General features: G+C 70.3%; 100 protein-coding genes and 5 pseudogenes. 64 read left to right on the forward strand and 41 right to left on the reverse strand.

Translation table 11 applies throughout. The annotated features are described in order from the left end of the window. Positions 1-206: 206 nt before the first annotated feature. The gene (locus tag IG99_RS27915; RefSeq protein ID WP_158973256.1) at positions 207-800 is read right to left on the reverse strand and encodes a DUF4760 domain-containing protein; all 594 of its coding nucleotides are present in this window, start codon (positions 798-800) and stop codon (positions 207-209) included. A 427-nt stretch (positions 801-1,227) separates the two neighbouring features. Next, entirely contained in the window at positions 1,228-1,509 is a 282-nt protein-coding gene (locus tag IG99_RS27920) for a hypothetical protein (protein ID WP_158973257.1), read from the reverse strand. A gap of 774 nt (positions 1,510-2,283) precedes the next feature. On the opposite strand from IG99_RS27920, the gene IG99_RS44315 reads away from it, so the two are divergent. Next, positions 2,284-2,715 (forward strand): hypothetical protein, encoded by a 432-nt coding sequence (locus tag IG99_RS44315; RefSeq protein ID WP_158973258.1) that lies wholly within the window; start codon positions 2,284-2,286, stop codon positions 2,713-2,715. 277 nt (positions 2,716-2,992) lie between these two features. Here IG99_RS44315 and IG99_RS27930 read toward each other — a convergent pair whose 3' ends face one another. The 3 genes from IG99_RS27930 to IG99_RS27940 form a co-directional block, all read right to left on the reverse strand. Beyond that, positions 2,993-3,394, reverse strand: a complete 402-nt coding sequence (locus IG99_RS27930) for a DNA-binding protein (protein WP_037678400.1) — start codon at positions 3,392-3,394, stop codon at positions 2,993-2,995. Beyond that, positions 3,391-3,639, reverse strand: a complete 249-nt coding sequence (locus IG99_RS27935; protein ID WP_037678403.1) for a hypothetical protein — start codon at positions 3,637-3,639, stop codon at positions 3,391-3,393. Before IG99_RS27935 ends, IG99_RS27930 begins: the two co-directional genes overlap by 4 nt. Positions 3,640-3,766: 127 nt before the next feature. After that, complete coding sequence (locus IG99_RS27940) at positions 3,767-4,078, reverse strand: calcium-binding protein (protein ID WP_037678599.1); 312 nt, start codon at positions 4,076-4,078, stop codon at positions 3,767-3,769. Positions 4,079-4,342: 264 nt separating this feature from the next. Here IG99_RS27940 and IG99_RS27945 point away from each other — a divergent pair, with 264 nt between their 5' ends. The 5 genes and pseudogenes from IG99_RS27945 to IG99_RS27960 all read left to right on the forward strand — a co-directional run bounded on the left by IG99_RS27945 (position 4,343) and on the right by IG99_RS27960 (position 11,161). Beyond that, positions 4,343-7,150 (forward strand): DEAD/DEAH box helicase, encoded by a 2,808-nt coding sequence (locus IG99_RS27945; protein ID WP_037678406.1) that lies wholly within the window; start codon positions 4,343-4,345, stop codon positions 7,148-7,150. Further along, the gene (locus IG99_RS27950; RefSeq protein WP_037678409.1) at positions 7,147-8,382 is read left to right on the forward strand and encodes an SWIM zinc finger family protein; all 1,236 of its coding nucleotides are present in this window, start codon (positions 7,147-7,149) and stop codon (positions 8,380-8,382) included. The genes IG99_RS27945 and IG99_RS27950 overlap by 4 nt, the downstream gene beginning before the upstream one ends. A 262-nt stretch (positions 8,383-8,644) precedes the next feature. Further along, positions 8,645-8,980, forward strand: a complete 336-nt coding sequence (locus IG99_RS27955) for a hypothetical protein (protein ID WP_037678411.1) — start codon at positions 8,645-8,647, stop codon at positions 8,978-8,980. Between the two features lie 109 nt (positions 8,981-9,089). After that, positions 9,090-9,714 (forward strand): annotated as a pseudogene (locus IG99_RS47880) (GntR family transcriptional regulator); the annotation flags it as partial. A gap of 472 nt (positions 9,715-10,186) precedes the next feature. Further along, complete coding sequence (locus IG99_RS27960; RefSeq protein WP_051865976.1) at positions 10,187-11,161, forward strand: alpha/beta fold hydrolase; 975 nt, start codon at positions 10,187-10,189, stop codon at positions 11,159-11,161. A 204-nt stretch (positions 11,162-11,365) separates the two neighbouring features. Here IG99_RS27960 and IG99_RS27965 read toward each other — a convergent pair whose 3' ends face one another. The 4 genes from IG99_RS27965 to IG99_RS27980 all read right to left on the reverse strand — a co-directional run bounded on the left by IG99_RS27965 (position 11,366) and on the right by IG99_RS27980 (position 12,816). Beyond that, positions 11,366-11,650, reverse strand: coding sequence for a hypothetical protein (locus IG99_RS27965; protein WP_037678414.1), 285 nt, complete (start codon positions 11,648-11,650; stop codon positions 11,366-11,368). Between the two features lie 143 nt (positions 11,651-11,793). Next, a complete protein-coding gene (locus tag IG99_RS27970; protein WP_037678417.1) occupies positions 11,794-12,063 on the reverse strand; it encodes a hypothetical protein in 270 nt (89 codons plus the stop codon). 156 nt (positions 12,064-12,219) lie between these two features. Beyond that, entirely contained in the window at positions 12,220-12,423 is a 204-nt protein-coding gene (locus tag IG99_RS27975) for a hypothetical protein (protein WP_037678420.1), read from the reverse strand. A 120-nt stretch (positions 12,424-12,543) separates the two neighbouring features. Beyond that, a complete protein-coding gene (locus tag IG99_RS27980) occupies positions 12,544-12,816 on the reverse strand; it encodes a hypothetical protein (protein WP_037678423.1) in 273 nt (90 codons plus the stop codon). Between the two features lie 266 nt (positions 12,817-13,082). On the opposite strand from IG99_RS27980, the gene IG99_RS27985 reads away from it, so the two are divergent. After that, positions 13,083-13,370 carry a chaplin gene (locus IG99_RS27985; RefSeq protein ID WP_037678426.1) on the forward strand — a complete coding sequence of 96 codons (288 nt, stop codon included), beginning with the start codon at positions 13,083-13,085 and terminating at the stop codon, positions 13,368-13,370. A 105-nt stretch (positions 13,371-13,475) separates the two neighbouring features. On the opposite strand, the gene IG99_RS27990 is transcribed toward IG99_RS27985, so the two are convergent. The 4 genes from IG99_RS27990 to IG99_RS49020 form a co-directional block, all read right to left on the reverse strand. Beyond that, positions 13,476-14,342 (reverse strand): tyrosinase family protein, encoded by an 867-nt coding sequence (locus IG99_RS27990; protein ID WP_037678428.1) that lies wholly within the window; start codon positions 14,340-14,342, stop codon positions 13,476-13,478. Next, entirely contained in the window at positions 14,326-14,826 is a 501-nt protein-coding gene (locus IG99_RS27995) for a tyrosinase family oxidase copper chaperone (RefSeq protein ID WP_037678432.1), read from the reverse strand. The genes IG99_RS27990 and IG99_RS27995 overlap by 17 nt, the downstream gene beginning before the upstream one ends. Before the next feature lie 142 nt (positions 14,827-14,968). Continuing rightward, positions 14,969-15,247, reverse strand: coding sequence for a hypothetical protein (locus IG99_RS28000; protein ID WP_037678435.1), 279 nt, complete (start codon positions 15,245-15,247; stop codon positions 14,969-14,971). 208 nt (positions 15,248-15,455) lie between these two features. Next, positions 15,456-16,343, reverse strand: coding sequence for a hypothetical protein (locus IG99_RS49020; protein WP_158973259.1), 888 nt, complete (start codon positions 16,341-16,343; stop codon positions 15,456-15,458). A 380-nt stretch (positions 16,344-16,723) separates the two neighbouring features. On the opposite strand from IG99_RS49020, the gene IG99_RS28010 reads away from it, so the two are divergent. From IG99_RS28010 to IG99_RS28045, 8 genes and pseudogenes are all read left to right on the forward strand, one after another. Beyond that, a complete protein-coding gene (locus IG99_RS28010) occupies positions 16,724-17,812 on the forward strand; it encodes a hypothetical protein (RefSeq protein WP_037678607.1) in 1,089 nt (362 codons plus the stop codon). Between the two features lie 29 nt (positions 17,813-17,841). Further along, positions 17,842-19,041, forward strand: a pseudogene (locus IG99_RS28015) (glycosyltransferase family 4 protein); the annotation flags it as partial. Positions 19,042-19,313: 272 nt separating this feature from the next. Then, positions 19,314-20,741, forward strand: coding sequence for an exopolysaccharide biosynthesis polyprenyl glycosylphosphotransferase (locus tag IG99_RS28020; RefSeq protein ID WP_037678441.1), 1,428 nt, complete (start codon positions 19,314-19,316; stop codon positions 20,739-20,741). 6 nt (positions 20,742-20,747) lie between these two features. Further along, on the forward strand, positions 20,748-22,088 hold the full coding sequence (locus IG99_RS28025) for an O-antigen ligase family protein (RefSeq protein WP_037678444.1): 1,341 nt from the start codon (positions 20,748-20,750) through the stop codon (positions 22,086-22,088). Continuing rightward, positions 22,085-23,776: a murein biosynthesis integral membrane protein MurJ gene (murJ, locus tag IG99_RS28030; protein WP_037678447.1), complete on the forward strand. Its 1,692-nt coding sequence runs from the start codon at positions 22,085-22,087 to the stop codon at positions 23,774-23,776. Before IG99_RS28025 ends, murJ begins: the two co-directional genes overlap by 4 nt. Beyond that, positions 23,760-24,524, forward strand: coding sequence for a polysaccharide deacetylase family protein (locus IG99_RS28035; protein ID WP_037678450.1), 765 nt, complete (start codon positions 23,760-23,762; stop codon positions 24,522-24,524). Before murJ ends, IG99_RS28035 begins: the two co-directional genes overlap by 17 nt. A gap of 1 nt (position 24,525) precedes the next feature. Next, a complete protein-coding gene (locus IG99_RS28040; RefSeq protein WP_037678454.1) occupies positions 24,526-25,680 on the forward strand; it encodes a glycosyltransferase in 1,155 nt (384 codons plus the stop codon). Then, positions 25,677-26,333: a YveK family protein gene (locus IG99_RS28045; protein WP_037678455.1), complete on the forward strand. Its 657-nt coding sequence runs from the start codon at positions 25,677-25,679 to the stop codon at positions 26,331-26,333. Before IG99_RS28040 ends, IG99_RS28045 begins: the two co-directional genes overlap by 4 nt. 62 nt (positions 26,334-26,395) lie before the next feature. Here IG99_RS28045 and IG99_RS28050 read toward each other — a convergent pair whose 3' ends face one another. Next, positions 26,396-27,595 (reverse strand): glycoside hydrolase family 26 protein, encoded by a 1,200-nt coding sequence (locus IG99_RS28050; protein WP_037678459.1) that lies wholly within the window; start codon positions 27,593-27,595, stop codon positions 26,396-26,398. A gap of 163 nt (positions 27,596-27,758) precedes the next feature. On the opposite strand from IG99_RS28050, the gene IG99_RS28055 reads away from it, so the two are divergent. Together IG99_RS28055 and IG99_RS28060 are read left to right on the forward strand one after the other, a co-directional pair. Continuing rightward, positions 27,759-29,009, forward strand: coding sequence for a carboxylate--amine ligase (locus tag IG99_RS28055; RefSeq protein ID WP_037678462.1), 1,251 nt, complete (start codon positions 27,759-27,761; stop codon positions 29,007-29,009). A gap of 2 nt (positions 29,010-29,011) precedes the next feature. After that, positions 29,012-30,277, forward strand: coding sequence for an NAD(P)-binding domain-containing protein (locus IG99_RS28060; protein WP_037678610.1), 1,266 nt, complete (start codon positions 29,012-29,014; stop codon positions 30,275-30,277). A gap of 180 nt (positions 30,278-30,457) precedes the next feature. Here the strand turns inward: IG99_RS28060 and IG99_RS28065 are convergent, their stop codons facing one another. The 8 genes from IG99_RS28065 to iolC all read right to left on the reverse strand — a co-directional run bounded on the left by IG99_RS28065 (position 30,458) and on the right by iolC (position 41,079). Next, positions 30,458-30,997, reverse strand: coding sequence for a chaplin (locus tag IG99_RS28065; protein WP_037678465.1), 540 nt, complete (start codon positions 30,995-30,997; stop codon positions 30,458-30,460). A 376-nt stretch (positions 30,998-31,373) separates the two neighbouring features. Then, on the reverse strand, positions 31,374-32,234 hold the full coding sequence (locus tag IG99_RS28070) for an ABC transporter permease (protein WP_037678468.1): 861 nt from the start codon (positions 32,232-32,234) through the stop codon (positions 31,374-31,376). Continuing rightward, complete coding sequence (locus tag IG99_RS28075; protein WP_037678470.1) at positions 32,231-34,876, reverse strand: alpha/beta fold hydrolase; 2,646 nt, start codon at positions 34,874-34,876, stop codon at positions 32,231-32,233. Before IG99_RS28075 ends, IG99_RS28070 begins: the two co-directional genes overlap by 4 nt. A 151-nt stretch (positions 34,877-35,027) precedes the next feature. Further along, a complete protein-coding gene (gene mmsA, locus IG99_RS28080) occupies positions 35,028-36,530 on the reverse strand; it encodes a CoA-acylating methylmalonate-semialdehyde dehydrogenase (RefSeq protein ID WP_037678472.1) in 1,503 nt (500 codons plus the stop codon). A gap of 14 nt (positions 36,531-36,544) precedes the next feature. Beyond that, on the reverse strand, positions 36,545-38,422 hold the full coding sequence (gene iolD, locus IG99_RS28085; protein WP_037678474.1) for a 3D-(3,5/4)-trihydroxycyclohexane-1,2-dione acylhydrolase (decyclizing): 1,878 nt from the start codon (positions 38,420-38,422) through the stop codon (positions 36,545-36,547). Further along, a complete protein-coding gene (gene iolB / locus IG99_RS28090) occupies positions 38,419-39,243 on the reverse strand; it encodes a 5-deoxy-glucuronate isomerase (RefSeq protein WP_037678476.1) in 825 nt (274 codons plus the stop codon). The genes iolD and iolB overlap by 4 nt, the downstream gene beginning before the upstream one ends. Positions 39,244-39,250: 7 nt before the next feature. Continuing rightward, positions 39,251-40,132, reverse strand: coding sequence for a Cgl0159 family (beta/alpha)8-fold protein (locus IG99_RS28095; protein ID WP_037678478.1), 882 nt, complete (start codon positions 40,130-40,132; stop codon positions 39,251-39,253). Further along, positions 40,129-41,079, reverse strand: a complete 951-nt coding sequence (gene iolC / locus IG99_RS28100; RefSeq protein ID WP_037678480.1) for a 5-dehydro-2-deoxygluconokinase — start codon at positions 41,077-41,079, stop codon at positions 40,129-40,131. The genes IG99_RS28095 and iolC overlap by 4 nt, the downstream gene beginning before the upstream one ends. Positions 41,080-41,216: 137 nt before the next feature. Here iolC and IG99_RS28105 point away from each other — a divergent pair, with 137 nt between their 5' ends. The 3 genes from IG99_RS28105 (at position 41,217) to IG99_RS28115 (ending at position 43,082) form a co-directional block, all read left to right on the forward strand. Continuing rightward, positions 41,217-42,134 carry a sugar phosphate isomerase/epimerase family protein gene (locus tag IG99_RS28105; protein ID WP_037678481.1) on the forward strand — a complete coding sequence of 306 codons (918 nt, stop codon included), beginning with the start codon at positions 41,217-41,219 and terminating at the stop codon, positions 42,132-42,134. A gap of 127 nt (positions 42,135-42,261) precedes the next feature. Continuing rightward, the gene (locus IG99_RS28110) at positions 42,262-42,462 is read left to right on the forward strand and encodes a helix-turn-helix transcriptional regulator (protein WP_037678483.1); all 201 of its coding nucleotides are present in this window, start codon (positions 42,262-42,264) and stop codon (positions 42,460-42,462) included. A gap of 56 nt (positions 42,463-42,518) precedes the next feature. Beyond that, positions 42,519-43,082 (forward strand): GNAT family N-acetyltransferase, encoded by a 564-nt coding sequence (locus IG99_RS28115; RefSeq protein WP_037678613.1) that lies wholly within the window; start codon positions 42,519-42,521, stop codon positions 43,080-43,082. On the opposite strand, the gene IG99_RS28120 is transcribed toward IG99_RS28115, so the two are convergent. Continuing rightward, positions 43,063-44,106, reverse strand: coding sequence for a zinc-dependent alcohol dehydrogenase family protein (locus tag IG99_RS28120; RefSeq protein WP_037678485.1), 1,044 nt, complete (start codon positions 44,104-44,106; stop codon positions 43,063-43,065). The two genes, IG99_RS28115 and IG99_RS28120, sit on opposite strands and share 20 nt — an antisense overlap. Before the next feature lie 87 nt (positions 44,107-44,193). Next, positions 44,194-46,422, reverse strand: a complete 2,229-nt coding sequence (locus tag IG99_RS28125) for an MMPL family transporter (protein WP_037678487.1) — start codon at positions 46,420-46,422, stop codon at positions 44,194-44,196. A 169-nt stretch (positions 46,423-46,591) separates the two neighbouring features. Between IG99_RS28125 and IG99_RS28130 the strand changes: the two genes are divergently transcribed. The 3 genes from IG99_RS28130 (at position 46,592) to IG99_RS28140 (ending at position 49,985) form a co-directional block, all read left to right on the forward strand. Beyond that, positions 46,592-47,272: a TetR family transcriptional regulator gene (locus tag IG99_RS28130; RefSeq protein ID WP_051865979.1), complete on the forward strand. Its 681-nt coding sequence runs from the start codon at positions 46,592-46,594 to the stop codon at positions 47,270-47,272. Between the two features lie 99 nt (positions 47,273-47,371). Then, the gene (locus IG99_RS28135; RefSeq protein ID WP_037678489.1) at positions 47,372-47,611 is read left to right on the forward strand and encodes a heavy-metal-associated domain-containing protein; all 240 of its coding nucleotides are present in this window, start codon (positions 47,372-47,374) and stop codon (positions 47,609-47,611) included. Between the two features lie 121 nt (positions 47,612-47,732). Next, positions 47,733-49,985, forward strand: coding sequence for a heavy metal translocating P-type ATPase (locus IG99_RS28140; protein WP_037678491.1), 2,253 nt, complete (start codon positions 47,733-47,735; stop codon positions 49,983-49,985). A 626-nt stretch (positions 49,986-50,611) separates the two neighbouring features. Here the strand turns inward: IG99_RS28140 and IG99_RS28145 are convergent. Together IG99_RS28145 and recD2 are read right to left on the reverse strand one after the other, a co-directional pair. Further along, entirely contained in the window at positions 50,612-51,901 is a 1,290-nt protein-coding gene (locus IG99_RS28145; protein WP_037678494.1) for a citrate synthase, read from the reverse strand. Positions 51,902-52,167: 266 nt separating this feature from the next. Continuing rightward, positions 52,168-54,420, reverse strand: a complete 2,253-nt coding sequence (gene recD2, locus IG99_RS28150) for an SF1B family DNA helicase RecD2 (RefSeq protein ID WP_037678617.1) — start codon at positions 54,418-54,420, stop codon at positions 52,168-52,170. Between the two features lie 419 nt (positions 54,421-54,839). Here recD2 and IG99_RS28155 point away from each other — a divergent pair, with 419 nt between their 5' ends. The 7 genes from IG99_RS28155 to IG99_RS28190 all read left to right on the forward strand — a co-directional run bounded on the left by IG99_RS28155 (position 54,840) and on the right by IG99_RS28190 (position 62,914). Next, positions 54,840-55,856, forward strand: a complete 1,017-nt coding sequence (locus tag IG99_RS28155) for a LacI family DNA-binding transcriptional regulator (protein WP_037678496.1) — start codon at positions 54,840-54,842, stop codon at positions 55,854-55,856. Beyond that, positions 55,853-57,376 (forward strand): sugar ABC transporter ATP-binding protein, encoded by a 1,524-nt coding sequence (locus IG99_RS28160; protein ID WP_037678498.1) that lies wholly within the window; start codon positions 55,853-55,855, stop codon positions 57,374-57,376. The genes IG99_RS28155 and IG99_RS28160 overlap by 4 nt, the downstream gene beginning before the upstream one ends. Next, a complete protein-coding gene (locus tag IG99_RS28165; RefSeq protein WP_037678501.1) occupies positions 57,366-59,318 on the forward strand; it encodes an ABC transporter permease/substrate-binding protein in 1,953 nt (650 codons plus the stop codon). The genes IG99_RS28160 and IG99_RS28165 overlap by 11 nt, the downstream gene beginning before the upstream one ends. A 106-nt stretch (positions 59,319-59,424) precedes the next feature. Further along, positions 59,425-60,345 (forward strand): ribokinase, encoded by a 921-nt coding sequence (locus IG99_RS28170; protein WP_037678503.1) that lies wholly within the window; start codon positions 59,425-59,427, stop codon positions 60,343-60,345. Then, on the forward strand, positions 60,342-60,731 hold the full coding sequence (rbsD, locus tag IG99_RS28175) for a D-ribose pyranase (RefSeq protein ID WP_037678506.1): 390 nt from the start codon (positions 60,342-60,344) through the stop codon (positions 60,729-60,731). Before IG99_RS28170 ends, rbsD begins: the two co-directional genes overlap by 4 nt. 514 nt (positions 60,732-61,245) lie before the next feature. Then, positions 61,246-61,596: a hypothetical protein gene (locus IG99_RS28185; RefSeq protein ID WP_037678511.1), complete on the forward strand. Its 351-nt coding sequence runs from the start codon at positions 61,246-61,248 to the stop codon at positions 61,594-61,596. A 97-nt stretch (positions 61,597-61,693) separates the two neighbouring features. Then, positions 61,694-62,914 (forward strand): FG-GAP-like repeat-containing protein, encoded by a 1,221-nt coding sequence (locus tag IG99_RS28190; RefSeq protein ID WP_037678514.1) that lies wholly within the window; start codon positions 61,694-61,696, stop codon positions 62,912-62,914. 78 nt (positions 62,915-62,992) lie between these two features. Here the strand turns inward: IG99_RS28190 and IG99_RS28195 are convergent, their stop codons facing one another. Then, entirely contained in the window at positions 62,993-63,433 is a 441-nt protein-coding gene (locus tag IG99_RS28195; RefSeq protein WP_037678516.1) for a nuclear transport factor 2 family protein, read from the reverse strand. Between the two features lie 117 nt (positions 63,434-63,550). Here IG99_RS28195 and IG99_RS28200 point away from each other — a divergent pair, with 117 nt between their 5' ends. Beyond that, a complete protein-coding gene (locus IG99_RS28200) occupies positions 63,551-64,165 on the forward strand; it encodes a TetR/AcrR family transcriptional regulator (protein ID WP_037678519.1) in 615 nt (204 codons plus the stop codon). 77 nt (positions 64,166-64,242) lie between these two features. Beyond that, positions 64,243-64,716, forward strand: coding sequence for a carboxymuconolactone decarboxylase family protein (locus IG99_RS28205; RefSeq protein ID WP_037678520.1), 474 nt, complete (start codon positions 64,243-64,245; stop codon positions 64,714-64,716). A gap of 63 nt (positions 64,717-64,779) precedes the next feature. Here IG99_RS28205 and IG99_RS28210 read toward each other — a convergent pair whose 3' ends face one another. The 3 genes from IG99_RS28210 to IG99_RS28220 are packed head-to-tail and all read right to left on the reverse strand — an operon-like array spanning position 64,780 to position 67,918. Next, positions 64,780-65,580: a sugar phosphate isomerase/epimerase family protein gene (locus tag IG99_RS28210; RefSeq protein WP_051865984.1), complete on the reverse strand. Its 801-nt coding sequence runs from the start codon at positions 65,578-65,580 to the stop codon at positions 64,780-64,782. A 35-nt stretch (positions 65,581-65,615) separates the two neighbouring features. After that, a complete protein-coding gene (locus tag IG99_RS28215; protein ID WP_037678529.1) occupies positions 65,616-66,770 on the reverse strand; it encodes a dihydrodipicolinate synthase family protein in 1,155 nt (384 codons plus the stop codon). Continuing rightward, positions 66,767-67,918, reverse strand: coding sequence for a Gfo/Idh/MocA family protein (locus IG99_RS28220; protein ID WP_037678533.1), 1,152 nt, complete (start codon positions 67,916-67,918; stop codon positions 66,767-66,769). Before IG99_RS28220 ends, IG99_RS28215 begins: the two co-directional genes overlap by 4 nt. A 329-nt stretch (positions 67,919-68,247) precedes the next feature. On the opposite strand from IG99_RS28220, the gene IG99_RS28225 reads away from it, so the two are divergent. The 5 genes from IG99_RS28225 (at position 68,248) to IG99_RS46080 (ending at position 72,140) form a co-directional block, all read left to right on the forward strand. Next, complete coding sequence (locus tag IG99_RS28225) at positions 68,248-69,294, forward strand: LacI family DNA-binding transcriptional regulator (RefSeq protein ID WP_037678536.1); 1,047 nt, start codon at positions 68,248-68,250, stop codon at positions 69,292-69,294. A gap of 222 nt (positions 69,295-69,516) precedes the next feature. Then, positions 69,517-70,317 (forward strand): phosphotransferase, encoded by an 801-nt coding sequence (locus IG99_RS28230; protein ID WP_037678620.1) that lies wholly within the window; start codon positions 69,517-69,519, stop codon positions 70,315-70,317. Positions 70,318-70,405: 88 nt separating this feature from the next. Continuing rightward, a complete protein-coding gene (locus tag IG99_RS28235; RefSeq protein ID WP_037678539.1) occupies positions 70,406-71,518 on the forward strand; it encodes a hypothetical protein in 1,113 nt (370 codons plus the stop codon). Next, complete coding sequence (locus tag IG99_RS28240; RefSeq protein WP_267882568.1) at positions 71,458-71,949, forward strand: Uma2 family endonuclease; 492 nt, start codon at positions 71,458-71,460, stop codon at positions 71,947-71,949. Before IG99_RS28235 ends, IG99_RS28240 begins: the two co-directional genes overlap by 61 nt. Before the next feature lie 38 nt (positions 71,950-71,987). Further along, on the forward strand, positions 71,988-72,140 hold the full coding sequence (locus IG99_RS46080; RefSeq protein WP_234311980.1) for a TetR/AcrR family transcriptional regulator C-terminal domain-containing protein: 153 nt from the start codon (positions 71,988-71,990) through the stop codon (positions 72,138-72,140). 26 nt (positions 72,141-72,166) lie between these two features. Here the strand turns inward: IG99_RS46080 and IG99_RS28245 are convergent, their stop codons facing one another. The 3 genes from IG99_RS28245 to IG99_RS28255 form a co-directional block, all read right to left on the reverse strand. After that, positions 72,167-73,189, reverse strand: a complete 1,023-nt coding sequence (locus tag IG99_RS28245) for an alcohol dehydrogenase catalytic domain-containing protein (RefSeq protein WP_037678541.1) — start codon at positions 73,187-73,189, stop codon at positions 72,167-72,169. 55 nt (positions 73,190-73,244) lie between these two features. Further along, positions 73,245-74,681 (reverse strand): carboxylesterase family protein, encoded by a 1,437-nt coding sequence (locus tag IG99_RS28250; RefSeq protein WP_037678544.1) that lies wholly within the window; start codon positions 74,679-74,681, stop codon positions 73,245-73,247. Between the two features lie 453 nt (positions 74,682-75,134). Continuing rightward, entirely contained in the window at positions 75,135-76,070 is a 936-nt protein-coding gene (locus IG99_RS28255) for a helix-turn-helix domain-containing protein (protein WP_037678547.1), read from the reverse strand. Between the two features lie 129 nt (positions 76,071-76,199). Here IG99_RS28255 and IG99_RS28260 point away from each other — a divergent pair, with 129 nt between their 5' ends. Next, positions 76,200-76,595: an MmcQ/YjbR family DNA-binding protein gene (locus IG99_RS28260; protein ID WP_037678550.1), complete on the forward strand. Its 396-nt coding sequence runs from the start codon at positions 76,200-76,202 to the stop codon at positions 76,593-76,595. Next, positions 76,592-76,777, forward strand: a pseudogene (locus IG99_RS46085) (MmcQ/YjbR family DNA-binding protein); the annotation flags it as partial. The gene IG99_RS28260 and the pseudogene IG99_RS46085, both read left to right, overlap by 4 nt. Before the next feature lie 254 nt (positions 76,778-77,031). On the opposite strand, the gene IG99_RS28265 reads toward IG99_RS46085, so the two are convergent. Beyond that, on the reverse strand, positions 77,032-79,836 hold the full coding sequence (locus tag IG99_RS28265; protein ID WP_037678552.1) for a DNRLRE domain-containing protein: 2,805 nt from the start codon (positions 79,834-79,836) through the stop codon (positions 77,032-77,034). A gap of 460 nt (positions 79,837-80,296) precedes the next feature. Here IG99_RS28265 and IG99_RS28270 point away from each other — a divergent pair, with 460 nt between their 5' ends. The 13 genes and pseudogenes from IG99_RS28270 (at position 80,297) to IG99_RS28320 (ending at position 93,145) form a co-directional block, all read left to right on the forward strand. Then, positions 80,297-81,295, forward strand: a complete 999-nt coding sequence (locus IG99_RS28270) for a LacI family DNA-binding transcriptional regulator (RefSeq protein WP_107056040.1) — start codon at positions 80,297-80,299, stop codon at positions 81,293-81,295. Between the two features lie 108 nt (positions 81,296-81,403). After that, positions 81,404-84,370: a glycoside hydrolase family 2 TIM barrel-domain containing protein gene (locus IG99_RS28275; RefSeq protein WP_037678555.1), complete on the forward strand. Its 2,967-nt coding sequence runs from the start codon at positions 81,404-81,406 to the stop codon at positions 84,368-84,370. 68 nt (positions 84,371-84,438) lie between these two features. Next, on the forward strand, positions 84,439-85,749 hold the full coding sequence (locus IG99_RS28280; protein ID WP_037678556.1) for an ABC transporter substrate-binding protein: 1,311 nt from the start codon (positions 84,439-84,441) through the stop codon (positions 85,747-85,749). Positions 85,750-85,849: 100 nt separating this feature from the next. Further along, on the forward strand, positions 85,850-86,830 hold the full coding sequence (locus tag IG99_RS28285) for a carbohydrate ABC transporter permease (RefSeq protein WP_037678557.1): 981 nt from the start codon (positions 85,850-85,852) through the stop codon (positions 86,828-86,830). Further along, the gene (locus tag IG99_RS28290) at positions 86,827-87,705 is read left to right on the forward strand and encodes a carbohydrate ABC transporter permease (protein WP_037678558.1); all 879 of its coding nucleotides are present in this window, start codon (positions 86,827-86,829) and stop codon (positions 87,703-87,705) included. The genes IG99_RS28285 and IG99_RS28290 overlap by 4 nt, the downstream gene beginning before the upstream one ends. Positions 87,706-87,751: 46 nt before the next feature. Then, positions 87,752-89,251: an arabinosylfuranosidase ArfA gene (gene arfA, locus IG99_RS28295; protein ID WP_051865981.1), complete on the forward strand. Its 1,500-nt coding sequence runs from the start codon at positions 87,752-87,754 to the stop codon at positions 89,249-89,251. Positions 89,252-89,584: 333 nt separating this feature from the next. Further along, positions 89,585-89,947: pseudogene (locus IG99_RS28300) on the forward strand (transposase family protein); the annotation flags it as partial. 620 nt (positions 89,948-90,567) lie between these two features. Next, positions 90,568-90,843 (forward strand): hypothetical protein, encoded by a 276-nt coding sequence (locus IG99_RS28305; RefSeq protein WP_037678561.1) that lies wholly within the window; start codon positions 90,568-90,570, stop codon positions 90,841-90,843. Continuing rightward, positions 90,840-91,247 (forward strand): PIN domain-containing protein, encoded by a 408-nt coding sequence (locus IG99_RS28310; RefSeq protein WP_037678563.1) that lies wholly within the window; start codon positions 90,840-90,842, stop codon positions 91,245-91,247. Before IG99_RS28305 ends, IG99_RS28310 begins: the two co-directional genes overlap by 4 nt. A 114-nt stretch (positions 91,248-91,361) precedes the next feature. Continuing rightward, the gene (locus IG99_RS52050) at positions 91,362-91,688 is read left to right on the forward strand and encodes a MarR family transcriptional regulator (protein WP_078947941.1); all 327 of its coding nucleotides are present in this window, start codon (positions 91,362-91,364) and stop codon (positions 91,686-91,688) included. Positions 91,689-91,867: 179 nt separating this feature from the next. Then, a pseudogene (locus IG99_RS51440) lies at positions 91,868-91,942 on the forward strand (TetR family transcriptional regulator); the annotation flags it as partial. A gap of 18 nt (positions 91,943-91,960) precedes the next feature. After that, positions 91,961-92,362, forward strand: coding sequence for an acyl-CoA-like ligand-binding transcription factor (locus IG99_RS28315; protein WP_234311982.1), 402 nt, complete (start codon positions 91,961-91,963; stop codon positions 92,360-92,362). 381 nt (positions 92,363-92,743) lie between these two features. Next, on the forward strand, positions 92,744-93,145 hold the full coding sequence (locus tag IG99_RS28320; RefSeq protein ID WP_037678564.1) for an SPDY domain-containing protein: 402 nt from the start codon (positions 92,744-92,746) through the stop codon (positions 93,143-93,145). Between the two features lie 320 nt (positions 93,146-93,465). On the opposite strand, the gene ychF is transcribed toward IG99_RS28320, so the two are convergent. Then, positions 93,466-94,554 (reverse strand): redox-regulated ATPase YchF, encoded by a 1,089-nt coding sequence (gene ychF / locus IG99_RS28325; protein WP_037678565.1) that lies wholly within the window; start codon positions 94,552-94,554, stop codon positions 93,466-93,468. Positions 94,555-95,039: 485 nt separating this feature from the next. Between ychF and IG99_RS28330 the strand changes: the two genes are divergently transcribed. Beyond that, complete coding sequence (locus tag IG99_RS28330; RefSeq protein WP_078947943.1) at positions 95,040-95,441, forward strand: DUF6542 domain-containing protein; 402 nt, start codon at positions 95,040-95,042, stop codon at positions 95,439-95,441. Positions 95,442-95,486: 45 nt separating this feature from the next. On the opposite strand, the gene ppgK is transcribed toward IG99_RS28330, so the two are convergent. Continuing rightward, positions 95,487-96,233 (reverse strand): polyphosphate--glucose phosphotransferase, encoded by a 747-nt coding sequence (ppgK, locus tag IG99_RS28335; RefSeq protein WP_037678566.1) that lies wholly within the window; start codon positions 96,231-96,233, stop codon positions 95,487-95,489. A 29-nt stretch (positions 96,234-96,262) separates the two neighbouring features. Next, entirely contained in the window at positions 96,263-97,288 is a 1,026-nt protein-coding gene (locus IG99_RS28340) for a 4-hydroxy-3-methylbut-2-enyl diphosphate reductase (protein ID WP_107056041.1), read from the reverse strand. Between the two features lie 113 nt (positions 97,289-97,401). On the opposite strand from IG99_RS28340, the gene xseA reads away from it, so the two are divergent. The 3 genes from xseA (at position 97,402) to IG99_RS28355 (ending at position 99,610) form a co-directional block, all read left to right on the forward strand. Then, positions 97,402-98,622, forward strand: coding sequence for an exodeoxyribonuclease VII large subunit (gene xseA / locus IG99_RS28345; protein ID WP_037678571.1), 1,221 nt, complete (start codon positions 97,402-97,404; stop codon positions 98,620-98,622). 10 nt (positions 98,623-98,632) lie between these two features. Further along, positions 98,633-98,866 (forward strand): exodeoxyribonuclease VII small subunit, encoded by a 234-nt coding sequence (locus IG99_RS28350; protein ID WP_037678574.1) that lies wholly within the window; start codon positions 98,633-98,635, stop codon positions 98,864-98,866. A 153-nt stretch (positions 98,867-99,019) separates the two neighbouring features. After that, the gene (locus IG99_RS28355; RefSeq protein WP_037678576.1) at positions 99,020-99,610 is read left to right on the forward strand and encodes a malonic semialdehyde reductase; all 591 of its coding nucleotides are present in this window, start codon (positions 99,020-99,022) and stop codon (positions 99,608-99,610) included. A gap of 70 nt (positions 99,611-99,680) precedes the next feature. Here IG99_RS28355 and IG99_RS28360 read toward each other — a convergent pair whose 3' ends face one another. Then, positions 99,681-100,205: a DUF4245 domain-containing protein gene (locus tag IG99_RS28360; RefSeq protein WP_037678578.1), complete on the reverse strand. Its 525-nt coding sequence runs from the start codon at positions 100,203-100,205 to the stop codon at positions 99,681-99,683. Positions 100,206-100,332: 127 nt separating this feature from the next. Here IG99_RS28360 and glpX point away from each other — a divergent pair, with 127 nt between their 5' ends. Continuing rightward, the gene (gene glpX, locus IG99_RS28365) at positions 100,333-101,367 is read left to right on the forward strand and encodes a class II fructose-bisphosphatase (RefSeq protein ID WP_037678580.1); all 1,035 of its coding nucleotides are present in this window, start codon (positions 100,333-100,335) and stop codon (positions 101,365-101,367) included. Between the two features lie 166 nt (positions 101,368-101,533). Here the strand turns inward: glpX and IG99_RS28370 are convergent, their stop codons facing one another. Both IG99_RS28370 and IG99_RS28375 read right to left on the reverse strand, forming a co-directional pair. Further along, positions 101,534-101,911, reverse strand: coding sequence for a WhiB family transcriptional regulator (locus IG99_RS28370; protein WP_078947944.1), 378 nt, complete (start codon positions 101,909-101,911; stop codon positions 101,534-101,536). A 97-nt stretch (positions 101,912-102,008) separates the two neighbouring features. Further along, positions 102,009-102,704 (reverse strand): DUF1707 SHOCT-like domain-containing protein, encoded by a 696-nt coding sequence (locus tag IG99_RS28375; protein WP_037678582.1) that lies wholly within the window; start codon positions 102,702-102,704, stop codon positions 102,009-102,011. 155 nt (positions 102,705-102,859) lie between these two features. Here IG99_RS28375 and IG99_RS28380 point away from each other — a divergent pair, with 155 nt between their 5' ends. From IG99_RS28380 to IG99_RS28395, 4 genes are all read left to right on the forward strand, one after another. Beyond that, complete coding sequence (locus IG99_RS28380; RefSeq protein ID WP_037678583.1) at positions 102,860-104,527, forward strand: fumarate hydratase; 1,668 nt, start codon at positions 102,860-102,862, stop codon at positions 104,525-104,527. 92 nt (positions 104,528-104,619) lie between these two features. After that, complete coding sequence (locus IG99_RS28385) at positions 104,620-106,026, forward strand: class II fumarate hydratase (RefSeq protein ID WP_037678584.1); 1,407 nt, start codon at positions 104,620-104,622, stop codon at positions 106,024-106,026. Between the two features lie 82 nt (positions 106,027-106,108). Further along, the gene (fomD, locus tag IG99_RS28390; RefSeq protein WP_078947945.1) at positions 106,109-106,798 is read left to right on the forward strand and encodes a cytidylyl-2-hydroxypropylphosphonate hydrolase; all 690 of its coding nucleotides are present in this window, start codon (positions 106,109-106,111) and stop codon (positions 106,796-106,798) included. Between the two features lie 280 nt (positions 106,799-107,078). Next, positions 107,079-109,322, forward strand: coding sequence for a SpoIIE family protein phosphatase (locus tag IG99_RS28395; RefSeq protein WP_037678587.1), 2,244 nt, complete (start codon positions 107,079-107,081; stop codon positions 109,320-109,322). Positions 109,323-109,378: 56 nt separating this feature from the next. Here the strand turns inward: IG99_RS28395 and IG99_RS28400 are convergent, their stop codons facing one another. Then, positions 109,379-111,784 (reverse strand): transglycosylase domain-containing protein, encoded by a 2,406-nt coding sequence (locus IG99_RS28400; protein WP_037678632.1) that lies wholly within the window; start codon positions 111,782-111,784, stop codon positions 109,379-109,381. A gap of 243 nt (positions 111,785-112,027) precedes the next feature. Here IG99_RS28400 and IG99_RS28405 point away from each other — a divergent pair, with 243 nt between their 5' ends. The 3 genes from IG99_RS28405 to IG99_RS28415 form a co-directional block, all read left to right on the forward strand. After that, positions 112,028-112,960, forward strand: coding sequence for an SPFH domain-containing protein (locus tag IG99_RS28405; RefSeq protein ID WP_037678589.1), 933 nt, complete (start codon positions 112,028-112,030; stop codon positions 112,958-112,960). Then, the gene (locus IG99_RS28410; protein ID WP_107056042.1) at positions 112,906-113,202 is read left to right on the forward strand and encodes a type II toxin-antitoxin system antitoxin; all 297 of its coding nucleotides are present in this window, start codon (positions 112,906-112,908) and stop codon (positions 113,200-113,202) included. The genes IG99_RS28405 and IG99_RS28410 overlap by 55 nt, the downstream gene beginning before the upstream one ends. A gap of 105 nt (positions 113,203-113,307) precedes the next feature. Next, the coding region (locus tag IG99_RS28415; protein WP_199815612.1) for a PadR family transcriptional regulator at positions 113,308-113,487 on the forward strand (180 nt) is incomplete at its 3' end.

Consider the following 113,487-nt stretch of genomic DNA (forward strand, 5'->3'; position numbering starts at 1 on the left):
AGGCCGAGGCTTCTTCTTCCCCATGCTCTCCATGATGGACATCCTCCCGGGGCAGAACCCCTGATCTCGGATGTCCGCCAAAGCGGATCAAGCCCAGGTCGAGGCCGGCGGGGGTGCAGCGAGGCACACGCGCGCCTGATCGGTCGGCGTGCCCGCCGTCGTGGCTCACTTTCGTCGGCTGAGGCACAGCCCCGGGCCCGCTGGCGCTACTCCGCCGCTGGTGGTGGGACCCGGGGCGCGGTCAGCTGTCGCAGGGCGGCGCGGCGGCGCAGCGCGGCTCTGCGGCGCCGCCATGCGCGCCGCTGGGGCCGGCTGACGTGCATCAGTTGGTTAATGCGGTCCTGCGGCATGTGGCGCGCCTCGTGCGCCATGTCTTCCAGACCGCGGAGCAGATACCGTCCGTCCGTACCCATGACCTCGCGCTCACGAAGCACGAATGGCGCGACCGCCTCCCACACCTTGACCACCCGGATCCGCAGCAGTGCCACCATCTCGTCGTCCACGATGTCAGCCAGCCGCAGCACACTGATGTTCTGGTAGTAGTACACGATGTCGTACACCTGCCGACGTACGTCGTTCGGCAGGCCGGATAGGCCCAGTGTCGGGTCGTACTCGGCGAGCAGCCGCTGCGTCACGAACGAGTAGCGCTCGTGGAACTCCGCCGAGCGGAAGTCCGCGAGCAGGTCGACGTACGCCGGTAACTGGTTGCTCCGGCGCTGCAGACCGGCTTGCGAGACGGCTGAATACAACGTAACGAGCAGCGCCACCGCCGACAGCCCGGTGGCCACGAGATTGAACACCAAGACTCTGTCCCCCTGGTCCGCCTGCCCCAAGCAGCCCGCCTCATTGTGTCCCATAACGGACGGCCGCGCGGGCAGATCCCGCAGACCTGACGTGCTGTACAGCAGCGAAGTACACCAAGCATGTCGGTCGCAGACGAGCATCAAGAACCGCTACCGCCATCCTGACCAGGCCGCGAGACCTCAGCGCCCTCGACGCCCGCAGTTCGCATCGAGGAGCAGCATCCAGGTACGCGTGCCCGATCGGGCGGTGCTGAGCGGGGAACAGAGGGAAACGACGGCGGCCCGCCACGGAAACCCGCACATCGGCGTCGCCACCGGTCAGTACGCATCCAGTTACGCGATCTTCCAAACTAGTGCTCCAAGCCCCAGACAGCGGCGCTTGACTGGGTCATGGAAACTCCAGCCCAAAGCCACCCCGCCGACCTCAGTCGTTCGCGGACAGTTCTCGGCGCATCAAGTCCCGGTAGTCATAGTGGCGCACCTGAAACTCCATGGCCTCGCTCGTGGTCATGCCTTCCTTGGCCACATAGGCCTCAGCGGCGACGGTCTGCGCCTTGTGCGCCTGATCCCTCAGGAAGGTCACCAACTCACTCGCCGTGGCTTCCGGGTGCAACTCGAACCAGGTCGCGGCCAATTGGTAGCAGTACGTATGCATCATTGCTTGGTTGTGCGCCATGAAATCTTGGGTGGCATTACGGCGAGTCATGGGCCAAGCATGTCGGGTTGGAACCAACCGTGCGGCCCTTTTGGCACCATGCGCCCGCCGGGACGTCTCGGGGCCGTCGGAGGGTGGTCAACGACGAGCAACGCTGACAACCACCGACGGCTCACTCGCAGGTCGCAGCGTTGATCGATTACGTGGCCGCAGCCCAGGGCCGCGGCCCACCACTTCTTCGGCTACTGACCGTCTTGCAGTCCCTCAAACACAACCAAAGAGCCATCCCGCTCGAACCTCAGCACGCGGGGCCGGGGAGATTCCTGGGCGGAGTCCGGCTCAGGATGAAGCTCTCCGTAGCGCTGATGGTAAAGATCAACCGCTTCGCGGAGCGGGCATCCCTGTGCCTCACGAATCGCTTGCACTGCGAGAATGGTGCGCCCCTCTCGAATGTCGCGATCCACACTCTCCGACAGTTCTGTCACGCGTCCTCCCCGGTCCGGCATCGCAGTAGAGCAACCGCGGCTCTTCCGGGTCAACCGAGTTGAGCAGCCAAAACAGCGGGCCGGAAACCCCGAAGGCCCTGGGCGGTGCCGTATGAGACCAGCAGGGGGGCACCGCACTGATGCATCGAGGGGCGAGCAGACAAAGGCAGCCGTGTCCCAGTCGGGCAGGGTGTCCTGTCCCAGGGCAAGAAGAAGCCGAGGCCACAACGACAATCGGCTGGCCAGGACGTCCCGCCGCCCCCACGATGGGCCCATGGACCGGTTGCAGTACAGCGCTTGGCAGTACGCAGCGGAGGTACTCCCTCCCGAGGAACTACCGATGCTCGCTGCGCATGCACTTGTCGACGGGCGTGATTCCCCTGCCCTGTGCGAGCTGGCCGCTCTGCCGCGCCGGAGCGACGAGGCCGAGGTTCGCGAGCTGTACGTTCTAGCCCTGCGCGAACTCGGCATTCCCCTCCCCGACGAGGACACGGCCGGCCGATGCCTCCTGGTGAGTCTCGCGTTCGGTCTCGCGAACGGCGAGCTGAGCCCCGAGGAAGTGAGCAATGGACTGTCGATGACGGTCGCAGCCCGTACCCGGGAGGAGACACGGTTCCTGTCCGTCGCAGCGGGCTACAGCGAATGGCTCGGCCCCGACGAGCTTCCGGGATGGGAGACGGAGCTGAGAACCGCGGCCCAGTCGTTGGCCGCCACCACTGACCTCGGCCCCAGCATCGGCGTGCCGGGGGCGCGGTCCGACCGACGCGGGTGAACGCCCTTGTACCGAGCTCAGCACCCCACCAACACAGTTGGAAAGCGTGTTGGGGGCAACCCCTCACGAGTTCGAATCTCGTATCCTCCGCAGCCGCCTGACCAGGCGAAACGAAGAGCCGGACCGCTCATTGTGGTCCGGCTCTTCGGCATGCCCTGGTTGCAGTTTCCGTTGCATTTATAGGCGACATTCGGGACATAATCGCCAAACGGAAAGGGTGCACGCTCGCATCCATGGAGCGACCGACGCAGGCTACGTGACGGAGTCGCTGCAGCGGTCAGAGCCCGATCATCCGGACCTTGCTGCCGCACAGCCGGGTCATGTCATCGACATCTGACGTGAGGATGGCGACCGGGCCAGGCTGACGCAAGGCCGCTTCGGCGACGGTGGCGTCGATCGCGTACTTGTGTCCGTGCAGACCGGCGCCCTTGAGCAGTTGTGCCGCCGCCTTGGCCGCTGCCTCCGTGACCGGCTCCACCTTGACCCGGGAAAGCGCCCATTGCAGTCGGGGCAGATTCACCCTGGCGTGACTCACCTCCACGATGGTGTTGGCGCTGACGACAAGGTCCGCTCCCATGTCGTGGAACACCTGGAACATCGCCAGAACCTTCCGGTCCTGCGCCACCCAGACCGACAGTCCCTCACTGTCCAGGACGACAGTCTCGACGTGCCCGCTCACGCGGCGCTCGCGCCGCCGGCGGCCTGCGTCGTACCGAAGATCCGCGCCCGCGCCTCAGCCAGCTCTTCCTCACTGAAGGCCCCGTGCTCGTCTGTGTGGCTGCGCAGGTCGGCCCCCAGAAGCTGGTGCCGGATCTGTCTGGCGACCGCTTCGGCCACGTAGCCGGAGATGTTGTCCGTGATCTTCTTCAGCTCCGCCACCTGCTCGGTGGGGAGTGTCACCGTGATCCGTGTGGTGTCAGCCATAACGGCAAGCATACTGCGGTATGCGCACCACGTGCTCTTTGTTTCCCGCAGTCGGTCCGGGCAGCGGCAGTCGGGCGAGTGTCCGTTCGAGCAGGGGCTCAGCCGGGCAGTTGTGCGACGCACCAGTTCAGCGGGCCCAGTAGCGGTATGCCTCGATCCATTGCGAGCGCTCGGGGGCGGGTTCCGGCAGCGGCAGATCCAGAATCCCGATGCCCTGTCGGACCGACCCCCGGGCGCAGCGTGCGACCACGCGCCCGTCCTCGGCCAGATCGACACCGACCACGCTCACCTCGACGCCCAGAACAGTCGTGGTGAACGGCACGGCAAGGCTCTCCTCGATCATCGTGAAGAAGCCGGTGAGCTGCTCATCCTCACCGTAGGCGTCGACGGTGGCCTCTTCGATCAACGCCTCCAGCGCGGCTGGTTCCCAGGTGCCCATGGCCTCACCGTAGCGCCGCACCGTACGTTTGAGGACCGGCGTGTTCAGCAGCGGCGTACCCGTCGTGGCGCCGTCGCCGGCAGTCAGACCAAGGCCCGCGGTTGCCAGCGTGTGACGTTGCCTGGTGGGGTTCGGTAGTGAGCGGGCCTGGGGAGGATCCGGCAAGCGACAGGGCGGAAGAGAGTGGCACGAATCGTCATACGAGAGCCGAGGACGGGCGCGAGGAGCACACCCCCGCCGGCCCGGCAGGAAACATCCGCCTTCGTGAGGGAGCTGCTCGGCGCCGGCTGGGCGGCGGTGTTCCTGCCCGGTGAGCCCGCCCGCCTCGGGCGGCTCCTGCTGTGGAAGCCGACCGGGGCAGTAGCCGGAGACACCACGGCGTCCACCGGCCTTGAGACCGAGGCGGTGGAGCTGGTCCTGCCGCACGGCCGCTCGGTCAGGCGGCGCAGGGTCGAGGGTTACGCGCTGCCTGTCGCCGTCGCTGTCTCCGCCCTGGTCGATGCGGAGCCGACGCATCCCTCCGGCGCCGCATGGCAGGCCGCCACTCGCTTCGCGCTGCGGCTGCTCGCCGACGGCCGCCTCCACCCGGCCCTCACCCCCGCCGGTTACGACACATGGCAGGTGGGTCCCTTTACCGCCGCCCAGCGCCAGACGCTGGACGCCCTGGCCGCCGCCTTCCCGCCACACGCCCACTGCCTGCCCGAGCCAGGCCCTGCGCCGGTACGGATCGCCGAACCGGCTGCGCTGCTACGCCAGTTCTGCGACGCGGTCGCCGATGATCTGGTCCGTACGCCGGCCGCGCCGCTCGCCATGGGAGCGCTGCCGTACGCGTGGCGCGAGGCCCGTGCCGTGCCCACCTTGCGTGAATGGGCCGAGGAAACCCAGGCGGCGCTCACCGCCGAGGTCGGTGTCTCGCTGCGCGTCGACGTACCCGAAGGACGCCGTCGTCAGTTCCGGGCCGTCCTGCAACTGCACACCGCGGCGGACCCGGCGCTCGTCATCGAGGCCGCACAGCTCTGGAGCGAGCCGACCGAAGTGGAGCGGCTGCTCGGCCCGCGCGCCGAGACCGAGACCCTGCTCGCCCTGCGTCGCGGCGCCCGTGCCTGGCCCCCGCTGCGGAAGCTGCTCGACGATGCCGCTCCCGATCGGCTCCGGTTGACCGACGACGAAGCTTTCGAGCTCCTTGGGGACGCCACGGACGCGCTACGCGCGGCCGGTGTCTACGTGCATTGGCCGCGCGAACTGGTCAAGGCGCTCACCGCGACCGCGGAGATCGGGCAGCGCACCGCCCCCGGTTCCACCGCGGGCGGCCTGCTGGACACCGAGGCCCTCCTCGACTTCCGCTGGCAGGTCTCCCTCGGCGGCGAGCCGCTCACCGAGGCCGAGATGGATGCCCTCGCGGAGTCACGCCGTCCCCTCGTCCGGCTTCGTGACCAATGGGTGGTCGCCGACCCGAAGCTGGTGGCCCGCGCCAAGCGCCGCCGGATGGAACCTCGCACCCCCATGGAGGCGTTGAGCGCCGCGCTGACCGGCGAGGCCGAGCAGGACGGTGACCGGGTCCCTTGTGCTGCGGTCGGTGCGCTCGGCGACCTGGTCGCTCGTATCCGCGACCCCGAGTCCCGCACCCCCGCGCCCCAGCCCGCCGCCCTCAAGGCCACGTTGCGCGAGTACCAGAAGCGGGGCCTGGCCTGGCTGGCCGAGATGTGCGCACTCGGCCTCGGCGGCTGTCTCGCCGACGACATGGGCCTGGGCAAGACCATCACCTTGCTCGCTCTGCACCTGCACCGCCAGAGCGACCCCACCACCGCAGGCCCCACCCTTGTCGTCTGCCCGGCCTCCCTGCTCGGCAACTGGCAGCGCGAGGCCGCCAGATTCGCACCGTCCACCCCCGTACGCCGGTACCACGGCGGCGACCGCCACCTCAAAGACCTGGCCGGCGACGAGATCGTCCTGGTCACCTACGGGGTGCTGCGCCGCGACCGCGAAGTGCTTGCCGACACAGCCTGGTCGCTGGTGGCCGCCGACGAGGCCCAGCACGTCAAGAACCCCTACGCCGTCACCGCCCGCGAACTGCGCGCCCTGCCCGCCCGCGCCCGCGTCGCTCTCACCGGCACCCCCGTGGAGAACAACCTCTCCGAGCTGTGGGCACTGCTCGACTGGACCACCCCCGGGCTCCTCGGCACACTCACCGCCTTCCGTGACCGGCACGCCCGCGCCATCGAGGCGGGCAAGGATCCCGAGGCAGCCGAGCGCCTGTCCCGTCTCGTACGTCCCTTCCTGTTGCGCCGCAAGAAGTCCGACCCCGGCATCGCGCCCGAACTGCCGCCCAAGACCGAGACCGACCACGTCGTCCCGCTGACGGCCGAGCAGACCAGCCTGTACGAGGCACAGGTCCGCGAGACCATGGCGAAGATCGCGGAGTCGCAGGGCATCGCCCGACGCGGTCTGGTACTCAAGCTGCTCACCGCGCTGAAGCAGATCTGCAACCACCCCGCCCAGTTTTTGAAAGAGCACAGCCTGCGCCAATCCACTCCCCTACGGAGCCGCTCCGGCAAGCTCGACCTGCTCGACGAACTTCTCGACACCATCACCGCCGAAGGCGAATCCGTGCTGGTCTTCACGCAGTACAAACAGATGGCGGCTCTGCTGGAGAAGCATTTCGCCGAACGCGGCGTCCCCAGCCTCTTCCTGCACGGTGCCACCCCCGTCGCGCGGCGCGAGGAGATGGTGGACCGCTTCCAGCGCGGTGAAGTGCCGGTGTTCCTGCTGTCGTTGAAGGCAGCGGGCACCGGACTCAACCTCACCCGCGCCACTCACGTCGTGCACTACGACCGCTGGTGGAACCCGGCCGTCGGGGACCAGGCCACTGACCGCGCCTACCGCATCGGCCAGGACAAACCCGTCCAGGTACACAGGCTCCTCGCGGAGGGGACCGTGGAGGACAAGGTGGCGAAGCTGCTCGAAGCCAAGCGTGCCCTCGCCGACGCCGTCGTCGGCTCCGGCGAGGCAGCCCTCACCGAACTGTCCGACGCCGACCTCGCCGAACTCGTCACCCTGGGAATGCAGTCATGAGCCCCGCCGTCCCCGGCCCGCGCCGTGCGCCCGCCCGCGGCAAACGGGCCTTCGCCGCGACCTGGTGGGGCCAGGCGTGGGTGGCCGCCCTGGAGGACTCCACCCTGGACGCCGGGCGGCTCTCGCGCGGACGCACCTACGCCCGCCAGGGCATGGTCGGCCCGGTCACCGTCGTTCCGGGCCAGGTCAAAGCCGCTGTCCAGGGGAGCCGCCCGCGCCCGTACCGCTCCTCGGTCCACCTGCCTGTCCTCACCGACGCCCAGTGGGACACCCTGCTCGACACGATCGCGGCCCGCGCCGGGCATCTCGCGGCACTTCTCGACGACGAGATGCCCGCCGAGCTCGTGGACGACTCCCGGCACGCAGGCGTCCCGCTGCTCCCACTGCCCACCGAACTCGATCCGGAGTGCTCCTGCCCCGACTGGGGCTACCCCTGCAAGCACGCCGCCGCTCTCTGCTACGCCATCGCCGCCACCATCGACGCCGACCCGTTCGTACTCTTCGCGCTGCGCGGCCGTGGTCGCGAGGAGGTCCTCGCCCAACTGCGCGCACTCCGTACGGCGGCACAGGAGTCCGCCGCCCCACCGGCACCGGTCGGCATCCCGGCCGCCGCCGCGTACGCCCGCTGGGCCGCAGAGCCCCCCGAACTGCCCGAACTCCCGGAACCCGCCGCCCACACCACAGCCCTGCCCGTCCCCCCGCCACCCGGCACCGGCCTGGCCGCCGCGGATCTGGAACGCCTCATGGCCGACGCCACCGCGCGCGCCGCCCGACTCCTCGCGGGCGACACCGCCGACCTGCACCTGACACAGCACCAGGACGCCGTGCGCATCAGCGCGAGCAACCCCGGACCCAAGTGGTTCCACCACCTGATCCAAAACACCGGCACCAACCCCACTGCCTTCGCACGCCTCACCCGCGCCTGGCGCCACGGCGGCCCCACGGGCATCACCGTCGCCGAACAGCCCCACACCCCCGACCCGACGGTGATGAAGGCCACCCGCACCGCCCTGGACGCGGCCCTCGCCGAGATGACCGACTCCCCCACCCACCTCAGAGCCTGGCGCAACCGCCTCACCCTCCCCCACCACGGCATCCAGCTGCGCCTGGGCCCCGACGCCCGCTGGTACCCCTACCTCCAGGATGACGACGGCGAATGGTGGCCCGCGGCACCAGCCGACACTGACCCGGTCACCGCGCTCACCGCGGCCTGGTCTCAGAACGGGGAGTAAGGAGGCGATTCCCCGCTGACCAGGAGCCGCGAGCAGAAGCTGGACACACCCACGCTGCTCCACTTCCGTGGTTGCAGTCCTGGTTGCATTCACCTGCGTACAGCACCGTTCAGAACCCCTGCCCGGACCAGCTGCACCGCAGGTCAGGACGCCCCCGCACACCCCAGAACCCCCAGACGAGCATTTGGAAAGCGTGCACTCTTGGATGGTTCGGCAAGCTCGGCCCGAGGGCGTTGTCAGAGGCTGGTGGGATCGTACGCGCATGAACACGCTCTTTGATCTCCCTGAAGCAGAGGCATTGGAAGAAGCCGTCATCGCCCACTACCGCCTCAGCGGCGACGAGTACGGCTCGCATGCCGAGCGTGAAGCGATCTTCGATGCTGAGCGGGCCATGGCAGCCGCTGTCGAGGACGCGCGAGTCGGCGAGGTCGACGGGAACGAGCTCGGCGGAGGCGAAGCCGTGCTGTACGCCTACGGGGCGGATGCGGAAGCTCTCTTCAAGGTCATGGAGCCGATGCTTCGCGGTCTGCCGTTGAGGCCGGCGCACGTCGTGTTGCGGCAGGGGAGGCAGGAGATGGAGACCCGATTGGATCTGTGACGCGGTGCAACAACCAAATACAGCAACCTCAGCAACCTCAGCAACCTCAGCAACCGGCAGCGCCCAGCACCGGCCCCCATCGTCCTTACGGCAGCCTGCATGCCCCCCACTGACCGATCTCTGTAGAGCCACGGATCCCCGCATCGCCGACGAACTCCGGCGGCGGATCGCGGAGCACTGTGGGAGCCCGGGGACCGCCTGCCGTCCCGCGCCCAGATCGGCCAGGAGTGCGGGGTGGGCGAGAACGTGGTCCGCCGGGCTCAGGAGTTGCTGATCTCCCAGGTGTGCTGAAGGGCCGCGCCGGTTCGGGCACGTACGTCGCCCAGCCCCGGCAGCGGGTGCGGGTGGTCCGGTCGTCTGCGCGCGAGCAGCCCGAGGTGCCCCCCGTTCCGGGCGGACATGAAGGCCCTGGGCAGGTGCGGGAATTGGGAGAGCCGGACCGACGCCAAAGTTACCGGCGCCGGCGGAGATCGCGGCGCGGCTGAGCATCGCCGAGGGCGAGTTGTGCGTATGGACGGCGTACGAGTTCCTGGCCGACGGCAGACCGGTGCAGTTGTCGACGAGTTGGGAGCCGTACGGCCTCACCGCCGGCACGCTCGTCGCCCTCCCCGAGGGAGGGCCGCACCGGGCAGGTGTCGTGAACCGCATGGCCGCGATCGGCGTCACCGTCAGCCACGCCGTGGAGCAGCCGGAGCCGCGGCAGGCGACCGCCGAAGAGGCTTCGCTTCTTACGAGATCCCGATCAACCGTCAGTAGCGACCCCTCTGCGCCGCCCTGGCCCGACGAAGGCAGGACATCAGAACGGCGGCCCGGACCGGCAGCGTCGGCATTCGGGTTAATTCCGTTCGACGGTTGTCGATTCGTCCAGGGGCGCCAGGGCTTAGACCGCCACCGCTGTCTGGCGAATCCGTGCCGAAGGCAGGCCGATGAGACGCCGAGCGGGAGAAGAGCAGCAGGCCAGCGGCGGTGCGACCCTCAACCCGGCAAAGCCTTATTCGCGCTCGGCCGCAGGTTCGAGTCCTGCCGGGGGCGCAGCCCTACCAGCGTCTACGCCGGTGGGGCTACCGCACGGACTTGTCCTGACCCGGTTCGGCCGTTGGGATGTTTCACCAGAATCGCCCACAAAGCAGTGATTACACCCAGATTGCGAGTTTTCTGGTAACTCTGGAACGGTTCAATGCAGTTCCATCCACCTCGGAGCCGCTCATGCTCACCGCCGTCGCCATCGCACAGGACTCCTCCAACGTGAGTCACCGCGAGCCCGTTCCCACTGCATCGGAGCAGACGGAGGAGCGGAGCCTCACTCTCGAGGGCTTCGCGTACGACTGCCGCATCGTCCACCAAAGCGACCCGCAGACGGCGCCGTTGCTGCTGCTCGGAGGGTCGTCCCAGGACAGATACTCATGGCAGCGACACGAGAAGTGGCTGGCCCCACTGTGCACGTTGATCACCGTGGATCTTCCCGGTTACGGCACCTCGGACTTCCTGCCTGCCTCGTACGGCATCGACTTCCTTGCCGCCGCGGTCAAGCACATGCTCGTGGAGGCCGGCATGCCGCGGGTCAATCTCTTCGGCGGCTGCTTCGGTGAAGTCGTCGGTCTCCGCTTCGCGCAGCTCTATCCCGAGTTCGTCAGTCGCATCGTCTTCTGCGGCGCGGCAAAGCGTCTTCCCGAGATCTACACCGACGCCGTTCCGCGCCTGTCGCGCGCGCTCGAGCGTGGCGAGATCGAGGAGGCCGCGGACGGGCTCGTGCGGCTGTTCATGTCGAACCCGGCTGCCGGCCAGGTCCGCAAGCACGCGGCCGTGGCACGGCTCCTCCACCGGCAGTTCATGAACCAGACGCCGGACGAACTCAGGAAAGCGGTCGAGCACAACACGAGGCTCGTGAAGCACGGTTGCTACGAGCCCCTGCCCCTTCCCGATGTGCCGTCCCTGGTGTTCACGGGCGAGTACGACACCTTGTGCACCCCCGAGATGGGCCGCGAGGTCGCCGCGGCGATGCCTGCCGCGCGGTTCACGACGATCAAGGAGGCCGACCACCTGGCCACCGTGGAACGCATGCAGGAGGCGTCGGACCTGATCGGCCGGTTCTGCACCGACCGCCCCATCGACGACCTGCCGTACTGCAATCCCATCGAGTCGCCGTGTGCCGACCCGGTCCGTGCGACAGGGCGCCGATGAGTGACCCGCCCCCTGCTCGACGAGCAGGGGGTCGCGGGCTTTCGACGGCGGGTTGCAACGGCCGGTGACCGCCTCCGACGGCCGGAGACACAGAAGGATGGCCGGGACCCGATACCGGGTCCCGGCCATCCTCTGCTGCAAGACTTGGCTCACACGACGGGTGGTCGGCGTGAACAGGGGTGCCGCGGCTGCCTGGGGCGGGCGTCAGGGCTTCTTGCCGGGGACGACGATGTTGCTGACGCAGGTGACCTGGCTCTGTGAACTCGGGCAGGTCTGCGTCGACTCGTTGACCACGTGGACGTTGCCGCCCTTGTCGGTGGTGACCTTGTACTCGCTCACTCCCACGCAGCGAACGTGGCCTTTGCCGTCGTCGACACACGTGCCGGGGCCGGCATGGCCGAAGGCCTGGACGGCGCCGATACCGATCAAGGCGAAGCCCCCGAGGACTCCGGCTGCCGCTGCCGCTGTGATCTTCTTCGAATTGAGCATCTGTCTTTTCCTTTGCGGTCGACCCCTCGTGACTGACGGCGGGGTCGCTCCGGATGCTTGGACCGGCAAAATGCCAGGTGGTAGGTCCCGGGGCTCGGACATGGTTCGAGCCCCGGGACCTACCTAGATCACCTGAGCAGTGATCACTTGCCGATGGAGAAGTTCTGGGCGCAGGTCAGGGACTCACGCTCGCTGTTGTCCTGCTGAGCCAGGCCCAGGATGGCGAGGTTGACGTTGATGTCGTCGATGTTGATGAGCCCCGTGGTCGAGTCGTTCTGCTCGCACGACTGGTTCTGCTTGTTGTCGAGCTTGACCTTCTCGCCCCCGTCGGAAGCGTGGCCGATGCCGGCGCCGAGGAAGCTGACGCTGCCGAGCATGGCCACGACGACTGCGGCCTTCTGGTACTTGCGCATTACCGCTCCATTTCTCAGACGACACGGTCCGTGATGGACCGGTCACTCTCAGTTGCTAACTGTAGGAGGCGTTTGCGGCTTTTGCCACTCGAAACGCCCAGTCGCGTAAGTTTCTTGAAAAAGCGCACATCTGCTGCGGTGCACACATCGGGTGCGTCAGGACTTCTCGCCGGGGAGGACGGCGTGACCGATGGAGAGCTCGTACGCGCCCTCCTGTACGCAGTGAATGCGGCCCCTGCCGTCGTTGACGCACTCACCAGGGCCACCATCGGTGGGGGTCTGGGCGACCCCCGCAGCGATCAGGACGAAGCCCCCGAGGGCCCCCGCCACCACGGCCGCGGTCTCCTTCGACCTGGACATCTACCTCTTCCTTCACGCCCGGCAAAACGCAAGGTGGCAGGTCCCGGGGCTCGGACATGGTTCGAGCCCCGGGACCTGCCTGAATCACCCGATCAGCGATCAGTGATCAGCAATCAGCGATCACTTACCGAGGGTGAAGCTCTGCGAGCAGGTCAGGGACTCACGCTCGCTGTTGTCCTGCTGGCCCAGGCCGAGCAGGGCGGCGACGTTGACGTTGACGTCGTCGATGTTGACGAGGCCCGTGGTCGTGTCGTTCTGCTCGCACGCCTGGTTCTGCTTGTTGTCCAGCTTGAACTTGCCGTCGCCGTCCGAGGCGTGGCTGATGCCGGCGCCGAGGAAGCCGACGCTGCCGAGCATGGCCGCGACGACAGCAGCCTTCTGGTACTTACGCATTACCTCTCCGTTTCTCGAGTGGACACAAGCCGTAATGGCCTGGTCACCAACAGTCACCAAAGCTAGGTCACGAAGGCAGCTTTTTCCACGCGAAACGCCCACCGTCGTAAGTCTTCTGGAAAATTGCATCCCGGCGCCGCCAAGGGCCCACCGCGAAGGAGTGATTCGGAGAAGACCGTCGTGACCAATCCCAGACCCTCGCGTTGAACGGGCAGTGCGGCCGCGCGTTCTGCTGCCGCACTTACCGAGTCACTAAGGAGAACGTGATGTCTCGCATCGCGAAGGTTGGCGCTGTTGCTCTCGGCACGGGTGCCGTGGTGCTCAGTGGGGCTGGTCTCGCCTCGGCGGACGCCGGCGCCGAGGCCGCTGCGATCGGCTCGCCCGGCGTCGTGTCCGGCAATGTGGTCCAGGTTCCGATCCACGCCCCGATCAACGTGTGCGGCAACACCGTCAACGTGATCGGCGCCCTCAACCCGGCCGTCGGCAACTTCTGCAAGAACGGCGACAAGAAGGACGACAAGAAGGCCCGCTACGGCCACAGCAGCCGTCACTGACATCTGCCGTCACTGACATCTGTCGTCACTGCTGACATCTGTCGTTCGCACCCAAGAGCCCCGGCACCCTCGAGCGCCGGGGCTCTCCCCATGCACCCGCCTCACTCATGCGTACCGGTAGATCCGGCCGACGTCCTCCAGCTCGTCCGGCGTCTCGTCCCACGGCGGCAGCTTCTGGTGCCGTGCCACGATCCGCTCGTGCTGCTCGTCGCCGGGGCCCGGCGGTGTGGCGGGGAGGTAGCGGGCCCCGCGGTGCCGGCGCTGCCAGCGTTCCCACTGCAGGTCGACGAAGGCGTGGTGCAGCCAGAAGACGGGGTCGTTGACGGAAGCACCGCCGAGCATGGCCCCGCCGACCCATCGGTGCACCCGGTTGTGGTTGCGCCAGGAGGCGCTGCCCCGGCCGCTGCCCCAGCCTTCCAGCTTGTTGCGGAAACCTCGCGTGACCGTCGAGTCCCAGGGCGCCACGTCGTACGCCGGGTCCTTCAACGCCTGCTCCAACTCGCCCTTCGTGGGCAGGTCGATCGGGTGGCGGGGGTTACCGAAATCCCGGGTGAGGAACACCTCGTCGGTCACACCCACCTTGATGGTCCAGTTGCCCTCTCGATGGGCGAACGGACCGGTCATCACCTGGTGGTCGGAGCGGCGCCCGTTGCCCCCCAGAAGGTCGGCCGTCCAGGGCACGGAGGTGGTGGTGCGCTCGCGCGTCCAGTCCCAGTACGGCACGGTCACCGTCGAGTCCACCCGGCGTAGCGCGCGCTCCAGATCGAGCAGGAAGCGGCGGTGCCACGGCAGGAAGGAGGGCGCCATGTGCGCGACGCGGAGTCCGTCCTCGCCGTCGGGGGAGAAGAACTCGATGTGCGTCCGCACGAACGCGTCGTACTCTCCCCGCCGTTTGACCTCCAACAACGCATTGACGAACCGGCGCTTCTCGGCCCCGGTGAGCGTGCCGACGTCCCTACGCACGTACGCCATGCCGGCCCCCCTTGTGCGCGTTCTCCGCGTCCGCCGGTCCCGGGGCCAGGTCCCGCAGCCGCCGGCCCGGGCCGAGTTCGTCGACAGCGGCGCGGGCGGCCTCGAGCGGTGTCCGGTACGAGCAGTAGTGGTCGACCATGCTCAACCAGGTGCCGTCGGCACGGCGCATCAGATGCAGCGGGCGGCCGTCGACTGTGACCTGCCACCGGCCTTCCTCGCCTGCACCGTGCGCAGGGGTCCACACACCACGGATGCGGTGACCGCGGTAGGTCTGGGCGAAGACGGCGTCGGCCCTGGCCCGCCCCGGCCCCGATCCGGGGGGCTGCCTCGGGAGGGCTCCGGCCGGCGGGGCCAGGGCGGCGGCCAGCGCGCAGGCGCGCAGACCGCGCGCCAGGTCACGCCGTGTTCTTCCCGCCGGTCCGGGCCGCACCGGGCCCATCGCGACCTCGGCACCCATCGGCACCCCGTCGATGCCCACACCCATGGTTCACCTCTCGTTCGGTCCGGTTGTCGTAGCGATAACCGCCGAACGGCCCTCGCGGTCACCGCCACCTGGACAGACGGGCACACGAAGAGGCGGCCCTCGAACTCATCGAGGGCCGCCTCCGTACGACGTGGTCTCAGCCTTACAGGTACAGGTTGCCGTGCACCGGCTTGGCGTCGTTCACCACGGTCGCGGCCTCCTTCGCCGCGCGGACCACAGAGTCCTTGCTGCCGAGCATGGCCGACTGGCTGAGGGGGAGCCTGGTGTTCACGGCGCCGCTGAGGTCGGTGGCCGCCACGTCGGGGGCGCTGTGGCCGGTGGGCGCCAGGTCGGGGGCGTTGTGGGCGGACGCGGGCGTGGCGGCCCCGGCGGCAGCGATCAAGGACCCGGCAAGGACGGCGGCAGCCTTCAGGGACTTCATCGTGTTCCTTTCCTCGGCGACGCACGTCGCCGGAGACGAGCTTGTGTCGCCGTGCCTAACGAGCTGCGGCCGGGACGGAAACCGGAGGTGCCGAAGATTGCAAGTCCTCATATGAGATCTCTGAAGGCCGAAGAACAGCAGACAGCCGTGGTGCCGACCCCTTGGGGCCGGCACCACGACCGGACGGGCGGGAGCGGCCGCACGACGCTCACGAGGGCGGTAGCAGCACCGAGTTCGACAACGTGATCGCGGGAAGCGTGTCGCCCGACACGGAGGTCACCTGCGTCGAGGAGACCTGCGTCGACGACGCCGGTGTCATGGACGTCGGTGTCATGGACGTCGGTGTCATGGACGTCGGTGTCGTCGAGGTCGGCGTCGTGCCGGACAGCGGCGGCAGCAGGGGCAGGCCGCTGCTGCCGGTCAGCGCGCCGATGAGGTCCGCCAGCTCGGTCAGCAGGTCGTCTGCCGTCGGAAGGACCTCGTCGTCGTCACCGGAGGTGATCGCCTCCAGCAGGCTGTCGACGGCCTCCTCCAAGTCGTCCAGCGCCTCCTCCACGGTGTCCAGCGCTTCGTCCACGGCGTTCAGTTCGGTCTCCGCGGTGTCCAGCTCGTCGCTCGCGGAGTCGGCGGGAGCCGCGACAGCCGGGGGCACTGCGGGAACTACCGGAACCGCAGGAGCCGCAGGAGCCGCAAGAACCGCAGGAACCGCAGGAACCGAAGGAGCCGGTAGCAGCACGCCGATCCCCGGGGCGGACACGGTCGGCGTGACCGAGGCCGGCGGAGCCGCGGCGGCCACCTTGGCGATGGCGGCCTTCGCGGCAGCTCCCAGTTTCCTGGCATCGGCGGTGGGCAGTCGGCCGTGGTCCGCCGTGAGAACGGCCTGCAGCAGGTCGGCGACCGGCGCGAGCTCGCCCCCATTGACTGTCCTGGCCTGCGCGAGAACCGCCTCCGTGCTCGAGAACCACACGTGGGGCGATGCCGCATGGCTGTGCTCATGGGCCGGGTCGGCCGCCATGGCGGCGGGGCCGGTGACCCCGACCAGAAGGGCGGCGCACAGTGCGCTCGACGCACTGCGCCATGCGGGCAGAGCAGGCATGGGGTTCCTTTCGACGGGCGTAGGGTCTTCAGCCCACCGTGAGAGCACCCATGACTTTCTGCAATTGATCATACGCTTTCCGTGATCCCGCGTTCACCCTGCCGCCGCATCCCGGCTGATCAGACGGTACGTCAGAGCCTCTGCGCCTCCAGTCCCCTTTCGGGCGAACGGCTCCGGCCGCTCCTCCGCCGCGCCACTCCCAGGGGAAGAGAACCAACTTTCGCGATTCCGACACACTTGTCGGATATCAGCGAATATCACCGACTTTATCCGGCCGATGACTACAGTTGCGAACCGCGCAGCGCACTCTCCAGCGCGGACACATCGCACTCGTGCCGCTGCTCGCCACCCCCACCGGCTCCGAAAGGGCACCGACGGTCATGCGCCATTCCCTGGGTCCGCGGCTCCGCCGTGCAACCGTTGGCGTCCTCGCCTCCACCGCGATGTGGGCACCCGGCTGTTTCCCGGCTGCCGCGTCGGCCGCACCTCCCTCACCGGAGGCGGGCAGCCTCGCGTTCGCACAGCGGTACCGCGCGCACCAACACGGCGGCATCGTGCGCGCGGCCAACACCTCGATCAGCTGCGTGCGGAGCACGGCGTCTTCGTGCGCTGACGTACAGGGGGGCGGCAACGGGGTGAACGGCGCATTCGACATGTTCTACGTCGACGTCGACACCGACCCCAACACGTACAACTCCTCCTGCGGGGAGGTCCGCCTGCCCGCCGGCTCCCGGGTGACGTACGCCCGCCTGTACTGGGGCGGCAACCTGCGCGTGGGCGAACAGAAGCCGGCGGCGGACAACGGGCGGGTGCTGATCGCCGAACCGGGCGGGGAGTACAAGGAGGTCCTCGCGGACACGGTCGTCGGACACCGCGTGGCGGACGGCGCGGACGCCTTCCAGGCCTCGGCCGATGTGACGGGGCTGGTGCGGGACTCCGGGCCCGGCCTGTACACCGTGGCGCAGGTCAACGTCGCCATGGGCAGGTCGGAGGCCGGGGCGTGGGGCGGCTGGACGCTCGTGGTGGCGTACGAGAACCCGGAGGAGCCGCTGCGGCACCTCGCGCTCTGGGACGGCTTCACCTCGCTGAGGTCGGGCTCGGCACCGGAGGTCCGGCTGCGGGACCTGGACTTCCCCGCCGGTGCGGCGGGCCGCGCGGGTCTGGTGGCGTACAACGGCGACCGCGGTACCACCGGCGACTCGCTCACCTTGACGACCGGGTCCACCTCGATCGCGCTCGGCGACTCCGCCAACCCCCAGAACGACGTCCTGAACTCCACCATCAGTGAGCCCGGAGCGGACGCGGAGCGTGTGCCCGCCTACGCCCACACCCTCGGCTACGACTCCGACGTGTTCGACCTGGGCAAAGGCCTGCAACAGGGCGGCGACCAGGTGACCTTGCGGCTCCAGTCCCAGCAGGACGCGGCATGGGCCGGCGTCCTCTTCGTCGCTGTCGACGCCCAGCGGTGAGCCCGTTGCCTGCCGTCCGGAGCGCCTTCATGAGCGAGGAAACCGCGCCTGTGCATCCGTCACCCACCGCCCCGCGGCCGCGAGTCCTGCACGTCACCCAACCGGTGGACGGCGGGGTCGCGCGCGTCGTGACGGACCTGGTCCGGGCACAGCTGGCGTCCGGCTTCGAGGTCGGCGTGGCCTGTCCCGACGGCGCGCTCGCCGCGGAGCTGCGGGCGCTCGGCGCGGAGGTACGGCACTGGCCTGCGACGCGGTCGCCGGGTCCGTCGCTCATGCGGGAGGTACGGCACCTGGCGCAGGTGCTCGACGAGGTACGCCCCGATCTGGTGCACGCGCACAGCGCGAAGGCCGGGCTCGCCGGCAGGCTCGCGGTGCGCGGCCGGATTCCGACGGTCTTCCAGCCGCACGCCTGGTCGTTCGAGGCGGTCGACGGCGGCACCGCGGCGCTGGCGCTCAGGTGGGAGCGGTGGGGGGCACGTTGGGCCGCGCGGGTGGTGTGTGTGAGCGAGGCGGAGCGTGCGACCGGCGTACGCGCCGGCATCGACGGCCGGTGGACGGTCGTCCCCAACGGCATCGACCCGGAGCGCTACCGCCCCGCCGACGTCGGCGCGGTGCGGGCCGGGCTCGCACCGCTCGCCGGCATCCACCCGGCGGCGCCGCTCGCCGTCTGCGTGGGGCGGCTGTGCCGGCAGAAGGGGCAGGACGTCCTGCTGCGAGCGTGGGAAGCCGTCGTGCGCAGGGTGCCCGAGGCCCGCCTCGTCCTGGTCGGCGACGGGCCGGACCGTGAGCGGCTTCGCGAAGGTGCCCCCGAGTCCGTCCTGTTCGCGGGAGCGGTCACCGACGCCGCCCCCTGGTACCAGGCCGCCGATCTCGTCGTCCTGCCGTCCCGCTGGGAGGGCATGGCCCTGGCCCCGCTGGAGGCGATGGCCTGCGGGCGGCCCGTGGTGGTCACGGACGTCGACGGCGCCCACGAGAGCCTGCCGTCCTCCTTCACCGCCCGGTGCCTGGTCCCGCCGGAGGAACCGGCGGTGCTGGCCGAAGCCGTCACCAGGCTGCTGCTCGACCCGCCGCTGCGCGCATCGCTCGGCGACCGCGGCCGTAGGCACGTGCTGGCCACCCACGACGTGCGGCACACCGCGGATGCGGTCGCGGACCTCTACCGCGAACTGCTCTGCCCGTGGCCCACGAGCGAAAGGGCGCGGCCGTCCCGAGCGGTCGAGCCCGCCGAGGCCCACGACGCGGAGAGCCCGGGCCCGAACCCCGGCCGGGTCAGCGCGCGGCGTCTGACGCGGTCGCTCGCAAGGCGCCGGAAGGTCTTCGCAGCGGAGCCACCCGGGGCTTCCGACAACGCGACGAGCATGCGTGCCGGGTGGCGCGCGCCCGTCCGGAGGTCGAACCCAGGCTCTGACCACGGTCAACCGCTCGACACACGCTGTGGCGCCGAGGCGAACCAGACGACACAGCGCGTCGAGCCCACCCACGACAGGGAGTCGATCCACTCGTGACCGCCGAACATACCGTCCCCTCCCCCGGCGTCCCGCCACGGGACCACGGGTTCTCAGCAGTCTCGGTCATGCCGCCGCGGGACACCGCCACGGGTTCCCGGTTCTCCGCCCCACGGCGCCCGGCCCGGTCGGCCTCACCGGTCCCGTTGCTCCTCGCGGACGGCGTCGCCGCCCTGTCGGGCACGCTGGCGCTCGGCGCGGCAGAGCGTCATCCGCTGCTCGTCGGCCTGCTGATCTGCGCGACGCTGCTGCTGCGCCCACGCGACGGCCGGTCGCCGGTGCCGGGGCTGTTGGAGGAACTGCCCACCGTGTGCGGCCGTATCGCGGTGGTCTGGCTGGCCCTCTCCGTGCTCTCGGCGGCGTACTGGCCGGAGCACGCGCTGTCCGTCCGCACCGTGCTGGCGGGCCTCGCCCTGCAGGCGGCGGCGGGCTGTGTGCTGCGCGCGGTGGTGCACGGGCGCCGACGCGCCGCGTTGCTGCGCCGCCCGCAGACCGCGCTGGTCGTCGGTCCGGTGGCGACCGCGCAGCGCGTGGCCGCCGCCGTGCTGCGTCACCCGCGGTGCGGCGTGCGGCCGGTGGGGATCGTCGCCGAACACCCGGACGGCAACGAGGGCCTGCCGGTGCTGACGACCGGCGAGGAGGTCGAGCGTGCGGTCATCCAGAACGGGGTGCAGACGGTACTGGCCGTCCATCCCTCCGTACGCGCCGAACAGGGGCCGCTGCTGCGGACGTTGGCCGAGTCGGGCTGTGCGGTCTGGGAGGTGGACGCCGTCTCCCCGTCGTACACGGCGAAGGAGCGGCTGGCCGGGTTCACCTGCCGGCGTCTGGACCTGTCCCCGGCGCACCGCGACAGCGTGGGCAAGCGAATGCTCGACATTCTCGTGTCCGGGACGTTGTTGCTGCTGGTCAGTCCTTGGCTGTTGGCCTGCGCAGTGGCGCTCCGGATCAGCGACGGGCCGGGCGTGGTGTTCCGGCAGGAGCGCATCGGCAGGAACGGAAAGCCGTTCACGCTGCTGAAGTTCCGTACGCACCGCCCGGTCGACGAGCGTGAGTCCGCGACCAGGTGGAGCGTGGCGAACGAGAACGAGATGCGCTGGTTCTGCCGTATGTTGCGGCGCACCTCGCTCGACGAGTTGCTCCAGCTGTGGAACGTGCTCCGGGGCGACATGAGCCTGGTCGGGCCGCGGCCCGAACGCCCCTACTTCGTGGCGCAGTTCAGCAAGACCCACCCCGGTTACTCGGCCCGTCACCGCATGCGGACGGGCATCACCGGCCTCGCCCAGGTCCACGGGCTGCGCGGCGACACCTCGATCGAGGACCGCTGCCGCTTCGACAACGCCTACATCGACGACTGGTCGCTGTGGCAGGACATCTGCATCCTGCTGCGCACCGCGGCCACGCTGGTGCGGCCGACGGGGAGCTGAAAATCCGTGAGCCACGCCCTGACACCGCTCGCGCGCCGGACCGCCGCGCTGACGCCGGTCCTGCCCGTGGTGGCCGTGCCCGTCCTGCTGGCCCTGCCGTTGACACGGGACGGCGCCGGGCCCGCCGACGCGGTCTCGGGGCTGGCCGTCGTGTACTGCGTGATCCGTCTGCTGCGCGAACGGCGCAGCCCGCTGTCGCCCACCGCGGCCGTGGTGCTGTGCCTGCCGGTCGTGGGGCTCGCGCTCGCCGCCGTGGGGGCCTCCTCGCCCCAGGCAGGGCTCGCCGGCCTGGGACGCTATCTGCAGATCTTCGTCCTCGTCCCGGTGGCCGTGCTGCTGCTGACCCGCGACCGGGCCGACTTCCGCCTGGTGGCCTGGTCGTTCGTGGGGCTCGCACTGTGCCAGGGCGCTCTCGGCGTCCACCAGTACGTCACCCGGACCGGCGCCTCCTACCAGGGCGCGGACATCCGGGCCGTCGGCACCTTCGGGCCGCATGACGTGATGGGCATGGCGACGGTCGTCTCCCTCGGCCTGGTGTGCGCGGTCGGGATCGCGCTGGGCCGGGCATCGGTACGCCAGCGGGCGATCGCCGCCGGGTGCGCTCTGGCGCTGCTGACGCCGCTCGCTCTCTCCTTCAGCCGGGGCGCCTGGATCGCGACCGTCCTGACGTGCGCCGTGCAGCTGGCCCTGGCCGGGCTGCGGCGCGCGCTGAAGGTGGCCGCGGCCGTGGCCGCCGCGGGTGTGATCCTGGTGGGCGGGCTGGGCGTCGGTTCGGCGCTGCTGCAACAGCGGATCGACAGCATCACGCAGGTCACCGATGCCCCCGACCAGTCGGTCGTCGACCGCTACACGCTGTGGGCCTCCGCCACCGGCATGTGGCGTCAGCACCCCCTGACCGGCGTCGGGTTGAAGGGCTTTCCCGAGTACCGGGACGGGCACGCCACCCTGGCGCTGTCGTCGGCCAGCGACATCGAGGGCGCGGGAGTGACGTACTCGAGGCAGCCGTTGTTGTCGCCGCACAACATGTACCTGCTGGTGCTGAGCGAGCAGGGCCTCATCGGGCTGCTCGGGCTCGCCGGCAGCTGGCTGGCGGTGCTGGTGTGCGGGCTGCGGAGGCTGCGGCGCGTCCGTGCCCAGGGGTCGGGGCTCGACTGCGCGCTCGTCGCCTGCGGGCTTCTGGTCTGGCTGCTGACCGACTTCGTGTACGGAGACATCGGCGGCCCCTCGACCGTGCTGACCGCGGTGGGCATGGGGCTCGCGTCCTGGTGGGCGCTGGCCGGCCACGAGCGGGGCGACGTGCCTCGGGGCGGAGTGCGTGAGTGCGTCGAGGAGGCCCTGGCGCGATGACGGTGGTGCCTTCGCAACCCCCCGGGTCCGAGACCGAGATCGCGGCGACCGTACCTGCGGCCCGTGTCGCAACCAAGGCCGCGCAGGGCGCCGACCCGGGCTCCCCGGCCTCCGGGAGGTTTCTCGCCAGGGCCGCGCTCGTCACGGCGTCGCTGTCCATCGCCGGCTCACTGCTCGGCCTGGTGCGCGATCAGGCGCTGGCACGGCTGTTCGGTGCCGGAAGCGACACGGACGCCTTCCTGGTCGCGTGGACCGTCCCGGAGTTCGCCGCCACGCTGCTCATCGAGGACGGTCTGGCCATCGCGCTGATCCCGGCGTTCAGCATGGCGCTGGCCCGCCGGGCCCGCGGTGCCCCGGGCGACCCGGTCCGCGCCCTGGTCGCCGCCACCCTGCCCCGTCTGTGCCTCGCGCTGGCCGCGGTGGCCGCGCTGGTCGCAGGCGGCGCTCCCTTCTTGGTCCGGGCCCTCGCGCCCGGTCTGCCCGACCCCCGCCTCGCCGCCGACTGCACCCGGCTCACGGCGACCTGTGTGCTGGCCTTCGGGCTCGCCGGGTACTGCAGCGCCGCCCTGCGGGCACACCGCCGCTTCCTCGCGCCCGCGGCGATCTACGTCGCCTACAACACCGGCATCATCGCCGCGATGTTCCTGTTCGGTGACCGCTGGGGCGTGCGTTCCGCCGCGGTCGGGGTCGCGGCGGGCGGCTGTCTGATGGTGCTGGCGCAACTGCCGTCGCTGTGGCGGCAACTGGTGTCGCGCGGGCCGGCCCCGTGCGGGGACGGGAACAGCACCGAAGGGCGGCCGATGCAGGTCGCCCTGGTCGCCGCCGTACTCCTGTTCGCCCTGTGCCGCCAGTCGCAGGTCCTCGTCGAGCGCTTCCTGGCCTCCTCCCTGCCCGCCGGGGCCATCTCGCACCTGAACTACGCGCAGAAGGTCGCCCAGATCCCGATGACGCTGTCGCTGATGGTGTGCACGGTCACCTTCCCGGTGGTGGCGCGGGCGCTCGCGGACGGCGACACCGAACGGGCACGCAGCCGCGTGGAGCGGGATCTGGCGCTGGCCTCCTGTCTGGTGCTGCTGGGCATGTGCGCGGTGATCGCCGGCGCCCCGCAGATGGTCGAACTGCTCTTCCAGCGGGGCGCGTTCACCGCGAGTGACACCGCGGCGACGGCGGACGTCATGCGCGTGTACGCCCTCGGACTGCTGGGTCAGACGCTGGTGGGCGCTCTGGTCCGCTCGTACTTCTCGGCGGGCCGGCCCACCTGGTATCCCGTCGGCGTGATGACCGCGGGCATCGCCGTGACGTCCTTGATCGGTGCCGCGACCGTGCGGGTCTGGGGTGTGGCGGGGATCGCCGCCGCCAACGCCCTCGGCATCACCGTCACGGCCGCCCTGATGCTCGTCGGCCTGCGAACGGCGCGGCAGAACAGCCCCTACGGCGTCTCGGTCCGTGTCCGGCAGGTGCTGGCCGAGCTGAGCAGGTCCGTGTGCGCCGCGGTCGTCGCCACGCTCGCCGGGGCGTTCGTCGCCGGCCGGCCGGAGTCGCCGGTGGCGGGTCTCGCGGCCGGCTGCCTCACCGTGACCGCCGTCTTCGTCCCGCTCACCTGGGCCTTGGGCGCCCAGGGCTTCGCATCCGCACTGCGCTCCGCGAGCGCCGTCACACGAAGGCTCACACATGGTCGCTTCCGTTGATTCCGTCGACACCGGCAGACTCCGCGCCTCGCGCCCGGCCCCGATCCCGTGGGTGGCGATGTACCACTCGGTGGGCGACTGCTCGGACGACCCGTACCGCATCACGGTCACGCCCGAGCGGCTCGACCGGCAGCTCGCGTGGCTGCGCCGCCGCGGGCTGCGGGGCGTGTCCGTGGCCGAACTGCTCGCCGCCCGCGCCCGCGGCGTGGGGCGGGGCCTGGTCGGGCTCACCTTCGACGACGGGTACGCCGACTTCGTCACCGAAGCCCTGCCGGTGCTGCACCGTTGGGACTGCAGCGCCACACTCTTCGTGCTGCCCGGACGGCTCGGCGGTGAGAACGCCTGGGACCCGCTCGGCCCGCGCAAGCCGTTGCTGACCGCGGACGGCATCCGGCAAGCGGCCGCCGAGGGCGTGGAGATCGGATCGCACGGGCTGACGCACGTCGACCTGACCCGGGCGGACAACCTCACTCTCCGGGCCGAGGTCGGCGAGAGCCGCGCGTTGCTCACGCAGCTGACGGGCGCCTGGGTCGACGGCTTCTGCTACCCGTACGGCACGGTCGACGCCCGCGCGGTCGAGGCCGTACGGGAAGCGGGATACACCTACGCCTGTGCCATCGACCCGGGCCCGCTGACCGGTCCGCACGCCCTGCCGCGCGTGCACGTCGGCCAGAACGACAAGGCCTGGCGCCTGCACCTCAAGCACCGTCTGCACCGGCTGCGCCGGCGCCAGGTGGAGGGCCTGTGACATGAGGGCTCTGCACATCATCACCGGCCTCGGCGTCGGCGGGGCCGAGCAGCAGCTGCGCCTGCTGCTGCGTCACCTGCCGGTCGACTGCGACGTCGTGACGCTCACCAACCCCGGTGCGGTCGCCGAGGGCCTCGTCGCGGACGGCGTGCGCGTCGTGCATCTCGGCATGGGCGGCAACCGCGACCTGGCCGCGCTCCCGCGCCTGGTCCGGCTGATCCGCGCCGGGGGCTACGACCTGGTCCACACGCACTTGTACCGGGCCTGCGTCTATGGCCGGCTCGCCGCACGCATCGCAGGGGTCCGCGCGGTCGTCGCCACCGAACACTCCCTGGGCGACTCCCAGATGGAGGGCCGCAGGCTGACGGCGGGGGTGCGCGCGCTGTACCTCGCCAGTGAGCGGCTCGGCTCGGCGACCGTAGCCGTCTCCCCGACAGTGGCCGACCGCCTGAAGCGCTGGGGCGTGCCCGCGCCCCGCATCGAGGTCGTCCCGAACGGCATCGACCTGGACCGCTTCCGCTTCGACCAGGAGCGGCGCGAACGCACCCGCCGGCGGCTCGGCCTGCCGGAGGGCGCGTGGGTCGTCGGGGGCGTCGGACGGCTCACCCCGGGCAAGCGGTTCGACGTCCTCGTCCGCGCGCTCACCCGGCTGCCGGACGATTGCTGGCTGCTGCTGGTGGGCGGCGGCCCCGAGGAGCACGTCCTGCGCCGCACGGCGCACGAGGCCGGTGTGGCCGACCGCGTCCTGTTCACCGGCGAACGTCCCTACGTCCCCGACGGCTCGCACGGCCCCGACCTGCCCTCGCTCACCTCCGCGATGGACCTGCTCGCGTCTCCGTCCACGGACGAGGCCTTCGGTCTGGCCGTCGTGGAGGCACTGGCGTCGGGCCTGCCCGTGCTCTACGCCTCCTGCCCGGCGCTCGAGGACCTGCCGCCGTCGGCCACCGCCGATGCCCGGCGGGTGCGCGGCGGCCCCCAGGCGTACGCCGACGCGATCGCCGAGGTCCGCGCGGCCGGCCCTCGGCCGCGCACGGCGCCGGAGGTCGCGCATCCCTACAGCATCACCCGCAGCGCAGCCCGCCTCATGGACGTGTATGCGGCAGCGGTCTCCAGTTCTTCGTCGTCCCGCTCACCTCTGGGAGCCAGCCCGTCATGACCGACATCCCGACCCGTCAGCGCCGCCTGTCCCTGGCCCGTGTCAGGAGGCTGCCGTCCTGGTCCGTCCTCGCGACCGGCACCCTCGTCGGGGGCCTGCTCGGCGGCGCTTACGGCATGGTCAAACCCCCGACGTACACGGCCACCAGCTACGTCATCGCGGTACCGACCTCGAAGTCCACCCCGGACTCCGCCCTCGGCTTCGCGCAGGCGTACGGCCGGGTCGCCACGCAGCTCGCGGTGCTCGGGGACGCGCAGGTGTGGGCGGGCGTGCCGGTGCGCACGCTGCAGCACAGCGTGCGCACGGCGACCTCGCCGGACGCGCCGATGGTCGCCGTCTCGGCCACCTCCTCGCACTCCGACCTCGCCGTCGACATGGCCAACGCGGTCTCCCGCGCCTTGACCCGGCACGCGGACCACAGCAAGGGCAGCACCCAGGTACGGCTCGTGCAGTTCTCGCGGGCGGTGAAGCCGACCGAGCCGACGTCCGCGTCGCCGGCGGTGACCGCTCTGGTGGGCGCGAGCGCGGGCGGGTTGCTGTGCGGCCTGGCCCTCCTGGCGCGGCCGAGGAGGACCGGCCAGGACGACGACCCCGTGCCCGCCGCCTCGGTGCCCGGACCGGCCGCCGCCGCCGATGCCCGCGGACAGCGGTGACGGCGGTGAACCGGACCGACCCCTCCACCGAACCGCGCGCCGACCGGCGCGTCTTCGGTGCCCTACCACCAGTCGGGGAGGCAGATCTTCCCGCCGATCCAGTACTCCACCCAGTCGCCCAGGTCCAGCTCCGTGCACTCCTCCGGGGACGTCGGCGCGGTGGGCGTGGACGGCTCCGGTGTGGGTGTGGGCGTGGGGGTGGGGGTCGGCGTCGCCTCGTCCGAGCGGCCGAAGAGGGACGACCGGTAGACGTGGGACGACCTCGGGTTGGCCTCGCACTGCCACACGCCGTGCGGGCAGTAGTCGGTGAGCGTGTTGTAGAGCGGCCGGTGCTCGTCCATCCACGCGAGCATGCGCCGCATGTACTCGACATTGTCGCCGTTGCGGAAGAGCCCCCATTCGGGGTACGAGACGGGCTTGCCGTGGGCCTTCGCGAAATCCACGTGATTCTGCAGCCCGTAGGGCTCTCGCACCTGCTCGTCGAACGACATCCCGGTCGGCTGGTCGTAGGAATCCATGCCGACGACGTCGACCGTGTCGTCCCCCGGATAGCACTCCGTCCAGGGAACGGCGTCCAAACCGCGGGCCGGCGTGAAATCGAACTTGAATTTCTGGCCCGGCACCGAGCGCATGGTGGTGACGATCCTGTTCCAGTATGTCTTCCAAGCCTCCGGGTCCGGCCCGCAGCGATGGGTGTACGTGGTGCCGTTCATCTCCCAGCCGAGCACGAGGACCGCGTCCGGCACGTCCAGCCGAACCAGCCGCTCGGCGAGAGCGCGGAAGTGGTGGTCGAACTCCCCGGCCGCGCCTCGCCGCAGCAGCTGCCGGACCTCGTCGTCCGAGACGCCCTCCTCGTTGCGCTCCTGCATGGGGACGTTGAGGACGAGCATCCGGTCGGCCTTCTGGTTGCGCCAGCGCGCCCACGCGTCGAGGAAGCCGAGGTCACCCTCGATGTCACTCCAGCGGATACCGGGCAGGTAGGTGTGGCCGACGCGGAGTTCGGCACCGCCCAGCCAGCGGCTGAACAGTGCCATGCGGTCCACACCACGGGCATCGGACTTGAGGAAGGCACCGAAGGGCGGTGGCTCCCTGCCCGGCACCGGGGTGGTCGTCGGGGTCGGCGCCGGAGGGCGAGGATCGTCGGCGCGCACCACCCGCACCCCTGCCGGGGGGCCGGACGCCAGGGCGGCGACCGACACGGCGACCGCCACCGCGCCCGCGGCCAGCCAGCGGGCCCGGACCCGCTTGTGCTTTGGGGCCATGCCTGCATTCTTCGCTGTCATCGGCCTTCTGCCTCGGTTTCTTTATTGACGAGCAGTCATATGAAGTCAGTCACAGAAAAGGCAATGTCGCCATTGCCGTTGGGGCTTTCGAGTACTGCGCTCACCCGCACGGGTGAGTCGATCCGAAGGAAAGAGAGAATTCGTGTCGCTTCTCGACACCCGTGTCCCCGCCGTGCTGCTGCGGATCGACCGAAATCCCTTTCACCACGGAACACTGGGGGCCGTGCGTTCGCTCGGAAGGGCGGGAGTGGAGGTGCATGTCGTCGCTGATTCGGCGAGAAGTCCCCTCCACGCGTCGCGTTACGTACGGCGAATGCACCCGCCGCCCCTTCCAGGAGCGTCCGCGGACGACATCCTCGTCGCGCTGCGCCGCGTGGCCGACCGGATCGCGCGTCCCGCCGTCCTGATCCCGATGGACGACGCGAGCGCGATCGCCGTGGGACGGATGCGGGACGAACTCGCGCCCTCCTACCTGCTGCCGACGATGCCGGGCACGCTGTCCGAACGCGTCGCCGACAAGGCGGAGCTGGCGGCCGTGTGCGCGGCGGCGGACATCCCGCACCCGGTGACGCTGGTCCCGGACAGTCCGGCACGGGCCGTGGACGATGCGCGGCGGCTCGGGTTCCCCCTGGTGGCCAAGTGGAGCCGTCCTTGGCTGCTGCCTTCCGGCAGCGGGCTGCGCAGCACGGTGCTGGTCCGCTCCGAGCAGGAGGCCCGGGAGCTGTACCTGCGCACCGAGGAGGCGGGCAGTCGGCTGCTGCTGCAGGCGTACCTGCCGCCGGGAGAGGACCTGGACTGGTTCTTTCACGGCTACGCCGACCGCTCGGGTGCCGTGCGCGCGGGCGGGCCGGGGCGCAAGCAGCTGGCCTGGCCGCGTGGAGCGGGGCTCACCGCGGTGGGCTGCTGGACGCCCAACCCGCAGGTACGGGCGCTGGCCGAGCGGCTCACCGGCGAGCTGGGCTACCGCGGCATCTTCGACCTCGACTTCCGCCGCTGCGGCGCGACGGGCCGCTATCACCTGCTCGACTTCAACCCGCGCCCCGGCGCCCAGTTCCGGCTCTTCGCGGACAGCGCGGGGCTGGACGTCGTACGCGCCCTGCACCTGGACCTGACGGGCCGTCCGCTGCCGGACGGGGCGCCGATGGCCGGGCGGAGGTTCGTGGTGGAGAACTACGCGCCGCTCGCCGCACTGCGACCGGCACCCGCCGGACGCGAACTGGCCTGGTACGCCCGGGACGACCGCGCTCCCGGATGGGCGATGTGGGCCCAGTGGTGCCGTCATGTGTCCCGGCGGATGCGTGAACGGCTGGGCTCGACCGCTGTGGCGTCGCAACGGCCGGCCCCCCGGGCGGCCTCGCCCTCATCTGACGACAACGAGAAAGCGAGCAGTTGATGATGTACGACCTTCTGGTGGTGGGCGCAGGCCCGTACGGTCTGTCGATCGCCTCCCACGCGGCGGCCGCCGGGCTGAACCTGCGCGTGTTCGGCCGGCCCATGGCGTGCTGGCGGGACAACATGCCTCGTGGCATGTTCCTGAAGTCGGAGCCGTGGGCGTCCAACCTCTCGGATCCGGCCGGGCGTTTCCACCTGGGCGCCTACTGCGCGGAGCAGGGCCTGACGGCACGTCACGCGAAGCCGATTCCGGTCGAGGCGTTCGCGTCGTACGGCCTGTGGTTCGCGCGCCACGCGGTGCCGGGGGTGGACGAGCGCACCGTGACCCGGGTGGCGTCCGGCCCTGGCGGGTTCTCCGTGGTCACCGAGGACGGGGAGGAGTTGCACACGCGGTCGGTGGCGCTGGCGGTCGGGGTGATGCCGTTCGTGGAGGTACCGTCGGCGCTGCGCGGCCTGCACCCTTCGCTGGTGACGCACAGCAGCCACCACAGCGGTCTCGATCAGTTCCGCGGCAAGGACGTCACGGTCATCGGTGGCGGCCAGGCGGCCCTGGAAACCGCGGCGTTGCTCGCCGAGCAGGGCACCCGCGTACGGGTGATGGCGCGAGCGGACCGGCTGGTGTGGAACGATGTGCCGCCGCCCTGGGAGCGCCCCTTGTGGCAGTCGGTCCGCTCCCCGCACAGCGGCCTCGGACCCGGGTGGAAGAACTGGTTCTACTCCGAGCGTCCCAACCTCTTCCGGCGTCTGCCGGAGCAGACCCGGGCCCGCATCGCGACCACGGCGCTGGGGCCGGCGGGCGCGTGGTGGGTGCGGGACCGGGTGGAAAACGTGGTGGAGGTGCTGCCTGGTCACGAGGTCGCCACGGCCAGTGCGGTGGCGGGCGGCGTACGGCTGGACACGGTGAGCCGTGAGGGCGCCCTGCGCACCCTGGAGACCGAACACGTCATCGCCGCCACGGGGTTCCGGCCGCGCTGCGACCGGATGGGACTGCTCTCCGCCGAGCTGCGCGGGTCGCTGGCGGCCCTGCCCGACGGCTCCCCCGCGGTCGGGCGGGACTTCGAGTCCTCCCAGCCGGGGCTGTTCCTCGCGGGTCTGGTGACCGCCGGCGGCTTCGGCCCGGCCATGCGCTTCGTCCACGGCGCGACCTTCACGGCGGCGACACTCGTCCGAGGCGTACGCCGTCGGCTCAGGACGACCCCGATGGGCACCACGGTCCCCGTACCGGGAGCAGGTCGCCGGAACGAGTCGCCGGCGCCGGTCCGCCCCTGACGGAGAACCGTGAGACCGACCAGGGCCGCTGACGGCGAGGAAGCCGTCAGCGGCCCGCTCGTGTGCGGCCGACCGGTGACGGACGTCGGCGCCGGCCCGGGCGGGCGGTGATCACGACGGGATTCACCGCCTGCCCGGGAGGGCCGGACTGGTTGCGTCCGGCACGGAGGAGCAGGTGACTCAGGAGTTGGCGCGGCCGCGGCGGTACATCATCGCCCCACCCGCGATCAGTGCGGCACTGGCGGCCGAAGCGGCCACCAGGGCCCCGGTGCCGGTCTCGGCCAGTTGGGGCGGCTCGACAGGCTTCTCGACGCTGGTCGTGGGCGGCGTCTCGCTGTGCTGCTTGGGCGGATGCGTGGGACGGTGCGTCTCACTGATGCGAGTGGGAGGCGGGGTGGGCTTGCTGACGGGAGGCGTCTGACTCGGACTGGGCGCCGGGGGCGTGTCCTCCTCGACTCCGTAGTCACCGTAGCCGTACGTGGTGTTCTCGCAGGAGTTGCCGATCGCGGTGTTGAACGCCGCGATCACGGCGACGGAGTTGCCGCACACGTTCACCGGCACCTCGATCGGCACCTGCACGGTGTTCCCGGCCAGCACACCGGGAGAGTCCTTGGCGACTGCCGTCGCGTCCGTGTCGGCGAGGGCGGGGCTGCCGTACAGGGACAGAATGCCCGTGGCTGCGGCCGCCGCGAACACGCCCCTGCTCAGGGTCTGTCGCAATGTGCTTGCCTTCCTGCTTGAAGAACGGGGAAAACCGACCCTGTCGACGGAGATCGACGTCCAGGGTCGGCCATGCCCAGGGCCAGGATGGCGCCCGTGACGAAAGCAAGGCTCTTCTTCACGCGTCACCGCGGACGGCCCGGGCCAGGGAGTTTGGGGTCGGTTGTCGCTAGTCGACAGCAAGCGCCGTGGGAGCGGCCGTCACCGGCCTACGGACGAGATGAGCGGTGGCCGCCGCTGCGGCTATGGCCTTCTTGTCCACGGCACGTTCCTTTCCCATGGCGTCGCTGCCGTCCTGCTTCAGCAACCCGACGCATGGGAATTGGTTTCGCAGCTTCACCCGGTTGGACCGCGCCGCGTCAGCGGGAGAGCCGGGCTACGACACCACGTCCTTGCGGGCGAAACCCCGGAACGCCAGGGCGAACAGCACCAGCGCGTACGTTATGGAGATCGCGGTGCCCTGGATCATGCCCGACCACTCGGGATGCGGCTGGACGGCGTCGGCCCAGGCGAACTGCCAGTGCGCGGGCAGGAAGTCGCGCCAGTGGTCGAGGGCCGTCACGGCGTCCAGGACGTTGCCGACGATGGTGAGGCCCACCGCGCCGCCGACCGCGCCGAGCGGGGCGTCAGTCTTCGTCGACAGCCAGAACGCGAGGCCGGCGGTGACCAGTTGGGAGACGAAGATGTACGCCACGACCACCACCAGGCGCTGGGCGGCCGTCCCGGTGTCCAGCTCGCCGCCGGTGGGGATCTTGAGCGGGCCCCAGCCGTAGGCGGCCGTGCCGACGGCGAGCGCCGTCACGGGCAGCAGGATCATCGCGGCGAGGCTCAGGCCGAGTCCGACGACGAGCTTGGACCACAGCAGGCGGGCGCGCGGCACCGGCGCGGCCAGCAGATAGCGCAGGGAGGACCAGCCGGCCTCCGAGGCGACGGTGTCGCCGCAGAACAGGGCGACGGGGATGACGAGCAGGAAGCCCGCCGACACGAACAGGTTGACCGCGGCGAAGTTGGCGCCGGACGCGGTGGCCGTGTCCATGAGGGTGATCCGGCCGTTGCCCCCACCGGGATCGCCGCCGATGGCGAAGGCGACGACCAGGACGAACGGCAGGGCGGCGAGAATCGCGCCCATGACCAGGGTGCGGCGCCGCTTCAGCTGGCGCAGCAGCTCGACCCGCAGGGGCAGGGTGTGGGCCGCGCGGTAGCCGGAGGCCACGTCGGCGACGGTGGGCGTGCTCATGCGGAACCTCCGATCAGGGTGAGGAAGGCGTCTTCCAGGCGGCGGTGGGGGCCCACCGACTCCACGGGCACCTCGAGCCGGACGAGTTCGGCGACCAGGCGCTGGGCGCTGCCGTCGGCGTCGAGCCGGACCAGGAGTCCGTCGTCGGTGCGGACGGCCGAGGCGACACCGGGCAGCGCGGCGACCTTTTCGGTGAGGGGCTCCTCCACGGGCGTTGCGGTGCCGACGAGCAGGGTGTCGCCGGAGCCGACGATCTCACCGACCGGGCCGGCCTGTACGAGGCGGCCGCGGTCCATCACCACGAGGTGGGTGCAGGACTGCTCGACCTCCGCCAGCAGATGGCTGGAGACGATCACCGTGCGGCCGCCTGCCGCGTACCGGATCATCACCTCGCGCATCTCGCGGATCTGGGGCGGGTCCAGGCCGTTGGTCGGCTCGTCGAGGATGAGCAGATCCGGCAGGCCCAGCATGGCCTGGGCTATGGCCAGCCGCTGGCGCATGCCCTGTGAGTACGTGCGCACCGCGCGGGCGAGCGCGTCGCCGAGGCCGGCGATCTCCAGGGCCTCGTCGAGGTGGGCGTCCCCCGCCGGGCGGCCGGTGGCCTGCCAGTACAGCTCCAGGTTCTCCCGGCCGGACAGGTGCGGCAGGAAGCCCGCCCCCTCGACGAAGGCGCCCACCCTGGACAGCACGGGCGCGCCGGGCCGGATGGCGTGGCCGAAGACGCGGATCTCACCGCCGTCGGGCCCGATCAGGCCCATCAGCATGCGCAGGGTCGTCGTCTTGCCGGCGCCGTTGGGGCCGAGCAGTCCGAGGACCTGGCCCTTCTCCACGCGGAAGGACAGGTCCCGCACCGCGTACCGGTCCGCCGAGCGGGCGTACCGCTTGCTCAGGTCCGTTATCTGCAAGGGGACTTCGGCGAGCGCGGGGTCGGGGGCGGGGGTGGCGGTGCGGCGCCGGCCGGTCAGCAGCAGGGTGAGGGCGGCGACGGCGCCCGCCAGGGGCAGCCACCACACCCACGCCGGGAGCGCGGCGGCCGCGGTGCTCACACCGGGGGCGGTCGGGACGTTCAGGTCGCCCTTGAGGGAGACGGTGTACGTCGCCGGGGCGGCCGGAGAGGCGTAGCCGAGGTCGGTGGAGGCGAGGACCAGGCGGAGGCGGTGGCCCTTGTCGACCTCGCGGTCGATCGCCGGGAGGGTGATCGTCACGTCCTTGCCGGCCTTGGCGCCCTCGACGCGGACGGGTGCGACCAGCTGGGAGGGCAGCACCTGCTGCCTGCCGTCGGGGCCGACGTCGTACACCTTGCCGAAGAGGACGGCGTCGTCGCTCGTCGACTTCACGTGGAGGGTGGCCGTCGGGGAGCCGGTGATGCGGAGGTCGTCGGTGACGGGCGCCGACTGGAACGCCGCGAACTGGCCGGGGAAGTCGAGGGACACGCCGACGCCGAGGGACGACAGCTGGGAGAGGCCGCCGGCGCCGCCCAGGCCGGGCAGGCCGGAGACGGCGGGCGGGCTGGCGCCCGCCGGGTTGTCGAAGCGCTGCTCGCGGCCGGCGAGGGCGATGGACCGCCCGCCGCTCTCCAGGCCGGGGTAGGTGTCGCCGCTCGCGCCCCGCGTCTGGGCCTGGCCGTCGGTGGAGTCGACACCCCCGGTGCGGGTGATCCGGAACGCCGGGCCGGTGTCGGTGCCCTTGTCGCCCTTGAGGTAGCGGTCGAACCACGCCGTCACCCGGGCCTGGACACGGTCGGCTTCCATGTCGCCGCCGTCGTGCCCGCCCGCGATCCAGTCGACGTCCACTGGGGCGCCGTTCGCGCGGATCGCCTTCGCGGCCGCGTCGGCCTGGCCGAGCGGGAAGAGGGAGTCGGTCTGCCCCTGCATCAGCAGGGTGGGCACCTTGATGCGGTCGCCGACGGCGGACGGCGAGCGCTCCTCAAGGAGCTTGCGGGCGGCCGCGTCCGGGGTGCCGGACTCCGCGACCCGGTTGTACATCGCGCACAGGGCGGGCTCGAACTTCTCGCAGCCGCCGCCGTTGTTGAAGAAGATCCCGGCCCACAGCTTCTTGAACACGCCGTTCGGGAACAGGGCGTCGGCGAGGTTCCAGTACGTGATCGACGGGGCGATGGCGTCCACCCGGTCGTCGTACCCGGCACCCAGCAGGGAGATCGCGCCGCCGTAGGAGCCGCCCGCCATGCCCACGCGCGGGTCGCCGGGCTTGTCGAGCCGGACCTGGGGCTGCTTGGCCAGCCAGTCGATGAGCTTGGAGACGTCGGCGACCTCGGCCTTCGGGTCGTTGATCCCGATCTTCCCGATCGACCTGCCGAAGCCGCGCGCCGACCATGTCAGTACCGCGTACCCGTCACGGGCGAGGTCCTGGGCCTGCTGCCGTACGTCGTCCTTGCTGCCGCCGAAGCCGTGCCCCAGCAGGACGGCGGGGCGGCGGCCGGACGGGCCGGAGGTGAAGTACGAGGTGTCGATGCGCACCCCGTTCACCGCCATGACCTGGTCGCTGCGGTGCACCGGAGGCGCCCCGTCGGAGGCGACGGCCGTCCAGGTACCGGCACCGACGAGGACGACGACGGCCGCCGCGGCGGCCAGGAGCCGCCGCGGCGTGCGCGGTCCCCGCAGTGCGGGCAGTCGAAGATCCATGCGTCAACGGTAAGGGGCGCCACCGACAACCGATGCAGACCCCGGGTTGAACACCCGGCCATCCCACAGGGGTACGGGGGCCTGACGGCGTACCGCGGCGGGAGTACGCCGCCCGATCCGGTGCCCTCGTACCTCTCTGCGCGAGAGTGCCTCAGTGGTTGCGCGGGAACCCGAGGTCGACGCCGGCGGGGGCGTCGGCCGGGTCGGGCCAGCGGGTGGTGACGACCTTGCCGCGGGTGTAGAAGTGCGTGCCGTCGTTGCCGTAGATGTGGTGGTCGCCGAAGAGCGAGTCCTTCCAGCCACCGAAGGAGTGGTAGCCGACGGGGACCGGGATCGGCACGTTCACGCCGACCATGCCGGCCTCGACCTCCAGCTGGAAGCGGCGGGCCGCGCCGCCGTCCCGGGTGAAGATCGCGGTGCCGTTGCCGAACGGTGAGGCGTTGATGAGGGAGATGCCCTCCTCGTAGGTGTCGACGCGCAGCACCGTCAGCACCGGGCCGAAGATCTCGTCCTGGTACGCCTTCGCGGTGGTCGGCACCTTGTCGAGCAGCGAGATGCCGATCCAGTGGCCGTCCTCGAAGCCGTCCACCGTGAAGCCCGTGCCGTCGAGCACGACCTCGGAGCCCTCGGCCGCCGCGCCCTCGACGTAGGACGCCACCTTGTCGCGGTGGACCTTGGTGATGAGCGGGCCCATCTCGGAGGTGGGGTCGTTGCCGGGCCCGATCTTGATCTTCTCGGCGCGCTCGCGGATCTTGTCCACCAGCTCGTCGCCGATCGCGCCGACCGCGACGACCGCGGAGATCGCCATGCAGCGCTCGCCCGCCGAGCCGTAGGCAGCCGAGACCGCCGCGTCCGCGGCCGCGTCGAGGTCGGCGTCCGGCAGCACCAGCATGTGGTTCTTGGCGCCGCCCAGGGCCTGGACGCGCTTGCCGTTGGCGGAGGCGGTGGTGTGGATGTAGCGGGCGATCGGGGTCGAGCCGACGAACGACACCGCCTTGACGTCCGGGTGCTCCAGGAGGCGGTCGACGGCCACCTTGTCACCGTGGACCACGTTGAAGACACCGTCCGGCAGACCGGCCTCGGCGAGCAGCTCGGCGATCTTGATCGACGCCGACGGGTCCTTCTCGGACGGCTTCAGCACGAAGGTGTTGCCGGTCGCGATGGCGATCGGGAACATCCACATCGGGACCATCGCCGGGAAGTTGAACGGCGTGATGCCGGCGACGACGCCGAGGGGCTGGCGGATCGAGGAGACGTCCACGCGGCTGGCGACCTGCGTCGACAGCTCGCCCTTCAGCTGCACGTTGATCCCGCACGCCAGCTCGACGATCTCCAGGCCGCGCGCGACCTCGCCCAGGGCGTCCGAGTGCACCTTGCCGTGCTCGGCGGTGATCAGCTCGGCGATCGCGTCGCGGTTGGCGTCAAGGAGCGCGCGGAACTTGAACAGGATGGACGTGCGCTGGGCCAGCGAGGACTGGCCCCAGGTCGCGAAGGCGTCCTTCGCGGCGGCGACGGCGGCGTCGACCTCGTCGACGGTGGCGAACGCGACCTTCGTCGTGACCGCGCCGGTCGCCGGGTCGGTGACCGGCCCGAACGTACCCGACGCGCCTTCGACGGTCTTGCCGCCGATCCAGTGGTTGACGATCTTCGTCATGACCGAGTGCTCCTTCACAGATGGCGGCGTCGGGTAGAGACGTGCCGTTCGTACAGCTCACGGGCCTTCACCGCAGACGCTCGCGTCGCGGTCTCGGCCACGGGTACATCCCACCAGGCCTGCGCCGGAGGCGCGCCCGACACTGTGTCTGCCGTTTGGGTCTCGACGTAGACACAAGTGGGAGTGTCGGCGTCGCGCGCCTCCGCCAGGGCGGCGCGCAGATCGCGGACGGTCTTGGCGCGCAGCACGCGCATGCCGAGGCTCGCCGCGTTGGCGGCGAGGTCGACGGGCAGGGGCGCCCCCGTGTACGTACCGTCCTCGGCGGTGTAGCGGTAGGCGGTGCCGAACCGCTCGCCGCCCACCGTCTCCGACAGGCCGCCGATGGAGGCGTAGCCGTGGTTCTGCACGAGCAGGATCTTGATCGCGATCCCCTCCTGCACGGCCGTGACGATCTCCGTCGGCATCATCAGGTACGTGCCGTCGCCGACCAGCGCCCACACGGGCCGGTCGGGGGCGGCCATCTTCACGCCGATCGCCGCCGGGATCTCGTAGCCCATGCAGGAATAGCCGTACTCCAGGTGGTACTGGTCGCGGGAGCGGGCCCGCCACAGTTTGTGCAGGTCGCCGGGGAGCGAGCCGGCCGCGTTGATGATCACGTCCGTCTCGTCGACGATGGCGTCCAGCGCGCCCAGCACCTGCGGCTGCGAGGGGCGCACGTCGGGCTCGTCGGCCTCGTAGCAGGCGTCGACGCGCTGCTCCCAGCGCTCCTTGTCCTCGACGTACTCCCTGACGTAGGAGTCGGCGACCCGGTGGCCGTGCAGCTGGAGGGCCTCGGTGAGCTCCGTAAGGCCGCTGCGGGCGTCCGCCACCAGGGGCAGGCCACCGAGCTTGTGGCCGTCGTAGGAAGCGATGTTGAGGTTGAGGAAGCGCACGTCGGGCTTCTCGAACAGCGTCCCGGAGGCGGTGGTGAAGTCGGTGTAGCGCGTGCCGACACCGATCACCAGGTCGGCCAGCCGGGCGAGTTCGTCGGCCGTGGCGGTGCCGGTGTGGCCGATGCCGCCGACGTCCTGGGGGTGGTCATGGCGCAGGGAGCCCTTGCCGGCCTGGGTGGAGGCGACCGGTATGCCGGTGGCCTCGGCGAACTCGGCGAGGGCCTCCTCGGCGCGGCTGTGGTGGACACCGCCGCCCGCGATCAGCAGCGGCCGCTTCGCCGCGCGGATCGAGCCGACCGCCTCGGCGAGTTCCGTGGGGTCGGCCCCGGGACGTCGTACGACCCAGGTGCGCTCGGCGAAGAACTCGTCCGGCCAGTCGTACGCCTCCGCCTGGACGTCCTGCGGGAGGGCGAGGGTGACCGCGCCCGTTTCCACCGGGTCGGTGAGCACGCGCATCGCCTGGAGGGCCGCGGCGATGAGGGCCTCGGGGCGGGTGACGCGGTCGAAGTACTTCGACACCGGGCGCAGCGTGTCGTTGACCGACACATCACCGGCGTACGGCACTTCGAGCTGCTGGAGGACCGGGTCGGCGGGGCGGGTGGCGAAGGTGTCGCCAGGGAGGAGCAGGACCGGGAGGTGGTTGATCGTGGCGAGGGCGGCACCCGTGACCAGGTTGGTCGCGCCCGGGCCGATCGACGTCGTCACCGCGTGCGTGGACAGCCGGTTGGACTGGCGGGCGTACCCGACGGCCGCGTGCACCATGGACTGCTCGTTGCGGCCCTGGTGGTAGGGCATGTCGTCGGCGTACTCGACGAGCGCCTGGCCGAGGCCGGCCACGTTGCCGTGGCCGAAGATGCCCCAGGTGGCGCTGATCAGCCGCTGTCGTACGCCGTCGCGCTCCGTGTACTGGGCGGCGAGGAAACGGACCAGCGCTTGCGCGACGGTCAGCCGGGTCGTCATCGGTAACCCCCTGTGCTTTCGACGTGGGCCGGGTGAAAGCAGATCCGCCACTCCCGCGTCGCGCCGGGACCGGCCATGACGTTCAGGTAGTACATGGCGTGCCCGGGCTGGGCGATGGACGGGCCGTGCCATCCGTCGGGGACGAGGACGGCGTCGCCGGAGCGGACCTCCGCGAGGACGTCCGATCCGCCGTCACGCGAAGGGGACACGCGCTGATAGCCGAACCCGTTCGGGCCGTCGATCTCGAAGTAGTAGATCTCCTCGAGCTCCGCCTCCTCGCCCGGCCGGTGCTCGTCGTGCTTGTGCGGCGGGTACGAGGACCAGTTGCCGCCGGGCGTGATGACCTCGACGGCGATGAGCTTGTCGCAGTCGAAGGCCTCGGCGGAGGCGAAGTTGCGCACCAGACGGGCGCAGTTGCCGCTGCCGCGCTCTTCGACGGGGACCTCCGGCGCGGGGCCGTAGCGGGCGGGGAGTCGTCGCTCGCACTTCGCTCCTGCCAGGGCGAAGCGGCCTCCCGCGCCGGAGGCGATCTGGACCCGGGCGTCTCGGGGCACGTACGCGAAGTCGGAGACCGACGCGAACACGCTTTCCCTGCCCAGGAGTTGGAACTCTTCATCGGCTGTTTGCACGGTACATCCGCCCTGCAGCGGAAGCACGATCCACTCACTGTCCCCGGTGGTGAAGGTGTGGGTGTCCCCGGCCTCCAGCTCGACGATCCGCAGGCTGCTGTGGACCCAGCCGGCCCGCTTGGGATCGATGTCGAGGACGTGGTCGGCGTCCGCGGTGGTACCGCGCGCGATGTACAGCTCGTTGTTCGTCATGCGGCCCTCACAGCAGTCCTACGGCGGTGTCCACGGCGGCGGCGACATCCCCGTCCGCCGGATAGAGCAGCGAACGCCCCACCACGAGTCCCTTGACGGTGGGCAGCTGAAGCGCCCCGCGCCACTTCTCGTACGCCCCGTCCTGGTCCTCCCCCACCTCGCCGCCGAGGAGGACGGCGGGCAGTGTGGACGTCTCCATGACCTCGGCCATGTCGTCGGGGTTCTCGGTGACCGGCAGCTTCAGCCAGGTGTAGGCCGAACTGCCGCCCAGGCCCGAGGCGATGGCGATGGACTTGGTGACGGCCTCGGCGGACAGGTCGTTCTTCAGGCGGCCCTCGGGGGTGCGGCGGCTGATGAACGGCTCCACGAACAGGGGCAGCCCGCGCGCGGCCATGTCGTCGATCGCGCGGGCCGTGGTCTCCAGGGTGGTCAGGGAGCCCGGGTCGTCGTAGTCGATGCGCAGCAGCAGCTTGCCCGCGTCGAAGCCGAGCCGCTCGATGTCCGCGGCGCGGTGGCCGGTGAAACGGTCGTCGAGCTCGAAGACGGCGCCCTGGAGGCCGCCGCGGTTCATCGAGCCCATGACGACCTTGCCGTCGAGGGCGCCGAGCAGCAGCAGGTCGTCGAGGATGTCGGCGGTCGCGAGGACACCGTCGACGCCGGGCCGGGACAGCGCCAGGCAGAGACGTTCGAGCAGGTCGGCGCGGTTGGCCATGGCGAGCTTGCGCTCGCCCACGCCGAGGGCGCCGCGCGCCGGATGGTCGGCGGCCACCACCATCAGGCGGCCGGTGTCGCCGAGCAGCGGCCGTCGCTGGCGGCGGGCCGCGGCCTCGGCGATCGCCTCCGGGCGGTGGGCGCGCAGCCGGACGAGTTCGGTGACGTCGACGGTCACAGCACGGCCCCCGCGGTGAGCGCCGCCGCCACCTCGTCAGTGGTCGGCATCGCGGACGAGCACTCCAGGCGGGAGGCGACGATGGCACCGGCCGCGTTGGCGTGCCGCATGATCCGCTCCAGGTCCCAGCCCTCCAGCAGGCCGTGACAGAGGGAGCCGCCGAAGGCGTCCCCGGCGCCGAGTCCGTTGAGGACGTTCACCGGCAGCGGCGGGACCTCCGCGCTCTCGCCCTTGCTGTTGACGGCCAGGACACCCTTGGGGCCCTGCTTGACCACCGCGAGCTCGACACCGGCGTCCAGCAGCGCCTGCGCGGCGGCCCGCGGTTCGCGCACTCCGGTGGCGACCTCCACCTCGTCGAGGTTGCCGACGGCGACGGTGGTGTGCTTGAGGGCCTCGGTGTAGAAGGGGCGGGCCGCGTCCGGGTCTGTCCAGAACATGGGGCGCCAGTCGAGGTCGAAGACCGTCGTGCCGGCCTTGGCGCGGTGGGCGAGGGCCGCCAGGGTCGCCGTACGGCTCGGCTCCTCGCTCAGGCCGGTGCCGGTGACCCAGAAGATCCGGGTCTCACGGATGGCGTCGAGGTCGAGCTCGTGGGCGTCGATCTCCAGGTCGGGCGCCTTGGGGCGGCGGTAGAAGTACAGCGGGAAGTCGTCCGGCGGGAAGACCTCGCAGAAGGTGACCGGGGTGGGCAGTCCGGCGACCGGGGTGACCCAGCGGTCGTCGACGCCGAAGCCGCGCAGGGCCTCGTGCAGGTAGGTGCCGAAGGGGTCGTCGCCGGTCCGGGTGATCACCGCGGTGGACCGGCCGAGCCGGGCCGCGGCGACCGCGACGTTGGAGGCGGAGCCGCCCAGGAACTTCCCGAAGGACGTGACCTGCGGGAGCGGCACACCCGTCTGCAGCGGATAGAGGTCCACTCCGATCCGCCCCATGGTGATCAGGTCGTACGCCATCGAGTTCCCTTCGTGAGCGTCTCCGTGTCGGCTCTCCACCGGCTTTCTAGTCCGGTGCGGCGCGCCCTGTCAATACTTTGTCCAGACATTCGGACCAGGCCTTGACACGTCTCCGGGGAGCCCGCACGCTGGCGCCCATGACGTCGTTGTCACCTCAATCCTCACTTTCCCGCATCCGGATCGGATCGGCCCCCGACAGCTGGGGCGTCTGGTTCCCCGACGACCCCGCCCAGGTGCCGTGGCAGCGCTTCCTCGACGAGGTCGCGCAGTCCGGCTACGAGTGGATCGAGCTGGGCCCCTACGGGTACCTGCCGACCGACCCCGCCGCCCTCACCGAGGAGACGGCGAAGCGTGGCCTGAAAGTGTCGGCCGGCACGGTCTTCACGGGCCTGCACCACGGCGAGGCCGTCTGGGAGAAGACCTGGGCGCACGTCGCGGACAACGCCGTCCTCGCCCAGGCGATGGGCGCGAGGCACCTCGTCGTGATCCCGTCCTTCTGGCGGGACGACAAGACCGGTGAGGTGCTGGAGCCGGACACGCTCACGCCCGAGCAGTGGCGCAACCTGACGTCGCTGACCGAACGCCTCGGCAAGGAGGTGCGCGAGCGGTACGGCCTGCAGATCGTCGTCCACCCGCACGCCGACACCCACATCGACAGCGAGGAGAACGTCGTCCGCTTCCTGGACGGCACCGACTCCGACCTCGTCTCGCTGTGCCTGGACACCGGTCACTACGCCTACTGCGGCGGTGACAGCGTCAAGCTCATCGAGACCTATGGCGAACGCATCGGTTACCTGCACCTCAAGCAGGTCGACCCGGAGATCCTGGCGGACGTGCGGGCCAACCAGGTGCCGTTCGGGCCGGCCGTCGCCCGGGGCGTGATGTGCGAGCCGCCCGCCGGGGTCCCCGCGCTGGGGCCGGTACTGGAGGCGGCGCAGAAGCTGGACGTGGACCTGTTCGCGATCGTCGAGCAGGACATGTACCCGTGCGAGCCGGACAAGCCGCTGCCGATCGCACAGCGGACGCGGGCGTTTCTTCGCTCGTGCGGGGCGTAGCCCCCCGACGCCACGTACGTCACAAAAGTCCGGTTTCTGTCACGCTCCATGCACAACCCCTCCCCTCCCCGCACCCCCTGTCGTTCAACGGTGCACAAGCCCGCTGATCAGCAGGGAGGTGTACCTCATGACCGACCGAAGACTGTGGTCGTACAAGGAGATCGCCGCGCACATCAAGGTGCAGCCGGACACGGTGCGGTCGTACCGCAAGCACGGTCTGCTGCCCCCGCCCGACCATGTGGAAAGCGGTAAGCCCTACTGGTACCCCGACACCGTCCGCGCCTGGGTGGCCTCCCGGCCGGGCAACCGGGGGCGCGGACGGGACTGACGCTCCACGAGAAAATGCCTCGGTGCCCCGCCCCCGGGTGGGGCACAGTGCTGCGCATGGACTTCTCCGTAAAACCTCTGCTCACCGGTGAGAAAACCGTGCTGCGGCCCTTCACCGAGGCCGACGCGGACGCCATGTGGGAGATCATCCATGACCCGGAGGTCGTCCGCTTCACGTTCCCGGCGGACGCCGAATTCACCCCGGAACGGCTGCGGGACTGGTACGGCTCACGGGCCGGCCGGCCCGACCGTCTCGACCTCGCCGTCACCGACCGCGCCACCGGTGAACTCGTCGGCGAGGTCGTCCTGAACGAGTGGGATCCCGACGCCCGCAGCTGCACCTTCCGCACCTTGCTGGGCCCGCGCGGGCGGGGCCGGGGGCTCGGCACCGAGGCGACCCGGCTGATCGTGGGGCACGGTTTCGAGAACGTGGGGCTGCACCGGATCCAGCTGGCACTGTACGGCGACAATTCCCGGGCCCGCCGCGTGTACGAGAAGGTCGGGTTCGTGGTGGAGGGGGTGCGGCGGGAGGCCGCGTACCGGGAGGGGGAGTGGGTGGACGAGGTGCTGATGGCGCTGCTCGACCGTGAGTGGGCCGGGCTCAGCTCCACGGTTCTATGACCGTCACCCCGGCTCCCGGCGCCGTGCCCATCGCCGCCAGTGCGTCGGGGACCGCGGGCAGGGGGATGGAGGACGTGACGAGGAGGTCGGGGCGCAGGACGCCCGAGCGGACCAGTTCCAGCATCGCCGGGTAGGTGTGGGCCGCCATGCCGTGGCTGCCGAGGATCTCCAGCTCCAGGCCGATCACGCGGGCCATGGGGACGGGGGTCAGGCCGTCGGGTGAGGGCAGGAGGCCGACCTGGACATGACGGCCGCGGCGGCGCAGGCCGTTCACCGAGGCGGCGCAGGTGGCGGGGGCACCGAGGGCGTCCAGGGAGAGATGAGCGCCGCCCCCGGTCAGCTCTCGGACCACCTGCGCGGTGTCCGGCGCGGCCGTAGCGTCGACGCACTCCGTCGCCCCGAACGCGCGCGCCAGCTCCAGAGCCCGGGCGGAGACGTCCACCGCGATCACCCGCGCGCCGGACGCCGCCGCGATCATCACCGCCGACAGGCCGACTCCGCCGCAGCCGTGGACGGCGACCCACTCCCCCGCCGCCACCCGGCCCTGCTGCACGACCGCGCGGAACGCCGTGGCGAACCGGCAGCCCAGGGAGGCGGCCGTGGCGAAGGAGAGGTCGTCGGGGATCGCCACCAGGTTCACATCGGCGTGGTCGAGCGCCACGTACTGGGCGAAGGAGCCCCAGGCGGTGAAGCCCGGCTGGGTCTGCCGCTCGCACACCTGCTGGTCGCCCGCCGCGCAGGCGGGGCAGCTCCCGCAGGCGCAGACGAAGGGCACGGTGACCCGGTCACCGGGGCGCCAGCCGGTGACCCGGTCACCGACCTCCGCCACGACACCGGCGAGTTCATGGCCGGGGACGTGCGGGAGGGTGATGTCCGGGTCATGGCCCATCCAGCCGTGCCAGTCGCTGCGGCACAGGCCGCTGGCCTCGACGCGCACCACCACTCCGTGCTCCGGCGGACGGGGGTCCGCCACCTCCCGCACCTCGGCCGGTTCCCCGTACCGCTCGAACACCACAGCCCGCATCCGTCCGTCCTCCGCTTCCCCGGCACTGTCGGCTCCCGGCTCCCGGCTCCTCGGGGTCGCCCGCGGATCACCGCTTCCGGCGGAACGCTAACCGCGCGCCGTGGCCTTGTCCCGTGCCGGGGCGGAGTCCGACGTCGCCGTGGAGTCGCCCTCGCTGACGCCGAAGCGGGTGTGGAAGCGGCGCAGCGGGGCCGGGGCCCACCAGGTGGCGCGGCCGGTGAGCCGCATGATCGCGGGGACCAGGAGACCGCGCACGACCATCGCGTCCATCAGGACCGCCAGCGCGACGCCCAGGCCGAGCATCTTGGTGTTGGTCACCCGTGAGGTGCCGATGGCGACCATCACGACCGCCAGGATGACCGCCGCCGCGGTGATCAGGCCGCCCGTGCGCTGCAGTCCGAGGCGGACCGCCCGCTCGTGGTCGCCGGTGTGGTCGTACTCCTCCTTGATGCGGGAGAGCAGGAACACGCCGTAGTCCATGGAGAGGCCGAAGGCGACGCAGAACATCAGGACCGGCAGGGTCGTCTCTATGGAGCCGGGGCTGGTGAAGCCGAGCAGGCCGGAGAGATGGCCGTCCTGGAAGACCCAGACAACCGCGCCGAACATCGCGGTCAGGCTGAGGGCGTTGAGGATCACCGCCTGGATCGGTATGAGGACACTGCCGGTGAGCAGGAAGACCAGGAGCAGTGTGACGATCGTGATGAAGGCGGCCGCCCAGGGCAGTTGGCCGGCTATGGCGTCCTTGGAGTCGACGAGGACGGCCGCCGCCCCGGTCACCTCGGTGTGGAACGGGGCCTTCGTCTCGCGCAGGTCGCCGACCAGGCGTTGCGCGGCGCCGTCGACGGCCTCGCCCTTGGGCAGCACGGTGAAGTACGCCGAGTCGCCCTTCACCAGCGGGCCGTCGACCCGCACCACCTCCGGCAGGGCGGCGATCCGTTCCTTGTAGGCGGCGTACTGCCCCTTCGTGGCCCTGCCCTGGGCGAGCACTTCCAGTCCGCCGCCGGGGTTGCCCGGGAAGCCGTCCCTGATGTGCTGCTGCACGGTGCGGGACTCGGCGGAGGAGGGCAGCTGGCGGTCGTCGGCGGTGCCGAACTTCACGCCGAGGAACGGGAGTCCGAGGGTGATCAGGACGGTGGTGGTGGCCACCGCGAAGAACGGGGCGCGGCGCATCACCAGGTTCGCCGCGCGTCCCCAGGCGGTGCCCTCCTCGCCCTCGGTCGGCGGCTGCGCGTCCTTCCGTCCCTGCGGCCGGCCGCGGCGGAAGACGCGGCGCAGGTCGAGGGAGTCGACCCGGTCACCGAGAAGCACGAGCACCGCGGGGAGCAGGATCAGGGCGGCTCCGGCGGCCAGCAGGACGACCGCTATGCCGGCGTAGGCGAAGGACCGGAGGAAGTACTGGGGGAAGACCAGCATCGCCGCCAGGGAGACCGCGACCGTGAGCGCGGAGAACAGGACCGTGCGGCCGGCCGTGCGCAGGGTGGTGGCCACGGCGGTCAGTTTCTCGGCTCCGTCGGCGAGTTCCTCGCGGAAGCGGCGGACGATGAACAGCGCGTAGTCGATGGCGAGGCCCAGGCCCAGGGCCGTGGTGAGGTTCATCGCGAAGATCGAGACGTCGGTGAACTCCGCGAGGCCGCTGAGCACCGCGTTCGTCCCGAGGATGGCGACGATGCCGACGGCGAGCGGGAGCAGGGCCGCGATCGCGCTGCCGAAGACCATCACCAGCAGCACCAGCGTGATCGGCAGCGCGATCAGCTCGGCGCGGGTGAGGTCCTCCTGGATGATCGTCTGCATCTCGTGCCGCACGGCGACGACGCCGCCGACCTTGACGTCCACCGGGCCGTGCGTGCCGCGGTAGTGCGGCGCGACACGGTCCAGGGTCTCGCCCATGGTCTTCTCGTCGCCGGTGATGCGGGCGGCGATCAGCGCCTCGTGGCCGTCCTGGGCGCGCAGGGCCGGTGACTTGGTCCGCCAGTAGGAGCCGACGCCCGTGACGCCCTTCTCCCCCGCCAGGCGCGCGGTGAGGCGGTCGGCCTCGGCGGCGACCGCCGGATCGTCCACCGAGGCGTCGCCCGCGTCGAGCAGCAGCAGGAAGTTGGGTTGGGAGGCCGGGAACTCGCGCTCCAGCGCCTTCGTCGCGTACGTGGACTCCGCGTCGGGGTCCTCCCAGCCGCCGCTGCCCAGCCGGTCGGCGACACCGCTGCCGGCCAGCACCGCGAGCGCGGTGAGCACCAGGGCCGCGAGCAGCGACAACCGGGGGCGGGCGGTCACGAGACGGGTCCAGCCGCCGACGCGGGGCGGCCTGTTGACTTCGGTCATTGTGCGGTGTCCCCTTCACCTGATCCGTGCTTCCGTGCGCCCTTGCGGGCACGCGGCATGGACCTGTCGTTGCCATAGACTGGCAAACACGAGAGATCGCTCGCGTTTCTCCAGAATGCGAGCGACCGCTCGTGTTTGTCAATCACGTTCGGAGAGCTTGGGGATACGCGTGCCCGACAACGTGCCCGACGGCCGGGGATCCGGCAGTCAGGAAAAGGACCAGCCGCGCCGCAGACAGGCGCGCGGCGAGCGCCGCATCGCCCAGCTGCTCGAGGCCGCCGCGACCGTCTTCACCACCACCGGGTACACGGCGGCCAGCACCAACGCCATCGCCCGCGAGGCCGGCGTCTCCCCCGGCACGCTCTACCAGTTCTTCCCGAACAAGGAAGCGATCGCGATCGAGCTGGGCGGCCGGCTCATGCACGAGATGCGGGAGACGTACGGCGAGGCGCTCGCCCCGGTCGACCCCGCGACACCGCTGGAGGAGGCGGTCGGGGCGGCCGTCGACCGTTTCTTCGCCTTCAACTGCGAGCACCCCGTGTTCTTCGCGCTGATGCACGGCCCCGACATCCCCGGCCGGATCACCGAGGAACACGACGCCCTGCACGCGTCCCTGCTCAGCCGCATAGAGGGCCTGCTCTCGTCGCTCCTGCCCGACGCCCCCCCGGCCGACCTCACCCGCACGGCGAACATGTGCCTGGGGCTGTACAAGGCGGGCCTGGAGCTTGCCCTGGCCCACGAGGGCGCCGAACGCGACGGATACGTCCAGGAGCTGAAGAACGTACTGGTCCGTTACCTCGAACCGCTGGTCGGCGGCCGCCTGGGCCGCGCCCCGGGGACAGGGCCCTGACCGAGCTTGGATAAATACCCCCTAGGGGTATAACGTGTGGTACTGGGAGCCCTTCGTGGGCACCCGTCGGCCCCACATGCACCGATGAGGAGTAACGACATGACCGCCCAGACCGACACCCCGGGAACCGTCACCACCGTCTACAAGGTGAGCGGAATGAGCTGCGGCCACTGCGAGGGCGCCGTCTCCGGCGAGATCTCCGAGCTCCCCGGCGTCAGCTCGGTCAAGGCCGTCGCGTCCTCCGGCGAGGTCACGGTCGTCTCCGCCGCCCCGCTGGAGGAGGCCGCCGTCCGCGCCGCGATCGACGAGGCGGGCTTCGAGCTCGTCGGACAGGCCTGAACACCCCCGCACCCCGGCAGGACCCCTCGGCCGACCCTCCCCGCACGACCGCTCCAGCGGGCCGTACCGACCGGACGACACCGGCTCCGTGCGGCCCGTGAGCGTTCCCTGGAGTACGCACATGACGACCACCACCGCACAGGTCCCCGCAACCGCCGAGGTCGAGCTGCGCATCGGCGGGATGACCTGCGCGTCCTGCGCGGCCCGCGTCGAGAAGAAGCTCAACCGCATGGAGGGCGTCACCGCCACGGTGAACTACGCGACGGAGCGGGCGAAGGTCAGCTACCCGGGGGGCACCGAGGTCGCCGACCTGATCGCGACCGTGGTGAAGACGGGGTACACGGCCGAGGAACCCGAGCCGCCACGCGAGGAGACCCCCGCCGAGAACACCGGCGAGAACCCGGGCGACGAGGACCCCGAGCTGTCGGCCCTGCGCCAACGCCTCCTCGTCTCCGCCCTGCTCTCCCTGCCCGTCGTCCTGCTGGCCATGGTTCCGGCGCTCCAGTTCGACAACTGGCAGTGGCTCTCCCTCACCCTCGCCTCGCCCGTCGTCGTCTGGGGCGGCCTGCCCTTCCACAGGGCCGCCTGGACGAACGCCCGGCATGCCGCCGCGACCATGGACACCCTGGTGTCCGTCGGCACGCTGGCGGCCTTCCTGTGGTCCCTGTGGGCCCTGTTCCTCGGCGACGCGGGCATGCCCGGCATGCGGCACGGCTTCGACCTCACCGTCTCCCGGACGGACCCCTCCCAGACGCTCTACCTCGAGGTCGCCGCCGGAGTCACCGCCTTCATCCTGCTCGGCCGCTATCTGGAGGCCCGCTCCAAGCGGCGCGCGGGCACGGCACTGCGGGCGCTGATGGAGCTCGGCGCGAAGGACGTGGCCGTCCTGCGGGGCGGGCGCGAGGTGCGGATACCGGTGAGCCGGCTGGCCGTCGGGGACCGCTTCGTCGTCCGGCCCGGTGAGAAGATCGCCACCGACGGCACGGTCACCGAGGGGACCTCCGCGGTCGACGTCTCCATGCTGACCGGCGAGTCGGTGCCGGTGGACGTGACGGCCGGATCCTCGGTCACGGGCGCCACGGTCAACGCCGGCGGGCGCCTGGTCGTCGAGGCCACCCGCGTCGGCGCCGACACCCAGCTGGCGCGGATGGCGAGGCTGGTCGAGGACGCGCAGAACGGCAAGGCCGAGGTGCAGCGGCTCGCCGACCGGATCTCCGCGGTCTTCGTGCCCGTGGTGCTGCTGATCGCCGCGGGCACCTTCGGCGCCTGGCTCGGCGTCACCCACGACACGGTCGCCGCCTTCACCGCGGCCGTCGCCGTCCTGATCATCGCCTGCCCCTGCGCCCTCGGACTGGCCACCCCGACCGCACTGATGGTCGGCACCGGCCGCGGCGCCCAGCTCGGCATCCTCATCAAGGGCCCCGAGGTGCTGGAGTCCACGCGCCGCGTCGACACGGTCGTTCTCGACAAGACCGGCACGGTGACCACCGGCCGCATGACCCTCCAGGAGGTCCACGTCGCCGAGGGCACCGAGGAGAAGCAGGTGCTGCGGTTCGCGGGCGCCCTGGAGCACGCCTCCGAGCACCCCGTGGCCCGTGCGGTGGCCGCGGGTGCCGAGGAACGGGCGGGAGACCTGCCGCGGGCCGAGCACTTCGAGAACGTGCCCGGGCGGGGCGTACGGGGGCGTGTGGAGGGTCACGAGGTGGCCGTGGGCCGGCTCACCGAGTACACCGCCGCGCTGCCCGAGGAACTGGCCCGCGCCAAGGAGGAGGCGGAACGGGGCGGCCGTACCGCCGTCGTGGTCGGCTGGGACGGAGCGGCCCGCGGGGTCCTCGCGGTCGCCGACGCGGTCCGGGAGACCAGCGCCGAGGCCGTCCGCGAGCTGCGTGCGCTCGGGCTCACGCCGGTCCTGCTGACCGGCGACAACCGGACGGTGGCCGAGGCCGTGGCGGACGCCGTCGGCATCGAGCGGGTGGTGGCCGAAGTGCTGCCCGAGGACAAGGTGGACGTCGTACGGCGGTTGCAGGGCGAGGGGCGGACCGTGGCCATGGTCGGCGACGGCGTCAACGACGCGGCCGCGCTCGCCACCGCCGACCTGGGGCTCGCGATGGGCACCGGCACGGACGCCGCGATCGAGGCGAGCGACCTGACCCTGGTGCGCGGGGATCTGCGGGTGGCCGCGGACGCCATCCGGCTGTCGCGGCGGACCCTGTCCACGATCAAGGGCAATCTCGTATGGGCGTTCGGATACAACGTGGCGGCATTGCCGTTGGCCGCGGCGGGACTGCTGAACCCGATGATCGCGGGGGCGGCGATGGCGTTCTCGTCGGTGTTCGTGGTGACGAACAGTCTCAGGTTGCGCACGTTCCGCTGACTCATACCCGGCGTTACCTGGGGTTACCAGTAAGTTTCGGGCAGCTGGAGGCTCAGACCCTCTGGAGTCAGACGCGCACCTCACATAAGCTCTTCACAAGGCTCGCGCATCATCCTTACGCCAGGGTCTCGATTTTCATATCGAGCCTCTTGCGCATCTAACGGGACAAATGCAAGAGACGCAGATCACAGTGATGTGAACGTAACCATCGAAGGGGTTCGAAGGTCTAAGTTGGCGATGTCAGGAAGCGTCTTGGGGGGCGCGGACTGGCATCTGAGGATGTCTTGGGGGACTTCCTCAGAGATGCGTTGCCGGGGCACGTACACCGGGGAGCTTTGAGCGGCCCTCCCAACGTGCGCTGTCCCGGCAGACCGCACCACAGCAGTACGACGAGTTTTGCTCGTTGTACTCAAACAGCGATTCAGGCGCTGGTCTCCACAGACGCCCGGCCGGATCCCGTGGGGGGAATCCGCACCGGGACATGGGAAGGCGCCCTGGTCGTCGGCCCGTGGGGGGACCGGCGCCGGGGCGCCTTCTGTTATCCGTGTGCGCCACGGATGCCCGCACTCGGCGAGTACGACGAGGCCCCGCACCCGGCAACCGGGTACGGGGCCTGAAAAGTGCTGTCAGCGCTGCTCGACGGGCACGAAGTCGCGCTCCACCACGCCGGTGTAGATCTGGCGCGGGCGGCCGATGCGCGAGCCCGGCTCCTTGATCATCTCGTGCCACTGGGCGATCCAGCCCGGAAGGCGGCCGAGGGCGAAGAGGACCGTGAACATCTCGGTCGGGAAGCCCATGGCGCGGTAGATCAGGCCGGTGTAGAAGTCGACGTTCGGGTAGAGGCTGCGCGAGACGAAGTAGTCGTCGGAGAGCGCGTGCTCCTCCAGCTTCAGGGCGATGTCCAGCAGCTCGTCGGACTTGCCGAGGGCCGAGAGAACGTCGTGCGCGGCGGCCTTGATGATCTTGGCGCGCGGGTCGAAGTTCTTGTAGACCCGGTGGCCGAAGCCCATCAGGCGGACGCCGTCCTCCTTGTTCTTCACCTTGCGGATGAAGGTGTCGACGTCGCCGCCGGAGTCGCGGATGCCCTCGAGCATCTCCAGGACGGACTGGTTGGCGCCGCCGTGCAGCGGGCCCCACAGCGCGTTGATGCCGGCCGAGATCGAGGCGAACATGTTCGCCTGCGAGGAGCCGACCAGACGGACCGTGGAGGTCGAGCAGTTCTGCTCGTGGTCCGCGTGCAGGATGAGCAGCTTGTCCAGGGCGGAGACGACGACCGGGTCGAGCTCGTACTCCTGCGCCGGGACCGAGAAGGTCATGCGCAGGAAGTTCTCGACGTAGCCGAGGTCGTTGCGCGGGTAGACGAACGGGTGACCGATCGACTTCTTGTACGCGTACGCGGCGATCGTCGGAAGCTTGGCGAGCAGACGGATCGTCGAGAGGTTGCGCTGCTTCTCGTCGAAGGGATTGTGGCTGTCCTGGTAGAACGTGGACAGCGCGGAGACGACCGAGGACAGCATGGCCATCGGGTGGGCGTCGCGCGGGAAGCCCTTGTAGAAGTTCTTGACGTCCTCGTGCAGCAGGGTGTGCTGCGTGATGTCGTTCTTGAAGGACGAGAGCTCGTCGACCGTCGGCAGCTCGCCGTTGATCAGCAGGTAGGCGACCTCCAGGAAGGTGGAGCGCTCCGCCAGCTGCTCGATCGGGTAGCCGCGGTACCGGAGGATGCCCGCTTCGCCGTCCAGGTACGTGACCGCGGATTTATAGGCGGCGGTGTTGCCGTATCCGCTGTCCAGGGTCACCAGACCGGTCTGGGCGCGGAGCTTGCCGATGTCGAAGCCCTTGTCGCCGACGGTGCTGTCGATCACCGGGTAGGTGTACTCGCCGTCGCCGTACCGCAGTACTACAGAGTTGTCGCTCACGTCTTCCCTCACCGACGTTGTGCCTCATCTTCGAGGTTGCCCTGACTGTCTCTACCATCCCCCATTTGGCGCAGGAGAGTGCACTCGGGGTCGGCCATTGGGCTTATTGGCGGCACTCAGTGCCGCCAACTTGCTCATCCTGCCCCCTTCGTCACGCCACCGGAAGTCCTCTGTGACCTTCGTGACTCATTTGATCGATCATTTTTTACGATCCCTCCGGATGCACGAGGTCAAAGGGCTCCGGCGCCGCGGAGCCCGAGGTGAGTTCAGGCCCCGGAGAGCCTGAAGTCCAGTGCCGTGCAACGCCGTCCGGCGGACACGGTGCGCACCGCCTGTCCGATCGCCTTGCGCGAACCGACCAGCACGACCAGCTTCTTCGCCCGGGTGACCGCCGTGTAGAGCAAGTTCCGCTGGAGCATCATCCAGGCGCCGGTGGTGACGGGGATCACCACGGCGGGATATTCACTTCCCTGCGACCGGTGAATGGTGACCGCGTACGCGTGGGCCAGCTCGTCCAGTTCATCGAATTCGTACACCACCTCCTCGTCCTCGTCCGTCAGCACCGTCAGGCGCTGGTCGACCGGGTCGAGCGAGGTGACCACGCCCACGGTGCCGTTGAAGACACCGTTGGCGCCCTTCTCGTAGTTGTTGCGAACCTGGGTCACCTTGTCGCCGACTCGGAAGACCCGGCCGCCGAACCGCTTCTCCGCCAGGTCTGGCCGGCCGGGGGTGATGGCCTGCTGGAGCAGGCCGTTGAGGGTGCCGGCGCCGGCGGGCCCGCGGTGCATGGGCGCCAGGACCTGGACGTCCCGGCGCGGGTCCAGGCCGAACCTGGCCGGAATACGGCGCGCGGCCACGTCGACGGTGAGCCGGCCGGCCTCCTCGGTGTCGTCCTCGACGAAGAGGAAGAAGTCCTTCATGCCGTCGGTGAGGGGGTGCTGGCCGGAGTTGATCCGGTGGGCGTTGGTCACCACGCCCGACTGCTGGGCCTGGCGGAACACCCGCGTCAAGCGCACCGCGGGGACGGGGCTGTCATCGGCCAGCAGGTCGCGCAGGACCTCGCCCGCACCGACGCTGGGCAGCTGGTCGACGTCCCCGACGAAGAGCAGATGGGCACCCGGCGGCACGGCCTTGACCAGCTTGTTGGCCAGCAGCAGGTCGAGCATGGACGCCTCGTCGACCACCACCAGGTCGGCGTCCAGCGGGCGGTCCTTGTCGTAGGCCGCGTCGCCGCCGGGCTTGAGCTCCAGCAGGCGGTGGACCGTGGACGCCTCGGCGCCGGTGAGCTCGGCCAGGCGCTTGGCGGCACGCCCGGTGGGGGCGGCCAGCACGACCTTGGCTTTCCTGGCGCGGGCCAGCTCCACGATCGAGCGGACCGTGAAGGACTTGCCGCAGCCGGGGCCACCGGTGAGGACGGCGACCTTCTCGGTGAGCGCGAGCCGGACGGCGGCCTCCTGTTCGGGCGCGAGATCGGTCCCGGTACGCCCCTTCAGCCAGGCGAGCGCCTTGTCCCAGGCCACCTGCCGGAAGCCCGGCATCCGGTCCTGCTCGGTGCGCAGGAGGCGCAACAGCTGGGCGGACAGGGAGAGTTCGGCGCGGTGGAAGGGGACGAGCCAGATCGCGGTGACCGGGGTGCCGTCGTCCGGGCCGGGCACCTTCTCCCGTACGACACCGGGGTCTTCCCCGTCCTCCGGCACCTGGGACAGCTCGGCGAGGCACTCGATGACAAGTCCGGTGTCGACCTGGAGCAGCTTGACCGCGTCCGCGATCAGCCGCTCCTCGGGGAGGAAGCAGTGGCCCTGGTCGGTGGACTGCGACAGCGCGTACTGCAGACCGGCCTTGACGCGCTCCGGACTGTCGTGCGGGATGCCGACGGACTGGGCGATCTTGTCGGCGGTGAGGAAGCCGATGCCCCAGACGTCGGCGGCGAGGCGGTAGGGCTGGTTCTTCACGACGGAGATCGAGGCGTCGCCGTACTTCTTGTAGATGCGCACGGCGATCGACGTGGAGACCTCGACGGTCTGGAGGAAGAGCATGACCTCCTTGATCGCCTTCTGTTCCTCCCAGGCGTCCGCGATCTTCTTGGTGCGCTTGGGGCCGAGCCCGGGGACCTCGATGAGGCGCTTCGGCTCCTCCTCGATGATCGTCAGGGTGTCCAGGCCGAAGTGCTGGGTGATGCGGTCGGCGAAGACCGGGCCGATGCCCTTGACCAGACCGGATCCGAGGTAGCGCCGGATGCCCTGGACCGTGGCCGGCAGGACCGTCGTGTAGTTCTCGACGGTGAACTGCTTGCCGTACTGCGGGTGCGAGCCCCAACGGCCCTCCATGCGCAGCGACTCACCGACCTGGGCGCCGAGCAGCGCGCCGACGACCGTCAGCAGATCACCGCCGCCTCTGCCGGTGTCGACGCGGGCGACCGTGTAGCCGTTCTCCTCGTTCGCGTACGTGATGCGCTCCAGGACGCCTTCGAGCACGGCCAGTCGCCGCTCGCCCGTGGAGCCCCCCGCCTGATCGGTCATGATCCGACGGTACCGCCCGGCACCGACAGCCCACCCGGACTGTGCGACCACGTGGTCGCACTCCCGCTGGAAGTCCTCGGTCGGGGAGAACCCCACCAACTCGCAGTCCTGAAGCGCGACGGGGACATGACCCGGTGCCCAGTAGTGCGTGTCCCCCGCCTCGTAGGTCCCCTCGCCCTCGGCCGTGAGCACCACGGGGACGTCGTTCCGGGTCGTCGACGTCACGGCTCCTCGCTTCCGGCCCGCTTCGGGCCTCGTGGGACCACGGCGTGATCAAGCCTGGACCGGCGCCCCCGAGGGCCCGCGACCGCATCACGATCAGGTCTCGGGATGGGAGGGAGGGGTTGATTACCGGCGTGTAATCGATTCCAATCCTCCCTGTCGTCGATGTAAACGATTCCACGAGGAGGTGGACGGCGATGGCGAGCATCAAGGACGTTGCCGCCGCGGCCGGTGTGTCGGTCGCCACGGTGTCGCGCGTCCTGAACGACCACCCGTCCGTCAGCGACGACGCACGCGCACGCGTGCTGGCCGCCGTCGAGACGCTGGGCTACCGCCCGAACGCCGTCGCCCGTTCGCTGCGCACCGACCAGACCCACACCCTCGGCCTGGTCATCAGCGACGTGATGAACCCCTACTTCACCGAACTGGCCCGCTCCGTCGAGGAGGAGGCCCGCGCGCTCGGCTACAGCGTCATCATCGGCAACGCCGACGAGCGGCCCGACCTCCAGGACCACCACGTACGCAACCTGCTGGACCGCCGGATCGACGGCCTCCTCGTCTCCCCCACCGACGGCGGGTCTCCCTTAATGCTGGACGCCGTGCGCGCGGGTACGCCGATGGTCTTCGTGGACCGGTGGATCCCGGGCGTGGACGTGCCGGTCGTCCGGTCGGACGGACAGGCGGCCGTACGGGACCTCGTCGCGCATCTGCACGGCCTGGGGCACCGCAGGCTCGCCATCATCGCGGGCCCCGCGGCGACCACCACCGGACGCGAACGAGTGGAGGCCTTCCGCACGGCACTCGCCGCGTACGGTCTCGGGCTCCCCGAGGCCTACGTCGGCCAGGGCGACTTCCAGGCCGAGAGCGGACGACGGGTCACCGAAGGGTTCCTCGACCTGCCCGAGCCGCCCGAGGTCGTCTTCGCCGCGGACAACCTGATGGCGCTGGGCGCGCTGGACGCCGTACGCGCGCGTGGGCTGCGCGTTCCCGACGACATCGCGCTCGCCGCGTTCGACGACATCCCGTGGTTCGTGCACACCGACCCGCCGATCACCGCGATCGCCCAGCCCACGGGCGAGTTGGGGCGCGCCGCCGTGCGCGCGCTGGTCGACCGCATCGAAGGACGGCCCCCCGAGTCCGTCACCCTCCCCGCCCGTCTCGTCGTACGCCGCTCGTGCGGCGAGTCCCCCGCAAGGAACAGGAGCCAGTCGTGAGCAACCAGGACGAGTTGCTGCGCATCGAGGGCCTACGCAAAACCTTCCCCGGAGTGGTCGCGCTCGACGGCGTCGACTTCGATCTGCGCCGCGGCGAGGTGCACGTGCTGCTCGGCGAGAACGGCGCGGGCAAGAGCACGCTGATCAAGATGCTGTCGGGCGCCTACCACCCCGACGAGGGCCGCGTCCTGGTGGACGGCGAGGAGGTGCACATCCGCGGGGCGCAGGACGCCGAGCGGCTGGGCATCGCGACGATCTACCAGGAGTTCAACCTCGTACCCGACCTCACCGTCGCCGAGAACATCTTCCTGGGACGGCAGCCCCGCCGCCTCGGGATGATCGACCGGAAGAGGATGGAGGCCGACGCCGAAGTCCTCCTCGCGCGCGTGGGCGTGCACGTGTCCCCCCGCGCGCGGGTGCGTGAACTCGGTATCGCGCGCCTGCAGATGGTGGAGATCGCGAAGGCGCTGAGCCTGAACGCGCGCGTGCTCATCATGGACGAGCCGACCGCCGTGCTCACCTCCGAGGAGGTGGAGAAGCTCTTCGCCATCGTGCGCACACTGCGCGAGGACGGCGTGGGCATCGTCTTCATCACCCATCACCTGGAGGAGATCGCCGCCCTCGGCGACCGGGTCACCGTCATCCGCGACGGCCGCAGCGTCGGCCAGGTCCCCGCGACCACGCCCGAGGACGAGCTCGTACGCCTGATGGTGGGGCGCTCGATCGAGCAGCAGTACCCGCGCGAACGGCCCGAGACCGGAACCGCGTTGCTCACCGTCGAGGGGCTCACCCGCGACGGCGTCTTCCACGACGTGAGCTTCGAGGTGCGGGCCGGCGAGGTCGTCGGCATCGCCGGGCTCGTCGGGGCCGGCCGTACCGAGGTCGTCCGGGCCGTGTTCGGCGCCGACCCCTATGACAGGGGCGCCGTGAAGGTCGACGGCGCGCAGGTGCGGGGGCACGACGTGAACGCCGCCATGACGGCCGGGATCGGACTCGTGCCCGAGGACCGCAAGGGCCAGGGGCTCGTCCTGGACGCCTCCGTGGAGGAGAACCTCGGACTCGTCACCCTGCGCTCCGCCACCCGCGGCGGACTCGTCGACCTCAAGGGCCAGCACGACGCGGCCGCCCGGATCGCCGAACAGCTCGGCGTGCGCATGGCCGGTCTCGGCCAGCACGTGCGCACCCTCTCCGGCGGCAACCAGCAGAAGGTCGTCATCGGCAAGTGGCTGCTTGCCGACACCCGCGTCCTCATCCTCGACGAGCCGACGCGCGGCATCGACGTCGGCGCCAAGGTCGAGATCTACCAGCTGATCAACGAGCTGACCGCCCAGGGCGCCGCCGTCCTGATGATCTCCAGCGACCTGCCCGAGGTGCTCGGCATGAGCGACCGGGTGCTGGTGATGGCCCAGGGCCGCATCGCGGGCGAACTCGCCGCCGCCGAGGCCACTCAGGACGCCGTGATGGCGCTCGCCGTAAGCACACCCACCACCATTGAACCGGAGGCCGGCCGTGGCCGCTGACACGCTCAAGAGCACCACGGGCGCCGGTGGCGCCGCGGCGGTGCGCCGCCTGCTCCTCGACAACGGCGCGCTCACCGCGCTGATCGTCCTCGTCATCGCCCTGTCGGCGCTGTCGGGTGACTTCCTGACCACCGACAACCTGCTCAACATCGGCGTCCAGGCGGCCGTGACCGCCATCCTCGCCTTCGGTGTCACCTTCGTGATCGTCTCGGCGGGCATCGACCTGTCGGTCGGCTCGGTGGCGGCCCTGTCCGCCACCGTCCTCGCCTGGAGCGCCACGTCACACGGCGTGCCGGTGTTCGCGGCCGTCCTCCTCGCCGTCGCCACCGGCATCGCGGCCGGCCTCGTCAACGGCTTCCTGATCGCGTACGGCAAGCTGCCGCCGTTCATCGCGACGCTCGCCATGCTGTCGGTGGGCCGCGGTCTGTCGCTGGTCATCTCCGACGGCTCCCCGATCCCGTTCCCGGACTCGGTCTCCCACCTCGGTGACACGCTCGGCGGCTGGCTGCCGGTGCCGGTGCTCGTGATGGTCGTCATGGGGCTGCTCACGGCGTTCGTGCTCGGGCGGACGTACATCGGACGCTCGATGTACGCGATCGGCGGCAACGAGGAGGCAGCCCGCCTCTCTGGTCTGCGGGTGAAGAAGCAGAAGCTCGCCATCTACGCGCTGTCCGGCCTGTTCGCCGCCGCCGCGGGCATCGTGCTCGCCTCCCGGCTGTCCTCCGCGCAGCCGCAGGCCGCGCAGGGCTACGAACTCGACGCGATCGCGGCGGTCGTCATCGGCGGTGCGTCGCTGGCGGGCGGCACGGGCAAGGCGTCCGGCACGCTGATCGGCGCGCTGATCCTGGCGGTGCTGCGCAACGGCCTCAACCTGCTGAACGTCTCCGCGTTCTGGCAGCAGGTCGTCATCGGTGTGGTGATCGCGCTGGCGGTGCTGCTCGACACCCTGCGCCGCAAGGCCGGGGCGACCCCGGTGGCGGCGGGCACCTCCTCGGGCGGCAAGGGGAAGCAGGCGGCGACGTACGCGCTGGCCGCCGTGGTCACCGTGGCCGTCGTGGGCGCGACCTCCTTCCTGCACAGCGGCGGCTCCGCGGCCGCGTCGAACCCGAGGATGGGTCTGTCCCTGTCCACCCTCAACAACCCCTTCTTCGTGCAGATCCGGTCGGGTGCCCAGGCCGAGGCGAAGAGGCTGGGCGTGGACCTGACCGTCACGGACGCCCAGAACGACGCCTCCCAGCAGGCCAACCAGCTGCAGAACTTCACCAGCTCCGGCCTGGACGCGATCGTCGTCAACCCGGTGGACTCGGACGCGGCCGCCCCGTCCGTACGGGCCGCCGACAAGGCGAAGATCCCCGTGATCGCCGTCGACCGTGGCGTCAACAACGCCACCACCGACGCGCTGGTCGCCTCCGACAACATCGCGGGCGGTGAGCTCGCCGCCAAGTCCGTCGCGGAGAAGCTCGGCGGCAAGGGCAAGATCGTCATCCTCCAGGGCCAGGCGGGCACCTCCGCCGCCCGGGAGCGCGCCGAGGGCTTCGCCAAGGGCCTGAAGGCCTACCCGGGCATCCGGGTCCTGGCCCAGCAGCCCGCCGACTTCGACCGCACCAAGGGCCTCGACGTGATGTCGAACCTGCTCCAGGCCCACCCGGACGTCCAGGGCGTCATCGCCGCCAACGACGAGATGGCGCTCGGCGCGGTCAAGGCGCTCGGCTCGAAGGCCGGGAAGTCCGTCCAGGTCGTCGGCTTCGACGGCACGCCGGACGGCCTGAAGGCGGTCGAGGCAGGCACGCTGTACGCGTCGGTGGCGCAGCAGCCGAGCCAGCTGGGGAAGATCGCCGTGGACAACGCGCTGCGCGCGCTCCAGGGCAAGAAGGTCGAGCAGACGGTGAAGGTGCCGGTGAAGGTGGTCACGAAGGAGAACGTGGCCGGCTTCAGCGGCTGACAGCGGTGGAGTGGGCGGGCGGGTCACGACGACCGCCCGCCTTCGGTCACGTAGACAGTCACGTACGAAGGTACGTACACAGGCACGTACACAGGGGAGTCAACTCATGTACGACTACGACCTGTTGGTCGTAGGGTCGGCCAACGCCGACCTGGTGATCGGCGTGGAGCGGCGGCCGGAGGCCGGGGAAACGGTGCTCGGCTCCGACCTGGCCGTCCACCCGGGCGGCAAGGGCGCGAACCAGGCCGTCGCCGCGGCCCGTCTCGGCGCCCGTACGGCCCTGCTGGCCCGCATCGGCGACGACGCGCACGGGCGGCTGCTGCTGGACTCCCAGCGGGAGGCCGGCGTCGACACGGTGGGCGTCCTGGTCGGCGGCGCGCCGACCGGGGTCGCGCTGATCACGGTGGACCCGTCGGGCGACAACAGCATCGTGGTGTCCCCGGGTGCGAACGGCCGGCTGACGCCGGAGGACGTCCGGGCCGCCGGTGGCCTCTTCCACGCGTCGCGCGTGGTCTCGACCCAGCTGGAGATCCCGCTGGAGACGGTGGTGGAGGTCGTACGGAGTCTGCCCGAGGGAAGCCGCTTCGTCCTGAACCCGTCCCCGCCTCGCCCGCTCCCCTCCGAGGTCCTCGCGGCCTGCGACCCGTTGATCGTCAACGAGCACGAGGCGCGGGTGATCCTGGGCGAGTCCTGCGTGAGCGACCGGCCCGAGGACTGGGCCCGGCTGCTGCTGGCCAAGGGGCCGCGGTCGGTGGTCGTGACGCTGGGTGCGGAGGGGGCGCTGGTGGCGTCCTCGGCCGGGGTCGCGCGGGTGGCGTCGGTGCAGGTGGACGCCGTGGACACGACCGGCGCGGGTGACGCGTTCACGGCGGCGCTGGCGTGGCGGCTCGGTGCGGGTTCCGCTCTCGCGGAGGCGGCGGCGTACGCGGCACGGGTGGGCGCGGCGGCGGTGACGCGGCGGGGGGCGCAGGAGTCGTTCCCCACGGCGGCGGAGGTCGAGGGGCCGGCGGGGGTCGAGGGGCTGTGAAGAAGGGCGGAATCCTGAACCGGCATCTCGCGGGCGCCCTGGCCGAGCTGGGCCACGGGGACGGGGTGCTGGTGTGCGACGCGGGCATGCCGATACCGGACGGCCCGCGCGTGGTGGACCTGGCGTTCCGGGCCGGGGTGCCGTCTTTCGCGGAGGTGTTGGAGGGGCTGCTGACCGAGCTGGTGGTGGAGGGCGCGACGGCGGCGGAGGAGGTGCGGGCGGCGAATCCTTCGGCGGCGGCGCTGCTGGACGGTCGCTTTCCCGAGCTGGCGCTGGTGTCCCACGAGCGGCTGAAGGAGCTGTCGGCCGGGGCGCGGCTGGTGGTGCGGACGGGGGAGGCCCGGCCGTACGCGAACGTGCTGCTGAGGTGCGGGGTCTTCTTCTGACCCGGTTGTGGATGATTCGAGGGGGCCCGGTCCGTCGACCGGGCCCCCTCGGCTTTTCCCCTCCACGATCAGAACCCCCGCGATCCCCCCGGATCCCCCTCCAGAAGTCCTGACGCCATGTATGACCCTCTGGATGGGGAAAGGGTTGCATCCCCGTTCCGTTTTCTTTCCGGAGTTTTTTCAGGCTCCACACCCTACGCCGACGGAAAGCCGTACCTCGTCGCCCTCCCGCACCGCCCCACCCGTCACGACCTGCGCGGAGCCCCTCGGGACGTCACGTCACGCCCCACGAGCGCCGAGAGCGTTGTGGACGTCGGCGTCGGAGTCCTGCCAGCTCTGGCCGTCCGGGGCGGAGATACGAGACCTTCCCCGTCTCCCGGTCGACCAACGCGAACCGCCGGTCACCGTCGAGGCCCGGTCGGTCACCTCGACGCCGGCGACTGTGTGGCTGAACACCATGCATCCTCCCCTGGAGCGGGAGGAGTTCGGAGCCGTGTCCACGTAAGTTGGCCGCATGGCTTCCGTACTTGTTGTCGGTTACGACCCGCAGGCGATACCCGGCGTCGACGGGAAGGCCCTTCGTACGGCCCTCGATGCCGAGTTGGAGCGGTTCGGGGAGCACGGCGTCGACGCGGGCATGACGCTGCTCGTGTTCGACGGCTCGGCCGAGACGACCCTCGTCGCGTCGTTGACCGAGCGTCCGTGGGACGTGATCGTCGTCGGGGGCGGGATCCGCAAGACGGAGCAATTGCTTCCGCTCTTCGAGCAGATCGTGAACCTGGTCCGCCGGCACGCGCCGCAGGCCGCCATCGCGTTCAACACCAGCGGTGGCGACAGCGTCGAGGCGGCGCAGCGCTGGCTCTGAGGCCGGGTGACCTGGGGAGATCCTTCTGCTCCTGGCAAGGTATCTTCCTCCCGCGGCGCGTCGAGCGTTTCTCCGCGTCGCGTCAGGGAGGGAAGACATGCGTATATCACCGCTTCGGCGCCTGGCCACGCTGGCCACGACGCTGGGGCTCACCTCGCTCGGGCTGCTCGGTGCGGGCGCGGCGCCCGCGCAGGCCGCGATCAGCGACTGCCCGGCGGGCTATTTCTGTGCCTGGAAGACCATGGACGGCACGGGCACCATGTTCAAGACGAACACGAACAAGGCGACGCTGGGGAGCTGGGACAACACGTTCCAGTCCGTCGTGAACCGCACGTCCGAGTTCGCCTGTCTGCACGACGAGCCGAACTACGAACGGACCGTCGGCGTCTCGGTGTGGGACCCCGACCCCGCGGGTACCGAGTGGGGCCACTCGGATCCCACCGTGAGCTCGGTGAGCCTCGTCCCCACCGCCCGGGAGTGCAACTTCCCGGCCTACCCCGAGTGGTACACGTCGGCCGCGCCCCAGGCGTCCGGCTTCGGTGATCTGAACGCCGACCTCCAGGCCGACGTCCTGGTCCGGGACAAGGCGGGTCGGCTGTGGTTCCTGCGCGGCGACGGCAGCGGGCAACTGGTCGGCAAGAGCGGCTGGAACGCCATGAACGCCCTCGTCCGGCACGGCGACTTCAGCGGTGACGGCCGGGAGGACGTGATCGCCCGCGAGGCGTCCACCGGGAAGCTGTGGCTCTACCCGGGCGCCGGCAACGGCAGCCTCGGTACCCGCAAGCTCATCGGCAACGGCGGCTGGAACGCCATGAGCCGGGTCGTCTCCTACGGTGACCTCTCCGGTGACGGCCGCTCGGACGTGCTGGCCGTCGAGAAGGCCACCGGCAAGCTCTGGCTGTACCCCGGCACCGGTACGGGCACCCTCGCGGCACGCAAGCTCATCGGCAACAGCGGCTGGAACGGCATGAGTGCCCTGGTCGGGGCGGGCGACATGAACGGTGACGGCCGTGCGGACCTGATCGCCCGCCAGGCCTCCACCGGGCAGCTGTGGCTGTACCCGGGCAAGGCCGGGGCCCTCGGGTCCCGTGTGCTGATCGGCAACAGCGGCTGGAACGTCATGGACTCGTTCCTGGGCCTCGGTGATGTCACCGGCGACGGCCGTGCCGACCTCGTCGCCATCACCAAGAGCAGCTACCGCGGCGAAAGCTGCCGCGGTGTCGGTTGCCTGCTCGTGTACCCGGGCCGCGGCAACGGCACGCTGGGCTCCCGCGCGGAGACGGCCGGCGACTGGTTTGCCCTGAACGGCTTCCTCTGAGCGAGTGGCCGACCGGACCGAAGGGCCGCTGCCTCCGGGTGGCGGCCCTTCGCAGGTGCGGATCTCACCGGCGGGCTGCTACGAACGATCCAGGGCCTCGACCAGCGCGTCGAGCCTGCCGCGCACCCGGGCTGCCGTCACGTGATCGAAGTAGTCGCGTGAGCTGACGATCTCACCGTTGCGCACCCGCAGCACGAAAACGCCGGGCAGCGCGAAGGGTTCCCCCGTCTCCACGACGGTTCCCCGGTATTCGAACTCGGCCACGATCACCTCGGGATCGGTCGTCTCGTGAATCGTGATGTTGGTTGCCACCCGGTCCAGTCGAGGGCCCTCGCCGGTCGGCCTGAAGTGCTCGCGCAGTTCGTCCCGGGTACGGAGCGCGGCGGCCCGGAGCGGGTCGAACGGGTGCACGACGTGAGTCTGCTCCGCGTACAGGTCGGGCAGCTCGTGCCAACGGCCCTCCGCGACGCCGTTCACCAGCGCGAGGAAGACCTCGCTGGGGCTGAGGACTTGGGTCATGGCACTCTCCCGTCATCGGCCCCGACACACCATCGGGGCGGCGAACTACCATCCGAAGTCGCGACTCCGACTATACGGAGTCGCGACTTCGGATACTGGCGAACGGGTGAGTGAGCGATGAGCAACAACCGAGAGCCCGACGGCAGACGTCCGCAACGCGCCGACGCGCGAACCAACCGCGAGCGCATCCTGAACGTCGCCGAGGAGGTCTTCGGCAACGGCGGCGAGTCCGCGTCCACCGAGGAGGTGGCCCGCCTGGCGGGCGTCGGCATCGCCACCGTCTTCCGGCACTTCCCCACCAAGGCGGCGTTGCTGGAGGCCGTACTGGTCCAGCGGTTCGACCGCCTGCGCGAGCAGGCCGACGCTCTGCGGGACGCCACGGAACCGGGCCCGGCGTTCTTCGACTTCTTCAGCCGTCTCGTCGCCGACGCGGCCGGCAAGATCGCCATCTCCGAGGCCCTGCTCAAGGCCAGCGGCGACAACGAGGGTGACGCCGCTCGGGCGTCCGAGGGGCTGCGGCGTGCCGTCGGTGCCCTGCTCCAGCATGCCCAGCGCGCCGGCGCGGTCCGAGGCGACGTAGCACTGCCCGAGGTGTACGCCCTGCTGGTCGGCGCCTCCCGAGCGGCCGCCCACGCCCACCTCGACAAGGACGTACGGGACCGGATGCTCGCCGTCGTCTTCGACGGTCTCCAGCCACCGACCGGTCGTGCGCGCGGCGGCGGGAAAATCTGACCCGGCAGACCTGTCACATCCGGGCGAGCCCCGGTGTCTAAGAGGTGTAACCCACCACGACGACACAGGAGTTCACCATGGACGCTCGCTTGGACCTCTTCGGCAACCCGGTCGCGGCCAAGTTCTTCCGGTACATCAACTCGGCGGGCAAGGCGATCGCGGACTCGACCCTGCCGAGCGCCACGCAGGAGCTGGTGAAGATCCGGGCCAGCCAGATCAACGGCTGCGGCTTCTGCACCGACATGCACACCAAGGACGCCACCGCGGCCGGGGAGACCGCACAGCGCCTCCACATGGTCGCGGCCTGGAGAGAGGCGAAGGTGTTCACGGACGCCGAGCGCGCAGCGCTGGAGCTGACGGAGCAGGGCACCCGTATCGCCGACGCGGCCGGTGGGGTCACGGACGCGGCCTGGGAGAACGCGGCCAAGCACTACGACGAGGACCAGCTCGCCGCCCTGGTCTCCCTCATCGCCCTCATCAACGCGTACAACCGCGTGAACGTCATCGTCCAGCAGCCCGCAGGCGACTACCAGCCCGGCATGTTCGGATGACCACATGTCGAGGGGTGGCCGGGGGCCCACAGCGCGTGGGCCCCCGGCCACCCCTCGACAACGTCAGCGGTCCACGTGCTCCACGAACCGCGCCGCCGTCTCCGCCAGCACCTCGCGGCCGTCACGGGCCCACAGGCCGTCGTTGAACAGCTCGACCTCGATGGGGCCGGTGTAGCCGGCGGCCTCGACGTAGCGCTGCCACTCGCGCATGTCGATCGCGCCGTCACCGATCTGACCGCGTCCGGTGAGCACACCCTCCGGCAACGGGGTCGTCCAGTCGGCGAGTTGGAAGGTGTGGATACGACCGCCCGCACCCGCCCGCGCGATCTGCTCCGGCGCCGTGTCGTCCCACCAGATGTGGTACGTGTCCACTGTCACGCCCACCTGGTGCGCGGGGAAGCGTTCCGCGAGGTCCAGGGCCTGGCCGAGAGTGGAGACCACACAGCGGTCGGAGGCGTACATCGGGTGCAGCGGCTCGATGGCCAGCTTCACACCGTGCTGCTCCGCGTACGGGCCCAGCTCGGCCAGCGCGTCGGCGATCCGCTCCCGCGCGCCCCGCAGGTCCTTCGAACCGGCCGGCAGACCGCCGGAGACCAGGACGAGCACGTCCGTGCCCAGGGTCGCCGCCTCGTCGATCGCGCGGCGGTTGTCGGCCAGGGCCCGCGCGCGTTCCTGCGGGTCGATCGCCGTGAAGAAACCGCCACGGCACAGGGTCGTGACCGTCAGGCCCGCGTCCCGGACCAGCTTGGCCGTCGCCTCCAGACCGTACGTCTGGACCGGCTCCCGCCACAGCCCGACGCCCGGCACTCCCAGCTCCAGGCAGGCGTCGACCAGTTCCGGCATCGACAGCTGCTTGACCGTCATCTGGTTGATGCTGAAGCGGGCGAGATCGGCGGCGCTCACTGGGACACTCCGTACAGGGCGAGCAGGTTCTTCATCCGCTCCTCCGCCAGCTTCGGGTCCGGGAACAGGCCCAGTCCGTCGGCGAGTTCGTAGGCACGGCTGAAGTGCGGGAGGGAACGGGCCGACTGGAGGCCGCCCACCATGGTGAAGTGGGACTGGTGGCCGGCCAGCCAGGCCAGGAAGACCACACCCGTCTTGTAGAAGCGGGTGGGGGCCTGGAAGAGGTGCCGGGACAGTTCGACCGTCGGGTCCAGGAGGTTACGGAACCCGGCCACGTTCCCCGTGTCCAGCACCCGTACCGCCTCCGCGGCCAACGGGCCCAGCGGGTCGAAGATGCCGAGCAGTGCGTGGCTGAAGCCCTGCTCGTCACCCGCGATCAGCTCGGGGTAGTTGAAGTCGTCGCCCGTGTAGCAGCGCACACCCTGCGGCAGCCGGCGGCGGATGTCGATCTCGCGCTGGGCCTCCAGGAGTGAGACCTTGATGCCGTCGACCTTGTCCGGGTGGGCTGCGATGACCTCCAGGAAGGTGTCCGTGGCCGCGTCCAGGTCGGACGAGCCCCAGTAGCCCTCGAGCGCCGGGTCGAACATCGGGCCCAGCCAGTGCAGGATCACCGGCTCGGCGGACTGGCGCAGCAGGTGGCCGTAGACCTCCAGGTAGTCCTCGGGGCCCTTGGCGGCGGCCGCCAGGGCGCGGGAGGCCATCAGGATGGCCTGGGCGCCGGAGGCCTCGACGAGGGCGAGCTGCTCCTCGTAGGCCGCGCGGACCTCGTCCAGCGTCGCCGGGCCGGTCAGCTGGTCGGTGCCGACACCGCAGGCGATCAGACCGCCGACCGCCTTGGCCTCGGCGGCGCTGCGGCGGATCAGCTCGGCAGCGCCCGCCCAGTCCAGGCCCATGCCGCGCTGTGCGGTGTCCATGGCCTCGGCGACGCCGAGTCCCTGGGACCACAGGTGGCGGCGGAAGGCGAGGGTCGCGTCCCAGTCGACCGCGGCGGGCGAGTCGGGCGTCACGTCCGCGTACGGGTCGGCGACGACGTGCGCCGCCGAGAACACCGTACGGGAGGTGAAGGGTGAGCCGGTGGAGACGGCGAGGGGTTCCGTGCGGGGCTCGTAGGTCCGCAACCGGCCGTTCGTGTCTGGCAGTTGGATGGTCACAGCGAGATCTCCGGGACGTCGAGACGGCGGCCCTCGACCGACGACTTCAGGCCCAGCTCGGCGAGCTGGACGCCACGGGCGCCGGCGAGCAGGTCCCAGTGGTAGTCGGCGCCGGCGTAGACGTGCCTGAGGAACAGCTCCCACTGGGCCTTGAAGCCGTTGTCGAAGTCCGCGTTGTCGGGCACTTCCTGCCACTGGTCGCGGAAGACCTCGGTGGCCGGGATGTCCGGGTTCCAGACGGGCTTGGGGGTGGCGCTGCGGTGCTGCACGCGGCAGTTACGCAGGCCGGCGACCGCCGAGCCCTCGGTGCCGTCGACCTGGAACTCGACCAGCTCGTCACGGTTGACGCGGACGGCCCAGGAGGAGTTGATCTGGGCGATGGCGCCGCCGTCGAGCTCGAAGATGCCGTAGGCGGCGTCGTCGGCGGTGGCGTCGTAGGGCTTGCCGTTCTCGTCCCAGCGCTGCGGGATGTGGGTGGTGGCGATGGCCTGGACGGACTTCACGCGGCCGAACAGCTCGTGGAGCACGTACTCCCAGTGCGGGAACATGTCGACGACGATGCCGCCGCCGTCCTCGGCGCGGTAGTTCCAGGACGGGCGCTGGGCGGCCTGCCAGTCGCCCTCGAAGACCCAGTAGCCGAACTCGCCGCGCACGGAGAGGATCCGGCCGAAGAAGCCGCCGTCGATGAGGCGCTTCAGCTTGAGCAGGCCGGGGAGGAAGAGCTTGTCCTGGACGACACCGTGCTTGATGCCGGCCTCGTTGGCGATCCGGGCCAGCTCCAGGGCACCTTCGAGGCCGGTCGCCGTCGGCTTCTCCGTGTAGATGTGCTTGCCGGCGGCGATCGCCTTCTTGATCGCCTCCTCGCGGGCGGAGGTGACCTGGGCGTCGAAGTAGATGTCGACGGTCGGGTCGGCGAGGACCGCGTCCACGTCCGTCGAGACGTGCTCCAGGCCGTGCTGCTCGGCCAGCGACTTCAGCACGTGCTCCCGGCGGCCGACCAGGATCGGTTCCGGCCACAGCACGGTGCCGTCGCCGAGGTCGAGGCCGCCCTGCTCGCGAATGGCCAGGATGGAGCGGACCAGGTGCTGGCGGTAGCCCATGCGCCCGGTCACACCGTTCATGGCGATACGCACCGTCTTGCGTGTCACGGCTGTCCCTTCGTAGATGTCGTACGCAGCGTCGTACGCGAATGTGCGCGCCCCGTACGCCCCTACTGATGAGCGTGACAGCAAGCGCTTTCTATCTAGTGAGAAGCTAGCCTCTGACCAGCGGTCCAGACAAGACCGTGTCCACTCCGAGTTGTTCGAGGGGGCGAACAACTGGGGGCCTTGGCCGTAAGGTCTGCTCGACATTGCTTCGGCATTGCTTCGACATTGCTTGACACGCCCGGAACCATGCCCGCGGGGCGGCCTGTCTACGTGGGCGTACGAGGGCGTACGTGGATGTATGACGAGATGCGCGACCGGAGGACGACGAGATGACGGTGACCCTGGCGGACGTGGCGGCCCGCGCCCAGGTCTCCCCCGCGACGGTGTCGCGCGTACTGAACGGCAACTACCCAGTGGCGGCGACGACCCGGGAGCGGGTGCTGCGGGCGGTGGACGAGCTGGACTACGTGCTCAACGGCCCCGCGAGCGCCCTGGCCGCGGCCACCTCCGACCTGGTCGGCATCCTGGTCAACGACATCGCCGACCCCTTCTTCGGGATCATGGCGAGCGCGATCCAGGCGGAGATCGGCGGCCCGGGCGGCCGCGCGGGCGGGGAGAGACTCGCGGTCGTCTGCAACACCGGGGGCTCCCCGGAACGCGAGCTGACCTATCTCACCCTGCTCCAGCGGCAGCGGGCCGCGGCCGTGGTGCTGACCGGCGGCGCGATCGAGGACGAGCCGCACGCGACGGCCATGGCGTCGAAACTGCGCAAGCTCGGGGACGCCGGGACGCGCGTAGTGCTGTGCGGGCGGCCACCGGCGCCGGACACCCGGGCCATCGCCCTCACCTTCGACAACCGCGGCGGCGGCCGTGAACTCACCGAGCACCTCCTCGGCCTCGGCCACCGGCGCCTCGGCTACATCGCCGGCCCCGAGGAGCGTACGACCACCCGGCACCGGCTGGAGGGCCACCGGGCCGCGCTGGAGGCCGCCGGCATCGACGAGGACCCCCGCTGGACCGTCCACGGCCGCTACGACCGGCGGTCCGGTTACGAGGCGACACTGGAACTGCTGCGCCGGGACCCCTCCCTGACGGCCGTGGTCGCGGCCAACGACTCCGTCGCCCTGGGCGCGTGCGCCGCGCTGCGGGACTCCGGGCTGCGGATCCCCGACGACGTCTCGGTGGCCGGCTTCGACGACCTCCCCTTCAGCATCGACGCGGTGCCTTCCCTGACGACCGTGCGGTTGCCACTGGCCGAGGCGGGGGCCCGGGCGGGGCGGATCGCGATGGGGCGCGAGGAGGCGCCGCCCGGGGGGATCGCGATGATCCGGGGGGAGCTGATGGTGCGGGGGTCCACTGGGGGGCCTCGGGGGTGAAGTGGGGCTCGCCGGGGGCTTGGCGGGCTCGGGGGCGTGGCGGGGCTCGGGGTCGAGGAGTCCCGCACTCGGTCCCTGCTGGAGGCCTCGGAAGTCCCCGACGGCGACAACGTCTTCGTCGCCCCACCTGGATCGACCGTACCGACCTGTACCCGGAGAGGTGACCGATGCCGTTTTGGGGGACCGGCCCGCGCGGGTCGATCCGGCGATAGCGTGATCGTCATGACGGCTGAGGACGAGGCGCTGGTCGGCGGGATGGCGAACGCGGGAGCGGTATTCCGCCGGGGGGAGTTGGTGGAGCGCCCGGCACCGCGCAACGCGCGCGCTCTGCATGCCCATCTCCTTGCGCTGCAGGAGCACGGCTTCGATGGGGCGTCGGCCCCTGTCGGTCTCACCGCGGATGGCCGCGAGCAGCTGACCTTCATCCCAGGCGACGTGGCCCTGCCGCCGTTCCCGGACTGGGCGATGACGAAGACTGCCCTCGAATCGGTGGGGAGCCTGCTGCGGCGCCTGCATGAGACCAGCGCGGCTCTCGCGGTCGACACCCACGCCGAGTGGCCCCGGGACCTGGCCGACCCGGAGGGGGGAACGATGCTGTGCCACAACGACGTGTGCCCGGAGAACGTCGTCTTCCGCGACGGTCGTGCAGCTGCCCTGATCGATTTCGACCTGGCGGCCCCGGGTCGCCCCCTCTGGGACATCGCCATGACCGCCCGCTATTGGGTGCCCGCGCTCGATCCCGTGTCCGCGGCTGCCTACTACCCCTCCGGGCTGGACGCGCCCGCACGGCTGCGGATCCTTGCCGACAGCTATGGCCTCTCGGCGGGGGACCGCGCCGAGTTGCCCGGCGTCATCGAGCAGGCCACGGAGGTCTGCCGGGCCTTCGTCGCCGGCCGCGTGGCCGACGGTGACCCCGTCTATCTCCAGGCACTGGCCGAGCGTGGTGGATGGGAACGCTGGGACCGTATGCAGACGTGGCTGGTGGACCGCCGTAAGACGTTCACGGCTGCCCTGCTGAGCTGAGCGGACAGGACGTTCGAGGGCAAGCTCACGGGGCGTGCTCGGTGCCGCGTTGGCCCGAGCCCCCTTCACTCCCGGACGGAGGACATGTTTGTTCGTTTTCGTGTGTGCGGGATGTGGTGCCGAGTTGACCACCCCGCTGTCCCAGGTCTCACTGCCGGTCCACGCTCGTCAGAAGTACGGCAACGGGGCTCAGCTTCCGGTGCTCATGCAATCAGGGACGTTTGCCGTGGACCCGGACCCTTGGGGAGGGCCATGGCGGACGTGGGACGAGATCGATCCGGGCGAGGCGGAGGCACGCGGCATCTACGCGCCGGTGCACGCCCTGTCCGACAGCACACCCGGGGCGAGCGTCATCGCGCCCGGTGACATCCGCGGAACCCGGCTGATTCCTGAGAAGCGCGGCGGTGCCTGCTGTGGCCTCGACGGAGCCGACGGGCCCAACATGGCCTGCGAGGCATGTGACCTCCCCGTGGCAACCAGGGTCGACGACTGCTCGCTCTGGCAGGCTGTGCGACTCAGCCCGGATGTCGTGCACCGCGTCCCGGTCGACGGTACCCACGCGGCGCCCCTCTCCTGGGCGGAGCTGGCAGAGGAAGGGGAGGAAACACCCCCGTTCGAGCCGATTGCCACGTGGGGAGGACGGTCGGGGTCGAACCACTACTGGTCGTGGAGTCCGCGGTGGGAGGCGGCGGCCGGCCATGCGCTCGCCCACCTGCTGGCGGCCTCCGAAGGGCAGCCGGTGAAGGTCCCCGACGGTCTGACCGCGGACATGTTCCAACGCGCGGTCGACGCCCTGTTGCCCGTAGGTACCCCAAAGCGGCGTGCCGTCCTGGCTGGACCGGGACGGCCCTCCCCCGACGCGGGCGTCGACATCCTCCTCGTACCGGTCCATCCCCAGACGGGTCAGACCTGGACCCCCGTCGGCCCGTCCGCGTCGGCATGCCTGGTGCCCCTGCCGATGGGGGTGTGGCTGTGGCTGGTCTCGCCCCATCCGTACGTGCCAGTTCCCGCGTCGGGCCGCATACCCCAGGACGTACTCCGCGACGACCCGCTCCCTCTGCTCCCCCACTACCTGTTCCGGGCCGACCGGGGAACGTTCCAGCACACCTTGGTCCGGCTGCTGCCGGCCGTTCGCAGCCCGTGGCTGCGCACGATCCTCGAGAACGTCACGCACGGCGCCTCGGCCGGCCTCTTCTGGTAGGACGCTCCCGGCCGGCTCAGCCCCGCTGCGGACCCTGCCTCGACGAGCGAAACCGGCCCGAGCCAGATCTGCTCTTGACGACGGCCGCCCACGACGGCGACCGCACCTGGTTCGCGCCCGATGAGGTGCGACTGGTCATCGAGGTCGTCTCACCCGAGTCTGCGCACCGGGACCGCACGGTCAAGCTCCGCAAGTACGCGGAGGCCAGCATCCCGCACTACTGGTACATCGAGGACGAGGACGGCGCCTCCGTGGTCCATGTCTATGAACTCGACGAACCGACTGGCGCCTACGCGCCCGCCGTCATTTTCCGGGGCACCCTGAAGCGGCCAGTGCCTTTCGAGATCAGCCTGGATCTCGACAAGCTCACCCCGCTGAGGAGCAAGCAGGAGAACCGTTTAGCTCACGGTAAGGACCCACTCACACATTGAAGCGGAACTCCCCCACAACGCTACAGCCGGCATCCGCGGTGGCCGAACAGTTCCTCGGCATGATCTGCGGCCAGCTCCTGTGGCCCCAACTCGTACGGACCGACTTCGTCCCACCCGTCGACCCTGTCGACAGCACGGTCGTGGACGAAGCCGTCGCCCTCATGCTCACCCGCTATCGCGCCCGATCCTGAACCTTGTCGCGTCCCGCGATCCGATTTCAGTCGTCGAGGACGACGACGTGCTTGCCCGGCGTGGTGCCGGACTCAAGGTCAGCCTGGGCATCACGGAGCTGTTCCAGGCCGTGGTAGACCTTCGCGACCGGGACCTTGAGGCGTCCTTCGGTGATCGCCTGGAGCTGGTGGGCGAGGACGTCGGCGGGGAGGTCGGCGGCCTCGCCCGCGTAGCTGGTCAGCCGCACCCCGCCCGGGATCATGTACGGGCTGAAGCCGGAGATCGTCCACTGGCCCGCCAGGGCTCCGGTGAAGCAGACCGTGCCGTGGCGGCGGACGGTGCGGAGGGTGTCGGCGAGGACCGAGCAGCCCACCAGCTCCAGTACGGCGTCGACACCATCCGGCATCAGTACGCGCACCTGGTCGGCGAGGGTTCCGTTGTCCACGAGGGGATGGTCGACGCCCGCCGCCCGCAGTTGCCCGGCCCGCTCCGGGCTGCGGGTGGTGGACAGCACGGTGGCTCCGAAATCCTTCGCGATCGTGGCCGCGCTCAGGCCGACCGTTGAGGTGCCGCCGCGGATCAGCAGCGTCTGGCCGGCCTTGAGGTCCAGGCCGGTGGTCAGCGATCCGTAGGCGGTCTGGAACATCTCCGGCAGCGCGCCGACGACCTCCCACGGCAGGCCGGTCTCGAACGGGATGACCTGCGCCGCCGGGACGGTCACGTACTGGGCGTACGAGCCGTCGTACGAGCGGCCCATGCCGCCCATCATCGTGGCCACCTGATGACCTGGCCGCAGCCCGCTGTCCTCGTCGGCCTCATCGACCACGCCGACGCCCTCGATGCCGGGGATGCGCGGGTAGGTGACCTCGGCGTCCGACTCTCCCTTGCGGGTGGTGACTTCGGATTCGTTGACGCCGAACGCCTTGACCCTGATCCGTACCCAGCCGGGCTTGCGTACGGGCACCGGGACGTCCTTGATCTGAAGTGCGTCCAGGCCACCGGGCCGGGTGACGACGACGGCCCTCATCGTCGCCGGTGCGGCGTCGCCGGCTGCTGTCGGTCGGCTCATGTCGAGTACCTCACTCCGTGTGTCTCGCGCGCTCTTCCGTATCGCCCGCCGTCCCTCAGGGGCGGGCGATGCCTTCCCACAGGTCGAGGGCCTGCTGGTAGTGGGCGGTGCCCTCGAAGGGAGAGTTGCCGACGGTTTCCGCGGTGGGCTTGTCGGTGACGGCGGGCCACAGGCGGGAGTGCTCGCCGGTGGCGAAGTCGAGGACGATGTCGCGGATACGGGTGTCACGCTCGGCCTGCTCCGCACTGCGGCCCGGCCGTTCCTGGCCGACCAAGGCGTACATCTCGGTGCCGTGCACGGCGGGCGCGCCCTCGGCGGGGCCGATCAGGAGGAGGTGAGCATTGCCGCCGGCGGCGGCGTGGGCCAGGGCGCCGCGGGCGGCGGGGAGCGCGAAGAGGTAGTCCGCCATGACCGCGGCGCGGACCTCGGCAGGGGTACGGCCGCCCTGGTCGTAGACATCGACGATCTTCTGCGCGCGGGAGCGGGAAATACGCCACCCCGCGACCTCGTCAACGACGCGGTCGACGGTGCCCGGGTCGAAGCGGTCGAGGTCGTTCGCCACCCACCAGCCCATGTCGTCGCTGGCCATGCTCAGCAGCACGTCCACGTCGCGGTGCGCGCCCGAGGCGAGAACGTCCATGGGGTGAGCGTGCACCACCGCGCCGGGCTGCCCGATGTCCAGGACGACGCCGGTGGCCTGGTTGTCCACCCCGCCACGGACTCCGAGATCCGTCGGGAGGACCTTGCGCAGGGCGTCCCGCAGGGAGACCGCGTCGAGGTCGAGCAGCTTCTCCGGGTTGTCCGCGACACCGAGTTCGATGACGAACCGGTGCGCGAGTTCCTCGGCCCACCAGGCCGGGATGCTGCGGGCGGGCCCGCCGGAGAACCCGGCCAGGCGCCGGTACAGGCCGTCGGCGGAGGAGGCCCCGAGCAGTCCGAAGGTGGAGTAGGCGCCGCCGCTGTGGCCGTAGACGGTGACGTTGTCGGGGTCGCCGCCGAAGTGGGCGATGTTCCGCTGGATCCAGGTGAGCGCGGCGACGATGTCCTGGAGGAAGAGGTTGCTGGCCTGGGCGAGCTTCCCGCCGTATTGCGAGAGCGAGAGCGGGCCCAGGGCGCCGAGCCGGTAGTTGATGGACACGCCCACCACGCGCCCCGTCGCGGCGAGACCGGCGGCGTTCGAGGTGATCTGCGTGTTCGCGCCATACTCGAATCCGCCGCCGTGGATGTACACGGTCACCGGGAGCGCAATGTCGGCCGGCTGCTCGGGAGCCCACACGTTCAGGTTCAGGCAGTCCTCACCCATCCCGCTGTCCGCCTCGAGCCAGTCACCGCTGTCGGGCTGGACGGAGACGACACCCTTACGGTCATAGGGGAGGCCCGGATCGAAGCCCGCGACCACGGGACGGCGGTACCGCTCGGCGGTGGCGTACGGGATCCCCCACCAGGACCGCACCCCTGGTGCAGTCGGAGCCTTGGGAGCGGAGGCGGTCATGACATGTCCTTCCGGCGCGGTTCGGATGCTTCGCGCGGTGAGTCGGCGGCTGGTCGCTCGCGGTGACCTCTCCCATCGTTTCCCGGGATACGACATAGCTCCTGGTGTGCAGCGGTCACCTGGTGGTCAGCATGTGACACTTCCTTACTGGCTTTCTCTCGTGGCCCAGGCAGCCGAGGGGAGGTCGAGTGGACTGGGGTCTGCCATCGGCGGGCCCGGAGGAGCTTGGGAAGTCGGCCGAGCAGGCACGGCATGGGGCGGCGGCACTGGTGAGCTGCCGTCGAGGTCGGGGCCGCAGCGATACGGCAAACGGCTGAAGGGCCGGGCTCTGCCAGCCGGGCTGAAAGCCAGAAGGCGGTGCGAGACCCGGTGTTCGCCACCCACCGCGAGCCGGGCCCCGGCAAGGTGGTCGGCCCGCGGGTGGTCAGAGGTGGGCCAGCCGTCGTGCTCCACTCACGGGTGGGTCGGGGCCTCGCTGGCCGCGAAGGCGGCGGGGGTGAGGCCGGTGCGGTCGCGGAAGAAGCGGCCGAAGTTCGCGGGATCGGTGAAGCCAAGGTGGACCGCCACGGTCCGGGCGTCCCACCGGGCGCCGCCCAGCAGGCGCCGGGCTTCCAAGAGACGCCGCTCGTCGATGAGTTCACGCACCCCCTTGCCCGTGGCCTGCCGGGCGGCACGGCTGAGGGTGCGGACCGAGCAGTCGAGCAACTCGGCATAGTCCGCGGCCTGGTGCAGCTCGCGGAAGTTCAGCTCCAGGGCGTCGAGGAAGCGTCCGTACCTGTCGGCTCGCCCCGTGCCGGCCGTGGCCGTGGCGACCGGGACGATGCCCGGGGAGTTGGCCAGGCGCAGCAGCAGCGATTCGAGCAGGCTGCGGCGCAGGGCGTGGTGGACGTCGAGGGGGCGGCGCCCCAGTGCGCGGTGTTCGTCCAGCAGCTGGAGTGCCGTCTGCTGGAGCCAGGCGATGTCGTCGGGGTGTGGGCTGAGCACCGCCGGGGCCTCGTGCGCGGTGACCGGGGCCAGGAGGCGGGCGAGGTCGGGCCGCAACACGTCCGGTTCGAACAGGAGGAAGGTGCCGCGGGCTGCGCCGGGCGGATGCCAGCACTGCGCGTGCCCGGGACGCACCCACAGCCACTGGCCGGGTGCGACGGTCCGCGTGACGTGGTCGACGTCGTGCAGCAGCTCACCTTCGGTGATGGCGATGAGGTAGTGGAAGGTGGCACGGCCCGGACGGGGCGGGTTCCACGGCCAGTCGTCGTGCTGGGCGAAGAAATCCTCGACGGTACTCACTTCCAGGCCGTAGGGAGTACCGACCGGGGGCGCGAAGCCGTACAGCGGAACCGCAGCTGGTCCGGCCTGCCCGCGGGGCCCGGAGTGTCGCTTATCGACCACCATGTGTCCGCAGCCTACCCCCTTCGCAGTCGGCTTCGCCGGAAGGATGGGACCTGCCACCACGCCCGCGCGGCACGCCCTCCGTCTCCTTCAATGCCACAGTCCGTCACCACACGAGAAGGTTCACCACCCATGAACGGACCGACCCTGCACAAGACCGCCGCCGACTGCGCGGAGGAACTCCCCGGAGCCCAGCTGGAGCACCCCTTCGGCCCCGACTGGGAGGTCTACAAGGTGCGCGGCAAGGTGTTCATGCTGATGACCGAGGTCCCCGGGCGTCCCGTCGTGATCCTCAAGGCGGACCCCGGCGAGGCCCACGCCCTCCGGGAGCAGTACAGCCACATCACCCCCGGCTACCACATGAACAAAAAGCACTGGATCACCCTGGAGGGCGGGGAAAGCGTCGACAAGAAGCTGGTCGAGGAACTCGTCACCGACTCCTACCGGCTCGTCGTCGCTCATCTACCCAAGGCCGAGCGACCCGTCGACCCGCACACCTACGGCACCGGAACGCGGCCCGCCCGATGAGCGCGGTCGGCGACCGGCTCCACGGCGCCGCCCGCCAGGCGGCCCTCCCCCTCCCCGACGTCAGCCACGGATACCCCTTCACCCCCGGACTCGACGTGTACAGGGTCGCGGGAAAGGTGTTCCTGATCGTCACCGACGACCCGGACGAGCAGATCGTCACGGTCAAGTGCGAACCCGAACACGCCCGCGCGCAAGAACGCGGCTACGCCACAAGATCTCGCGGCGTCGACGTGCTCCTGGCGGTGGCGGCCGACGTGGCGCGGCGGCCAGCGTGGCATCTCGTGGTTCGTCATGGGCGCGGCGCCGGGGGCCGGGTCTGTGGACAGCGCTCGCGCGGACAAAGCAGTCGACGGCAGAATCGGACGGCTGAGGCCGGCCCGTCCCACGGGGACGGGCCGGCCTCGAGTGCCCACGGTGTCTACGGTGTCTACGGTGTCTACGGGGTAATGGTCACCCCGGGCGCCATCTCGGCGGTCCCGTTGGTGAGCTTCCCGGAGCCGGTGGCGCCTTCGGAGCTGACGAAGCGCAGCTCGTGGTTGGTGCCCCCCGCGTTGCCGACGGCGAGCAGGAGCGTGGACTGACCCGCCGTGTAGGCGTTCTGGACGAAGGAGGTGATGTCGACGGTGATGTCGCGGCCGTCGACGGGGTTGCTTTGGTGGTTCCCGCTGCCCTCGGCGACGACGGTCGAACCGAGGTTGAAGGTGGCCGACTTCGCGACGGAGGAGTTCGTGGCGGTGAAGCTCGGCCGGTTCTGCCAGGTCATCGTGTTGATCGGGCAGGACGTGCCGCCGCCGGTGCAGGTGGTGTCGGTGACGGGTTGCACGAGGAGTTGGTCGGTGTCAGTCGACGGGACCGACGAATAGCGGTGGCCGACGTAGGTGAGATGGAGCGTCGCCTGGCTCGGTGCCCTGGTGAGGCTGCTGAGGGGGAACTGGATGTAGGAGAGCTTTCCGTCCCCGGACCCTGTGGTGTACTGCTCGCCCATCAGGCCGACCCCGGTGTTGCGGGTGATGAGGGTCAGGTCCGAGGAGTTGTTCTTGGTCTGGTCGCCGGTCCACGCACCCACCCAGGTGTCGCCGTTGGTGAGGGCACCGGCCTTGACGTTCTGGGTCTGGCCGTTCGCGCCCGTGTAGGTGGTGGTCAGCGTGCCGATCCCGCTCGTCGTCAGCGGCAATTGGCTGGTGTATTCGACGAGCTGGCCGGCGACGCGGATGTTGTTCAGCGTCACGTTCGTGACGCCGGTGATCGAGCTGCTCGTGTTCTGCTGCGAGAACCACACGTTGTCGAGGTTGAGGGTGCCGATCGGGGCCCTGGTGTACGTGTACGCGGTGCCCGACCCGTCGGGGTTGGGGGCGTACCCGTAGGTCGCCTGCTGGTCGGCGGTGATGGTCTGGGTGGATCCGTTGCCGCCGTTGATCCCGATTGGTCCCTTGGTGAACCGCGAGGTGTCGATCGAGCTGTTCTTCACCACGATGCTCTGGATGCGCGGGTACGGGTTGGGGCTGTTGTGCGTGAAGATGCCGCCGGCCCACGGCGACACGGAGTTGAAGTTGTCGAACGTGTAGTTGGTGAGCCGGTGTCCGTACGACGACCATCCGATGCGGATCGCGTTGCCCGCACCGACGGACCAGTTCAGCGTGTTGCTGACCGAGATGTTCTTCGTGTCCTCGGTGTCCCAGTGGTAGGTGTCGAACCCGAGGTCGTCGGCGACGGTGTCGTGGGCGCCTATCGCGTTGACATAGCCCTGGACGTCGGGGGTGGAGGTGCCGAGCTGGAAGTTGTTCCACACACCGGGGGCCAGCGGGGCGAATCCGTCGCTGGGGTTGTAGTGGCCGGAGGCGAACGCGTCGTCGTTGCCGAGGGTGAAGACGCCGTTGGCGGTGATGTCCTGGCCGCTCGCGAAGTCCGTCCCGTCGATCCACGGCTGGCCGTACGGGGTGAGGGCCTTGATGTTGTTGAACGTCACGCTCTTGGCGGTGTGGGTCTCATAGTTCCACTGCTTCGCGTTGCGCTCGTAGGTGTCGTTGAACGTGATGTTCGACGAGTGCATGACCATGACGCCGCCCTGGTGCTGGCTGCGGTAGGCGTCGTGCGAGTCACCGCCGCTGTTGGCGTTGTAGTTCGCCACGCCGTTGCCGTCGAAGACCCCGCGGCCGTCGACTTCGATGTTGCTCGAGTTGATGATTCCGATCGCCGGCTCGAACGCCTCCATGTACGCCTGGACGCGGTTCTTCAGCAGGGCCCCTTCGTCGGTGTAGATCTTCAGCTTGCCGCCCTTGAGCTTGCTGCCGTCCAGACCGTTGACCAGGAGACCGGACCACACGTACGTGCCGTTCGGGAAGTAGAGCGTGTTGAGCGCCGTGGGGTTGGCCTTGATGGTGTCGATGGCGGCCTTCAGGGCGTACGTGACGTCGTTGGCGGCCATCACCCGCACTTTCGGGTACCGCACGTTGGCGGTGCTCGCGCTCACCAGGCTGCCGGCCGAGGTTTGCTGACCGGCGGGGATGGCGGTGCCGTTGACGGTCTTGCCGGCCATGGAGCTCGTCGTCGCGGCGGGAGCCTTCTGAGCCGTGCTGTTCGGGTGCGCCGCGAGGTACTTCGCGGCGAACTCCTGGAAGTTGAGGACACCGGTTTGCAGGTTGACGCCGGAACCGTCCGGTGCGCTCGTGGTGTTCGGACGCTGCGCCGGGTCTTCCAGAGGGTCGTTGATGACCGCCAGGTAGGGCTGTCCCGTGGCATTGGTCGAGTCGCCGTTGACCATCACGATCGCCTGGTTCAACCCGGCGTCGGCTGACATCTGGAACGTCAGGGTGTGCTTGTCCGTGCTCACCGAGACGCTGCCGGACGGGTAGTAGCGCGCCGGGTAGACGTTCACCGTGTTGATCGTGGTGCTGGGCAGCGTGACCGTGATCGTCGGTGTCCGGGAGTCCGACGCGAAGCGCGCGATGTCGAAGTTGTTGCGGTTCGCGTTGTACTGGACAGCCTGGACGGGCGTGCCGGCGACTTGCACCTGGTACTTGGTGGACGCCACGTCCGGGGACGTCGCCGTACCGCCTCCCACACCCGTCGGCGCGTACGTGTGGACGGTGGTGGCGGCTTGTGCGGGGACGGCGCCGGTGAGCATGAGGCTCGCCACCGCGATGGTGGCGCCGGCAGCGCCCGCGATGATGCGTCTCACGCGCGAGCCGCGTCGCGCCGGGGCGGGGTTCGGGTCGGCGTCGCCGCCGGCCGGTCTGATCATGTCTGTCTCTCCTCAGGACGAGACCTCTCCAGGTCTGTTCAGGCGCTCGCCGCCTGCTGGAGACGGCGCGGAGCATTCGCGATGCTGCGGCCGGGCCGCGGCCGGACCGCAGCCGTTGGGGGCCGTCGCGGCCGAGAGGACCACCCCGACGCACCGAGCGCGGGAGCGCGAGGTGACATCAAGCGTTGTTGCGCGCGGTAGGCCAGGGGTCACACCGCCACGTTGACCGATCCATAAGATCGGCGTGGCGGGGACGTTACTGCCGCATTTCCGGAACCGTCAATGCTCCGCGCACGTCAAGTCGCGGAAACAGTCATGACGTCCTCGTGGGGCCCTCACCGTGCTCCGTAACGGCTGAATCACGGCCACGGGGCGAAGTCTTGCCCTCCTGCGAAAGCCGCCCTACGCTGACGCCACTTTCGTGGATCGATAAAAGTTTTGGGGAGCCTACGTGGTGACAATGGCGGATGTGGCCGCGAGAGCGGGGGTCACCAAGCAGACCGTCTCCAACGTGGTTGCGGGCAAGAAGGTACGGCCGGAGACCCTGGCGAAGGTGAACAAGGCGATCGCCGACCTCGGCTACAAGCCGAACCTGGTGGCGCGCTCGCTGCGCACCGGCAGCACGTCGACGGTGGGGCTGTTCGTGCCGTCGGTGGCCAACCCGTTCTATTCGGAGGTGGTCGAGGAGGTGGAGAACCTCCTGGTCGGCCACGGATACAACCTGCTGCTCGCCACGACGCGCGACGATCCCGACTACACCCGGGCCCATCTGGAGAACCTCGCCGCGCGCTCGGTGGACGCACTGCTGGTCGCCTGCGACAACGGCGTCGCACAGCAGATCCCGATGCTCGTCGAGGCCGCCTTCCCGGTCGCGCTGTTCGCCTGGGAGGGGGACCCGCCGACCATGCTGCCGGTGGTGTCCATCGACTACGAGCACGCCGGGTTCCTGGCCGGGCGCTACCTAAGGGACCTCGGCCACCGGAACGTCGCGGTGATCGCCGATCTCCCCGCGCACGAGCCGCGCGTGGCCGGGTTGCGCCGGGCGTTCGCCGACCACGGGCTGGCCATCGACGACCGCAAGGTGTTCCCCTGCACCAGGGACGACGCCGCCGGCGGCTTCGACGCGGGCTGTGCGGCGCTGGAGGCGGATCCGGAACTGACGGCGATCTTCGCCACCCACGACATCCTGGCCCTCGGTGCCGTCGAGGCGGTGGTCCGGTCCGGGCGGCGGGTCCCCAGCGACGTCAGCGTCGTCGGCTTCGACGACATCGCCCAGGTCGGTCGGGTCCAACCAGCGCTGACCACGGTCACCGTCCCGAAGCGGGAGATGGCCCAGCAGGCCGTCGAGCTGCTGCTGCGCGCCGTCGACTCCGGCCGGCCGCCGACCAACGTTTTAACGCTACTGCGCCCGACCCTGACCATCCGGGACAGCAGCGCCCCGCCCCGGGCGACCGGATAGCACCGGGCACCGCTCGACCTGCACGTCACCCCCATGAGTGGCCGGGACGGTCCTGCCGGAACGGCTTCCCGCCACCGCCACGAGTTGCGACAGAAAGCACCTCCACTGATGAGAGAACTCGACCCCTACGCCTACGTCGAAGACCGGTCGCCGGGCACCGGACGGCTGCGGCCGCGCGCCGCGTTCGCCTCCGACCTGCCCACGATCGCGCTCGACGGCGACTGGCGATTCCGGCTGGCGTCAGGGCTGGACAACCTCACCGGGGACTTCGTCGCGCCGGACTTCGACGACACCGCCTGGGACCTGCTCGCCGTGCCGTCCTGCTGGCAGATGACCGGACTGCCCGGCGAGCCGCGCTACGGTGCCCCGGCCTACACCAACATCCTGTACCCGTTCCCGGTCGACCCGCCGCGGGTGCCCCGGCAGAACCCGACCGGCGAGTACCGCCGCGAGTTCGACGTTCCGGACGGGTTCCCGGCATCGGCCGCGGTGCTCCGGTTCGAGGGCGTCGACTCCGCGTTCGCGGTGTGGCTCAACGGGATCCGGCTCGGCGACGGCAAGGGCAGCCGCCTCACCACAGAGTTCGACGTCTCCGCCGGTCTGCGGCCAGGCCGGAACGTACTCGCGGTCCGCGTGCACCAGTGGTCGTCCGGCAGCTACCTGGAAGACCAGGACATGTGGTGGCTGTCCGGGATCTTCCGGTCGGTGTCCGTGGCCGCCCGCGGCGTCGAGGACTTCTTCGTCCACGCCGCCTACGACCACACGACGGGGCAGGGCACCCTGGCCGTCGACGTCACCGCCCCTACCCGGGTGTCCCTGTCGGTGCCCGAGCTCGGCATATCCGCCGCCGATCCGGCCGGCCCGCACGTGATCGACGGCGTCGAGCCCTGGTCGGACGAGCAGCCGCGCCTGTACACGGGCGAACTGGTCTCCGAAGCCGGGGAGCGGATACCGCTGCGCATCGGCTTCCGCACCGTGGCCGTCGTGGACGGCGTCCTGACCGTGAACGGCAGGCCGATCTCCCTGCGGGGCGTCAACCGCCACGAATGGCATCCGCTGACGGGGCGGACCCTGACCGAGGACACCATGCTGACCGACGTGCTGCTGATGAAGCAGCACAACATCAACGCGGTGCGCACCAGCCACTACCCGCCCGACCACCGTTTCCTGGACCTGTGCGACGAGCACGGCCTGTGGGTGTTCTGCGAGGGGGACCTCGAGACGCACGGCTTCGAACCCGGCGGCTGGCGGCACAACCCCAGCGACGACCCCGCCTGGCGCGAGGCCTACCTGGACCGGGCCGCGCGGCTGGTGGAACGCGACAAGAACCACCCCTCGGTCATCGTCTGGTCGCTGGGCAACGAGTCCGGCACCGGAGCCAACCTGGCCGCCGCGGCCGCATGGATCCGGCAGCGCGACGACAGCCGCCTGATCCACTACGAGGGCGACTGGGCGAGCTGCGCGTACGTCGACCTGTACTCCCGCATGTACATCGGGGTGGACGAGCTGGCCGCCGTGGGACGCGGCCAGGAGGCACCGACGGCCGATCCGGCCGACGACGCACACCGCCGCGCCCTGCCGGCCGTGCTGTGCGAGTACGGACACGCCATGGGCACCGGCCCCGGCGGGTTGTCCGAGTACCAGCAGGTCATCGAGGCACATCCGCGCCTGGCCGGTGGATTCATCTGGGAGTGGATCGACCACGGGATCGCCCGGCTCACCGGGCGGGAGGACCCCCACTCGTTCTACGCCTACGGCGGCGACTTCGGCGAGGAGGTCCACGACGGCAATTTCGTCGCCGACGGGCTGCTCTTCCCCGACCGCACGCCGACGCCGGGCCTGGTCGAGTACAAGAAGGTCGTCGAACCGGTCCGGATCCACATCGACCCGGCGACCCGGCAGATCGGCGTGCACAACCTGCACCACGTCCGCGACAGCGGCTACCTGGACTTCCGGTGGACCGTCGAGGACGGCGGCGAGCCGGTGGGCTCCGGCGGCCTGACCGTGCCCGCGACCGCTCCGGGCGCGACGACAACCGTCGCATGGCCCGCCGACGTCACCGCCGCGCTCGATGCGGCGCGCAAGAACGACTCCGGCCACGAGGTGTGGCTGACCGTGACCGCGGTGCTCGCCGCCGACGAGACCTGGGCCGGGGCCGGCCACGAGATCGCCTGGTCCCAGGGGCTGGTCGTGGCTCCGGCCGCCTCGCCCGTCCCGTTCACGCCGGCGCCGGCGATCGCCCACGACGGGTACATCGCACTGGGTCCCGCGCGGTTCGACGCCGGCAGCGGGGCGCTGATACGGCTCGGCGACCTGGAGCTCGACGGTCCGAGGCTGGACGTCTGGCGGGCCCCGATCGACAACGACCTGCTCAGCGCCTTCGGCGAGCCGCAGGCCGGCGCCTGGTTCGCCGCCGGACTGCACCGGATGCGCCACGACGTCCTGAGTGTCGAGCCCGACGCGTCGGGACTCACGGTCATCGCCCGCCTCGCCGCCGCGGGGTCCTCGTCCGGCCTCGGCGTGGTCTACCGCTGGACGGCCTGCGACACACCGCATGCGGACCAGGCCCGGCTCCGGCTGGAAGCCGTCGTCACCCCCGACGGCCCATGGTCGGTGCCGCTGCCCCGACTGGGGGTCGCGATGTCGCTGCCCGGCACCGACGCCGAAGTCGAGTGGTTCGGTCCCGGTCCCGGTGAGGCGTACCGCGACTCCCGCGCCGCGACTCGCGTCGGCCGCCACCTGTCGACCGTCTCGGCGATGCAGATCCCTCAGGTCCGCCCGCAAGAGAACGGCAACCGCCACCAAGTCCGCCGCGCCAGGATCACAACCCCGGACGGCACCCTGCTCATCACCGGCGACCCGGTCATCGACCTGACCGTTCGCCCCTGGAGCACCGAAGCCCTGGCCGCCGCGGCCCACCAGCACGACCTGGTCCGCGACGGCAGACTCCATCTGCACCTTGACCACGCCCACCACGGCCTCGGCAGCGCGGCCTGCGGCCCGGGCCCGTCGGCACCGGACGTCCTGGCCGCGGTCACCACCGCGTTCGGCGTGGAGTTCGGCACCGGCCGGTAGACGGGCCTTGCCCGCCCGCCCACCGGCCATCCAGCAAAGTCAGCCCCTGTCACAGAAGGTTCCCTCACATGAACAGCACCACCATACGCACCCGCAGACTTTTGACAATCACCACCGCGGCGCTCCTCGTGGCCGGCCTCGGCGCGTGCAGCAGCACCGAGAGCACCTCCGACAACGCGGAGAAGAGCCAGACCGGGCCGGTGAACATGGAGTTCTGGGGCTGGGCCGGCTACGAGAAGATCGTCGACCAGTGGAACGCCTCCCACCCGGACACCAAGGTCACCTTCAAGAAGATCCCGTCGGGCGCCAAGGGCGGCTACACCCAGATCAGCAACGCGATCACCGCGGGCAAGGGCCCGTGCCTGGCGCAGATCGAGTACCAGACCATCCCGTCGATGCTCGTGAAGAACACGGTCATGGACATCACGAAGTACGCGAGCGCCGGCATGGACAAGTACGTCCCGTCGGCCGTCTCCGCCTCCAGCGTCGGCGGCAAGATCTACGGCGTCCCGGTGGACGTCGGCCCGATGGTCCTCTTCTACCGCAAGGACCTGTTCGCCAAGTACGGCATCACCAAGCCGCCGGCCACCTGGGCCGAGTACAAGGCCGACGCCGAGAAGGTCGTCGCCGCCGATCCGAGCGTGAAGTTCGGCACCGTGCTCGGCGACGGCAACGGTATGGCGGCCTTCACCCTGCAGACCGGCCAGTCCTGGTACTCGACCAAGGGAGACAGCTGGACCGTCAGCATCGACAACCCCGGCACCCGGAAGGTCGCCGACTACTGGCAGGGCTTGAAGGACAAGGGTCTGGTGGCGAAGACCGGCAACGCCTGGGACCCGCAGTTCAACAAGGCGTCCGAAGCCGGCAAGGTGCTGACGTTCGTCAACGCGGCCTGGGCCGCCGGCGGTATCAAGTCGGACCTGAAGGGCGAGGCCGGCAAGTGGAGGGTCGCCCCGATGCCGACCTGGGAGGCCGGCGACGGCAAGAGCTCCAGCAGCGGCGGCTCGGCCACCTCGGTGATGACCGGGTGCAAGACGCCCCGCGAAGCCGTGCAGTTCGCCGATTTCCTGTCCAGCGACCCGCAGGCCGTGAAGACGGGCATCGAGGGCGGGCTGTACCCGGCATCGAAGGCCGGACAGGACGACCCGTCGCTCACGGGGGGTGACCCGTTCTTCGGCGGCCAGAAGGTCGGCGACGTGTACAAGGCATCCGCCGCGCAGGTGCCCAGCACCTGGACCAACGGCCCGACCTTCCAGCAGGTCGAGTCGGACTTCACAGGTGCCATCGGTCAGGGCACCCTTCCGGACGCGGTCACCAAGGTCCAGGCCTCGACGGTCGCCGCGATCAAGAAGCTCGGACTGTCGGTGACCAACGGCTGAGGCAGCGGGACTCCAGCCGCCCCGAAGGGTTCCCGCGGCCGCCCGTATCCGGCGCCGCGGGGGCCCGCTCCCTGACGACGAACCGCCCAGCGAGGTTTCCATGAGCAGTTCCAGCAGCACCCGGGCCGCGTCACCGCCGCGGCCGGTGCCCGCGGTCACCCCCCGCGTCTCCCCGTCCGGCCGGCCCCGGCGCACCGGCCGCCGTACCGCGTTGACCGCGTCGGGTTTCCTGGCGCCGTTCGCGGTGCTCTTCCTGACCATGATGGTCGTGCCGATCGGCTACGCGATCTACCAGAGCTTCTTCACCGTCCGCCGCGCCGGGCTGTTCGGTGGTGCGCGGTCCACAGAGTTCGCGGGACTGTCCAACTACGGAGCCGCCTTCAGCGACCACGACTTCACCGCGTCGATCGTCCGGGTCGTGCTGCTGGGCTGCGTCCAGGTCCCGGTCATGCTCGGCCTGGCCCTCCTGCTCGCGCTCCTGCTGGACTCCCGCTCGGCCCGCCTGCGCAAGACCTACCGGCTCACGTTCTTCCTGCCCTACGCGCTGCCGGGTGCGATCGCCGCGGTGATGTGGTCCTTCCTCCTGGCGAAAGACCTCTCGCCGTTCACCGGACCGCTGTCCCACATCGGGATCGACGTCGACTTCCTGTCGCCGTCGTGGGTCCCGTTCTCGATCGGGAACATGATCACGTGGGGCTGGACCGGCTACAACATGCTGATCATCTACTCCGCGCTGCAGACGATCCCCGCCGAGGTGACGGAGGCCGCCGCGCTCGACGGCTGCACCGGATGGCGCCTGGCATGGGCGGTGAAGATCCCGCTGGTGCGTCCCGCGCTGGTGCTGACCACGGTCTTCTCCATCATCGGGACGGCGCAGATGTACACCGAGCCGGCGGTGCTGGTCGGCGCGCGCGTCCCGGGCGTCTCGCCGAAGTTCACCCCGATCATGAACACGACCCTGAGCATGGACCTGGGCGACCAGAACCTGGCCGCCGCCGAGTCCGTCGTGCTCGCGCTGATCACCCTCGTGCTCTCGTTCGGATTCCTCAAGTACAACCAGCGCAAGGGAGCGATGGCATGAGCGTGATTCGGGCCAGCCGGCCGACCCGACCGGCCCTCCGCGGCACCGACATCGCGAGCAAGGTCGCCGTCAACGGGGTGCTGGGCCTGATGGCCCTGTACACGCTGATCCCGCTGTGGTGGCTGTTCGTCTCCGCGACCAAAGCCTCGGGTTACCTCTACACCGGTACGCCGTTGTGGTTCTCCCACTTCGACCTGGTCGCCAACATCAGAAACGCGTTCAGCTTCGAGGGCGGCATATTCGCCACCTGGCTCGCCAACAGCGCGCTGTACAGCCTCGTCGGCGCCACCGTCAGCACCCTGCTGTCCGCGATGGCCGGCTACGCGCTGTCCAAGTTCAGCTTCCGCGGCCGGGAAAGCGTGTTCAACGTCATCCTCGCCTCGGTTCTCATCCCGGCGCCGATGTTCGCCCTGCCGTTGTTCCTGCTCATGGCCAAGCTCGACATCACCAACTCCTACTGGTCGGTGCTGCTGCCCAGCTGTGTCAGCCCGTTCGGCGTCTACCTGTGCCGGATCTTCGCCGCGGCGTCCGTCCCGGACGAACTGCTGGAGGCCGCACGGCTCGACGGAGCAGGCGAACAGCGCACCTTCTTCGGGATCGCCCTGCCGCTGATGGCCCCGGCAATGGTGACCGTCTTCCTGTTCCAGTTCGTCGGCATCTGGAACAACTACCTGCTGCCCTCGCTCATGCTCAACACCCCCTCACTACAGCCCGTCACGGTGGGCCTGGTGCAGTGGCGCTCGGAGTTCGCCAACGGCGTGCCGTTGCTGCTGCCGATCACCGGTGCGTTCCTGTCGCTGATCCCCCTGCTCGTCGCCTTCATCGGCCTCCAGCGGTTCTGGCGCAAGGGCCTGACCGCAGGCGCCGTCAAGTAGCGCGTCCGCTGCCCCACCCCATCCTGAACTGCAAAGGACCACTGCATTGCCCCGCGCCCACATCGAACTCGACAGGCGGGCCGTCATCGCACCCGTCCGGCGCCGCACCTTCGGCTCGTTCGTCGAACACCTCGGCCGCTGCGTGTACACCGGGCTCTACGAGCCGGAACACCCGAGCGCGAACGACGAAGGGTTCCGTATGGACGTCGTCGCGCTCGTCAGGGAGCTCGGAAGCACGACCATCCGCTACCCGGGCGGCAACTTCGTCTCCGGGTTCCGCTGGGAGGACTCGGTCGGCCCGCGTGACAAGCGTCCGGTGCGCCGCGACCTGGCCTGGCACTCGCTGGAGTCGAACCAGGTCGGCCTGGACGAGTTCGCCCGCTGGCTCAAGCTCACCGACTCCGAACTGATGCTCGCGGTGAACCTCGGCACGCGGGGCATCCAGCCCGCCCTGGACCTGCTCGAGTACGCCAACCACCCGTCCGGAACGGCGCTGTCGGATCTGCGTATCGCCAACGGCACGCCGGAGCCGCACGACGTGCGCATGTGGTGCCTCGGCAACGAGATGGACGGACCCTGGCAGACCGGCTTCATGACGGCCGACGACTACGGCAAGCTCGCCGCCCGTACCGCCGGCGCGATGAAGATGGCCGACAAGGACCTGGAACTGGTGGTCTGCGGCTCCTCCAACTCCGGGATGCCGACCTTCGGCGACTGGGAGCGCACGGTGCTCGAGCACGCCTACGACCACGTCGACTACGTCTCCTGCCACGCCTACTACCAGGAGCACGACGGCGACCTCGGCTCCTTCCTCGCCTCGGCGACCGACATGGACTACTTCATCGACACCGTCGTCGCGACCGCCGACCACGTGGGCTACAAGAAACGCTCCAACAAGAAGATCAACATCTCGTTCGACGAGTGGAACGTCTGGTACCAGAAGGAGCACGAGGAGTCCGACGAGGTCAACGACGAGTGGCGGCACGCCCCCCGGCAGCTGGAGGACGTCTACTCGGTGGCGGACGCCGTCGTCGTCGGCAACCTGCTGATGACCCTCCTCAAGCACAGCGACCGCGTCACCTCGGCATCGCTCGCGCAACTGGTCAACGTGATCGCGCCGATCATGACCGAGCCCGGCGGCCCGGCCTGGAGGCAGACGACCTTCTACCCGTTCTCGATCACGAGCCGGCTCGCTTCCGGCGAGGTGATCCGGCCCGTGATCGCGGCGCCGACGTACGAGACGGCGCGCCACGGCGAGGCATCCGTCATCGACGCCGTCGCGACCGTCGACGAGGACCGGGCCGCGGTCTTCCTCGTCAACCGCGACCTGGAGGAGACCGCGCAGGTCACGATCGACGTGCGTGGCCTCGGCTCGTCGCGCGTCGTCGAGGCGGTCACGCTCGCCGACTCCGACGTGTACGCGAAGAACACGCTTGCCGAGCAGCACCGCGTGACCCCGTCCGCGAACATGAGCGCCACACTCGCCGACGGTGTGCTCACCGTCGAACTGCCACCGGTGTCGTGGACCGCCATCGCGCTTGGCTGAGTACCGCCACCGCCTGACGGCGGGCGTGGAAAAGGGCTCTGATCGACACTTCGGGATCGCCGAGTGCGACGGCTCACGGCGTCGAGATCCCTGCGCAGCCTCGGACCTGGTGCCGGACCGTGAGGCGTCCTCGGCCGCCGCTACCGGTTGTCCGCTCTGGTCGCCGCAGCCGCGGCGTGTGTCCTGGCCGGTGCCCGCTCGCTCACCGCGATCACGGAGCGTCTTCCAACCCGGCTGATGGCTGGCTGGGTTGGGGGACGAGGTTCGGGAAGAGATGAAGCTCCTGGTAGACGGGTTGTCGACCAAGATCAACCTGTCCGCCCGGAGCTTCATGTGCTTGTCTACCCATCGGAGATCGATCTGTCCGGCGCAACTCGGCGGTACCTGTCCGGTCTGCCGGCCGCCCAGCGCCGGGAGCGCGGGACGCGGTGGCGGCGGCTTCCGCCTGCGCGGCAGGCCCTGCTGGTCCTGGCCCAAGTGCGGTGCGGTCACACCCATGCCCAGCTCGCGGCCGGGTTCGGCGTCGGGACGGCCACCGTTTACTGGTACATCGGCGAGGCAGTCGAGGTCCTTGTGGCCCTCGCTCCCGACCTCGCGGCCGCCGCCCGCGGCGCGGAGCGAAAGGCGTTCGTCATCCTCGGCGGGACGCTGCGGCCGATCGACCGGATCGCCGACGACCGGCCGTACTACTCGGGCTGTGAGGATGATGGCCGTGTCGTTCCGGCCGTGGCCTGACTCCTGGTCTGGCCGGCTGCTTGTGCCTTGTGTGCGATCTGTCGGCGCGGCCGGAGCAACGTGTACCGGCACCGGGCCGGCGGAGTATGTCCCGACAGGGGCCTTGGCCTACCAGCGTCCGACTACCTCGACCTCGGCCTGGCCGCCCCATGGTCGTCACTGCGGTCTCGGTCAGATCGAAGCCCGTGCGGGCAAGACATACCGAGCCCGAGTGGTCGCCGCGTCCGCGCAGCTCCACGATCTCGACCTTGGAATCCAGCGTTGGGATACCCGCCCGGAAACGAATTCCTGCGGCAGGGAAGGATCGCCGACAGGGCCGGGATGAACCACCCCAGCCCTCCTCGGCCGCTTGTACTTCGGCGCTGAACTCCACCACATCAGCAACGTGATGGAGTTCAGATGTTGAAGCGGAACTCCACCACAAGGCTCTGACCTGCAGGTATGTGGGTGCGTCCCAGCACCATCCCAGCACGGGAGCCGCGACAAGTCACAAGAAGATCCGGAGCGCCAAGACTAAGCGTCAGCGATGCGGGCTGCACAGCACCCGAGCGGTGTAATAGTTCCTGTACTAGACTGACTGCATGAAGTCATCCCGCCCCGGCGGCACGGAGAACATCTCCGTCTCGATGCCATCGGAACTCCTCGGCGCTTTGCGGACGCGCACCGGCAAGCGCGGCGTGTCCGCGTACGTGACGGCGGCGGTCCGGCATCAGCTGGCGATGGACGGCCTCGCCGAGATCGTCGCCGCCTACGAAGCCGAGCACGAACCATTGAGCGAGGCCGAAGTCCAGGCCGCGCAGCACGAGTTGTTCGGTGACGCACCGGCGCCGTACGCATCCGGCGACAGCGCCGCATGAAGGCACCCGCAGCCAGGTCTCTGGTTATGGACTCCCAGGCTCTGTCGCTGCTCCTGCGCAACGACCGCCAGATGGTCACCCGGATCGAGGCCGCTCGACGCGTAGGCGTGCCTGTCCTCGTGTCACCCCTCACCGTGGTGGAGGCCGTCTACGGCAAGACGGACACCGCCCGGCTCCACTGGGTGCTCTCCCGGCTTCAGGTCGAAGGCGTCACACAGGCGGACAGCCTCACCGCGGTGCAGCTGCTGAGCGACGCTGGTGGCCTGCACGGCCACAAGTACGCCATCGACGCTCTCGTCGCCGCGATGGCGCTCCGTTCCCCGACGCCCGTCCTCGTGCTGACCTCGGACCGCGACGACTGGTCGAAACTGTGCGGCGACCGCGTACAAATCAAGGACATCTGAGCTTGGCGCCCATCCCGCACGTGGTGATCACCTGCGGGTCAGTCCCAGCTCCCCCGCCCGCACCCTGACCTGGAGGCGTGAACCCGCGTCGAGGCCAACGCACGACGTCCTCCGATGGACGGCACGGCGGCGCGGGCCGGACAGGTCGGCCCACGCCGCGGGTGGACGGTCAGAAGCCGGAGGTGGACCAGTACACAGCCGAGCTCGCCGGTCAGCGTGACGAGGCCGGGCGCCAGCGAGCGTGGCGGGGTCTCGCCCGCCTCGATGAGCCAGACGGTGAACCGCCTGACCTCGGCCGGTTACGCCGTGCGCTCCCGCGACCCAGACGATCGCCGCAAGGTGCTCTTCAGCGCCACCGAGGAGGGGCGACCGGCTCGGCTACACCACGCAGGCGCAGCGCAGCGCCTGGCTCGACGAGCAATTGGATGCCCTCGACGCTGAAGACCGTGCAGTGATCGCCCGGGCCGCAGCGCTGTTCGCTGCCATCGCCGACTCCTGAGCGCCAGTCCCAGCAGCGCCGATCCACAGGTCTTGACAATTGCTCGCTCAAAAGGAGCTGGCATGAAGGGCGGTGAGCGTACCGGCCTCGGTCGGCAACAGTCCATGCCGGAGATGAGAACACGACCGTCGAGCAGATCGCTGCCGAGGCGGGCCTGTCGCGCACCACGTTCTTCCGGTACTTCGGCACCAAGGAGGAACTCGTCCTGGGCAGGATGGCCGAGTTCGGCCACGAGGTCGCCGCCGCGCTCGCCACCCGGCCCGAGAGCGAGCGGCCCTGGGAAGCGCTGCGCCGCGCCTTCGACGTGGTCACTCAGCCGCAGGCCGACGCGCCCGAGCTGTCCCAGAACCTGATGCAACTGTTCAGCGACGCCTGCGCCCTGATGACCCGTCAGTGGGACAAGGAGCAGGGCTGGCAGAGCACGCTGGTGCCGGAGATCTCCCGCCGGCTCGGCGGTGACACCGACCCCCTCAACGACCTCCGCGCCCGGGTCCTCGTGGCGTCGGCGATCTCCTGCCTGGACGCCTCCTACGACGCCTGGACGGCCGGTGACAGGAAGGCCCCGCTGTCCGTCCTCCTCGACCAGGCAATGGGCACACTGAGCGAAGAGAACTGACGGGACGCTGAAGAGGCGATGGACGTCGGCGCGGGTCGCCGGCGGCAGTCCGGCCGGTGGATCACCCGTCAGGGCCACCGGCCACACCGCCGTACAGCCACAGCCCTTCCTGAGCGGCGTGGGCCCGCTCATGCCCGCCGCCCGCAACTGGCTGTACTCCCTCAACGGCGAAGCGGCCGTGCCCGGGATCTACGCCGGGACCCTGTCCATCACAGCCGTCATCGCCCGGCGAGACAGCCGCCACGATGATGCCAGACACCGTCGGGGCCGCTCCTCGACCCCGACGACCTCGCCGAGCAGTACTGGGACCTGTACACCAACCGCGACCGCGTCGAGCAGATCCATCCCGCGCTCCAGGCCGGCTGACACAGCCCGGAACCCGTGAGGGGCCCTCCCGAGGTACACCCCGGGAGGCCGGCAAGCGGGCTGAGAGCCCCTCAACACGCACGACTTGACAGGGAACGCACCTGGTCCGACGACACCACCCACGCCGTCCACGAATCCCTCGTCCTGCACGTCGAGTTCATCCACGAAGCCGAACCCGACGACACCCAGTGGAAGATCGCCGCGTACGAAAGCCCGGTCGGCGAGCGCCTGTGGCACGCCACCGCGAGCACCACCGTCCGCGTGGAGATCATGCGGGTACTCCTCGACAGCCTCGCCTCCGCGGACTCGGTGGAAATCGCCGCAGGCAGCCAGATCTCGGAAGCAACCATCCGCGAGGCCACCCGCCCGCTGGCCGACGCCGGATGGAACCACACCACCTTCCCCCTCCTCGGCTAGGAGATCGACAACGTCGGGCGGGTGCAGACTTGTTTCCGCAGGGGGCCGCGAAGCCGTGAAGAAAGCGTGCAGACGGAGCCTCTAGGCACCCACCCCGCGCACCTGCCAGATCACTGTCCGAAATCCAGCACGGGCGTTCTCATCCCATCCCAGCACGATCCCAGCACGGTAGGGATGAGCAGGGGTGATGACAGGTGACGAGGGCTCAGCTATCCCAGCACCATCCCAGCACGGGAAAAACTAAGGGCCCGACCCCGAAGAGCCGGACCCTCTCTGACCTGCATGTTTGCCAGATCAGCGAAGTGGTGTTATGTCACCGGCTAGACATTGAAGCGGAACTCCACCACATCGCCGTCCTGCATGACGTAGTCCTTGCCCTCCATGCGGGCCTTGCCCTTGGCGCGGGCCTCGGCCACCGAGCCGGTCTCGACGAGGTCGTCGAAGGAGATGACCTCGGCCTTGATGAAGCCCTTCTGGAAGTCGGTGTGGATGACACCGGCGGCCTCGGGGGCGGTGGCGCCCTTCTTGATGGTCCAGGCGCGGGACTCCTTGGGGCCGGCCGTGAGGTAGGTCTGCAGGCCCAGGGTCCGGAAGCCGACGTGCGCGAGGGTGGCCAGGCCGGGCTCCTCGGCGCCGACGGACTGCAGCAGCTCCAGCGCGTCCTCCTCGTCGAGCTCGGCGAGGTCCGCCTCCAGCTTGGCGTTGAGGAAGATCGCCTCGGCCGGGGCGACCAGGGCACGCTGCTCGTCCTTGAAGGTGTCGTCGGTCAGCTCGTCCTCGTCGACGTTGAAGACGTAGAGGAACGGCTTCGTCGTGAGGAGGTGCAGGTCGTGGAGGAGCTCGGCGCGCTCGCTGCCCTGGACGATGCCGTGCGCGAAGAGCGTGTCACCCTTCTCCAGGATCTCCTTGGCCTCCTCGACGGCCTTGACCTTGGGGGCCACGTCCTTCTTGATCCGCGATTCCTTCTGCAGGCGCGGCAGGACCTTCTCGATCGTCTGGAGGTCGGCGAGGATCAGCTCGGTGTTGATCGTCTCGATGTCGTCCTTCGGCGAGACCTTGCCGTCGACGTGGACGACGTTCTCATCCTTGAAGGCACGGATGACCTGGCAGATCGCGTCCGACTCGCGGATGTTCGCGAGGAACTTGTTGCCCAGACCCTCGCCCTCGCTCGCGCCGCGCACGATGCCCGCGATGTCGACGAAGTCGACGGTCGCCGGGAGGACCCGCTGGGACGCGAAGATCTCGGCCAACTTGTCGAGGCGGGGGTCGGGCACGCCGACCACCCCCACGTTGGGCTCGATCGTGGCGAACGGGTAGTTGGCCGCCAGCACGTCGTTCTTGGTCAGGGCGTTGAACAGGGTCGACTTGCCGACATTCGGCAGACCGACGATTCCGATCGTGAGCGACACGTTGCGACTTCCCGTAGTGAGGGGGCGAGGGGGCCAGGGGATGGCCGATCCCCCAGTTTACGGCGTGCCCGGCACCCTCACGGCGACGCGTCGAACGCTTGGCCAAGGTGCGCCCCTCGGCGTGTCTGATGCCCCATTCGGCACATAAACCGACCTAAGTTGGTCCGATGGAGCACCACAGGACGCGCCCCCCGCAGCCCGGAACGCGACGCGACGCCCGCCCGCCCCTGCCCCCACAGGCGGCCCGGGGCGGGTCGAGAGGCAGCGGGTCCGGCGCGGGGCCCTCGCGGAACGGGGCGGGTTCGGCCCTGGACGGTGCGGCTCCGGCACGGCAGGGTGCCGGCGGTGCCCCGAAGCGGCCCGCCCCTCGGGCCGGCCGGCCCGGCCGGCCTTCGGGCCAGGCCCGGGCGGAGCGGTCTCCTCGTCCCGCGCACCCCGGGCCTCCTCGGCGGCCCGCCGCGGGGCGGCAGGCGGGGTCGCCGCTGGTGCAGTCGGTGCGGCGGCTGCCGAATCCCCGGCTCACCGGGCTGGGGGGTGCGCTGTTCTGCGGGCTGGTCATGGTTCTGCTCGGGTGTCTCGACCAGCTGCTGTTCGGACCGTCGCTCACGGCGTACGGCGTGCTGTTCGTGCCGGTGTGCGTGCTGACCGCCGTCTGGATCCGGCGGGGTGACCTGCTGACCGCGCCGGTCGTCGTGCCGATCGCCTTCGCCCTGGGGCTGCTGCCCGCGGCCGGCGGCGGTGACGGGTTCAGCGGCTGGCTGGTGGGCCTGCTCACGGCGCTCGCCACCCAGGCAGGATGGCTGTACGGCGGCACACTCGTCGCCGGTCTGATCGCGACGGTACGAAGGGTGCGCCTGATGAACCACCGGCCGGCACGACTGCGCTGACCGGCCCATCGCCACCCATCGGCCCAGGCCCAGCGCGCCAGTCCCTCAGCCCCGCTCCGCCGCCCGCATCGCCGCCCCCACGATGCCCGCGTTGTTCTGGAGCTGGGCAGGGACCATCTCCGCCTTGATGCCTTCGATGTGGGGGAGGAACTTGTGGGACTTGCGGCTGGCGCCGCCGCCGATGATGAACAGTTCCGGTGAGAAGAGCATCTCGACGTGGGCGAGGTACTTCTGGACCCGGTGGGCCCAGTGTTCCCAGGTCAGTTCCTCGTCGTCCCTGGCCTTGCTGGACGCGCGCTTCTCCGCGTCGTGGCCGTGCAGTTCGAGGTGGCCGAGCTCGGTGTTGGGGACGAGGGCGCCGTCGACGAAGAGGGCGCTGCCGATGCCGGTGCCGAAGGTGAGGACGACGACCGTGCCCGGGCGGTCCTTGCCCGCGCCGAAGTGCATCTCCGCGACGCCGGCCGCGTCCGCGTCGTTGACCACCGTGACCGGGAGGCCTCCCAGGCGCTCGCCGAACAACGCGCGCGCGTCGGTGTCGATCCAGCTCTTGTCGACGTTCGCGGCCGTGCGGATCGTGGAACCGCCGGTGACCACACCGGGGAAGGTGAGTCCGACCGGCCCCGTCCAGCCGTAGTGCTCGACGACCTGCTTCACACCGTCGGCCACGCCGTCCGGCGTCGCCGGGTGGGGGGTCAGCACCTTGAAGCGCTCCTGGGCCAGGTCGCCCCTGTCCAGGTCCACAGGGGCGCCCTTGATCCCGGATCCGCCGATGTCCACGCCGAAGATCTGCATGGCCCTACGTTACGACGGACGACGTACCGTCACTCCGCAGGGGTTTGCGCGGTCCCGGACCCGCCCCGCTCGGCGACCAGCGCGGCCGCCTCGTCGCGCAGGTCGCGGCGGAGTTCCTTGGGGAGCGAGAAGGTGATGGACTCCTCGGCGGCCTTGACGAGTTCGACGTCCTCGTAGCCGCGTCCGGCGAGCCACTCCAGGACCTGCTCGACCAGCACCTCCGGCACCGAGGCACCCGAGGTGACGCCGACCGTGGTCACGTCCTCCAGCCACGCCTCGTCGATCTCGTCGGCGAAGTCCACGAGGTACGCCTCGCGCGCTCCGGCGAGCTTGGCGACCTCGACGAGCCGCTTGGAGTTGGAGGAGTTGCGGGAGCCGACCACGATCACGAGCTCGGCCTGGGCGCCCATCTGCTTCACGGCGAGCTGACGGTTCTGCGTGGCGTAGCAGATGTCGTCGCTGGGCGGGGAGATGAGCTGCGGGAACTTCTCCTTCAGCGCGTCGACGGTCTCCATGGTCTCGTCGACGGAGAGCGTGGTCTGGGAGAGCCAGACGACCTTGGACGGGTCGCGGACCTCGACCTTGGCGACGTCGGAGGGGCCGTCGACGAGCTGGATGTGGTCGGGGGCCTCGCCGGAGGTGCCGATGACCTCCTCGTGGCCCTCGTGACCGATCAGGAGGATGTCGTAGTCCTCGTCGGCGAACCGGACGGCTTCCTTGTGGACCTTGGTGACCAGGGGGCAGGTGGCGTCGATGGTGGCGAGCTTGCCGCGCGCGGCCTCCTCGTGGACGACGGGGGCGACGCCGTGCGCCGAGAACATGACGATGTTCCCGGGCGGCACCTCCTCGGTCCGCTCCACGAAGACGGCACCCTTCTTCTCCAGGGTCTGCACGACGTACTTGTTGTGCACGATCTCGTGGCGGACGTAGACCGGGGCTCCGTACTGCTCGAGGGCTTTCTCGACGGCGATCACGGCGCGGTCCACACCCGCGCAGTAGCCACGGGGAGCGGCGAGCAGGACACGGCGGCCAGGCGAAGCAGTCATGCACCCCATCGTAAGGCCGTGCCGGAGGCGTCCGAGTTCAGTCCCTACGGGTGCGGAAGGGGCGCGGACGGACTGGGCCGTGCGCGACCCGGAATGTCGGTCCCGGCCGTTACGCTCGCGGCATGGCTGTCAACACGTCGCCCGAAGCGCCCCTGCCCGTCGGTGAGGTCTCGCGGCTGATCGGCGGGTGGATCGACCGGCTCGGTGCGGTGTGGGTGGAGGGGCAGATCACCCAGTTGTCGCGGCGGCCCGGGGCGGGGGTGGTCTTCCTGACGTTGCGGGATCCGTCGTACGACATCTCCGTGAGCGTCACCTGTTTCCGGCAGGTGTTCGACGCGGTCGCCGATGTCGTCGGTGAGGGCGCCCGGGTCGTCGTACACGCGAAGCCGGAGTGGTACGCGCCGCGGGGGCAGCTGTCGTTGCGGGCCGTGGAGATGAAGCCCGTGGGGGTGGGCGAGCTGCTCGCGCGGCTGGAGCAGTTGAAGAAGGCCCTCGCCGCGGAGGGGCTGTTCGCGGCGGAGCGGAAGAGGAAGCTGCCGTTCCTGCCGCAGCTCGTGGGGCTGGTGTGCGGGCGGGCCTCGGCCGCGGAGCGGGACGTGCTGGAGAACGCCCGGCACCGCTGGCCGGCCGTCCGCTTCGAGGTGCGCAACGTGGCGGTGCAGGGGGTGCACGCCGTGCCGCAGGTGGTACAGGCGGTGAAGGACCTCGACGCGCTCGACGACGTGGACGTGATCATCGTCGCGCGGGGCGGGGGCAGCGTGGAGGATCTGCTGCCGTTCTCCGACGAGCAGCTGGTGCGGGCGGTCGCGGCCTGTCGTACGCCCGTGGTGTCGGCCATCGGGCACGAGCCGGACACCCCGCTCCTCGACTACGTCGCCGATCTGCGTGCCTCGACGCCCACGGACGCGGCGAAGAAGGTCGTACCGGACGTGGGCGAGGAGTACGAGCGGGTGCGGATGCTGCGGGACCGGGCGCGGCGGTGTGTGAGCGCGTTCGTGGAGCGTGAGGAGCGCGGGCTGGCCCATGCGCTGGCGCGGCCCGTCATAGAGGATCCGTACCGGATGATCGACGAGCGGGCCGATCATGTGGCGTCGCTCACCGAGCGCGCCCGCCGCTGCCTCGGTCACGCCCTCGACCGCGCCGACTCCGAGCTCACGCACACGCACGCGCGCGTGGTGGCCCTCTCCCCCGCCGCGACCCTGAAGCGGGGGTACGCGGTGCTGCAGAAGGCGGACGGGCACGCGGTCCGGGATCCGGGCGAGGTGACGGCGGACGAGGCGCTGCGCGCGCGGGTCGCCGAGGGCGAGTTCACGGTTCGAGTCGATGTCTCAGGCAGGCCCTAGGGTGGGTGGGATGACCAGCAAGGTGGATGAGGCACTCGGTTACGAGCAGGCGCGCGACGAGCTGATCGAGGTCGTGCGACGGCTGGAGGCGGGCGGTACGACGCTGGAGGAGTCCCTGGCTCTGTGGGAGCGCGGGGAGGAGCTGGCGAAGGTGTGCCGGCGCTGGCTCGAAGGGGCACGGGCGCGGCTGGACGCGGCGCTGGCGGAGGAGTCCGGGGAAGAGGGCGGCGCCGGGGGCGAGTAGCCCGGGAGACCGGCTGCGTGTACTGGACACCTGTGAAGTGGGTCACCACGCCCCGAGAATTGTTGAAGGTTGAACTTCCTTTGTCGTACGGTCGGTGATGTCAGCCGGTCCGGCGCCCCGGATCCGGACGCGCACCAACAGGAAGTCCACCTCATGTCTCTCGTGCTTGACCCCACTGCCCAGGACCTGCTTTTCCGTGAGGCCCGCACCGCCAACACCTTCACCGACGAGCCGGTGACCGACGAGCAGGTGCAGGCGATCTACGACCTGGTCAAGTACGGCCCCACCGCCTTCAACCAGACGCCGCTGCGCATCACCCTGGTCCGCTCGTCCGAAGCCCGCGAGCGCCTGGTGCAGCACATGGCCGAGGGCAACCAGCCCAAGACGGCCTCCGCCCCGCTGGTCGCGATCCTCTCCGCGGACAACGAGTTCCACGAGGAGCTGCCGACCCTCTTCCCGGCCTTCCCGCAGGCCAAGGACGCCTTCTTCGCCGAGCGCGGCGCCCGTGAGGGCTCCGCCGCGCTGAACGCCGCCCTCCAGGCCGCGTACTTCATCGTCGGCGTCCGCGCCGCCGGCCTGGCCGCCGGCCCGATGACCGGCTTCGACGCCGAGGGCGTCCGCAAGGAGTTCCTGGACGACGACCACACCCCGCTGGTCGTCGTCAACATCGGCAAGCCGGGCGAGAACGCCTCCTACCCGCGCTCCCCGCGCCTGGCGTACGAGGACGTCGTCACGACGGTCTGAGGTACGGCACAGCCTGACGAGGAAGGCCCCCGGCTCGTCCGAGCCGGGGGCCTTCCTCGTCGGCGTGACGTCACACCGTCTTCAGTGCCTTGGCCATCTCCGACAGCTGCGCGAACGACCCCGTGCCCGCCACCACCGTCGTCGAGCCCTTGGTGCCCTCGAGGACGAGGGCGTCGTAGCGGCCGCCGGTGTAGCGGGTCCAGGTCCGGCCGCCGATCTCCTCGGTGGTCTTCGTCGCTCGCGCGCCCTGGCTCGCCTCGTCGATGAACGTCGAGCGCTTCTGAGCGGACTGCTCGATCGCCACGTACTCACCGTCGGGGGCCTGGAAGCCGAGATGCCAGGCGTCGAACTCGTCGCCCCTGAAACGGACGGAGGTCGCCTTCCACTCGGCGGGCAGGCCCTCCGGTGCGGCCACCGGGTACGACGCCGCGCGTCGCGCCGAGAGGAGCTCGACGCGGTAGTCCACCCGCTTGTTCTCGGGAGGGCGATCGTCGTGCGGGATGAAGAGGTACATCACCCAGCCCGCGACCAGGATCAGGCCCAGGGAGAGGACCATGTCCCGGACCGTTTTCTGCTTGCCGTTCGAACCTGCCACGCCCCCTATCGTCGCAGGCGCCCGGTCCGCTCATCCGTGGGGTCCCCTGCTCATTTTGTCGGCCTGGAGATAGAGTCGGGCACAACACCCTCATCCGGCCGTCGTCGTATCAGAAAGGTGCGCTCCGATGACCGAGCATCATTCTCTGCCTTCCGAGCTCGATGTCCCCTCCGAGGCTCCCGACCGCAACCTCGCCCTGGAACTGGTCCGGGTGACCGAGGCCGCCGCCATGGCCGCGGGGCGCTGGGTCGGACGCGGTGACAAGAACGGCGCCGACGGCGCCGCCGTACGTGCCATGCGCACCCTCGTCTCCACCGTCTCCATGAACGGTGTCGTCGTCATCGGGGAGGGCGAGAAGGACGAGGCCCCGATGCTCTTCAACGGGGAGCAGGTCGGTGACGGCACCGGGCCCGAGTGCGACATCGCCGTCGACCCCATCGACGGCACCACGCTGACCGCCAAGGGCATGACCAACGCCATCGCCGTGCTGGCCGCCGCCGAGCGCGGCTCCATGTTCGACCCGTCCGCCGTCTTCTACATGGACAAGCTGGTCACGGGCCCCGACGCGGCCGACTTCGTCGACATCGACGCGCCGGTGTCCGTGAACATCCGCAGGGTCGCCAAGGCCAAGCGGGCCACGCCCGAGGACGTCACCGTCGTCATCCTCGACCGGCCCCGGCACGCGGGCATCATCGACGAGATCCGGGAGACCGGCGCGCGCATCAAGCTCATCTCCGACGGTGATGTCGCCGGGGCCATCCTCGCGCTGCGCGAGGGCACCGGCGTCGACCTGCTGCTGGGCATCGGCGGCACGCCGGAGGGCATCATCTCCGCCTGCGCCGTGAAGTGCCTCGGCGGGACGATCCAGGGCAAGCTGTGGCCCAAGGACGACGAGGAGCGGCAGCGGGCGATCGACGCGGGGCACGATCTGGGGCGCGTGCTGACCACGGAGGACCTGGTGACCGGGGAGAACGTGTTCTTCGTGGCTACCGGGATCACCGACGGCGAGCTGCTGCGGGGGGTGCGGTATCGGTCGGAGACGGCGACCACCGACTCGATCGTGATGCGGTCGCGTTCGGGGACGGTGCGGAGGATCGATTCCGAGCACCGGCTCAGCAAGCTGCGGGCGTACAGCGCGATTGATTTCGATCGGGCGAAGTAGTCCTCGCAGGAGGATGCGCGGCTCGGGTCGTGGGCGACTGCGGGTAGTGGGGGCTGTTCGCGCAGTTCCCCGCGCCCCTGGGTACGCTCCCGCCCCGTCCGCCACAGAAGAACCCAAAGATGGGGCGCCCCCGGTGCGGAGGGGGCGCCCCTTCTGGCGTGTGCGGCTAACCCGCTGCGGCTATGCGATCCGCCGACCTCGCCGTCTTCTTCAGTTCGAGGTCGCGGCGTCGGCGGCGGGCGAGGACGACTCGGCGTTCGGCGGCGGTGAGGCCGCCCCAGACGCCGTAGGGCTCGGGCTGGAGCAGGGCGTGCTCGCGACACTCGACCATCACCGGACACCGGGCACAGACCCGCTTGGCGGCCTCCTCGCGGGAGAGGCGGGCGGCGGTGGGCTCCTTGGAGGGGGCGAAGAAGAGGCCGGCCTCGTCGCGCCGGCACACCGCCTCGGTGTGCCAGGGTGCGTCCTGGTCCCTTTCTCGCGCTGGCACCCGCTGGGCCGGAACAGCGGCTACCTGCAGGGACGAATGCGGCGGTTGCAGCACGGTCTACTCCTGACGACGGCTTCGCGAGCGAGAGACGATGCAGCAAGCCCTACCCGCTGTGCGCGCGCCTATGCACTGAGTTCCCAACCGCGGAGCGTCACCGGCCCAGGTGCTTGTGCACACTCCTGTCGACCTTGCGATGGACCTTGTCGAGGATGTCCGCGACGAGCCTGCCCCGCTTCGGCCTGCCCTCGATGTTGCCCAGCACGGCCCAGCCCTCGAGATAGACGACCGGGGCGTCCGGCTCGCTCGCGTCGAGCGTGTCGACCTCGAAGTTGCCCAGGACACCGCCGCCGGTGCCGCGCAGTGACACGTTCTCCGGTACGCGCACCTCGACGTTGCCGAAGACCGAGATCGCCTTGATCACGACCTGCTGGTACTCGAAGAGCGCCTCACTGAGGTCGATCTCGACGCTGCCGAAGATCGCGTACGCGTGGATACGGCGGCCCGCGCGCCAGCGGCCCTTGCGCGTCGCGCTGCTGAAGACGGCCACCACGCTGTCGTCCGGGTCGACCGGTATCGCACCGGCCGAGGGGCGGTGGGGTGCGGTGGCGGAGGCCGGAGGCGTCCGGTGGGCGGCGGGCAGGTCCCGTATGAACCCCTCCAGCTCACCGACCGTCTTGGCGGCCAGTACACCCTCGACGCGCTCGGCGTGCTCCTCCGCGTTCAGCCGGCCCTCGGCGAGGGCGTCCCGCAGGATGTCGGCGATGCGGTCACGGTCGGCGTCCGACGCGCGCAGCTCCGAGGGGCGCACCGCCGTGTCCTGCTGCTGGGCTTGCTTCTGAAGGTCCACGCCGGCAGCGTACCGAAACGCGATAGATCGCGACTACCCCTCGCGCCGTCCTACTGAGGACAACCTCACAAGCTCGCCGCCCCGCGCAGGTTCTACGCTGGTGGGCGCCCGCCAACGGAGGCGGGCACCGTCTGCCGAGTGAGGAATGGGCTGAGATGCCTGAGTTCGCGTACACCGATCTGCTCCCCATGGGAGAGGACACCACCCCCTACCGGCTGGTGACCTCCGAGGGTGTCTCCACCTTCGAGGCCGACGGGCGGACCTTCCTCAAGGTGGAGCCGGAGGCGCTGCGCAAGCTCGCCGCCGAGGCCATCCACGACATCCAGCACTACCTGCGGCCGGCCCACCTGGCCCAGCTGCGGCGGATCATCGACGACCCGGAGGCGTCCGGCAACGACAAGTTCGTCGCGCTGGACCTGCTGAAGAACGCGAACATCGCGGCCGCGGGCGTGCTCCCGATGTGCCAGGACACCGGCACGGCGATCGTGATGGGCAAGCGCGGCCAGAACGTGCTGACCGAGGGCGGCGACGAGGAAGCCCTCAGCCACGGCATCTACGACGCCTACCTGAACCTCAACCTGCGGTACTCCCAGATGGCTCCGCTCACCATGTGGGAGGAGAAGAACACCGGCTCCAACCTCCCGGCGCAGATCGAGCTGTACGCCACCGACGGCGGCGCGTACAAGTTCCTGTTCATGGCGAAGGGCGGCGGCTCCGCCAACAAGTCGTTCCTCTACCAGGAGACGAAGGCCGTCCTGAACGAGGCCTCCATGATGAAGTTCCTTGAGGAGAAGATCCGTTCGCTCGGTACGGCCGCCTGCCCGCCGTACCACCTGGCGATCGTCGTCGGCGGTACGAGCGCCGAGTACGCGCTGAAGACCGCGAAGTACGCCTCCGCGCACTACCTGGACGAGATCCCGGCCGAGGGTTCGCCGCTCGGGCACGGCTTCCGGGACAAGGAGCTGGAGGAGAAGGTCTTCGAGCTGACGCAGAAGATCGGGATCGGCGCGCAGTTCGGCGGCAAGTACTTCTGCCACGACGTGCGGGTCGTACGCCTCCCCCGCCACGGCGCGTCCTGCCCGGTCGCGATCGCCGTCTCCTGCTCCGCCGACCGCCAGGCCGTCGCGAAGATCACCGCCGAGGGCGTCTTCCTGGAGCAGCTGGAGACGGACCCGGCGCGTTTCCTGCCGGAGACCACCGACGAGCACCTCGACGAGGCCGGCGACGTCGTGAAGATCGACCTGAACCAGCCGATGGACGACATCCTCGCCGAGCTGACCAAGTACCCGGTGAAGACCCGTCTGTCGCTGACCGGTCCGCTGGTCGTGGCCCGTGACATCGCGCACGCCAAGATCAAGGAGCGCCTCGACGCGGGCGAGGAGATGCCGCAGTACCTGAAGGACCACCCGGTGTACTACGCCGGTCCGGCCAAGACCCCCGAGGGCTACGCGTCGGGCTCGTTCGGTCCGACGACGGCCGGCCGCATGGACTCCTACGTCGAGCAGTTCCAGGCGGCGGGCGGCTCCAAGGTGATGCTGGCCAAGGGCAACCGCTCGCAGCAGGTCACGGACGCCTGTGGCACGCACGGCGGTTTCTACCTCGGTTCCATCGGCGGCCCGGCGGCCCGCCTCGCCCAGGACTGCATCAAGAAGGTCGAGGTCGTCGAGTACGAGGAGCTCGGCATGGAGGCCGTCTGGAAGATCGAGGTCGAGGACTTCCCGGCGTTCATCGTCGTCGACGACAAGGGCAACGACTTCTTCAAGGACCCGGCACCGGCCCCGACGTTCACGTCGATCCCGGTACGGGGCCCCGGACTCGCCTAGTCGCATCCCGTGGTCCCCGTCCCGTGACGATTCGCCTCCGCGGGGAACAGTGATCGCATCGCGAGTGCTGTGAGACGTGGAGGTGATCGTCGATGACCGACGAGCAGGACAAGGCGGCCGAGTACCGCATCGAGCACGACTCCATGGGCGAGGTCCGCGTCCCCGCGCACGCCAAGTGGCGGGCGCAGACGCAGCGCGCCGTCGAGAACTTCCCCGTGTCGGGGCAGCGTCTCGAGCGGGCCCACATCGAGGCCCTGGCCCGGATCAAGGCCGCCGCCGCGAAGGTGAACGCGCGGCTCGGCGTGCTCGACAAGGACGTGGCCGAGGCGATCCAGGACGCGGCCGCCGAGGTGGCCGAGGGGAAGTGGGACGAGCACTTCCCCGTGGACGTGTTCCAGACGGGGTCGGGGACCTCGTCGAACATGAACACCAACGAGGTCCTCGCGACGCTGGCGAGCGAGCGGCTGGGCCGGGGCGTGCACCCCAACGACCACGTGAACGCCTCGCAGTCCTCCAACGACGTCTTCCCGTCGTCGATCCACATCGCCGCCACCGCCGCCGTCGAGCGCGACCTCGTCCCGGCGTTGGACCGGCTGGCCAATGCCCTGGAGCGCAAGGCCGCGGAGTTCGCCGACGTGGTGAAGTCCGGGCGCACCCACCTCATGGACGCCACCCCGGTGACCCTGGGTCAGGAGTTCGGCGGCTACGCGGCCCAGGTGCGCCACGGCATCGAGCGGCTCCAGGCGTCCCTCCCCCGGCTCGCCGAGCTGCCCCTGGGCGGTACGGCGGTCGGTACGGGCATCAACACGCCCCCCGGCTTCTCCGCCGCCGTCATCGAGGAGGTCGCCCGCACCACGGGCCTGCCGCTCACCGAGGCGCGCAACCATTTCGAGGCGCAGGGCGCCCGGGACGGCATCGTGGAGACCAGCGGGCAGCTGCGGACGATCGCGGTCGGCCTGACGAAGGTCGCCAACGACCTGCGCTGGATGTCCTCGGGCCCCCGCACCGGCCTCGCCGAGATCAACCTCCCCGACCTCCAGCCGGGATCCTCGATCATGCCGGGCAAGGTCAACCCCGTCATCCCCGAGGCCGTGCTCATGGTGTGCGCGCAGGTCGTCGGCAACGACGCGACCGTGGCCACCGCCGGAGCCGCCGGCAACTTCGAGCTCAACGTCATGCTCCCGGTGATCGCCAAGAACGTGCTGGAGTCGATCCGGCTGCTCGCCAACGTCTCCCGGCTGCTGGCCGACCGCACCGTCGCCGGCGTCACCGCCAACCGCGAGCGGGCCCGCGAGTACGCCGAGTCGTCGCCGTCCGTCGTCACCCCGCTCAACAAGTACATCGGGTACGAGGAGGCCGCGAAGGTCGCCAAGAAGGCGCTCGCCGAGCAGAAGACGATCCGTCAGGTGGTCCAGGAGAGCGGGTACGTCGAGCGCGGCGACCTCACGCCGGAACAGCTCGACGAGGCGTTGGATGTCCTGCGGATGACGCACCCGTGACGATTCGCGCACTCCGCACGCCCCGGCGTGAACCGTGACACGCACCGCAGCGTCATATGGCCATGGCACCTAAGATCTGTGCATGGCAGACGGCGGAACGGTGAGACGAGTGGAAGCGGTTCCTGCGGGCCACTGGGTGCCCGGGAGTCAGATCCTGTGGCGCTACCGGGAGAACGCCGGTGCGGCGTTCCACATCGCGCGTCCCGTGACCGTCGTCCGTGACGACGACGAACTGCTCGCCGTGTGGCTGGCGCCGGGGACGGAGTGTGTCAAGCCCGTGCTCGCCGACGGCACGTCCGTGCACCTCGAACCGCTGGAGTCGCGGTACACCAAGCCGCGCACGGTGCAGCGCGACCGGTGGTTCGGCACCGGTGTGCTGAAGCTGGCGCGGCCGGGCGAGCCGTGGTCGGTGTGGCTGTTCTGGGAGCCGGGCTGGCAGTTCAAGAACTGGTACGTGAACCTCGAGGAACCGCTCACCCGTTGGTCGGGCGGGGTCGACTCCGAGGACCATTTCCTGGACATCTCCGTGCACCCGGACCGTTCCTGGCACTGGCGCGACGAGGACGAGTTCGCGCAGGCCCAGCGGGACGGGCTGGTGGACGACGAGCTCGCCGAGCGGGTGCGGGAGGCGGGTCGGGCGGCGGTCGAGGTGATCCGTGCCTGGGGGCCGCCGTTCTCGGAAGGCTGGCAGCACTGGCGCCCGGATCCGTCCTGGGACGTACCGTTGCTTCCGGAGGACTGGGACCGTACGCCCGCGCATGTGTCCTCATGAGACCCTTGATGCGCCCCGGGGCAACAAACGTAGGATCGTCCTCCGCAAGGGCGCACAGCGGTAACTCCCGGAGCGAGCGCCGAGTCTGACCTGATGTCACCGAGGGGCGGCAGGACGTGAGCGACGGGTACGAGGGCAACACCGGTACGGGCTGCGCCCGGTTCACCGGTGGCACGGGAACAACCTCTGACCACGTGGGAATTCCGTTCCTGGGGCATGTATTCCGGGTATCGGGATTTCTGCGGGACCACCTGCACGCACGGCGCGCAGCCCCGGACGGATGGATTCGACACGCGTGACGGAGCACCCCATCTCCTACGAACGCCCCGAGGCGGGCGTCGACCCCACGGACCCCCGCGGGGCGCTCCTGCACACCTCCACGCCGGCGCGAACGCCCGGCGCATCCGCATTACCACCACAGAGCGCGCAGGGCGCACAGGGCGTACAGACCCGTGCCGGTGAGCCCTCCGGTACGACGACGCCGTGCGGCAAGGACGCGGAGGCGGACCCGTCCGGCACCGGAACCGGCACCGAGCACTCCCAGCCCGCGGCCGTCGCCGAGACCGACACCCACCGGCCGCGCCCCGCTCCCGAGAGCATCCCGGGCCAGCCGGACGGCGCCGAGCAGGCGCTCCCGGGCGGGGAGCCGCGCCAGGACCCCGCGGAACAGAACGACCAGGACGGACAGACCGGCCAGGACGGACGGGACGGACTGAACAGCCAGGAGAGGCAGATCGGCCAGGTCAGTCCGGACGGGCTGGACGGGCTGGAGCGGCGCACCGGGCAGGGGCTGCCGCTCGGTGGGCCCACGCCGATGCGCCGGGATGGGGACCGGCTGCGCTTCGTCGGGGCCGCGACCCGGCGCATCGCCCGTGGCATCGACCTGGACGAGATCGTGATGGGGCTGTGCCGGGCCACCGTGCCCACCTTCTCCGACGCGATCCTCGTCTATCTGCGCGACCCGCTGCCGGTCGGCGACGAACGGCCGACGGGCCCCCTCCTGCTGCGGCTGCGCCGCACCGACCGCATCCCGGCCGAACGGGACACCGAACTCGGCTTCGCGCTGCCCGCACCGCAGCCGGAGCCGTCCGACCTGTCGGCCGTCACCGCCGAACTGTGCGAGGTGCGCAACGGCGGGGCGCTCGCCGAGGTGCTGCGCGGGGTGCGCCCGGTCTTCGCCGACTCCCCGGGCGCCGTTGACGCCCTGCCCGAACTCCTGGGCGACAGCCGGGACTTCGTCGTACCCGAAGGCCAGCGCGCGATCCTCGCGCCGCTGCGCGGCCGACGCCGGGTCATCGGTGCCGCGGTCTTTTTGCGCCGTCCGGAGCGCATGGCCTTCGAGGCGGACGATCTGCTGGTCGCCGCCCAGCTCGCCACGCACAGCGCGCTCGGCATCGACAAGGCGGTGCTGTACGGCCGTGAGGCGTACATCGCCGACGAGCTCCAGCGCACCATGCTGCCGGAGACCCTGCCCCGGCCGACGGGCGTACGGCTGGCGTCCCGTTATCTGCCGGCCGCCGAGACCGCGCGCGTGGGCGGTGACTGGTACGACGCGATCCCGTTGCCGGGCAGCCGGGTGGCTCTGGTGGTCGGCGACGTCATGGGCCACTCCATGACCTCCGCCGCGATCATGGGCCAGCTGCGCACCACCGCGCAGACCCTCGCCGGGCTCGACCTGCCGCCGCAGGAGGTGCTGCACCACCTCGACGAGCAGGCCCAGCGCCTGGGCACCGACCGCATGGCCACCTGCCTCTACGCCGTCTACGACCCCGTCTCGCACCGCATCACCATCGCCAACGCCGGCCATCCCCCGCCCGTCCTGCTGCACCTGGGCGGCCGGGCCGAGGTGCTGCGGGTGCCGCCGGGCGCGCCGATCGGGGTGGGCGGTGTCGACTTCGAGGCGGTGGAACTGGACGCGCCCGCCGGAGCGACGCTGCTGCTGTACACGGACGGGCTCGTGGAGTCGCGGCTGCGCGACGTGTGGACCGGCATAGAGCAGCTGCGCGAGAAGCTCGCCGCGACCGCGCAGCTGACCGGGCCGGACCATCCGCCGCCCCTGGAGGCCCTGTGCGACGAGGTGCTCGACATGCTCGGTCCCGGTGACCGGGACGACGACATCGCGCTGCTGGCCGCGCGGTTCGACGGGATCGCGCCGAGTGATGTGGCGTACTGGTTCCTGGAGCCGGAGGAGATGGCACCCGGCCGTGCCCGGCGGTTGGCGCGGCGGGCGTTGTCGCGGTGGGGGCTCGAGGAGATGAGTGACTCGGTCGAGTTGCTGGTCAGTGAGGTCGTGACCAACGCGGTGCGGTACGCCTCGCGGCCGATCACGCTGCGGTTGCTGCGGACGGATGTGCTGCGGTGCGAGGTCGGCGACGACGTGCCGCAGTTGCCGCGGCTCAGGCAGGCTCGGGCCACCGACGAGGGTGGGCGTGGGCTGTATCTGGTGAATCGGTTGGCCAGGCGGTGGGGGGCCACTCGGCTGAGTACGGGGAAGGTCGTGTGGTTCGAGCTCAACAGAGGATGAGCAACGCCAAGGGCGCCCGGTGATGTCACCGGGCGCCCTTTCTCATGTCCTTGAGGTCACTGTTGCTCTCTGTCCTGTGGGTCCAGAGGGTCCTCCGGGCCCGACGGGGTGGGCGGGGAGGGGCTTGCCGGAGGGGACACCGGCGGGGACAGGGACGGCTTCGGTGACGACTGGGACGGGGACGGGGACGAGGAGGACCGGGACGGCGAGGGGGACGGCGACGACGGAGTCGACGAGGGCGTCTCGGACGGACTGGGCGACGCCGACGGGCTCGGCGACTTGGACGGCTGCTGGACCGCCGCGCCCTGCTTGGTCTCCAGGTCGAACTTGGTGACCTTGGTCTGGACGCCGAAGGTGTACTGCGCCCAGATCTCGGCCGGGTAGCCGCCACCGTTGATGCGACCGGGGGGCGGCGTGATGAGGCCGGTGGCGCCGGTCAGGGTGACCTGGGCGTGCGGGGGCTTGGCGTTCTCGCCGAAGAGGCCGACGGAGGTGACCAGGGTCGGGGTGAAGCCCGTGAACCACGCCGACTTGTTGTTGTCGGACGTACCGGTCTTGCCGGCGACCTTCTGGCCGTCGCGCTCGGGATTGTCGCGGACCGACAGCTTGGCCGTACCGTCGTCGACCACGCCCGTGAGCACCGAGGTGACCGAGTCCGCGGCCTCCCGGCTGATGACCTGCTCCCCGATCGGTTTGGGCTGGGTGAGCGTGTGGGTGCTGCTCTCGACCGACTTGATGAGGGCCGGGGTGACCTTCCTGCCGTGGTTGTCGAGGGTCGCGTAGACGCCGGCCATCTCCAGAGGGCTCGCGCCCATGGTGCCGAGGGTCTGCGCCGGCACCGCCTTCAGGCCGTCGGTGTCCATGCCGAGGTCCTTGGCGACCTTGAGCACGTTGTCCATGCCGACGTCGACGCCCAGCTGCGCGAAGACGGAGTTGACGGACTTGTTCATCGCCGTCTGCACGGTGACGGGGCCGTAGTCCTGGTCGTCCTCGTTCTCCGGGGCGAAGCCGATGTCGCTGCCCTCGACGGGCCGCTTGCTGGTGCCGTCGTAGATGGTGTTCGCCGTGATCGGGTCGCCGTCCTGCGTCTTGGCGTCCTCGTCGAAGGCCGCGGCGAGGATCACCGGCTTGAAGGTGGACGCGGGCTGGTAGTCCCGGCGGGTGGCGTTGTTCGTGTAGTGCTTCAGGTAGTCCTGGCCGCCGTACATCGCCACGACCGCGCCCGTCTTCGGGTCGACCGAAACGGCGCCGGGCTGGACGTTCCCGTCCACCTTGCGCTTCTTGGGGTCGAGCTTGCTGGTGAGCTGCTGCTTGACGGACTCCTCCAGCGCCGCCTGCTTCTTCTTGTCGATGTTGAGCGTGATCGTCCAGCCGCCGGCGTTGACCAGGGCCTCGGCCTGCTTGGTGTTCTCGGCGACGCCCTGGTCGATGAGCTGCTTCTCCAGGGTGTTGTTGGCCGCGTTCACCAGGTAGCCGATCTGGCCCTTCATGCCGGGCGAGGGCTTGGGCTCCTTGGGCTTCGGGAACTTCATGGACTGGCGCTCGGTCTTGTCGAGCCAGCCCTGCTCGACCATGTTGTTCAGGACGTAGTTCCAGCGCTCGGTGACCAGCCGCTTGCCGACCGGGCCGGCGGCCTGCCAGTCGTACTGGCTGGGGGCCTGGAGCAGCGCGGCGAGGTAGGCGCCCTGCTGGACGGAGAGCCGGTCGGCGTCGACGCCGTAGTAGGCCTGGGCGGCGGCCTGGATGCCGTAGGCGCCGCGGCCGTAGTAGCTGGTGTTGATGTAGCCGGCGAGGATGTAGTCCTTGGACTTCTCCTGGTCCAGCTTCAGCGAGATGACCAGTTCCTTCAGCTTGCGCGTGACGGTTTGTTCCTGCGTCAGGTAGTAGTTCTTGACGTACTGCTGGGTGATGGTCGAACCACCCTGGGCGCCCTTGCCGGAGACGGTGTTGAGCAGGCCGCGGGCGGTGCCCCTGAAGTCGACGCCGTGGTCCTTGTAGAAGGTCTTGTTCTCGGCGGCGACGAAGGTGCGCTGGACGGGCTTGGGGATCTCTGCGAGGTCGACGACCTCACGGTTGACGTCGCCGTCGCGGGTCAGGAGCGCGCCGTCGCTGTACTTGTAGACGTTGCTCTGGAGCTTTGCCTGGGCGTTCGCCGGGGGGATCGGTGTCGTCAGGTACAGGACGATGAAGCCGCCGATGCCGAGCAGGCAGACACCGAGGAACGTGCCGAGGACCTTCTTCCAGGTGAACAGCCGCCGTATTCGGCCCTTCTGCCCGGCGTTCTTCGCCGCGCCCCTGCCGGCGCGTCTCGAGGTGCCGCTCTCGGCGCTCCTCGTCGTGCCGCTCTCGGCGCTCCTCGTGGTGCTCTGCTCCGCGCCCGCGGCCCGCGACGAGCGGCGGTTCTTGGGCGCCGCGCGGCGGCCACCGCGCTGTCGCGCTCTTCTCTCTTCCGCTCGTCCCATGAGTCCGCTCTGCTCCGATTCGTTCATGTGTGCTCATGTGTCACACAGGTTCGCCCGTCAGGTCAGCTCAGAAAGCTAACACCAGGAGATGTGACAAAGGTCCGTCGATCATGTGTTTTGCGGGCGTGACAATCAGCACCCCACCCAGAGGAACCGACGGCTGAGGACGACGGAGGGTTGCTCCAGCCGTTAATGTGATATCACTTAGATAGAGCCAAGCTAGTGAACGAAACGGGGGACACCATGTCGACTCACCCATCCGACGCGCCCGACGCACCCGAGATGCCCGCCCCGCGCGTGCGGGAGTTCACCGCGCACAGCATCGGCGGCGGACTCGCCCTGCTCCTGGGCCTGCTCGGACTGGCGGCCGGGGCGGGGATGATCGTCACCGCCACGGCGGTGACCGCGACCGGCGCCAAGGCGGTGCTGATCATCCTCGGCATCCTGGTCGCCCTCGCCGCCTTCATAGCCATGTGCGGCCTCAACACCGTGGCGCCGGGCGAGGCCCGGGTGGTGCAGCTCTTCGGGCGCTACCGGGGGACGATCCGCGAGGACGGGCTGCGCTGGGTGAACCCGCTCACCTCGCGCACGAAGATCTCCACCCGCGTCCGCAACCACGAAACCGCCGTCCTGAAGGTCAACGACGCCTACGGCAACCCGATCGAGCTCGCCGCGGTCGTGGTGTGGAAGGTCGAGGACACCGCGCAGGCCACCTTCGAGGTGGACGACTTCCTGGAGTTCGTCTCCACCCAGACCGAAGCGGCCGTACGGCACATCGCCATCGAGTACCCCTACGACGCCCATGACGAGGGCGGGCTCTCGCTGCGCGGCAACGCCGAGGAGATCACCGAGAAGCTCGCCGTCGAACTGCACGCGCGCGTGGAGGCCGCCGGGGTACAGATCATCGAGTCCCGCTTCACCCACCTCGCGTACGCCCCGGAGATCGCCTCGGCGATGCTCCAGCGCCAGCAGGCCGGAGCGGTGGTCGCGGCCCGTCGGCAGATCGTGGACGGGGCGGTCGGCATGGTCGAGGCCGCGCTGGCCCGCATCGCCGAGCAGGACATCGTGGAACTGGACGAGGAGAGGAAGGCCGCGATGGTGTCCAACCTGATGGTGGTGTTGTGCGGGGACCGGGCGCCGCAGCCCGTACTGAACACCGGGACGCTCTACCAGTGACGGCACCTTCCGAGGGCACGGGCCCTCAGCGGCGGCCGCAGCAGCGCAAGCAGGTGCTGCTGCGGCTGGACCCGCTGGTGTACGAGGCACTGGCCCGGTGGGCCGGGGACGATCTGCGCTCGGCGAACGCGCAGATCGAGTTCCTGTTGCGCAAGGCCCTCAAGGAGGCCGGGCGCCTGCCGGGCGGCACCGGTCCCCTGCCCCGGCGGGGGCGGCCACCGAGCGACGACGGTGGCGTGTAGCAGAACCGTGACAATCGGCCTCCACCTGCACGGTCGTACACCACGCCACGCACTGCACACTCCGCGTATACACACCGGGTATACACCGTGTGTACTGTGCTCCTCATGTCCATCGGTCACACCCTTCTAGGGATCCTGGAAGCCGGGCCCCGCCACGGTTACGACCTCAAGCGGGCCTTCGACGACAAGTTCGGTCACGACCGGCCGCTGCACTACGGCCAGGTCTACTCGACGATGTCGCGGCTGCTGAAGAACGGGCTCGTCGAGGTCGACGGGATCGAGGCG

The sequence above is a fragment of the Streptomyces griseus subsp. griseus genome, assembly GCF_000720255.1.
Taxonomy (GTDB): domain Bacteria; phylum Actinomycetota; class Actinomycetes; order Streptomycetales; family Streptomycetaceae; genus Streptomyces; species Streptomyces griseus_I.

Excerpts from the sequence above, each read along its gene's own strand:
- IG99_RS27920 (WP_158973257.1), bottom strand. The coding sequence starts at position 1,509 with ATGACTCGCCGTAATGCCACCCAAGATTTCATGGCGCACAACCAAGCA.
- IG99_RS44315 (WP_158973258.1), top strand. The coding sequence starts at position 2,284 with ATGCTCGCTGCGCATGCACTTGTCGACGGGCGTGATTCCCCTGCCCTG.
- IG99_RS27935 (WP_037678403.1), bottom strand. The coding sequence starts at position 3,639 with ATGGCTGACACCACACGGATCACGGTGACACTCCCCACCGAGCAGGTG.
- IG99_RS27940 (WP_037678599.1), bottom strand. The coding sequence starts at position 4,078 with ATGGGCACCTGGGAACCAGCCGCGCTGGAGGCGTTGATCGAAGAGGCC.
- IG99_RS27950 (WP_037678409.1), top strand. The coding sequence starts at position 7,147 with ATGAGCCCCGCCGTCCCCGGCCCGCGCCGTGCGCCCGCCCGCGGCAAA.
- IG99_RS27955 (WP_037678411.1), top strand. The coding sequence starts at position 8,645 with ATGAACACGCTCTTTGATCTCCCTGAAGCAGAGGCATTGGAAGAAGCC.
- IG99_RS27960 (WP_051865976.1), top strand. The coding sequence starts at position 10,187 with ATGCTCACCGCCGTCGCCATCGCACAGGACTCCTCCAACGTGAGTCAC.
- IG99_RS27965 (WP_037678414.1), bottom strand. The coding sequence starts at position 11,650 with ATGCTCAATTCGAAGAAGATCACAGCGGCAGCGGCAGCCGGAGTCCTC.
- IG99_RS27970 (WP_037678417.1), bottom strand. The coding sequence starts at position 12,063 with ATGCGCAAGTACCAGAAGGCCGCAGTCGTCGTGGCCATGCTCGGCAGC.
- IG99_RS27975 (WP_037678420.1), bottom strand. The coding sequence starts at position 12,423 with ATGTCCAGGTCGAAGGAGACCGCGGCCGTGGTGGCGGGGGCCCTCGGG.
- IG99_RS27980 (WP_037678423.1), bottom strand. The coding sequence starts at position 12,816 with ATGCGTAAGTACCAGAAGGCTGCTGTCGTCGCGGCCATGCTCGGCAGC.
- IG99_RS27985 (WP_037678426.1), top strand. The coding sequence starts at position 13,083 with ATGTCTCGCATCGCGAAGGTTGGCGCTGTTGCTCTCGGCACGGGTGCC.
- IG99_RS27990 (WP_037678428.1), bottom strand. The coding sequence starts at position 14,342 with ATGGCGTACGTGCGTAGGGACGTCGGCACGCTCACCGGGGCCGAGAAG.
- IG99_RS27995 (WP_037678432.1), bottom strand. The coding sequence starts at position 14,826 with ATGGGTGTGGGCATCGACGGGGTGCCGATGGGTGCCGAGGTCGCGATG.
- IG99_RS28000 (WP_037678435.1), bottom strand. The coding sequence starts at position 15,247 with ATGAAGTCCCTGAAGGCTGCCGCCGTCCTTGCCGGGTCCTTGATCGCT.
- IG99_RS49020 (WP_158973259.1), bottom strand. The coding sequence starts at position 16,343 with ATGCCTGCTCTGCCCGCATGGCGCAGTGCGTCGAGCGCACTGTGCGCC.
- IG99_RS28010 (WP_037678607.1), top strand. The coding sequence starts at position 16,724 with ATGCGCCATTCCCTGGGTCCGCGGCTCCGCCGTGCAACCGTTGGCGTC.
- murJ (WP_037678447.1), top strand. The coding sequence starts at position 22,085 with ATGACGGTGGTGCCTTCGCAACCCCCCGGGTCCGAGACCGAGATCGCG.
- IG99_RS28035 (WP_037678450.1), top strand. The coding sequence starts at position 23,760 with ATGGTCGCTTCCGTTGATTCCGTCGACACCGGCAGACTCCGCGCCTCG.
- IG99_RS28040 (WP_037678454.1), top strand. The coding sequence starts at position 24,526 with ATGAGGGCTCTGCACATCATCACCGGCCTCGGCGTCGGCGGGGCCGAG.
- IG99_RS28045 (WP_037678455.1), top strand. The coding sequence starts at position 25,677 with ATGACCGACATCCCGACCCGTCAGCGCCGCCTGTCCCTGGCCCGTGTC.
- IG99_RS28050 (WP_037678459.1), bottom strand. The coding sequence starts at position 27,595 with ATGGCCCCAAAGCACAAGCGGGTCCGGGCCCGCTGGCTGGCCGCGGGC.
- IG99_RS28060 (WP_037678610.1), top strand. The coding sequence starts at position 29,012 with ATGTACGACCTTCTGGTGGTGGGCGCAGGCCCGTACGGTCTGTCGATC.
- IG99_RS28070 (WP_037678468.1), bottom strand. The coding sequence starts at position 32,234 with ATGAGCACGCCCACCGTCGCCGACGTGGCCTCCGGCTACCGCGCGGCC.
- IG99_RS28075 (WP_037678470.1), bottom strand. The coding sequence starts at position 34,876 with ATGGATCTTCGACTGCCCGCACTGCGGGGACCGCGCACGCCGCGGCGG.
- mmsA (WP_037678472.1), bottom strand. The coding sequence starts at position 36,530 with ATGACGAAGATCGTCAACCACTGGATCGGCGGCAAGACCGTCGAAGGC.
- iolD (WP_037678474.1), bottom strand. The coding sequence starts at position 38,422 with ATGACGACCCGGCTGACCGTCGCGCAAGCGCTGGTCCGTTTCCTCGCC.
- iolB (WP_037678476.1), bottom strand. The coding sequence starts at position 39,243 with ATGACGAACAACGAGCTGTACATCGCGCGCGGTACCACCGCGGACGCC.
- iolC (WP_037678480.1), bottom strand. The coding sequence starts at position 41,079 with ATGGCGTACGACCTGATCACCATGGGGCGGATCGGAGTGGACCTCTAT.
- IG99_RS28105 (WP_037678481.1), top strand. The coding sequence starts at position 41,217 with ATGACGTCGTTGTCACCTCAATCCTCACTTTCCCGCATCCGGATCGGA.
- IG99_RS28110 (WP_037678483.1), top strand. The coding sequence starts at position 42,262 with ATGACCGACCGAAGACTGTGGTCGTACAAGGAGATCGCCGCGCACATC.
- IG99_RS28115 (WP_037678613.1), top strand. The coding sequence starts at position 42,519 with ATGGACTTCTCCGTAAAACCTCTGCTCACCGGTGAGAAAACCGTGCTG.
- IG99_RS28120 (WP_037678485.1), bottom strand. The coding sequence starts at position 44,106 with ATGCGGGCTGTGGTGTTCGAGCGGTACGGGGAACCGGCCGAGGTGCGG.
- IG99_RS28125 (WP_037678487.1), bottom strand. The coding sequence starts at position 46,422 with ATGACCGAAGTCAACAGGCCGCCCCGCGTCGGCGGCTGGACCCGTCTC.
- IG99_RS28135 (WP_037678489.1), top strand. The coding sequence starts at position 47,372 with ATGACCGCCCAGACCGACACCCCGGGAACCGTCACCACCGTCTACAAG.
- IG99_RS28140 (WP_037678491.1), top strand. The coding sequence starts at position 47,733 with ATGACGACCACCACCGCACAGGTCCCCGCAACCGCCGAGGTCGAGCTG.
- recD2 (WP_037678617.1), bottom strand. The coding sequence starts at position 54,420 with ATGACCGATCAGGCGGGGGGCTCCACGGGCGAGCGGCGACTGGCCGTG.
- IG99_RS28155 (WP_037678496.1), top strand. The coding sequence starts at position 54,840 with ATGGCGAGCATCAAGGACGTTGCCGCCGCGGCCGGTGTGTCGGTCGCC.
- IG99_RS28170 (WP_037678503.1), top strand. The coding sequence starts at position 59,425 with ATGTACGACTACGACCTGTTGGTCGTAGGGTCGGCCAACGCCGACCTG.
- IG99_RS28185 (WP_037678511.1), top strand. The coding sequence starts at position 61,246 with ATGGCTTCCGTACTTGTTGTCGGTTACGACCCGCAGGCGATACCCGGC.
- IG99_RS28190 (WP_037678514.1), top strand. The coding sequence starts at position 61,694 with ATGCGTATATCACCGCTTCGGCGCCTGGCCACGCTGGCCACGACGCTG.
- IG99_RS28195 (WP_037678516.1), bottom strand. The coding sequence starts at position 63,433 with ATGACCCAAGTCCTCAGCCCCAGCGAGGTCTTCCTCGCGCTGGTGAAC.
- IG99_RS28200 (WP_037678519.1), top strand. The coding sequence starts at position 63,551 with ATGAGCAACAACCGAGAGCCCGACGGCAGACGTCCGCAACGCGCCGAC.
- IG99_RS28205 (WP_037678520.1), top strand. The coding sequence starts at position 64,243 with ATGGACGCTCGCTTGGACCTCTTCGGCAACCCGGTCGCGGCCAAGTTC.
- IG99_RS28210 (WP_051865984.1), bottom strand. The coding sequence starts at position 65,580 with ATGACGGTCAAGCAGCTGTCGATGCCGGAACTGGTCGACGCCTGCCTG.
- IG99_RS28225 (WP_037678536.1), top strand. The coding sequence starts at position 68,248 with ATGACGGTGACCCTGGCGGACGTGGCGGCCCGCGCCCAGGTCTCCCCC.
- IG99_RS28230 (WP_037678620.1), top strand. The coding sequence starts at position 69,517 with ATGACGGCTGAGGACGAGGCGCTGGTCGGCGGGATGGCGAACGCGGGA.
- IG99_RS28245 (WP_037678541.1), bottom strand. The coding sequence starts at position 73,189 with ATGAGCCGACCGACAGCAGCCGGCGACGCCGCACCGGCGACGATGAGG.
- IG99_RS28250 (WP_037678544.1), bottom strand. The coding sequence starts at position 74,681 with ATGACCGCCTCCGCTCCCAAGGCTCCGACTGCACCAGGGGTGCGGTCC.
- IG99_RS28255 (WP_037678547.1), bottom strand. The coding sequence starts at position 76,070 with ATGGTGGTCGATAAGCGACACTCCGGGCCCCGCGGGCAGGCCGGACCA.
- IG99_RS28260 (WP_037678550.1), top strand. The coding sequence starts at position 76,200 with ATGAACGGACCGACCCTGCACAAGACCGCCGCCGACTGCGCGGAGGAA.
- IG99_RS28265 (WP_037678552.1), bottom strand. The coding sequence starts at position 79,836 with ATGATCAGACCGGCCGGCGGCGACGCCGACCCGAACCCCGCCCCGGCG.
- IG99_RS28270 (WP_107056040.1), top strand. The coding sequence starts at position 80,297 with ATGGCGGATGTGGCCGCGAGAGCGGGGGTCACCAAGCAGACCGTCTCC.
- IG99_RS28275 (WP_037678555.1), top strand. The coding sequence starts at position 81,404 with ATGAGAGAACTCGACCCCTACGCCTACGTCGAAGACCGGTCGCCGGGC.
- IG99_RS28280 (WP_037678556.1), top strand. The coding sequence starts at position 84,439 with ATGAACAGCACCACCATACGCACCCGCAGACTTTTGACAATCACCACC.
- IG99_RS28285 (WP_037678557.1), top strand. The coding sequence starts at position 85,850 with ATGAGCAGTTCCAGCAGCACCCGGGCCGCGTCACCGCCGCGGCCGGTG.
- IG99_RS28290 (WP_037678558.1), top strand. The coding sequence starts at position 86,827 with ATGAGCGTGATTCGGGCCAGCCGGCCGACCCGACCGGCCCTCCGCGGC.
- IG99_RS28305 (WP_037678561.1), top strand. The coding sequence starts at position 90,568 with ATGAAGTCATCCCGCCCCGGCGGCACGGAGAACATCTCCGTCTCGATG.
- IG99_RS28310 (WP_037678563.1), top strand. The coding sequence starts at position 90,840 with ATGAAGGCACCCGCAGCCAGGTCTCTGGTTATGGACTCCCAGGCTCTG.
- IG99_RS52050 (WP_078947941.1), top strand. The coding sequence starts at position 91,362 with ATGGACGGCACGGCGGCGCGGGCCGGACAGGTCGGCCCACGCCGCGGG.
- IG99_RS28315 (WP_234311982.1), top strand. The coding sequence starts at position 91,961 with ATGGCCGAGTTCGGCCACGAGGTCGCCGCCGCGCTCGCCACCCGGCCC.
- ppgK (WP_037678566.1), bottom strand. The coding sequence starts at position 96,233 with ATGCAGATCTTCGGCGTGGACATCGGCGGATCCGGGATCAAGGGCGCC.
- IG99_RS28340 (WP_107056041.1), bottom strand. The coding sequence starts at position 97,288 with ATGGGGTGCATGACTGCTTCGCCTGGCCGCCGTGTCCTGCTCGCCGCT.
- xseA (WP_037678571.1), top strand. The coding sequence starts at position 97,402 with ATGGCTGTCAACACGTCGCCCGAAGCGCCCCTGCCCGTCGGTGAGGTC.
- IG99_RS28350 (WP_037678574.1), top strand. The coding sequence starts at position 98,633 with ATGACCAGCAAGGTGGATGAGGCACTCGGTTACGAGCAGGCGCGCGAC.
- IG99_RS28355 (WP_037678576.1), top strand. The coding sequence starts at position 99,020 with ATGTCTCTCGTGCTTGACCCCACTGCCCAGGACCTGCTTTTCCGTGAG.
- glpX (WP_037678580.1), top strand. The coding sequence starts at position 100,333 with ATGACCGAGCATCATTCTCTGCCTTCCGAGCTCGATGTCCCCTCCGAG.
- IG99_RS28380 (WP_037678583.1), top strand. The coding sequence starts at position 102,860 with ATGCCTGAGTTCGCGTACACCGATCTGCTCCCCATGGGAGAGGACACC.
- IG99_RS28385 (WP_037678584.1), top strand. The coding sequence starts at position 104,620 with ATGACCGACGAGCAGGACAAGGCGGCCGAGTACCGCATCGAGCACGAC.
- fomD (WP_078947945.1), top strand. The coding sequence starts at position 106,109 with ATGGCAGACGGCGGAACGGTGAGACGAGTGGAAGCGGTTCCTGCGGGC.
- IG99_RS28395 (WP_037678587.1), top strand. The coding sequence starts at position 107,079 with ATGGATTCGACACGCGTGACGGAGCACCCCATCTCCTACGAACGCCCC.
- IG99_RS28400 (WP_037678632.1), bottom strand. The coding sequence starts at position 111,784 with ATGGGACGAGCGGAAGAGAGAAGAGCGCGACAGCGCGGTGGCCGCCGC.
- IG99_RS28405 (WP_037678589.1), top strand. The coding sequence starts at position 112,028 with ATGTCGACTCACCCATCCGACGCGCCCGACGCACCCGAGATGCCCGCC.